We start from the raw sequence: 98,070 nt of genomic DNA on the forward strand, positions 1-98,070 counted from the left end.
CGACCGCGCCCGCCAAGGCCGCCGCCGTCCCGGCCCCCGCGGCCGGCGCCACCGGCGCGGCCATGGTGCAGATCGGCGCCTTCTCGTCCCAGGCGCTCGCCGACAAGGGGTGGAACGACGCCGCCCGCATCGCGCCCGGCGCCGTCGCCGGCAAGGGCAAGAAGGTCGAGCCGATCCAGAAGGACGGCGCCACCCTCTACCGTACGGCCGTCACCGGCTTCGCCAGCCGCGCCGACGCCACCGCCTTCTGCGACAAGCTCAAGGCGGCGGGTAAGAACTGCTTCGTGAAGTGACGACCCACGCCGCCATCCTGGGATGCGCGGGTCAGGCCCTGACGGCCGAGGAGCGGGCGTTCTATCGGGACGTCCAGCCCTGGGGCTTCATCCTGTTCAAGCGCAATGTCGATGCGCCGGACCAGGTTCGGCGGCTGACCGATGACCTGCGCGCCTGCGTGGGCCGCGCCGACGCCCCCGTGCTGGTCGATCAGGAAGGCGGCCGCGTCCAGCGGCTCGGCCCGCCCCACTGGCGGCGCTATCCGCCCGGCCGGGCCTATGGCCTGCTGCCGGAGGAGGACGCCGCCGACATGGCGCGTCTCGGCGCCCGGCTCATGGCCCATGACCTCGCCGCCGTCGGGATCACCGTCGACTGCCTGCCCGTGCTCGACGTGCCCCAGGCCGGCGCCCATGACGTGATCGGCGACCGCGCCTACGCCGCCACGCCGGACCGGGTGGCCGAGCTGGGCCGCGCCGCCTGCGAGGGCCTGATCGAGGGCGGCGTCCTGCCGGTGATCAAGCATCTGCCGGGCCATGGCCGGGCCGGGGTCGACAGCCACATGAACCTGCCGGTGGTCGACGCCCCCTTGGCGGACTTGGAGGCCGTGGACTTCGCGCCCTTCAAGGCGCTCGCCGACATGCCGATGGCGATGACCTCGCACGTGGTCTACACGGCCGTCGACAGCCTGCACCCCGCCACCACCTCGCGCGCCGTCCACGACCAGGTGATCCGCGGCGCGATCGGCTTCGATGGGCTGGTGATGAGCGACGACCTGTCGATGAAGGCCCTGGGCGGCGGCTTCGAGAGCCGGGCGCGCAAGAGCCTCGCCGCCGGCTGCGACATCGTCCTGCACTGCAATGGCGACATGGACGAGATGAAGGCGGTGATCGCCGGCACGCGTCCCCTGGCCGGGCCCGCGGCCCGCCGGGCCCGTACCGCCCTGGCCCGCATCGCGACCCCGCCCGCGCCGTTCGACGTCGCCGCCGCGCGCCGGCGCTTCGACAAGGGCTTCGAAGGACGCTGGGCCCCATGAGCGACACCCGCAGCTTCCAGCCCAATCTCGACTTCGAGGCCGCCACCACCGCCGCCGACGACGGCGAGGCGCTGATCGTCGACCTGGACGGCTATGAAGGCCCGCTGCATGTGCTGCTGGCGCTGGCCCGCAGCCAGAAGGTCGACCTTCTGAAGCTGTCGGTGACCAAGCTCGCCGACCAGTACCTGACCTTCGTGCAGCAGGCCCGGCGCCTGCGGTTCTCGCTGGCCGCCGACTATCTGGTGATGGCCGCCTGGCTCGCCTATCTGAAGTCCCGCCTGCTGCTGCCCAAGCCCGAGCGGCCCAAGGCCGACGAGCCGCCGGCCGAGGAGATGGCCGCCCAGCTGGCCTTCCGACTCGCGAAGCTCGACGCCATGCGCAAGGCGGCCGAGGAACTGAAGGAACGGCCGCAGCTCGGCCGCGACGTCTTCCTGCGCGGCGACCCCGACGCCATCCAGGTCGTGCCGTCCGGCCGGCTGGAGGGCGATCTCTACGGCCTGATGAGCGCCTATATCGCCCAGCGCCGCAAGGAACAGGGCCGTCACTACACGCCGATGAGCCGCCACCAGGCCTATTCCCTGGAGGACGCCCGCGACCGCCTGCGCGAGATGCTGCCGGACATGTCCCGCTGGACCCCGCTCAGCGGCGTCGCGCCCCTGCCGGCCAGCTTCGCGCGGCCCTCGGGCGAGGCGGGTCCGAGCCGCGCCTCCTATGTCGCCTCCACCCTGTCGGCCAGCCTGGAGCTGGTGAAGGAAGGCGCGCTGGAGACCCGCCAGCTTGAGGCCTTCGCCGACATCTATCTGCGCGCCCGCCGCGCGGGGGCGGGCCTGTGATTTTCCAAAGCTCAGGCTGCTCCCCTACTGGGGGAGCTGGCGCGAAGCGCCTGAGGGGGCCGGCTGGCAGGCCGGTCTCGGTCAAGCCGCTGCATCCGCCTTGCGGCGGCCCCCTCCGTCTCGCCGCGACGCGGCGATCCACCTCCCCCAAGTCGCGCTTCGCGCTGGGGGAGGAGCTTGGAGGCATGCGATGAGCGACGCCACCCTGATCGAGCGCCAGATCGAGGCCTTGCTGTTCGCCGCCGCCGGCCCGCTCAGCCTGGACGACCTGGCCAAGCGCCTGCCGGAGGGCGCTTCGGTCGAGGCAGGGCTCGCCGCCCTCAAGACCCGCTACGAGGGCCGCGGCGTGGAGCTGGTCTGCGTGGCCGACCGCTGGCGGTTCCAGACGGCGCCCGACCTGTCGCACCTGATGACCGAGGAGCGTGACGAACCGCGTCGCCTCTCCAAGGCCGCCCAGGAGACGCTCGCCATCATCGCCTATCACCAGCCGGTGACCCGGGCCGAGATCGAGTCGGTGCGGGGCGTGCAGGCCAGCAAGGGCACGCTGGACGTGCTGCTGGAGCTGGGCCTAGTGCGCATGCGCGGCCGCCGGCGCACGCCGGGCCGGCCGGTCACCTACGGCACCACCGACGCCTTCCTGGAGCACTATGGTCTGGCCAGCCTGTCGGACCTGCCGGGCATGGCCGAGATGAAGGCCGCCGGCCTGCTCAGCCTGGATCTGCCGCCGGACTTCGCCATTCCCAATCCGGGCGGGGAGGGGCGGACGAAGACCCCCTCGACCTCGACGAGGCGGCCCCCGAATTCCACATCGATTTTCTCGGAACAGACGATCAGGCTTGAAGTCCGGCTCGCGTGAGCGGAGGGATGGCGGCAGGCGCGCCAAGTCTCTATATTGCGGCGCAACGGGCGGGCGCGCGGCCAGGGATGGCCGCCGACGTGAAGGAGTTGAGACGCCATGGGCGGTTTGAGTTGGGTTCACTGGGTCATCGTCATCGGCGTGGCCGCCCTGCTGTTCGGCGGCGGCGGCAAGCTGTCGGGACTGATGGGCGATGCGGCCAAGGGCATTCGCGCCTTCCGCGACGGTCTGAAGGGCGAGGACGAGGTGACCGACAAGTCGGCCGCCGCGACCACGACGCCGCTCCCGCGCACCGAGCGCGAGAAAGAAGAAGTCCGCAGCTGATCGGCTGCGTTCAACCAGGTTTCGCCCACGCCGGTCTCCCCGGCGTGGGTTTGCACGTTTAAGGCCAGCGCATGCTTCCCGAAGTCGGTGGGTCGGAACTGATCCTCATCGCCGTGGTCGCGCTGATCGTGGTGGGCCCCAAGGATCTGCCGCTGATGCTGCGCAAGCTCGGCCAGTTCGTCGCCAAGCTGCGCGGCATGGCCGCGGAGTTCCGGGCCAGTTTCGACGAGATGGCCCGCCAGTCCGAACTGGATGAGCTGCGCAAGGAGGTCGAGGCCATGCGCCGCGGCCAGACCTTCGACATGGCCGCCCGCGACGCCGCGGCCCAGGCGACGGGTCATGGCGACGTGAATCAGATCTTCAACGAGATCGGCGACAGCCTGAGCGGGTCGGGCGTCCAGTTCCATCCGCCGATGAGCCACCAGTCGGACGCCGAGTCCCTGGCGGTCGAGACGACCGCGCCCCAGATGACCCCGATCGAGCCGGCCCCTGCGCCGCCGCTTGAGATCACCGCGGCCAAGGTTCCCGCCAAGAAGGCCCCGGCCAAGCCGCGCGCGAAGCGCGCGCCGACCGTCGAGGGCGGGACCGATCAGGAGATCGGCTATATCGAGGCCCGCGCGCCGACCAAGCGCGCGCCGCGCAAGAAGTCGGGGACGGTCGCTTGAGTTCTTCCCACGACGACGAGATCGAGGCCTCCCGCGCGCCTCTGCTCGACCATCTCATTGAACTGCGTCAGCGGCTGATCATCTGCGTCGGCGCCCTGGCGGTGGGCTTCGCCATCTGCTTCGGCTTTTCCAAGCAGATCTATATCGCCCTGCTGCATCCCTTCGAGATCGCCGCCCAGCTGCTGGCGGCCCAGAAGCAGGCTCAGGCCGCCGGCGGCGAGCATCTCAACATGATCGAGAGCGCCAAGGTGTTCCTGCACCTGCGCCCGCCGCCCGCCCATCCCGCCCACGAGGGCGGCGCCTTCGACCTGCTGCTCGCCCTGGTGGGCCTGAAGGAGGTGCCGAGCGTGGCGGGGCAGGGGCTGAAGCTGGTCTTCACCGCCCCGCTGGAGTTCTTCTTCACCAAGCTGAAGCTGGCCGGCTTCGGCGCCGTGATCGTGACCTTCCCGGTCCTGGCCTGGCAGGTCTACGGCTTCGTGGCGCCCGGGCTCTACAAGAAGGAGCGGCATGCCTTTCTGCCGTTCCTGATCGCGTCCCCGACCCTGTTCGTGATGGGGGCGGCGCTCGTCTATTACATGATCCTGCCCTTCGTCCTGTGGTTCTCGCTCAGCCAACAGATCGTGGGCGCGGGCGCGATCTCGGTGGAGCTGCTGCCCAAGGTCTCGGACTATCTGTCCCTGGTCACGACCCTGCTGCTGGCCTTCGGTCTGTGCTTCCAGCTGCCGGTGGTCCTGGCCCTGCTGGGCATGGCCGGGCTGGTCAACGCCAAGATGCTGTCCGAGATGCGCCGCTACGCCATCGTCGGCATCTTCATCGTCGCCGCCGTGGTCACCCCGCCCGACCCGATCAGCCAGACCCTGCTCGCCGCCCCGATCATCCTGCTCTACGAGATTTCGATCTGGTGCGTGAAGCTGATCGAGTTCCGCCGCAAGCGCCGCGAAGCCGGCACGGATATCGTGCCGGTCTAGCGATCTGCGCGTGACGAAGGTTGGCGCCCCCGCCGACGCGCTCTAGAGAAAGCCGCTTATTCCCAACGGCCTGCGGGCCCCCTGGCGGCGAGATCATGCACGACATCCGAGCCCTTCGTGAAAACCCTGAGCTTTACGAGAAAGCATGGGCTGCGAAGGGCCGTTCGGGCGCCTCGTCGGAGGCCCTGAAGCTCGACGAAGCCCTGCGCGCCGCCCAGACCGCGCTGCAGACCGGCCAGAGCCGCCGTAACGAAGCCTCCAAGCTGATCGGCCAGGCCAAGGCCAAGAAGGACGAGGCGGAAGCCAGCCGCCTGATGGCCGAGGTCGAGGCGCTGAAGGGCGAGCTCGCCGCCAACACCGAGGCCGAGAAGGCCGCGACGGAGGCCCTGCGCGACCTGCTGGCCTCCCTGCCCAACCTGCCGGCGGCCGATGTGCCGGAAGGCGCGGACGAGGAGGGCAATGTCGAGGTGCGCCGCTGGGGCGAGCCCAACGCCATCGCCAACCCGAAGGACCACGTCGATCTCGGCGAAGCCCTGAAGCTGATGGACATTGAGGCGGCGGGCCGGATGAGCGGCGCCCGCTTCACGGTGCTGAAGGGCCAGCTGGCCCGGCTGGAGCGCGCGCTCGGTCAGTTCATGATCGACATGCAGACCCGCGAGCACGGCTATGTGGAGGTCTCGCCGCCGCTGCTGGTGCGCGACGACGCCATGTTCGGCACCGGCCAGCTGCCGAAGTTCGCCGAAGACCTGTTCCACACGACGGACGGCCGATGGCTGATCCCCACGGCCGAGGTCTCGCTGACCAATCTGGTCCGCGAACAGATCACGCCGGAGGAGGAGCTGCCGCTGCGCCTCACCGCGCTGACCCCCAGCTTCCGGTCCGAGGCCGGGGCGTCGGGGCGCGACACCCGCGGCATGATCCGCCAGCACCAGTTCTATAAGGTCGAGCTGGTCTCCATCACCACGCCCGACCAGAGCGAGGCCGAACACGAGCGGATGGTGGGGTGCGCTGAGGCCGTGCTGAAGGCGCTGCAGCTGCCCTTCCGCACCATGCTGCTGTGCAATGGCGACATGGGCTTCTCGGCCCGCAAGACCTACGACCTCGAGGTCTGGCTGCCGTCGCAAGGCAAGTATCGCGAGATCAGCTCCTGCTCCAATTGCGGGGACTTCCAGGCCCGGCGCATGGACGCGCGGACCAAGAAGGCCGGCGAGAAGGGCACCCAGTACGTCCACACCCTGAACGGCTCGGGCCTGGCCGTCGGCCGGACCCTGGTCGCCGTCATGGAGAACTATCAGGACGAGAAGGGCCGCATCGCCATTCCCCAGGCCCTGCACCCCTATCTGCCGGGGCTGACGCATATTGGCGGTGACCTGTGAGCCATAAGATTCCGCTCATCCCCGCGCGGGCGGGGACCCATGCTGAGTCAGCGGGCGTCAATGCGATCTTGCGTCCTTCGCGAACGCGGCTTGGATCCCCGCCTTCGCGGGGACGAGCGGGTTTGGTTTGATATGCGCATCCTCCTCACCAACGACGACGGCATCCATGCCGAGGGGCTTGAGGCGCTGGAGACCATCGCCCGGACGCTCACGGACGACATCTGGATCTGCGCGCCGGAATACGAGCAGTCGGGCGCCAGCCGGGCCTTGACCCTGTCGGACCCCATCCGCGTGCGCACCCTCGATCCCCGCCGTTTCGCCACCACCGGCACGCCGACGGACTGTGTGATGATGGCGGTGACCGAGCTGATGGGCGGCCTGCGCCCCGACCTGGTGCTGTCCGGCGTCAATCGCGGGGCCAACCTGGCCGAGGACGTCACCATGTCCGGCACGGTCGCCGGGGCCATCGAGGGCATGGCCCTGGGCGTGCCCTCCATCGCGCTCTCCCAGATGAGCTGGCCCATTCCCGGCCAGAGCTTTTCGGAGCACGACCTGTTCGCGCCGTCGGTCCATTTCGCCCCGGGCATCATCAAGAAGGTGATGGAGACCGGCTGGGCCAAGGACGTGATCCTCAACGTCAATTTCCCGGCCCGCCCGATCGCCGACATCACCGAGGTCGAGGTCACCCGCCAGACCTTCCGCGACATCCATGTCCGCCAGGCCGAGAAGCGCACCGACCTGCGCGGCCGCGACTATTACTGGATGGGCTTCCGCCAGGAGCGGTCCGTGCCCGCCGACGGCACCGATCTCAAGGCCATCTATGAGGGCCGCATCTCGGTGACGCCGCTCCATATCGACCTGACCCACCGCGAGACCCTGCATGCGCTCAAGGGCGTGCTGGGCGGCGCGCGCCCAAGGGGTAGACGATGCCCATGGCGGACAAGGACACCCCCGAGGCCGAGACGCCGGAGACCCGGCTGGCGCGCCTGATCCTCTCCCTGCGCAAGCAGGGGGTGACGGACCCGGGCGTGCTGGCCGCCATCGAGTCCACGCCCCGCGACCTGTTCACGCCCGATCTGTTCCAGGAGCGCGCCTGGGAGGACCAGGCCCTGCCCATCGCCTGCGGCCAGACCATCAGCCAGCCGTTCATCGTCGGCCTGATGACCCAGGCCCTGAAGATCGAGCCCCGGTCGCGGGTGCTGGAGATCGGCACCGGCTCCGGCTACCAGACCACGATCCTCTCCAAGCTCTCGCGGCTGGTCTACACGGTGGAGCGCTACCGCACCCTGATGCAGGAGGCCGAGGCGCGCTTTAAGACGCTCGGTCTCACCAATGTGATCACCCGGTTCGGCGATGGCGGCCTGGGCTGGCCCGAACAGGCGCCTTTTGACCGCATTCTCGTCACAGCCGCGGCGCCTGATGAGCCGAAAGCCCTGCTTTCGCAACTCAAACCCAACGGAATCCTGGTCGCCCCGATCGGCCGGGGGCCGGTTCAGACGCTCAAACGCTATACCGGCGATGGGCATGGAGGCTTCGACATCGAGCTGATGACGGAGGTTCGGTTCGTGCCGCTGCTGGACGGGGTGGCGCGCGAGCTCTGACGGTCCGTCCGAATGTTACGCGTTTGTGGGTTGGCGCTGGCGTCACGCTTAACCCATCATAAACCCTGACGCCTCGACTGAGTCCCGTGGACGTCCTCGGCAGGGAGCTTCTCCCGTCCGCCGAGACGCCCAAGTTGAAATTCGCGCTCCTGTCCGACCGCCGGCCCCCCCGCCGACGCGCCGTCCAGGGACGCCTCCCGCGGAGCGGCGATGACGCTTTATCCTTCCCGACTGGTCCTGATCCTCCTGGCGGCGAGCGCGCTGACGGCGTGCAGCACCTATGAGCCCTTCGCCGATCAGCCCACCGAGCCGGCGCGACCCAATTTCCCGATCCGCACGCCGGCCCAGACCCCGGACCAGAGCGCGCCCCAGGCGCTGCCCCAGGACACGACGCCCGCGCCCCAGGCCAGCCCACTGCCGCCCGTGGAGAGCCGTCCCCTCGACGCGCCCGCCGCGCCGGCGCCCTCGACCTATCAGCCCCAGGCGCCGGCCTACCAGCCGCCCGCCTATCAGCCCCCGGCCTATCAGCCGCCGCCGCCGGTCATGCAGACGGTCACCAAGCTGACCGTGACCGGCAAGGTCGTCACGATCGGCGGCCCGCCCAAGACCCACAAGGTGAAGTCCGGCGACAATCTCGACGCCATCGCCCGCGACCTCGGCACCACCCGCAAGCAGCTGGCCGAGGACAACGACCTCAAGTCGCCCTTCCGCATCCATCCCGGCGACGTGCTGAAGGGCCCGTCCACCGAGGCCAAGGCCTATGTGGTGGGCCAGGGCGACACGCTCTACGCCATCGCCAAGCGGTTCAATGTCACCGGCCAGGCGCTCGCCGACGCCAACGATATCTCGATCCACACCCCGCTGAACGCGGGCAAGAAGCTGATCCTGCCTGACGGCTACAAGGACAAGGGCCCGATCAAGGTCGAGACCCAGGTCCAGATCGCCGGCGGCCCCTCGGCGCCGCGCCCGACCTCGCCGGCCCAGACCTATCCCTCGCAGACCTATCCCTCGACGCCGCAGCCTGGGCCGGAGACGCGGCCCTATACGCCGCCGCCCGAGCCGGCGCGGCCGACCAGCGTCACCACCACGACCACCAAGCTCAGCGTCACCGGCAAGGTGGTGGAGATCGAGGGCCCGCCCGCGATCCACGTGGTCGAAAAGGGCGATGCGGTCGACGCCATCGCCCGCGGCTTCGACATGACCCGCCAGGAGTTCGTGAAGCTCAACAAGCTCAAGGAACCCTACAACATCCATCCGGGCGACAAGCTCAAGGGCCCGCCGCAGACGCTCAAGGCCTATGTGGTGGGGCAGGGCGACACCCTGGCCCTGATCGCCAAGCGCTTCAACGTCACGCCCAAGGCGCTCGCCGCCGAAAACGACATGAAGCCGACCGCCGCGCTCAAGCCCGGCAAGAAGCTGACCCTGCCAGACGGCTTCAAGGACAAGGGCCCGATCAAGGAGACGATCAAGACCGTCACCGAGACCCCGGCGCCGAACAATTCCTATACGCCGCCGCCCTATACGCCACCGCCCTACACGCCGCCTCAGACCCAGCCCCAGCTGCCGTCCCAGCCCCGGCCCTATACGCCGGGCCCGACGACGCCCCGGCCGGGTCCTCGACCCCTGCGGTGATCCCGCCGTCGGCCTCGGAGCTGACCGAGTCCCAGATCTCGGCCCTCGGCCGTGGCCGCTTCCAGTGGCCCCTCCGCGGCGACATCATCTCGGACTTCGGGCCCAAGGGCACCGGCCAGCGCAATGACGGGATCAATATCCGCGCCCGCGCCGGCGACGCCGTCCGCTCGGCCGCGGCCGGCGACGTCGTCTATGCCGGGGACCAGGTGCCGGGCTTCGGCAACCTGGTGCTGATCAAGCACGCCGACGGCTGGGTCACGGCCTATGGCCATCTGGCCCGGGTCGACGTGAAGATGCAGCAGAAGGTGGTCCAGGGTCAGCAGATCGGCCAGGCGGGCGCCAGCGGCGGGGTCAGCGAACCCCAGCTGCACTTCGAGGTCCGCTATGCGCCGTCCGCCAACGAACGCGCCAAGCCGGTCGACCCGCAGCTGGTTTTGGCTAAATAACGGAATAACAACATAAATATTCCCACGCTCTCCATTTTTGGAGGGCGTGGGGAATACCTGTTCAAGAAGTGGGTGAAGACCCCGGCTACAGCGGCAGGTCCTTGCCCAGTTCGCCGGCCAGGTCGCGGATGAACTGCCAGGCCACCCGGCCGGAGCGGCCGCCGCGCAGCTGCGACCACTGCAGGGCCCGGCGCTCCAGGTCGGCGACGATCAGGTCATAGCGGCGCGCATAGGCCTCGACGGCCTCCAGATAGGTCGGCTGGTCCATGGGCGGGAAGCCGATCCACAGGCCGAAGCGGTCGGAGACGCTGATCTCCTCCTCGGCGTCCTCGGCCGTGGCGATCAGGCCGCGATCCTCCGAATGGCCCCGCGGCATCAGGTGGCGGCGGTTCGACGTCGCCACGAACAGCACATTGGCCGGCGGACCTGAGACGCCGCCCTCCAGGGCCGACTTGAGCGCCTTGGCCGCCGCCGCCCCGTCCTCGAAGGACAGGTCGTCGCACAGCACCACGAAGCGCTCGGGCCGCGCGCGCAGCAGGTCGAACAGCGGGGGCAGGGCGGTCACCTGGTCGCGGTCGACCTCGACCAGCTTCAGGTCGGGGCGGCCCGCGACCACGGCCATGAAGGCGGCCTTGGAAATCGAGCTCTTGCCCGTGCCGCGCACGCCCCACAGGAGGACGTGATTGGCGGGCCGCCCCTCGGCGAACCGCTCCAGGTTCTTCAGGAACTGGGTCTTCTGCCGCTCCACCCCCACAAGCGAGTCGAGGGGCAGGGGATAGTCCGGCGCCGCCACGAAGCCGCCCGTGGCCGGGTCATGACGAAAAAGTCGCGCCGCCTCGAAGCTTGGCCGGGGCGGCGGGGCCGGGGCCAGGCGCTCCAGGGCGTCGGCGATCCGGTCGAGGGTCGATTTCAGCGGGTGTTCCATGGCGCTGCTGCTTAGCGGCAGGCAGGTTCCATTGCAAAACGGAGGGCGAACGCATAGCTTCCGCCGACTTGAAAAACGGGCCCGTCGCGGCGCCCGTCCCCGTGCTTCGGAGAGGCCATGTTCGCCACCCCCGCTTTTGCTCAGACCGCAGCCGGCGCCGCCGGCGCTGGAGGGCTTATGGAACAGCTGGGGCCGATGCTGCCCCTCGTCGCCATGGTCGTGCTGTTCTACTTCCTGATGATCCGCCCTCAGCAACAGCGGGCCAAGCAGCATCAGGCCACGCTCGCGGCCCTGAAGCGCAATGACACGGTCGTCCTGAACTCCGGCGTGATCGGCAAGGTCGTGCGGGTTGAAGACAAGGAAGTCGGCCTCGAGATCGCCACCGGCGTCACCGTCAAGGTGGTGAAGGGCATGATCGCCGAGGTCCGGGTGCGCGGCGAACCCGCCCCGGCCAACGACTCCAAAGCCTGACCCGCACCACGCAAGGCCCCCCTAGATGATCGCTCCCTCCCGCTGGAAGACGATCGCCGTGGTGATTTCGATCATCTTCGGCGTTCTGTTCACCCTGCCGAACGTTCTCCCGCAGAACATGCGAGACGCCCTGCCGGGTTTCCTGCCGAAGAAGACGCTCAACCTGGGGCTCGACCTCCAGGGGGGCTCCTATCTGCTGCTTGAGGTCGACACCAAGGCGCTGCGCGCCGAGAAGCTGACCAACCTCATCGAGGACACCCGCACCACCCTGACCGAAGCCGGCATCGACTTCAGCGGTCTGGGCCAGGCGCAGGGCGTCGTCTCGGCGCGGATCACCGACCCGACCAAGATGACCGACGCGCTCAACGCCGTCCGCAAGGGCGTCGGCTCGCAGATGAAGACCGGCGGTCGCGACGTGACCGTCAGCGCCGGCCCGAACCAGACCGTGCAGATCGCCCTGGTCGAGCAGGCGATGAACGCGGAGGCGGGCAAGGCGGTCGACCAGTCGATCGAGATCATCCGCCGCCGGATCGACGCGCTCGGCACCAAGGAGCCGGCGATCCAGCGCCAGGGCGTCGATCGCATCGCGATCCAGGCGCCGGGCGAGAGCGACCCCGAGAAGCTCAAGAACATCATCGGCCAGACCGCGAAGCTGACCTTCCAGATGGTCGACGACTCGGTCACCCCCGCCGAGGCCGCCCAGGGGCGCACACCCCCCGGCTCGGTCGTCCTGCCCAGCGGCGACGACTATGCGCCGGCCTATGTGGTCAAGAAGCGCGCCCTTGTGACCGGCGAGATGCTGACCGACGCTTATCAGGTGTTCGACCAGCAGTCGGGCGGCGCCGCCGTCCACTTCCAGTTCAACAGCCAGGGCGCCAAGCGCTTCGGCGACGCGACCATCAACGGCATCGGCAAGCGCTTCGCCATCGTCCTCGACGGCAAGGTGATCTCGGCGCCGGTCATCAACAGCGCGATCACCGGCGGCTCCGGCCAGATCACCGGCAACTTCACGCCGGAAAGCGCCAACAACCTGGCCATCCTGCTGCGGGCCGGCGCGCTGCCCGCGCCCCTGATCCCGGAACAGCAGTCGACGGTGGGCTCCGAGCTCGGCGCCGACGCCATCAAGGCCGGGGCCATCTCGCTGGCCATCGGCGGCGGGGCGATCCTGGTGTTCATCGTGCTGGCCTACGGCCTGTTCGGGGTGTTCGCGGCCATCGCCCTCATCGTCAACGTGCTGCTGATCTTCGGCTTCATGTCGATGACCCAGAGCACCCTGACCTTCCCGGGCATCGCCGGCCTGATCCTGACGCTCGCCGTCGCCGTCGACGCCAACGTGCTGATCTATGAGCGCGTCCGCGACGAGGCCCATGCCGGGCGAACTCCGCTGGCGGCCCTGGAACACGGCTATCAGCGGGCTCTGGTCTCGATCATCGACGCCAACATCACCAGCGCCATCTCGGCCCTGATCATGATGAGCTTCGGCTCCGGCCCGATCCGCGGCTTCGCCATCACCCTCCTGACCGGTGTCGTGACCTCCGTGTTCACCGCCGTCGTCATCACCCAACTGCTCATCGGCTTCTGGTATCGCGCCACCAAGCCGAAGACGCTGCCGATCGTTTAGAGGCTTACCGACCATGGCCTGGCCCCTGATCCGTACGCTCCCCCGGGAGTTCCATTTCAACTTCGTGGGCCTGGCCCCCTTTGCGGCGATCTTCTCCGCCCTGCTGATCATCGGCTCGGGCGTGTCCTTCGCCATGCAGGGGATGAACCTCGGCATCGACTTCGTCGGCGGCACCCTGATCGAGGTGCAGACCCAAGGCCCCGCGCCCATCGCCCAGCTGCGGGCGACCCTGTCGCGCGTCGGCGGCGAGGACGCTCAGGTCCAGGGTCTAGGCGGGCCCAACGGCGCCATGCTCCGCTTCCGGCCGCATGAGGGCGTCAGCGCCATCGATTCCACCGACACGGTGAAGCGCGAACTGGCCAAGACCTTCCCGGGCATCCAGTTCAAGCAGGTCCAGACCGTCGGGGCCAAGGTCTCCGGCGAGCTGATGAAGTCCGGCTTCATGGCGCTCGGCATCGCGCTCCTGCTGATGCTCGGCTACATCTGGTTCCGCTTCCAGCTGCAGTTCGGCCTGGGCGCGGTCGTGGCCGTGCTCCACGACGTGCTGCTGACGCTCGGTCTGTTGTCGGTGATGCAGCTGGAGTTCTCCATGACCTCCATCGCCGCCCTGCTGACGGTCATCGGCTACTCGATGAACGAGAAGGTCATCACCTTCGACCGGCTTCGCGAGAACCTGCGCAAGTACAAGACCACCCCGCTCGGCGAGGTGATCAACAAGTCCGAGAACGAGCGTCTGTCGCGGACCCTGATCACCGGCACCACGGCCATCCTGGCGCTCTCCGGCGCCCTGTTCCTCGGCGGCCCGGTGCTTTTCCCCCTGGTCTTCACCATGGTGTTCGGCATCATCATCGGTACCTATTCGTCGATCTATGTCGCCCTGCCGATCATCCTGCTGTGGGGTGTGAAGCGCGGCGACGAGGAAGCCACGCCCCTGAAGCCGGCCAACGCCCGGCCCTGATCATGGCCCGCAACGCCCCGTCGGTGGACGCCTATGGCGACGGCGGCTTCCGCCTGTCGGCGCCCGCCATGACGGGTCGGTGCTGATTCTTCAGGATGAGGCGCGGCCCTGGCCGGTGCGGAGCCTCGCCGAGCTTACGCCCGAGCAATTCGCCGAGGTGATCGGCCTGGGCGCCCGCGAGGTCGAGTTCGTGCTGCTGGGGGTAGGGCAGGTCAACGCCCAGCCGCCGCGGGCCGTGCGCGAGGCCCTGGCCCGGGCGGGCATCGGTCTGGAGTTCATGGACACGCCGACGGCGGCCCGGACCTACAACCTGCTCACCGCCGAGGGGCGGCGTCTGGCAGCGGCCCTGATCGCCATCTGATATCGCCTATCAAGCGCGGCTTCCCGCCTCAGCCGAAACGCCCTATAGCTTGGCCCACAGGGCAGGACACTTTTGAGGGCGCATACATGGCCGGTCTACTTTCCAACCTTCGCAACACCATCATCGTGAGCTCGATCCTCGCGCTCATCATGATCGCGGGCTACCTCTCCCATAACGGGGCGGCCGACGCGATCTTCTTCCAGGGCGTCTTCCGCTTCCTGCACGTGCTGTGCGGGATCATGTGGATCGGCCTCCTGTATTACTTCAACTTCGTGCAGATCCCCCAGATGGCCCAGATCCCGGCCGAGCTGAAGCCGGCGGTCTCCAAGTTCATCGCCCCCGCGGCGCTGTTCTGGTTCCGCTGGGCGGCGCTGTTCACCTGGGTCGCCGGGATCATCCTGGCGCTGAACCGCGGCTATCTGGTCCAGGCGCTGACGCTCGGCGCGCTGGAGGGCTTCTCGGTGCCGCAGCACACCTTCATCGGCGTCGGCATGTGGCTGGCGACCGTGATGTTCTTCAACGTCTGGGTCTTCATCTGGCCGAACCAGAAGATCGCGCTCGGCATCGTTGACGGCGACGCGGACGCCAAGGCCAAGGCCGGCCGCACCGCGATGCTGTTCTCGCGGACCAACACCCTGCTTTCGATCCCGATGCTGGTCACCATGACCATGAACCAGACCATCTTCGGCTGATCCGAATTCCAGGCTAGAACCGGAAGGCCCGCCCCAACCGGCGGGCCTTTTGCTTTTCAGACATGACCGACGCATCCCCCGACGCCATCCTCGCCGTGGAAGACCTCGACGCCCAGCTGAAGCGGGTCGATCCCGACCGCTGGCTGTCCAGCCGCTTCATCGCCGACGCCCAGGCCCGCGCCGATGTGGTGGCGCTCTACGCCTATGACCATGAACTTGCCCGCGCGCCGAAGGTCGCCAGCAATCCGCTGCTCGGCGAGATCCGCCTGACCTGGTGGCGCGAGGTGCTGGACGAAGTGTTCGAGGCTCGTCCCGTACGCCATCACCCGGTCGCCCAGGCCTTGGCCGAGGTCATCCGCCGCCATGACCTGCCGCGCGCGCCGCTGGAGGCGATGATCGACGCCCGCTATCGCGAACTCGACGCCAAGCCCATGGACCTCGCTGAGGCCCTGGACTGGGCGCGGGACACGGGTGGGGCGACCGCCGGGCTGGCCGCCAGGATCCTGCAGGCCGACAGCGACACGGCGCGCGCCCAGGCCGGCGGCGAGGCCTGGGCCATCGGGCGGCTCATGGGCACGGCGGGGCTGACGGGGGCCGAAGCTGACGCGGCCCTGCGCAAGGCGCTCGCCGGGGCCAAGGGACTGTCCGTCGCGGCCTTTCCGGCCATCGCCCACGCCACCCTGGCCCGGGTGAGGGCCAAGGGCGGACGGCCCACCGATCTCGGCGCCCAGGCTCGCGTGCTCTGGGCGGTGGTGACCGGACGGGTCTGACCTACTCGGCGGCCAGAGCCGGCGGGCCCTCGACCCAGGCGGCGAGGTCGGCGAGCGCGCGTTCGCCCACCGCCAGCTTCTTGTTGCGGCCCTTTTCCTTGGCGCCCAGGCGGCGGCCGTCGGCGTCGCGCTTGGCGACCTCCATCGGCGGGATCAGGCCGTAATTGATGTTCATCGGCTGGAAGCTGCCCTTGCCGCCCTCCAGGTGGCCGCCGGTGATATGGCCGATCAGGGCGCCCAGCGCCGTGGTCGGCGGGGGAGGGGCGATCGGCTTGCCCATGCGCTCGGCCGCGGCGAAGCGCCCGGCCAGCAGGCCGACGGCGGCGCTCTCCACATAGCCCTCGACCCCGGTGACCTGGCCGGCGAAACGCAGGCGGGGGTCGGCCTTCAGGCGCAGCTGGGCGTCCAGCAGGCGGGGGCTGTTCAGGAAGGTGTTGCGGTGCAGGCCGCCCAGGCGGGCGAACACGGCCTTCTCCAGGCCCGGGATCATGCGGAAGATCTCGGTCTGGGCGCTGTGCTTCAGCTTGGTCTGGAAGCCGACCATGTTCCAAAGGGTGCCGAGCGCATTGTCCTGGCGCAGCTGGACGATGGCATAGGCCTTTTCCTGCGGATTGTGCTCGTTGGTCAGGCCGACCGGCTTCATCGGGCCGTGGCGCAGGGTCTCGCGGCCGCGCTCGGCCATCACCTCGATCGGCAGGCAGCCGTCGAAATAGGGGACGTGCTCCCAGTCCTTGAACTCGGCCTTGGGGCCGGCCAGCAGGGCGTCGATGAACGCCTCGTACTGATCCTTGTCCATCGGGCAGTTGATATAGGCCGCCGCGTCGCCGCCGGGGCCTTCCTTGTCATAGCGCGACTGGCGCCAGGCCACGCCCATGTCGATGGACTCGAAGTTCACGATCGGGGCGATGGCGTCGAAGAAGCTGAGCTGGCCTTCGCCGGTCAGCTGCAGGATGGCGTCGGCGAGCGCCGGAGAGGTGAGGGGGCCGGTGGCGACCACCACGCTGTCCCACTCGGCCGGCGGCAGGCCGGCGATTTCCTCGCGCTGGATGGTCACCAGGGGGTGGGCCTCCAGCCGGGCGGTGACCTCGGCGGCGAAGCCCTCGCGGTCGACGGCCAGAGCGCCGCCGGCCGGCACCTGGTGCTGGTCGCCCGCCGACATGATGATCGAGCCCAGGCGGCGCATCTCGGCGTGCAGCAGGCCGACCGCATTGGCGGTCCAGTCGTCGGCCCGGAAGGAGTTGGAACAGACCAGCTCGGCCAGGGACCCCGTCTGGTGGGCGTCGGTGCCGCGGACGGGGCGCATCTCGTGCAGGATGACCGGGACGCCGGACTGGGCGATCTGCCAGGCGGATTCCGAACCGGCCAGGCCGCCGCCGATGACATGAATGGGTGTGATGCTCATGCGTGGCTAACTAGCAACGATCCGCGCACTTCGCGAGGGAGGCCTTGCGGGCGAAGGGGCGCGGACCCTAATTTCGCATCCGAAGCAGCGGCCGACTCGTTGATCGTTCCAAAGTCGGCCAGGAAATTGAAATGACCACCCTGTCGGCGACCGATGTCGCCCTCGAAGGTTTCCGTGTCACCCGCGAGAACCCTCGGACCTTCCTGATCTGGAGCGGGTTCTCCTTTGCGGTCAGCATTGTCGGCGGGCTGCTCACCATTTCATTGGGCGACGAGGCGCGCGCCGCATTCGGGGTGATCAGCGGCAAGGAACAGCCGGACCTCAACGGCCTGTGGAAGGCGGTTGAGACCCTGAGCCCCCTCCTGATCATGGGGCTGGTGGTCCAGTGCATGACGGTGGCGGCGGTCTATCGCATCGTCCTGCGCCACGCCGACCATGGGTTCGGCTATCTGAAGCTCGGCATGGACGAGGTGCGGCTGATCCTGCTCACCCTGATCTATGTGGTGATCGGCATGGTGCTGCTGACCATGGTCTCGATCGCCGCGGCCCTTGTGGCGCTGGCGGCCTCGGTGGCGGGCCAGCAGGCCGCCATTCTGGTGGGCCTGGCGACGGAACTCTTCGCCATGGGGCTCCTGGCCTACATCGCCGTGCGCCTGTCGCTCGCCCCGGCCATCACCTTCGCCGAGAACCGCCTGGCGATCTTCGATTCCTGGCGCATCACCCGCGGCCATGCCTGGACCCTGGCCGGGGCCTATGTGCTGGCCATCGCCTGCATGGTGGTGGTGATGCTGCTGGCCATGACCATCTTCGCGGCGGTGGCGGCCTTGCTGAACGGCGGCGACATGCAGGCCGTGGGTAAGGCGCTCAGCCCGGACCAGAGCTCGCTCTCCGCCTATTTCACGCCCTTCACCATCGGCTATCTGGTGTTCGCCGCCCCGCTGTCGGCGGTCTGGTACACCGTCGTCGCCGCGCCGGCCGCCGTCGCCTATCAGGTCCTGTCCGGCCGTCCGCCGGAGATCGACGAAGCCGCCCCGGCGTCCGCCTAGGCCCATGGCCGCGCTGCACGCCTCGATCGCCGCCGCCCACGGATTCGACCTCATCAAGCGCGAGCCGCGCGCCGCGGCCGTCTGGGTGCTGATCTCGGCGCTCGCCGCCGTCCTGCTGGTCTGGGCCTCAGGCCAGGGCGCGGCGGTCCACATGGTCGCCATCGCGGTCAATCTGCTGGTCGGCCTGGCCGTGACCGGGGCCGCCTATCGCGCCTTCCTGCGGCCGGACGCCCGGCGGCTGGCCTATCTTCGCCTGGGCGCCGACGAACAGAGGTTGCTGGCGGTCGCCGTCGCCTGCCTGGCCCCCGCGGTGCTGATCATCGCGCCGCTCTCCCGGTTCGCCCCCGGGCCCCCGGTCCTGGCGGCCGCGTCCGCGCTGCTGGCGCTGTGGGCCTGGTACGCCCTGCGCCTGACCCTGGCCGGTCCCATGAGCTTCGAACAGGGCGGGTTGCGCCTGCGCCAGGCCTGGCCGCTCAGCCGCGGCATGGCCGGCAAGCTGCTGCTCTCCCTGCTGCTGGTGCTGGTCTTCCTGGTCCTGGCCGCCATGGGCCTGGGCGTCATTTTCCTGATCGTCAGCGTCCTGATGACCGTGGCCACGGGCCAGAAGTCGCTCGCTGAGCTCGGCCCCGTGGCCAACCTGGTCAACGCCGCCCTGCAGGGCGGATTGAGCGCCGTGGGGCTGGTGCTGCTGGCCGGGGTGGCGGTCACCGCCTATCAGACGGCGACCGCGCCCAAGTCCTAGGCGTCGGCGCTCGGCCGCGCCTTCATCCGCGCGCGCCAGGCGACCAGGTTTTCGAACTCTTCCTCAACCGGCAGGCCGATCCAGTCGGCGAAGTCGACCGTCGAGAGCAGGCAGATGTCGGCCATGGTCAGGCTGTCGCCGACCACGAACTCATGGCCCGCCAGTTCCCGGTTCAGCCACTTCTGCGCGCCCTTGTAGGTCTCGCGATTAGACTCCCCGAAGTCCTTGTACTGGGTGAGCAGCGCCGCCGTGCGCGGGTGGGCGTGGCGCCAGAAATTGCCGACGGGCGTCATGACCGTGAACTCGATCCGGCGGATCCACATGTCGACCAGGGCCTTCTCCACCGCCGTGGTCCCGAACAGGGGCGGGGAGGGGTTGGTCTCCTCGAAATAGCGGCAGATGGCGACCGTCTCGGAGATGCAGGTCCCGTCGTCCAGCTCCAGGGTGGGGATCTGGCCCATGGAGTTCTTGGCGCGGAACTCCTCGCTCTTATGCTCCCGCTTCATCATGTCGATCTTGGTCTCGGGCAGATCGATTCCCTTCTCGACCAGGAACATGCGCACGCGGCGCGGGTTCGGCGCCGGCATGGGCGCGCCATACAGGATCATGGGTGTCCTCCCTATTCTTCAAACAATCGGGGGAGGCTATTTCAAACAATTGTTTGAGGGAAGATGGCGCGCAATCTATTTCGCGTCGGCGATTTGACTCCCTCCCCATGAAGGGGAGGGAGATTTTACGCCCCGACCCGTTTGCGCCGCTCGCCGCGCCGCTGGGCGTGGCGTTCGAGGAGTTCGGCGAGATAGCGGCCCGTCCAGCTGCGGGGGATGGCGGCGACCTGTTCGGGCGTGCCTGTGGCGACGATCTCGCCGCCGCCGTCGCCGCCCTCGGGCCCGAAGTCGACCAGCCAGTCGGCGGTCTTGATGACATCGAGGTTGTGCTCGATCACCACCACAGTGTTGCCCTGGTCGACCAGCTCGTGGAGCACCTCGAGCAGCTTCTTGATGTCCTCGAAGTGCAGGCCGGTCGTGGGCTCATCCAGAATGTAGAGGGTCTTGCCGGTAGCCCGGCGTGACAGCTCCTTCGACAGCTTCACCCGTTGGGCCTCGCCGCCCGAGAGCGTCGTCGCCTGCTGGCCCACCTTCACATAGCCCAGCCCCACCTGCTGCAGGGTGGCCATCTTCTCGCGGACCGGCGGCACGGCCTTGAAGAACTCGAAGGCCTCGTCGACGGTCATGTCCAGCACGTCGGAGATCGACTTGCCCTTGAACAGGATCTCCAGGGTCTCCCGGTTGTAGCGCTTGCCGTGGCAGACATCGCAGGTGACGTAGACGTCCGGCAGGAAGTGCATCTCGATCTTGATCAGGCCGTCGCCCTGGCAGGCCTCGCAGCGGCCGCCCTTGACGTTGAAGCTGAACCGCCCCGGTCCGTAGCCGCGGGCCTTGGCCTCGGGCAGGCCGGCGAACCAGTCGCGGATCGGCTGGAAGGCGCCGGTATAGGTGGCCGGGTTCGAGCGCGGGGTGCGGCCGATCGGCGACTGGTCGATGTCGATGACCTTGTCGAACTGCTCCAGACCCTCGATGCGCTCATGCGGGGCCGGGGCGTCGGAGGCGTTGTGCAGCCGCCGCGCGGCGGCCTTGTAGAGGGTCTCGATGGTGAAGGTCGACTTGCCGCCGCCCGACACCCCGGTGATGCAGGTGAAGGTGCCCAGCGGGATCTCCGCCGTCACATTCTTGAGGTTGTTGCCGGTCGCGCCGATGACCCGCAGCACCTTCTTCTTGGAGATCGGCCGGCGGTCCTCCGGCACCTCGATCTCGCGCACGCCCGACAGATACTGGCCGGTGATGCTCTTGGGATTGGCCATGATATCGGCCGGCTTGCCCTCGGCCACGATCTCGCCGCCGTGGACGCCGGCGGCCGGGCCCATGTCGATCACATAGTCGGCGGTGAGGATCGCCTCCTCGTCATGCTCGACGACCAGCACGGAGTTGCCGAGGTCGCGCAGGCCCTTGAGGCTGGTGAGCAGGCGGGTGTTGTCGCGCTGATGCAGGCCGATGGAGGGCTCGTCCAGCACATAGAGCACGCCCGTCAGGCCCGAGCCGATCTGGCTGGCCAGGCGGATCCGCTGGCTTTCGCCGCCGGACAGCGTGCCGGAGGCCCGCGACATGTTCAGATAGTCGAGGCCGACGTTCACCAGGAACCGCAGGCGATCATTGATCTCCTTCAGGATCCGCCGGGCGATCTCCATCTGCTTGGCGGTGAGCACGTTCTCCAGGTTCTCGAACCATTCGCCGGCGTGGCGGATGGAGAGCAGGGAGACCTCACCCACGTGGCGGCCATCGATCTTCACCGCCAGGGCCTCGGGCTTCAGGCGGAAACCGTGGCAGGCCTCGCAGGGGGTCTCGGACTGGTAGCGGCCGAGCTCCTCGCGCACCCAGGAGGAATCCGTCTCGCGCCAGCGACGCTCCAGGTTCGGCAGCACGCCCTCGAAGGTCTTGTTGACCTCGTATTTGCGGGCGTTGTCGTCATAGATGAAGTGGATCTTCTGGGTTCCGGACCCGTAGAGCACCACCTTCTTAGCCTCGTCCGGCAGCTTCCACCACGGAACATCCATCGAGAAGTCGTAGTGGGCGGCCAGAGCCTGCAGGGTCTGGGTGTAAAGCGGCGAGGGGCCCTTGGCCCAGGGCGAGATCGCGCCCTTGTGCAGGGTCTTGTCCTTGTCCGGCACCACCATGTCGGCGTCGAAGGCGAGCTTCATGCCCAGGCCGTCGCAGACCGGGCAGGCGCCATAGGGGTTGTTGAACGAGAACAGCCGGGGCTCGATCTCGCTGATCGTGAAGCCGGAGACCGGGCAGGCGAACTTCTCGGAGAACAGGATGCGGCGCGGTTCGGCGTCGCCCTCGGGCTTGTCGGCCCATTCGGCCACGGCGATGCCGTCGGCCAGCTTCAGGGCGGTCTCGATCGAGTCGGCGTAGCGGCTCTCCAGGCCCGGCTTGGTGACCAGCCGGTCCACGACGATGTCGATGTCGTGCTTGAACTTCTTGTCGAGGGTGGGGGCGTCCTCGATCGGATAGAACTCGCCGTCGATCTTCAGGCGCTGGAAGCCCGCCTTCTGCCACTCGGCGATCTCCTTGCGGTACTCGCCCTTGCGGCCGCGGATCACCGGGGCCAGCAGATAGATCCGCTCGCCCTCGGGCAGCATGGTCAGCTTGTCGACCATCTGGCTGATGGTCTGGCTTTCGATGGGCAGGCCGGTGGCCGGCGAATAGGGCACGCCCACCCGCGCCCAGAGCAGGCGCATATAGTCGTGGATCTCGGTGACCGTGCCGACGGTGGAGCGCGGATTGCGGCTGGTGGTCTTCTGCTCGATGGAGATGGCCGGCGACAGACCCTCGATCAGGTCCACGTCCGGCTTGCTCATCAGCTCCAGGAACTGGCGCGCATAGGCCGACAGCGACTCGACATAGCGCCGCTGGCCCTCGGCGTAGATGGTGTCGAAGGCGAGCGAACTCTTGCCCGATCCCGACAGCCCGGTGAGCACGACCAGCTCGCCGCGCGGGATGTCGACATTGACGTCTTTCAGATTGTGCTCACGCGCGCCGCGCACGCGGATGAAGTTCAGCTGTTCGGCCATGATTTCCTGGAACGCTCTTCCCCGCCGAGGACGCCCGCGGGACCGCCTAATGTAGTGTCGGGACTCACAGATAACACAGGAACAATAAGTGAACAAATCCCGCGCCCTGGCCCGCGCGACGTGATCTGGCGCGCGGGCAGGCGATCCTGGCCGAGGGGCGGACCAAAAACTGTCAGCAGTCTGGCGCGGGGCGGCGGGATCGGTCGCGGGTGTCACAGGTTACATTCTGGTAACTAGCGCCGGCCGGGCCCCCTACCTAGGGTCCGCTTCCAGGATTCCAGGAGACGCCCCATGAGCCTCGATCGTCGCCAACTGCTGCTGAGCGGCGCCGCCGCGGGCCTCGCCACCGCCGCCCCGGGCCTGGCGCTCGCCGCCTCGGGCGATGCGGCCGCCAACGCCTTCTTCGACAAGACCTGCGTGCGGATGCTCGACGAGGCGCCCGAGTTCGCCACCAGCCTCGGCCTCGACACCGGCGCCTACGCCTGGCGCAAGTCGAAGCTATCGGACTCCTCCTGGGCCGGCGTGGAGGCCAAGCACCGGTTCTGCGAGGAGGGGCTCAAGTCCCTCAAGGCCCTGCCGGACGCCGGGCTTTCGCCGGCCGTGAAGCTGAACAAGGACGTGGTGGCCTACGCCATGGAGCTGGGTCTCGAGGCCAAGCCCTTCGCGTTCGGCGAGAACAATTTCCAGTCCGCCATGAGCGAGGCCTCGACCCCCTATGTGGTCAGCCAGCAGGGCGGGACCTATTCCGGCGCCGTGAATTCCTCGACAGCCAGCACACCATCGCCACGGCCGCCGACTGTGACGCCTATCTGGCCCGTCTGCACGGGGTCGCCGTCGCCCTCGACCAGGAGACCGAGCGCGTGAAGCGCGACGCCGGCCTGGGGGTGATCGCGCCCGACTTCATCATGTCGAACATGCTGGGCCAGATGAGCGGCATGCTGGCCGTTCCGGCCGCCGACGCCCGGTTTGTCTCCTCGCTCGCCGGCCGCGCCAAGGCCAAGGGCATTCCCGGCGACTGGTCGGGCCAGGCGACCAAGATCGTCTCCAGCGAGATCTATCCCGCGCTCACCCGCCAGTATGAGACGCTCAAGGCCCTGCAGCCCAAGTCGACGCACGACGCCGGCGTCTGGCGGTTCAAGGACGGCGAGGCCTATTACGGCTGGCTGCTGAAGGCCGGCACCAACACCGACATGACCGCCGAGCAGATCCACCAGACCGGGCTCGAGCAGAACAAGGCCATCGAGTCCCGGATGGACGCGATCCTCAAGGCCAATGGCCTCACCCAGGGAACGGTCGGCGAGCGGATGATCGCGCTCGGCAATGATCCGCGGTTCCTGTTCCCGGACGATGACGCCGGGCGCGCCCAGGTCCTGGCCTATCTGAACCAGCTGATCGCCGATGTGCGGCCCAAGCTCGCCACCCAGTTCAACCTGAAGCTCAAGGCGCCGGTCGATGTGAAGCGGGTGCCCGCCGACATCCAGGACGGCGCCGGCCAGGGCTATATGAACACCGGCTCGCTCGATGGCTCCCGGCCCTCGACCTACTACATCAATCTGAAGTCGACGAAGAATTGGCCGAAGTTCTCCCTGCCGTCCCTGACCTATCACGAGACCATTCCGGGCCACGCCTGGCAGGGCGCCTATCTGACCGAGACCGGCCAGTTGCCGCTGATCCGCATCCTGCTGTCGGGCTTCAACGCCTATGTCGAGGGCTGGGCGCTCTATGCCGAGCAACTGGGCGACGAGATGGGCATGTACCAGACCGACTGGGCGGGTCAGCTCGGCTATCTCCAGGCCCAGCGTTTCCGCGCCATCCGCCTGGTGGTCGACACCGGCCTGCACGCCAAGCGCTGGTCTCGCGAACAGGCGATCGACTGGGCGGTGGCCAATTCCGGCCGCACCCGCCAGGCCATGACCAGCGAGATCGACCGCTATTGCGGCACGCCCGGCCAGGCCTGCGGCTACAAGGTCGGCCACAATGAGATCAACCGCCTGCGCGACCACGCCAAGCAGGCCCTGGGTCCGAAGTTCGATATCCGCGGCTTCAACGACACGGTCGTGAAGACCGGCGCCGTGCCGATCAGTGTGTTGTCCGCCCAGATCGACGCCCTGATCGCGGCGGGCGGCAAGGCCTGATCGGGGGGCGATGGCGGAGGTTCAGCCCACTTTGCGGTAGGCTGGACCCGAACGCCTCAGACGAAGCGGAAGGTCACATTGGCGACCGTCGCGACCTGGCCTGCCCGGGCGCGGTCGCGGGCCTTCAGATGCAGGGCCATCAGCCCCTTGGGCCCATCGCCCGCCGGGATGAAGTCGATCCGCCGGTCGCCGAACCGCACGCCTGTCCCCTGCTGGTCGCCCAGGAACGTCGCCGCCGCCGTCGCCGCGATGGCGGCGGGATCGGCCACGGCCACCTCGGCGCCCAGGATGTCCTCCGCCGCGCGCGGTCGTTATAGGCGCCGTGCAGGGGATCGCCCCACCAGTTGTCCTCCGGCGTGTACTTGTAGAATTCGAACCGTGAGCCGAAGGTCTTGTAGTCGAACTGCATCAGGTGCTGGCCCCGGAAGTCCGGGATCTCGAAGGCCAGCTTGTGGCCGTTGGCGGCCGCCGCGCGAGCAGAGCGTCGTCATCATAGGTCTGCATCACCACCATGAACCCGCCGTCGCCGCCTCGCTCGGCGAAGAAGCTGTGGAGTTGGTGCGGCTCGCGAATGGGGGAGACCACCTCGATCAGGGTGGTCCCCACCCGGATCATGCGGGTCCGGAACCCGAAGGCCAGGGTCGGCTCCGGCCCCTCGCGCTTGGGCGTCGGCTCGACCTCCAGCAGGTCATAGAGCTGGCGGCAGGTCGCCTCCAGGTCACGGGCGGCGATGACGTAGTGGCGCACTCGGCTGGGCCGCACGGTTTGTCCCTCCTGCGCCAGGGCCGGCGACGCGAGCATGCCCGCGGCGAGCATCACCACGGACCGTCGATCCGGCAGGTCAACCATCGCGCCCTCCCTGGGTATGGTTATGAAAGCAACTCGATCCTAGGCGCGCAAGAGACGAGGGCAAGGCTTCTTATCTCTCCCGGAGGAGCGGCAGCCGTTGGTCGGCGTCCTGTTGCGTCGCAGTTCCCCCAAACCGGGGAGGGCGTTTGCGGCCTTGCGCCTTAGCATCGCCGTCTGGCGCGCCAGGTGCGGCGCAGGAGGAGCGGTGTTGATGGGGCGGTGGCGTTTTGGGGGCGGGGTGGGCCTCTTGGTGGGGCTGGGCCTGGGGATGGCGGCGCCGGCGTCGGCCCTGCCGCCCCAGCAGGACTATGACCGCTGCAACAACTACCAGAAGACCTTTGCCCCAGCTCAGGTGATCGCGAGCTGCACCGCCCTGGTCGAGGCCGGGGACGTGTCGGCGGAGGCGCGGTCCAGCGCCTATTCCTTCCGCGGCATCGCCCGCACCGCGGGGCAGGACTATGCCGGCGCGGTCGACGACCTCACCCAGGCGATCGCCCTGAAGCCGCAGGAGGGGGCCTATAGCGCGCGCGGCCAGACCTATGTCCGGCTGGAGAAATACGACCTGGCGGCGGCCGATTTCACCAAGGCGTCCAAGATGAACCCTGACGAGGCGGCCCATCTGCTGGAGCGGGGCAAGGTCCGCATCCTGCAGAAGGACTATGATCACGCCATCAGCGATTTCGGCATGGCGCTGGCCCTGGACCCCAAATCGGCCACGGCGTTCAGCCTGAGGGGCAACGCCTATCTGGAAAAGGGCGACCCCGACCGGGCGGTCGCCGACTACTCCAGCGCCGTGGGGCTTGATCCGAAGAACGTCGACGCCTTCATGAACCGGGGCAATGTCTATGCGAACCAGGAGAAATACCCGCTGGCGGTCGCCGACTTCACCCAGGTGATCGCCCTGGCGCCGAGCTATGCGCCGGCGGTGATGAACCGCGCGGACGCCTATTGGCGGATGGGCGACAAGGTTCGCGCCATCACTGAACATGACCGGGCGGCCGAGCTGGACCCGGACAATGTGATCTACCACGCGATACGGTGCTGGCGCCGGCTTATGGCCGACCGGGAGCTGGACGCGGCCTATGCCGCCTGCAGCCGGGCGGTGGAGCTGAAGCCCCAGGCACCGGAGATCCTGAACCTGCGCGGCATGGCTGGACTGAAGATGGCGCGGTGGCGCCCGGCCTGGGAGGACTTCCAAATGGCCCTGCAATCCGACGACACCCGCGCGGACTCCCACTACGGCAGCGGGATCGCCAGGCTGCGGCTGGGCCTGACCGAGGGCGGGGAGGCGGAGATCCGCGAGGCCAAGGAGATCGATCCGCAAGTGGCCGAGAAATTCGAGGCCATGGGGATCAAGCCCTAGCTATGGGGGCTATGGAGTCGAGCCGCCTTCCCCGGTCGAGGGGGAAGGGGCGCGACCTTCATATGCGACAGCCTTGCCGCGGCGGGGGAGGCGTCTGGACGTCTCAGCTGTCCCGCTTGGCGTAGACCGGCGTGCGCTTCTCCAGGAAGGCGCGCACCCCTTCGCCGAAGTCGCCGTCCTGGGCGCAGAGGATCTGGTTGCGGTCCTCCATGGCGATGGCGGCTTCCAGGCCATTGGCGTCGATGGCGTGGTTCAGCGCCTCCTTGGTCAGGCGCAGACCCAGCGGGGTGGCGTGCAGCATGTCGGCCGCGAAGCCGCGGGCCTCGGCCTCCAGCTGGTCGGCCTCGACGATCTTGCTGATCAGGCCCAGTTGGTAGGCGCGCTCCGCGGTGATGAACCGGCCGGTCAGCATGTACTCGGCGGCGACCGATGACCCCACCATGCGGGGCAGGAAGTAGCTCACCCCGATGTCGCAGGCCGACAGGCCGATGCGGATGAAGGCGGCGTTCATCTTCAGGCTGGGCGTGGCGATGCGCACGTCCGAGGCCAGAGCCAGGGCGAAGCCGCCGCCGGCCGCCGCGCCGTCGACGCAGGCGATGATCGGCTGGGGGCAGCGGCGCATGGCGATGACGATTTCGCTGATCCGCCGCTGGCCGGTCAGGCCCGCGCCCACGGAGCGGTCGGCGTTGTCGCCGCTGCGCTCTTTCAGATCCAGGCCGGCGCAGAAGGCCTTGCCGGCCCCGCGCAGCACCACGACGCGCACGTCGCGCCGCCAGTACAGGCCGACGAAGAAGTCGCGCAGCTCCTCGACCAGCTTGGGATTGAGGGCGTTCAGCCGGTCCGGCCGGTTCATGGTGGCGAAGACCACGTCGCCTTCGGTCACGAGTTGCAGGTGTTCGTACATGGCGGGCTCCGACATCAGCGGGTCTGGCCGCCGTCAACGGGCAGGATCGCGCCGTGGACGAAGCTGGCCTTGGGGGAGAGCAGGAAGGCGGCCGCGGAGCCGATCTCTTCCGGATGGCCGAAGCGCTTCAGCGGCACCTCGCGGTCGATCCAGCGCTTCCAGGAACTGGCGCGGGGGCCGTTGGAGCGTTCCTCCCACTCGCCGCCGGGGAAGATGATGTTGCCGGGCGCGATGGCGTTGACCCGCACATTGGCGGGGCCGGCGATCCGGGCGAGCTCCTTGGCCAGGTGATTCATGCCGGCCTTGGCCGTGCCATAGGTGAGCGGCGTGCCCAGTGCGCCAAGGCCCGCGATCGAGCTGATGAACAGGATCGCACCCTCCTGGCGGGGCGACATCAGGCGGAAGGCGCCGCGCGCCAGGCGCCAGGCCGAGCCCAGGTTCTGCGAGAAGCCCGCGTCCCAGGTCTCGTCATCGACCTCGGCGCCCAGCGGGCAGGGGTGCAGGCCGACATTGGCCACGGCCCCGAAGATGGGGCCCAGCTCAGATTCGGCCCCGGCCAGGGCCTTCTCGATGGTGGCGGTGTCGCGCATGTCGCCGGACATGGCCCACAGCCTGTCGGCGCCATACTGGGCGGCCAGCCGGGCGCGGGTCTCTTCCAGCGCCTCGGCGCCACGGGCGGTGATCGCCACCTTGGCGCCTTCCGCCAGGCAGGCCTCGACGATGCCCAGGCCAATGCCCCGGCTCGCTCCGGCGACGAAGATGACCTTGTCTTTCAGGCCCAGATCCATGTGCGTCTCCCTCGTGGCCGGTCGTGCGCCAGCCCATCACGGCAAGCTGAACGCCCGGCCGCGACGTCAGGCAAGCAGGGCTTTGACTGACCCTGGGAAAGCTCGCTCAATTGTCGCCACGAACCGCTCGAACGCGGCTGGGAGGCCTCAGGTGAACTTCGATTTTTCCGACGAACAGAAGCAGTTGCGCGATCAGGTCAGGCGTTTCCTGACCGACCAGTGCCCCAGCTCCGCCGTGCGCGCGATCCTGGAAGGGCCGGAGCCCTATGACCGCAAGCTCTATAAGGGGCTAGGCGAGATGGGCTTCCTCGGCGCGGCGATTCCCGAGGAATTCGGCGGCGTCGGCCTGGGCCATCTGGAGCTCTGCGTCATCGCCGAGGAGCTGGGCCGGGTGAATGCGCCGGTCCCGGTGCTGTCCTCGATCTATCAGGCGGCCGAGGCCCTGCTGATCGCCGGGACCGAGGCCCAGAAGGCGGCCTGGCTGCCCCGGCTGGCGTCCGGCGAGGCGGTCGCGACCCTGGCCCTGGGCGAAGGCCCCGGCAAGGTCAGCGAGACCTCGGTCAAGGCCCAGGTCTCGGGCGGCAAGCTGACCGGGGTGAAACTGCCGGTGGCGGACGGCGACAGCGCCGATCTCGCCATCGTGGCGGCGCGCGAACCCCAGGGCGTGTCCCTCTGGCTGGTGGACCTCGCCGGACCGGGCGTCAGCCGCGAGACCCTGGAGACCATCGATCCCACCCGCAGCCAGGCGAAGCTGAGCTTTGACGGCGCCCCGGTCGAACGGCTGGGCGAGGCCGGGCAGGGCTGGCGGATCGTCACCGATGTGCTGGACCGCGCCGCCATCCTGCTGGCCTTCGAACAGGTGGGCGGCGCCGACCGTGCCCTGGAGATGGCGCGCGACTATGCGCTGGAGCGCATGGCCTTCGGTCGCCAGATCGGCTCGTTCCAGGCCGTGAAGCACATGCTGGCCGACATGTATGTCTCTGCCACGCTCGCCCGCTCCAACGCCTATTACGGCGCCTGGGCGCTTTCCACCGGCTCGGCAGAGCTGCCGGTGGCGGCGGCGACGGCGCGGGTCTCGGCGACCCAGGCCTTCCAGCACTGCGCCAAGAACAACATCCAGACCCACGGCGGCATGGGTTTCACCTGGGCCTTCGACTGCCACCTGTTCTACCGCCGCGCCAATGCCCTGGCGCTCGCCCTGGGCTCCCAGTCGACCTGGGAAGACCTGCTGATCGAGCGTCTGCGCCAGCGCAACGACGCCCCCGCCGCGGCCTGAGGATCAAGATCATGAATTTCGACGACACCCCCGAAGAAGCCGCGTTCCGCTCCGAGGTCCGCGCCTGGATCGCCGCCAATGCGCCGACCCATCTGGAAGCCGAGCTGAAGCAGTCGAGCTTCGGCAATATGGGCCTCAAGAGCGAGGACCCGATCGCCGCCGCCAAGGCCTGGCAGAAGAAGAAGTTCGACGCCGGCTGGGCCTGCCTGCATTGGCCGAAGGAATATGGCGGCCGCGGCGCGACCCCGATCGAGCGGGTGATCTGGGGCCAGGAGGAGGGCGCCTATGGGACCCTCGGCGGCCTGTTCACCATCGGCCACGGCATGTGCGGCCCGACCCTGATGGCCTGGGCCCTGGAGGAGCATAAACGCAAGCTCTTGCCGGCCATGGCCTCCGGCGCCGAGGTCTGGTGCCAGCTGTTCTCCGAACCGGCCGGCGGGTCCGACCTGGCCGGTCTGCGCACCAAGGCCGAGCAGGCCACGGACGGCTCCGGCGACTGGATCATTCAGGGCCAGAAGATCTGGACCAGCGGCGCCCAGAATTCCGACTACGGCATCCTGATCACCCGGACCGACCCGAACGTGCCCAAGCACAAGGGCCTGACCATGTTCTGGCTGTCGATGAAGTCGCCGGGCATCGAGATTCGCCCGATCAAGCAGGCCAATGGCCAGTCCGGCTTCAACGAGGTGTTCTTCAACGAGGTCCGCATCCCCGACAACCAGCGGCTCGGCGCCGTGGGCCAGGGTTGGACCGTGTCGCTCACCACCCTGATGAATGAGCGCCTGTCGATCGGCTCGGGCATGCCCACCGGCTTCCCGGAGCTGTTCGACTATTGCCTGAACTTCCAGACCGAGGACGGCCCTGCCGCCGACGACCGCATGGTCCGCTCGCGCCTGGCCCAGTACGCGGTCAAGGCCAGCGGCCTGAAGTACACCGGCATGCGGGCCATCAGCGCCCTGTCCAAGGGCGAGACCCCCGGGCCTGAGAACTCGATCGGCAAGCTGGTGGCCGGGGCCACCATGCAGGAGCTGGCGATGTTCGCCCTCGACCTGCAGGGTCAGGCCGGGGTGATCCTCGATCCCGCCCACGCCGAGGCCGCCGCGCGGTTCCAGGCCATGCTGCTGCGCTCGCCCGCCACCCGGGTCGAGGGCGGCACGGACGAGATCCTGCGCAACATCATCGCCGAGCGCGTCCTGGGCCTGCCCGGCGACATCCGCGTCGACAAGGACGTCGCCTTCAAGGACATCCCGACCAGCGGGCGCTAGGCGCTGCTCCCCTTCTGGGGGCTTTCGACTAGATTGGCATCTGAAAGTTCGCGCTCCTCTCCCCCTTGCGGGGAGAGGGTAGGGTGAGGGGGTGTCAGCGCCAGCGCTTGCTGTTTGGGTTCTTGATGAGCCGAAAGACGCACACGCACAGCCGACACCCCCACCCCAACCCCTCCCCGCAAGGGGGAGGGGCTTTGGATCACTTCCCCTTCGCGGCCTCGACCTCGGCCAGGACGCGAAGGGCGTTGCCGCCCCAGATCTTGGCGACGTCTGCCTTGGTGTAGCCGGCGGCCATCAGCCGCTGGGTGATCTTAGGATAGTCGGCGACGCTCTCCAGGCCGTCGATGCCGCCGCCGCCGTCGAAGTCGCCGGAGACCCCGACATGGTCGATCCCGGCGACCTCGATCGCGTGCAGCATGTGTTTCATGTAGTCGTCGAGATTGGCGCGGGGCACCGGCCACTTGGCGTCGATCGCCTTCCTGCCGGCGATGAAGGCCTTGCGCTGGTCGGGCGTCATGTCGCGGCCGCTGAACCCGATCTGCTTCATCAGGGCCGCCATAGCCGCATCGCGCTCCGGGATGTGCGGCGTGGGCACCATGTAGTTCGAGAAGGCGTTGATCTGGATGACCCCGCCATGGGCGGCCAGGGCCTTCAAGTGCGCGTCGTCGATGTTGCGCGGATGGTCGAAGATCGCCTTGCAGCCCGAGTGTGAGAGGATGATCGGCGCCTTGGAGAGCGTCAGCATCTGGTCGAGCACCTGGTCGGAGGCGTGGGAGGCGTCGAGCACAATGCCCAGCCGGTTGGCCTCGGCCACGAAATCCTTCCCGCGGGGCGACAGCCCGCCCCATTCGGGCTTGTCCGTGGCGGAGTCGGCCAGGTCGTTATTGAGGAAGTGGACTGGCCCCATCATGCGAACGCCCAGCGCATAGAAGGCCTGCATCAGGCTGATGTCGCCGGCGACCGGCGGGCCGTTCTCCATGCTGAGGAACACGAAGCGCTTGTTCTGGGCGAGGATCGCCGGGGCGTCGGCGGCCTTGAGCGCGATGGCGAACTTGTCGCCATGCTTGGCGACCATCTCGTGGATCTCGGTGGCGCGGACCAGGCCGAAGTCGCGGGCCTGCTGGTCGCCGGCCACGCCGCGGGCGCCCTGCGGCGTGTAGATCGCGAAGAAGCCGCCATCGACCCCGCCCTCGATCATGCGCGGCAGGTCCACCTGGCTGCCGTCGACCGCATAGTCGTGGCGGTCGAGCATGTCCCAGCCGGGCACATGGAAGTTGGCCGGGGTGTCATAGTGAGTGTCCAGCACGATCGCGTCGCGATGGGCCACGGCCCAGGCCGGCAGCGGCTTTGCCTTGGGCGCCGGCTTGGCGGCGAGGGCGCCCGTGGCGCAGGCGGCCATCAGGAGGGCGAGCGGAACGGTCGAACGGCGCATGGACGATCCTTGGGAACTGATCCTGCAAGGTGAGCCCCGTCCGACCGCGCACGCAAGGCCTAGCTCCGATCGATCCGCGCCGCATAGCAGCCGCGGCCCGCATTGTGGGCGTGGAGATAGGCGGCGTCCGGATTGTCGAGCAGGCGCAGGATCAGGGGCTCGATCTCGTCCCCGGCCGCCAGATCGGCGTCGAGCATCATGCCCGCGGCGTCGAAGCTGCGCACGGAGATCGCCTTGCGCACGGTCAGGACCGGCGGAACCTCGTCGACGAACCGAGCGGTCTCGGTCGCCGCCTCCTTGACGAAGATGGCGTGGCGGCTGCGATAGGGGCTGTCGACCGGCAGGTGCTCGTGATTGAGCAGCAGCAGGGTCGCGCCGGGGCGGGCGTCGGCCAGGCTGATGCGGCAGGGAAAGCCCACCGGGGCGTCGGCCGTCATGCGCACGATGTTGCGATCGGCGAGCTCGGCGTCCGACATGCCGAACAGGGGTTGGAAGTCCGCGACCGGCAGGCCGCTGATGACGTAGGTCATGGCTGTGTCCTCGAAGGGCTAGAAGGCGTCGTGGAAGATGACGCCGAGGGTATGGCGGGCGCCGGTGCGGACTCGGCTGACCCCATGGCGCAGGGCTACGCGATAGGACCCGCGCGATCCGCTGACCGGCCGCTGATTCACGGCGAAGATCAGGGCGTCGCCCTGGCGCAGGGGCGCGACCTCGACGCGGGACTGCATGCGCGGCCGCTGTTCGGTCAGCACGAATTCGCCGCCGGTGAAGTCCCGCTCCGGCTCCGACAGCAGAACGGCGATCTGCAGCGGGAAAACGTGTTCGCCGTAGAGGTCCTGGTGCAGGCAGTTGTAGTCCTCGGGCCCGTAGCGCAGCAGCAGCGGGGTCGGCCGGACCTGGCCCGCCGCGTGACAGCGGGCCAGGAAATCGGCGTGGTCGGCGGGATAGGCGATGTCGATCCCCATCCGCCCGTTCCAGCGGTTGGCGATGGGGGCGAGCCGGGGATAGGTCGCCTCGCGCAGGGTCTGGACCAGGTCGGGCAGGGGATAGGCGAAGTACTGGTACTCGCCGCGGCCGAACCCATGCCGGCTCATCACCACCCGGCTGCGGAACCCGGCCGGGCGGTCATAGAGGGCGGTGACCTCCGCGCACTCCTGTGGGCTCAGCAGGCCCGGCAGGAGGGCGCAGCCGCGGGTGTCGAGGTCCGACTCGACGGCCGTCCAGTCGACCTGGGCGATGCGGGTTGAGAGATCGGCGGGGGAGAGGAGGGCCAAAGCGCTCACGCCGCCGCCTCCCGCTCCAGCAGCGCGCGCTTGCGCTCCACCCCCCAGCGATAGCCGGACAGCGCCCCGTCGTTGCGGACCACCCGATGGCAGGGGATGGCGACGGCGAGCGCATTGGCGGCGCAGGCCTGGGCCACGGCGCGGACGGCGCGGGGCTGGCCGATCCGCTCCGCGATGTCGGCATAGCTTGCGGTCCGCCCGGCCTGGATCTCAGTGAGCGCCTGCCAGACCCTTTGCTGGAAGGCCGTGCCGCGCACGTCGAGTGGCAGATCGAGCCCGGCGCGGGGCTGCTCCACCAGGCCCACGACCCGGGCCATGGTCGCCTCGAAGGCCGCGTCGCCGCCGACCAGCTCGGCGCGGGGGAAGCGGTCCTGCAGGTCGCGCACCAGGGCGTCGGGGTCGTCGCCCATCAGGATGGCGCAGACGCCCTTGTCAGTCGCGGCGGCGAGGATGGCGCCCAGCGAACACTGGCCGACGGCGAACCGGATGGTGGTCGCCTCGCCGCCCTTGCGGAAGCGGGTGGGCGTCATGCCCAGCACCTGGGTCGAGGTCTCGTAGAACCGGCCGCCGGAATTGAAGCCGGCGTCGTAGATCGCCTCGGTCACCGTGCCGGCGCGGCCCAGCTCCTGGCGGACGCGGGCGGCGCGATGGGCCTTGGCGTAGGCGCCGGGCGTCACTCCGGCCACGGCCTTGAACACCCGGTGGAAGTGGTGGGGGCTGAGCCCCGCGGTCCGGGCGAGGTCCTCCAGACTGGGCGGGGTCTCGGCCGCCTCGATCGCCCGGCAGGCGGCGGCGACGGTGTCGGCATAGCGTTCGGCGAGCGGCGCCTCCGTGGGTTTGCAGCGCTTGCACGGGCGGAATCCGGCCGCCTCGGCGTCCGCCGGCGTGGCGTGGAAGGCGACGTTCTCGCGCCGGGCAAGCCGGGCGGCGCAGGCCGGGCGGCAGTACACGCCGGTGGTGCGGACCGAATAGAAGAAGTCCGCGTCGGGATCGCGGGCGACGACCGCCGCCCAGCGGGTGTCGTCGAGGGGTGTCTGTGACAGCATCTCAAGCTCCTTCGGATGTCTTGAGGCCATGTCTAGGACTCCCGCCGGCGCGCCGAACTCCGGCTCTTGCTCTCAAATTCGGGACTTCCGCCCGATCCGCAAGGGTGGGGTCAGCGCCATGTCCGATTTGCGCGAGGGCGCGGCCGGGCCTATATCCAGGGTCGAGCCCTGAGGAGATCACGACCATGCGCCACGTGACGGACACCCGCCTCGTCCCGAACGTCCACGCAAATCCGGTCGCCCATGTCCGCCTTTCTCACGCTCGACGCCGTCCGCTACGCCACGCCTGACGGCCATACCCTCTTCGACAATCTGACCCTGGCCTTCGGGGCCGAGCGCACCGGCCTGGTCGGGCGCAATGGGGTCGGCAAGACCACCCTGATCCGGCTGATGCTGGGCGAACTCGCCCCGGCCTCCGGCGCCGTGACCGTGCGGGGCCGGGTCGGCGTCCTGCGCCAGGCGCTCAGCCCGCCGCCGGGCGCTCGGGTCGCCGAGTTGCTGGGCGTCGCAGATCCCCTGGACCGGCTCGCCCGCATCGCCGCGGGGCAGGGGACGGACGACGATTTCGCCGAGGCCGACTGGGCCCTGGAGTCGGACCTCGCCCAGGCCCTGGCCGATGTCGGCCTGGCGGGGCTGGATCCTGAGCGGCCCGCGGCGGAGCTCAGCGGCGGACAGGCGACGCGCGCCGCCCTCGCCGGCCTGCTGGTCTCCCGGCCGGACCTGCTGCTGCTGGACGAGCCGACCAACAATCTCGACGTCGAGGCCCGCGCCCTCGTTGCCCAGGTGCTGGCCCGCTGGAAGGGCGGGGCGATCGTGGTCAGCCACGACCGCGGCCTGCTGCGCGCCATGGACCGGATCGTCGAGCTGACCAGCCTGGGCGCGCGGGTCTATGGCGGAAACTACGACCTCTACGCCGCCCGCAAGGCGGAGGAGGAAGCGGCCGCCGCCCGCGATCTGGCCGAGGCCGAACGGTCCCTGGCCCGGGTGGCGCGCGAAAACCAGCAGGCCCGCGAACGCAAGGAGAGGCGCGACGCGGCCGGCCGCCGCTTCGCCGCCAAGGGCGGCACGCCCAAGATCGTGCTGGGGGCCATGGCCGAGCGGGCGGAGAATTCCGGCGCACGCGGCCAGCTGCTCGCCGATCGCCAGGCCGCCGCAGCCCAGGCCGAGCTGGCGGACGCCCAGTCCCGGGTGGAGCGAACCCGGCGGCTGGCCTTCGACCTGCCGTCCTGCGGCCTGCCGGCGGGGCGGACCGTGCTGGCCTTCGAGGCCGTCAGCTTCGCCTATCCGGGCGGCCCGCCCCTGATCCGCGACCTGGACCTGAGGCTGACCGGGCCGGAGCGGGTGGCCGTGACCGGCCCGAACGGCGGGGGCAAGACCACCCTGATCCGCCTGGCGACCGGCGACCTGGCGCCGTCCTCAGGCCAGGTGAGCCATGGGGTTCCGGCGGCCCTGCTGGACCAGCGCACCGCCATGCTCCGCGACGACGAGACCCTGGCCGAGGCCTTCCGCCGGCTGAACCCGGAGGCCAGCGAGAACACCGCGCGCGCGGCTCTGGCCCGCTTCCTGTTCCGCAACACGGCGGCGGATCGGCAGGTGGGATCCCTCAGCGGGGGCGAGCGGCTGCGCGGGGCCCTGGCCTGCGTCCTGAATGGCGCAAGACCGCCGCAGCTGCTGATCCTGGACGAGCCCACAAACCACCTCGACCTCGACTCGATCGCCGCGGTCGAGGCGGCCTTGCGGGGCTATGACGGCGCGATCCTGGTGGTGAGCCACGATCGCGACTTCATTGACGCCATCGGGGTCACCCGGACGCTTCGGCTGGGGTCGGACGCGAGGTCCTGAACACCGCGTTCGCCCGGGCGCAGGGCGTCCCGTCGGCGGTCACGAAGGCCAGGGCGTAGCTGAGCGTGCCCCCGGTCTTCACGAACACCGTGTCGACCTCGACCCATTGGCCGATCTGGGCCGGCGCCAGGAAGTCGACATTGAGGTTCACCGTCACCAGCCGCGCGGCGCCGCCCAGCTGCTGGCTGCAGGACAGGCCCATGGCGTTGTCGGCGAGCGCCGAGATCAGCCCTCCATGCACCATGCCCCGGCTGTTGGTGTGGGGCCGGTCGGCCCAGAGCCCGAGGACCACCTTGTCCTCAAGCTTTAGGCTGAACAGCGGCTCCCAGGGCTCGGTGAGCGGGCTGGAGCGGAAGTGCGGCTCGAACCCCTCGGGGGGAAGCGCCTGACCCATCAGGCCCCTCCTGTCAGCTTCTGCAGGCTCTCCAGGGTCTTCAGGCAGGCCTGGGCCGCCTCGACGCCCTTCTGGACGAAGTGCTCGCGGAAGAACTGCTGGTGGGTGTCGTGGTCATGGAAGTGGTGCGGGGTCAGGACCACCGAGAACACCGGGATCTCGGTGGTGAGCTGCACCTGCATCAGGGCCTGGACGACGGTGGAGGCCACGAAGTCGTGGCGATAGATGCCCCCGTCGACCACCAGGGCCGCGCCGACGATCGCCGCATAGCGGGCGGTCTTGGCGAGAGTCTGGGCGTGCAGCGGGATTTCGAAGGCCCCTGGGGTGTCGAACACATCGACGATCTTTTCGGAAAAGCCCTGGCGGACCAGCTCGGCGAGAAAGCCCTCAAGGGCCTTGTCGACGATCTCGGCGTGCCAGCCAGCCTTCACGAACGCGATGCGGGCGGGCCGATAGGCGCCGTTGGCGGTGGCGAATTCATAAGCAGCTTGGGTCATGGTCAGCTCCCAGTCGGATGAACCACGACTCAGGGAGACACCATGAGCGCCGCGCGGCCGCGCGCATGCGGCCGCCCAGCATTCAGGTGGTTCTCATAACCGGACTCTAACCGTCGGCCCCGGGATCACACCGGTGTCTGCTGTCCCCGCCTAACCTTGCGGCTGGACGGGCGCCCGCGGGCTCGTGCGGCGCATCTTGCGAGGACGCCGCCATTACCGCCGGTGGGGACTTTCACCCCGCCCTGAGAACGCGTGCCGCCGGAACAGCCCGACGACGCCCGGAAACTAGGCAGATGACGAGGCGTCAAACAAGCGTTTTAATTTGGGAGGCGAGATCAGAAATTCTCCCTCCCCATGCAGGGGAGGGAGGCGGGCGCTACGCCCGCTTGTTCAGGGTGATCGAGGTGGCCGCGCCGGGGGCGTGGACGGTCGCGCCGGGACCATAGCCCACGGCCTTGGTGCGTTGGGCGGCGACCTCGTCGGCGATGGCCCGGACCAGGCCCTCGGTGACGGTCTTGGCGGCTTCCAGCGCGCGGCCCTGGCGGGCGAGCACGGCGTCGAAGGCCTCGGTGGCGGTGATCAGCTTGGCCCGCAGGGCGAAGGGCGCGGCCGAGATCAGGCCCGGATTGGCCCGCACCCGCGCGGACTCATGGCGGTAGATATTGGCCAGCTTCGAGGTCTCCTCGATATGCGCGGCCGCATCCTGGGGACGATGCGCCTCGAAGGCCTGGGCCTCGAGCGCAATGAGTTCCGTCAGGCGTTGGGTCAGCATGATCAGCTGCTCGACGCGGTCGGAAGCGTCCGGCGCGGTTAGCGTCATGGGGTCTCCTCAGTCAAACCTTGAAGCTTCAGCATTTCCTTCTGGACGGTGGCGGCGATGCCGATCCCGCCCGAGCGCGACACCTGCTTGGCGATCGCGTCCGACATGAAGGACTTGAACATCTGTTCCCCCTGGCCGCCGCTGAAGGGGCTCTCGGTGGTGTTCACGCCCTCGAACATCTCGCCGACCATCACCGAGAGGAACGCGCTCTCGAAGTCCTTGGCGGTCTTGGCGATGTCGCCGCGCTTGGCCAGCTGGGCCGCGGTGGCCTGGGCGCCCTGGCCCTGCAGCACGCTGGGGCTGACGATGACGGGGGAGAGGCCGCCCATCACATCACCTCGATGTCGGCTTGGAGGGCGCCGGCGGCCTTGATGGCCTGCAGGATCGAGATCATGTCGCGCGGCGTCACCCCCAGCGAATTGAGGCCGGCCACCAGCGAGGAGAGCGAGGCGCCGTTGTTGAGGGTGAGCAGCTGCTTGCCCTTCTCCTCGTCCACCGAGACGCTCGACTGCGGAACAACCGTGGTCTGGCCCTGGCTGAAGGGGGCGGGCTGGCTGACGCCCGGCGTCTCCTGGACCCGGATGGTCAGATTGCCCTGGGCGATGGCGACCGTGGAGATGCGGACGTTCTCGCCCATCACCACCACGCCGGCGACCTCGTCGATGATCACCTTGGCGGGTTCATCGGTGTCGACGGTCAGGTTCTCGACCTGGGAGACGAAGTTGACCATGTCCTGGCCGGCGGGCGGCTGGATGGTGACGATGGTCGGGTTGTCGGCTCGCGCGCAGCCCGGGAAGCGGCTGTTGATGACGTCGGCGATCTTGCGCGCGGTGGTGAAGTCGGGATTGCGGAGCGTCATGCGCAGCTGGGCCATGCTGGCCAGCTGGAAGCCGATCTCGCGTTCGACGATCGCCCCGGAGGAGATCCGGCCGGCGGTCGGCACGCCCTTGGACACCGAGCTGCCCGAGGCGCCCGACGCCGAGACCGAGCCGGTCTGCACCGTGCCTTGCGCCACCGCATAGGCCTGGCCGTCCGCGCCCAGGAGCGAGGTGACCAGCAGGGTGCCGCCCTGCAGGCTCTTGGCGTCGCCCATGGCCGAGACCGTGGCGTCGATCGGCGCGCCGGCCGCAACGAAGGCCGGCAGCTTGGCGGTGACCATCACCGCGGCGACGTTCTTGGTGTTCAGATTGGCGTCGCGGGTGTTGACCCCCAGCCGCTCCAGCATCGCCTCGAGGCTCTGCTTGGTGAAGGGCGCGTTGCGGAGCGAGTCGCCGGAGCCGTTGAGGCCGACCACCAGGCCGTAGCCCATCAGCATGTTGTCGCGGACGCCCTCGAACTCCACGACGTCCTTGATGCGGGACTTCGCGAAGCTCGGCCCGGCCGCGGCGGCGGCGAAGGCGAGAACGAGACTGAACAGACGAATCGTGCGGCGCATGGAGCCCTTGGGGGGAAGCAAAGCGAACCCGCCTGCCTATGCGACGCTCATGCCAATCCGTGTGGCCTTGGAATCCCTGAAGAAACTGGCGTTTTCCGCCGACGAAGGGCCGGGCGAATTTGGGGCTTGGGCAGAAATTGCCCGGCATTAACCATACTCTAAGGTCCGGAGCCGAAGAGTGCCCCCGAAGCGTAAGGCGGAAAGTTTGACCTGCCCATGAAGGTGAACGGAACGAGCGGCGTAGGGCCGGCCGGCGGACCTGGCAAAGCCAGGGGCGGCGACGGCCAGGGATTCCGCCTCCCGTCGATTTCGGCCCCTGCGGGGCCGGCCCAGGTGGCCCGGGCCGCGGGCCTCAGCGGCGTCATGAGCGTCGACGCCATTCTCGCCCTGCAGGACGTGGGCGGGCCTTTGGAACGCCGCCGCCGTGCGGTGCGCCGGGCGGGGCGTCTGCTCGACGTCCTGGACGGCGTGAAGCTCGGCCTGCTCTCCGGCGAGGTGAGCGCCGGCGATCTCGACAGCCTGCAGCGCGCCATCCGCGACCAGCGCGACTCTACCGACGATAGCCAGCTGGAGGGGGTGCTCGACGAGATCGAGACCCGCGCCGCTGTCGAACTGGCCAAACTGGAATGCGCGAAACTTTTACGATGATCCGCGCGCTGCGAGCGAGTCTCATTGCTTGGCCGCAGCGGTTTGCTATAAGCGCCCCGCGTGTCTTACGGGGCGTAACTCCAGGGGGCGTGAGGCGTATATGACCACAGCCACTGTCTTGGCTGACAAGCCGGAATACCGTCCTTCCGAGGACGAAGAGTTCATGAACGAGCGTCAGCTTGAGTATTTCAAGCAGAAGCTCATCAATTGGAAAGAGGATATCCTTCGGGAATCCCGCGAAACTCTGGTCCATCTCCAGGCCGAAACCGAGAACCATCCCGATATCGCCGATCGTGCGACGTCGGAAACGGATCGCGCGCTCGAACTGCGGACCCGGGATCGCCAGCGTAAGTTGATCTCCAAGATCGACGAGGCCCTGCGGCGAATCGAGGACGGCAGCTACGGCTACTGCGAAGAGACGGGGGAGCCGATCGGCGTCGCCCGACTGGACGCCCGGCCGATCGCCACCCTCAGCCTTGAGGCGCAGGAACGCCATGAACGCCGCGAGCGCGTTCACCGCGACGACTGACTTTTTGGGAGCGCCGCCCCTCACCGGGGCGGCGTTTCTGTTTCCCGCATTCCGACAGTCGGTATTCCGGCTGGCGAGGCGTCCGCAGCGACGCTACATGACGGGCCATGACACACCGCCTCGTCATCGCCGCCATCCAGGCCAATCCCACCGTGGGGGCCATCGCCCGCAACGAGGCGCTCGCCCGTGAGCGCATGGCCGAGGCCCGCGCCGCCGGGGCCGACATCGCGCTCTTCTCCGAACTGTTCCTCAACGGCTATCCGCCGGAGGACCTCGCCCTGAAGCCGGCCTTCTGGGCGGCGGGCAAGGCCGCCGTCGAGCGGTTGGCCGCCGAGACCACGGCCGATTTCGCCGCCCTGGTCGGTGTGATCTGGCCGGCCGAGGCCCCGGGCCGACGCCCGCGCAACGGGCTCGCCTTCCTGGCCGACGGCAAGGTCCAGGGCGTCGCGTTCAAGTGCGACCTGCCCAATTACGGCGTCTTCGACGAGAAGCGGGTGTTCGAGCCGGGCCAGGCGCCCAGCGTCTTCGAATGGAAGGGCGTGAAGCTCGGCGTCCCGATCTGCGAGGACATTTGGAGCGACGCGGTTTGCGCCGCCCTCAAGGCCCAGGGCGCCGAGATCCTGCTGGTCCCGAACGGCTCGCCCTTCCGCCGGCTGGCGGACAAGGAGCGCATGGGCGTCGCCGCCGCCCGGGTCGCCGAGACCGGCCTGCCGATGGTCTATGTCAACGAGGTCGGCGGCCAGGACGAGCTGGTGTTCGACGGCGGTTCCTTCGCCCTGTCGGCCGCGGGCGAGGTGGTCATGCGCCTGCCGATGTTCGAGGAGGCCCTGGCGCTCTCGACCTGGGAGCGGGAGGCCGGCGGCTGGACCTGTGTCGAAGCCCCGATGGGCCAATGGGTCTCGGGTGCGGAAGAAGTCTATCGCGCCATGGTGCTGGGCCTTCGCGACTACGTGAACAAGTCGGGCTTTCCCGGTGTTCTGCTTGGACTTTCCGGCGGGGTGGACTCCGCCATTGTCGCCGTGGTCGCGGCCGATGCGCTCGGCCCCGACCGGGTCCGGTGCTTCATGCTGCCGTCGCGCTACACCAGCCAGGACAGTCTCGACGACGCGGCGGGCTGCGCGGGCCGGCTGGGCGTGCGGCTGGACGAGATCGCCATCTCGCCCGCGGTCGACGCCTTCGCGCAGATGCTGACCCCGCTCTATGAGGGCAAGGCGCCGGATCTGACGGAAGAGAACATCCAGGCCCGGACGCGCGGCCTGTCGCTTATGGCGCTCTCCAACAAGCTCGGCCTGATGCTGCTGACCACCGGCAACAAGTCGGAAATGGCGGTGGGCTACGCCACCCTCTATGGCGACATGTGCGGCGGCTACAATGTCCTCAAGGACATCTACAAGACCGACGTCTACGCCGTCTGCGAATGGCGCAACGCCAATGATCCCTACGGCGTGGCGGCCAATCCGATCCCCGAGCGCATCCTGACCAAGGCGCCGTCCGCCGAGCTCCGTCCCGACCAGAAGGACCAGGACAGCCTGCCGGAATACGCCGAACTCGACGCGATCCTGTTCGGGCTGGTGGAGGAGGAGGCGACCCTGGACGAGATCGTCGCCCGCGGCCACGCCCCCGAGACGGTCGAGCGGGTCCAGCGCCTGCTCTACGGCTCGGAATACAAGCGCCGCCAGGCGGCCCCCGGCGTGAAGATCGGCCCCAGAGCCTTCGGCCGCGACCGCCGCTACCCGATCGTCAACGGGTTCCGCGACGTGGTGACGAAGGCCTGATCGCGCCGGGCGCTTACCCTTCGTTGTATTGTCGAGCTTGGGTGCTATCGTCCCCACGACCGGGGGGCGACCATGACCAAGAAGATCTTCGCAAGTGTTCTGGGCTGCGCCGCCCTGCTGCTCATCGCAGGCTGCGCCACGACGGTGGCGATCAGCGCGCGCTTTCCGCCGCGCTATGCGGAGACCGCGGACATCCGGCGCATCGCGGTGGGCGGGTTCAATGGCTATGGCGGCGCGGAATTCCAGGCGGCGCTGCAGGCCGAACTGTTCGCCGCGACCTTTGACGGCCGGCCCTATTTCACGATCGTCGCCACGGGCGGCCCGCCGGATACGGCCGGGGCCAGCGCCTATGGGCGGGAGATGGGCGCTCAGGGCGTGATCTTCGGCACGGTCAGCACCGACTTCAACACCTCGAGCTACCAGGGCAGCGAGGACCGCTGCGTCGAGTGGAACGAGAAGAAGAACTGCAAGAAATACAGGAGCTTCCCCATCCCTTGCTGGCGGCGCAACGTCGATCTGGTCGTCACGCCCAGCCTGGCCAACATCGCCGCCGGTCGGGTGGTCTATTCGAGCCAGAAGCGCGCCAGCCGCAGCGCCTCCTGGTGCGCCAACCAGAGCCCGTCGGGCAGCGACCTGGAGCTGGTGACGAGCGCTCAGCGGGAAATCCTCGGTGAAATCCGCCGTGACATCGCCCCCTACAACACGACGCTCGACGCGACCCTGAAGACCCGCGGCGACGGCCTGCCGACCGAGATCAAGGCGCAGTTCACGGCGGCGGTGAAGGCGGCGTCGAGCGGCGACATGGGCCAAGCCTGCGACGCCTGGACGGCGATCAACAAGGCGAGCCCCCGCAATGTCGACACGGTCTATGATCTGGGCGTCTGCGCGGAGAGCGCGGGCGACTACACCGGCGCGCTCACGCTCTATCGCCAGGCTCAGGGGCTGGCGACGGCGCCGGACAAGGATATCGCCGCCTCAATCGCCCGGGCCAGCGACCTCGCGGCGGCGCGGGCGGCGCTGGCCAGGACCAAGACGGGCAAGCGCTAGGCCTGGGCTGAGGCGCGGGAACCGCCGTTGATCATTCCGACGACGATCGCGACATCTCGGCCAAGAGCGATCCTGCGAATGGTAGGGTCGCTGGTCTTTGGGCTCATGGCTCTCATGGGTGTGAATTTGTTGGGGCCTGTGGGGCTTGGACTCGCAGTCCTTAGCGGTGGCTATTGCCTCGCCTGCCTGAGCGTAAATCTCTGGACGATCCGAGACCCAGGGGCGGTGCGTCTCACACACGAGGGCATTGAGGTTAAGCGGCCGTTGGGACAGGTGGCTGTGACTTGGAAGGAAATCTCGGGAACCTCGGCGCGTCGCGTTGGACTGATGGCAGATCTGGCGTTTGCGCCATTCACGGGCTTTGAATGGGTCGAGGTCCATCGAGTTGTAGGAGGGCCACCCGTGATTATCGCTGGCAGCACATTTGGTTCTAAGGCCCTGGCAGACCTCATCATCGCCGGGCGGTCGGAATGGCTGGCCAGGGAGCGGGCGATCTTTGGCGAGCCGGACTTCGCCCCAACCCCGCTTATCCCCGCGAAGGCGGGGAACCAAGCCGAGTCTGGTCCTGGTCAGGGCGAGGCAGGTTGATATCCCGCTTGGGTCCCCGCCTTCGCGGGGATGAGCGGTGAGTTGCTAGGTCAGCCTCGCCACGTCCGGCGCCATGGCGTGGATCTTGGCCGGGCCGCGGAGCAGGGCGGGGACCACGTCCTCGATCGCCTCGACGGTCACCCAGCTCTCCATGAATTCCGGCGGGGTGAGCTTGTGGTCCACCGTGTGCTGGAAGAGGGCGAACAGGGGTTCCCAGAAGCCGTTCGGGCTCCAGAACACCACCGGCTTGGCGTGCAGGTCCAGGCGGCGCCAGGACAACAGCTCGACGATCTCCTCCAGGGTGCCGACGCCGCCGGGCAGGACGACGAAGCCGTCCGAGCGCTCGAACATCATCTGTTTGCGCTCATGCATGGAGGTGACGACCACCGTCTCCACCACGTCGAGGCGGCGTTCCTTGATCTTCAGGAACTCGGGAATGATCCCCAGCACCTTGCCGCCGGCGTCATGCGCGGCCATGGCGCAGGCGCCCATCAGGCCGACGCCGCCGCCGCCGTAGATCAGCTCAAGCTTCGCGGCGGCGAGCGCGCGGCCGAGGTCGGCCGCAGCGGTCAGGAAGGCGGGCTCGGCCGCATCGGCGGAGCCACAGAAAACGCAGACGGAGGTAAGGGGGGCGGGGTCGTGCCCCATGTGGCAGGCTCCAGGAGAATCAGGTCGCGCCGCTTGAAGACCGGCGCGGAAGGGTCAGATTAGCTAGGACTTGGGTTAAGGAGTTTCAACCGGCCGTGTTTCGCGTGCGTGCGCCCCTTGTCGCGGTCCTGGCCGGCGCCGGCCTGCTGCTGGCCGCCTGTGGGCCGCAACCGGCGCAGAGCTCCGCGCCGGCCAGTGAGACCGAGACCCACGCCGCCTATCTGACCCCGCCGGCGGTGACCGATATCGCGCTTTCCGCCGGGCAGATGCTGATCTCAGGAACGGCGGCGCCCAATGCGCGGGTGCGCCTAGCCACGCCGACAGGTGTGACCAGCCTGGCCACCGCCGACGCCGCCGGCCTGTGGCGGCTGTCGGCGCCCGCCCAACCCCAGGCCGCGCTCTACGGCCTGTCCCAGAGCCTGGGCGGCCAGACCGTCCAGGCGGAGGGCTATGTCATGGTGACGCCGGCCGGCGCGGGATACCTGCTGCGCGCCGGGGCCGGCGCCGTGCGGCTGGGCCGACCGGCGACCCAGGGCATCACCGCTGTGGATTTCGACCGCGAGGGCGCGGCCGTGGTCTCCGGCCGGGCGCCGGCGGGAACCAGCCTCAGCGCCTGGGTCGATGGCCGCCGCGCCGCCGAGGGCCGCGCCGACCAGGCCGGCGCCTTCTCCCTGTCGCTCAACGCCCCCCTGCGGGACGGTGGCCACGATGTGAAGGTGTTCGGCGAATCCATCGACAGCCGCATCGCCTTCAGCGCCGCCCAGGCCCAGCCCCTGGTCGGCGGGCCATTCCGCGTGGTCCCGACCGCCGGCGGCGTCCGGGTGGACTGGATCACGCCCGGCGGCGGCGTCCAGTCGACGGTCGTCGCCGCCTCCTAAGTTCCTCGATCGCCCCGACAGGCAGGAAGACACCCCTCACTTGGCATTTCATCACGCTCATGGCGGCGGGCATTTCAAGGCCCCCGAGGTCGCGGCCCCGAACGAGAAGGGCTTCGGGTTCTGGCGCTCCATGTCGGAGCTGGCGCGCCTGGTTCTGCGCTCGGGCGCGGCCGGGCTGCGCTGGCGCCTGCCGCTGGCGTTGGGCCTGGTGTTCCTGGGCAAGCTCGCCGGGGTGTGGGCGCCGGTCATGCTGGGCGACGCCATCAACACGCTCGCCCCGGCCAAGGGCGAGACCCTGAAGCTCGGCGCCGATTTCGTCACCCTGGCCCTGGCCTTCGCCGGCTTCCGGCTGATCTCGGCCTGCGCCCCCTTTGCCCGCGACGTGGTCTTCACCCCGGTCTCGCAGCAGACCATGGCCAAGGCCGCGGTGGAGACCTTCGCCCACTCGCTCTCCCTGTCGCTCGACTTCCATCAGGGCAAGCAGACCGGAACCCTGGCCAGGATCATCGACCGGGGCTCGCGCTCCACCGACTTCCTGCTGCGCAGCGTGGTCTTCAACCTGGGTCCGACGGCGATCGAGCTGGTCATGGCGATGATCGTCATGGTCACCCGGCTGGACTGGCGGTTCGCGGTGACGGCGCTCGCCACCATCGTGGTCTATACGGTCGCCACCTTCCGGATCACCGACTGGCGGCTGTCGCACCGCCGGCGGCTGAACGAGACCGACAACCGTGCGGCCGGGGTCTCGGTCGACGCCATGATCAACTTCGAGACGGTCAAGACCTTCGGCGCCGAGACCCGCACGGTCGACCGCTACGAGGCGGCCATGGGTGACTATGTCCAGGCCTCGGTCCAGGCCAATGCGTCGCTCTCCATGCTCAACGCCGCCCAGGCGGTGGTGCTCAACGCCGGCCTCGGCCTGATGGCGGTCATGGCCGGGCTGGAGGTGATCCACGGCCACATGCGGATCGGCGACGTCACCACGGCGATCCTGCTGCTGACCGGCATCTATGGCCCCCTGAACATGCTGGGATTCAACTACCGCGAAATCCGCCAGGCCTTCATCGACATGGAGCAGATGGTCGGCCTGACCTCGCTGAAGCCGGACATCACCGATTCCGCCGCCGCCCGCGACCTGCCGCCGGCCAGCGGGAAGGGGGCCGAACTCACCTTCCAGGATGTCGACTTCCGTCATGACGCCCGGTCCAACGGCCTGCTTGGCGTCAGCTTCGTGGCCCCGCCGGGCACGACCACGGCCCTAGTCGGCCCGTCCGGCGCCGGCAAGACCACGGCGGTGCGCCTGGCCCTGCGCCTGCTGGATCCGCAGTCGGGGCGGGTGACCCTGGACGGCGTCGATCTGCGCGATGTGCGTCAGGCGACCCTGCGCCGGGCCGTGGCCTTGGTGCCCCAGGACGTGGCCCTGTTCAACGACACCCTGTTCGCCAACATCGCTTTCGGCCGGCCGGACGCCGATCCCGGCGCCGTGCGCGCCGCGGCCGACGCCGCCGAGCTGGGCGCCTTCATCGACGGCCTGCCCAACGGGCTCGACACCATGGTCGGCGAGCGGGGCCTGAAACTGTCGGGCGGAGAGCGGCAGCGGGTCGGCATCGCCCGCGCCCTGCTGGCGGAGCCCCGCCTGCTGATCCTCGACGAGGCGACCAGCGCGCTCGACGGCCGCACGGAGGAGGCGATCCAGGCCACCCTGCGCAAGGTGAGGGAGGGCCGCACCACCCTGGTGGTCGCCCACCGCCTGTCGACCATTGTCGACGCCGACCAGATCCTGGTGCTGCGGCGGGGCAAGATCGTCGAGCGCGGGACCCACGCCGAGCTGCTGGACAAGGCCGGTGAATACGCCGCCCTGTGGCGGCGCCAGACCCGGGCTCACTAGCCCCGCAGGGACAGGCTCATTTCCGAGGTCTGGGCCCAGCCCATCCGCTCATAGAGCGGGCGGCCCATGCGGGTGGCGTGCAGGATCATGTAGTCCAGCTCCCGGCGGCGGCCCTCCTCGACGGCCCGGTCCATCAGCTGGCGGGCCAGGCCCTGGCCGCGATGCTCGGGCTCGACGAAGACATTGAGAACATAGCCCCGCGCACCCTGCCGGGGATGGGACGGGTGGGGCGGCCAGTCGATCACCATCATGCCGAGCCCGGCGATCGGCGTCCCATCCGCCTGATCGACGATCCAGCCGAAATAGTCGCCGGCCGCCAGCCGCGGGGCGAGCCAGGGCCGGAACGCCTCGTCCATCGGGGCGAGATCGGCCGCAGACCGCCCGGACGCCTGGAACATCTCGCGGCGGTGACGGCAAATCACGTCGAGATCATCGACGCTCACCGGCCGGAAGACGCGAGCCTCCGCCATGGCCGCTCCGCCCGCCTATTCCGCAGCCCGGGGAAGGCCGTCGGGTTCGGCCTTCTTCCGCTTCAGACCGATCTGCTCGAACAGCCAGACGAACCGGGCGGAGGCCACCTTGGGCGCCGCTAGCAGCACCGGCGTCAGCACCAGGGTCAGCAGGGTGGCGAAGGTCAGGCCCCAGACCACGGCCGCCGACAGCTGCACCCACCATTCCGACCCCGGCGCCCGGTATTCCAGGTGCAGGTTGTGGAAGTTCGGGTGGACCTGGAACATCAGCGGCAACAGGCCAACCACCGTCACCAGGGTGGTCAGCATGACCGGCCGGAAGCGCTGGGCGCCGGCCCGCATCGCCGCCTCGTCCGCCTCATAGCCGGCCCGGCGCAGCTGGTAGAAGGTGTCGACCAACACGATGTTGTGGCCGACCACCACCCCGGCCAGGGCCACGACGCCTGTGCCCAGCATGATCACCGAGATGTAGTCGAAGGTGTGGGCGAGATTGATCTGCACCCCCAGCAGCACCCCCATGGTCGACAGGATCACCGCCGAGAGGGTCACGAACACCCCGTAGAAGCTGTTGAACTGCCAAAGCAGGATGATCATCATCATGAACAGGGCGGCCGAGATCGCGGTGATGAAGAACACCACGGCCTTGCGGCCCTCCTCGTCGGCGCCGGTGAACTTCCAGCGGACGGAGGAGTCGATCGGCGCCTTCTCCATCCACGGCCGCAGCTGCTGGATCTTGGCGTTGGCCGCGACGCCATCGACGACATTGGCCTGCACGATGACCAGCCGCTGGCTGTTGCGCCGCTGGATGGCCGTGACCTGCTGGGCCGGCACCCGCTTGACGAAGTAGCTGGCCGGAACCGGTCCGACGGCGGTGGGGATCTTCAGGTTCTCGAAGGCGTCGACATTGCGTCCCGCCGGGGTGAAGCGCACCCGGATGTCGAGCTCGTCCTCGGCGTCATCGGGCCGGAAGCGTCCGACCAGAACCCCGCCGGTCGTGTACTGAATCGCCTGGCCGATGGTCAGGACGTCGACCCCGTAGCGGCCGGCCGCCTCGCGATCGACGGTCAGGTTCCACTCGATGCCGGGCGAGGTGCGATTATCCTCGAGCTCGATGATCTGCGGGTCGGCGGCGAGCTTGGCCTTCACCAGGTCGGCGGCGCGGTTGAGCGCCGCGGGATTGTTGCTGCGCAGTTCGACCTGCACCGCCTTGCCGGTCGGCGGACCGCCCTGGGGCTCGCGCACCTCGATCTGCATGCCCGGCACGTCGGCCAGGCGGCGACGGATCTCCTTGGCGATGTCCTTGCCGCGCAGACCCAGGGCCTTGCGCTCCTCGTAGTGCTGGAACTCGACCTGGATGCGCCCGATGGTGTCGTTGGGCGCCGAGCGCGGGCCGCCGCCTGTGGCCGTGCCGGTCCGGACGTAGAGCGACTCCACGCCCTTGATCCCGAACAGCCGCCGTTCGACCTGGCTGACCAGCACGTCCTGGGCGTCGGGCGACATGTTGCCCCGCGCCTTGACGTAGACCGAGACATATTCCGGATCCTGATCGAGGAAGAACTCGGTCCGGTGCGGCGTCTTCGAGAACCACATGAAGATCGAGACCACGATCACCAGGGTGGCGACCACCGTGCGGCCGGGATGGCGGCCGAGCGTGTTGATCGAGCGGGCGTACCAGCCCATGAAGCCCGCCATCTCGCGCGGTCGCCCCGCTCGGACTTCTCGATCTCCGCCAGCAGGTGTTCGTCCACGCCGGCCTTGCGGCCCATGATCGAACCCAGCGCGGGGGTGAAGATCAGCGCCACGAAGATTGACGCGCCCAGCACGAAGAACAGGGTCAGCGGCAGGAAGCTCATGAACTTCCCGGCGATCGAGTTCCAGAACATGAACGGGATGAAGGCGCAGAGCGTGGTCAGGGTGCCGTTCAGCACCGGCCAGAACATCCGCTTGCCGGCGGCGGCGAAGGCCTCCTCCTTGGGCAGGCCCTCGGCCATCTTCCGGTCGGCGTATTCCACGACCACGATGCCGCCGTCGACCAGGATCCCCACCGCCAGCACCATGCCGAACATGACCATCTGGTTGAGGGTCACGTGCATGGCGTTGAGCATCAGGAAGGCCAGCATGAAGCAGGCCGGGATCGCCAGGCCCACCAGCAGGCCCTGACGGATTCCGAGACTGGCGATGATGATCACCATCACCAGGATGGTCGCGGAGATCAGGCCGCCCTCAAGCACGTTCAGGGTGCGGCCGATGAAGTCGCTTTCATCGAAGGTGTAGGAGACGTGGATCGTCTCCGGCCAGCGCTTCTGCTCCGTCGCCACGGTGGCGCGGATGCGCTTGACGGTGTCGAGGATGTTGGCGCCCGCGCGCTTTGAGACCTCCAGCGAATAGGCGGACTCCCCGTTGAAGCGGGTGATGTAGTTGGCTTCCTTGAAGGTGCGCCGCACCTCGCCGATGTCGCCCACCGTGATCAGCCGGTCGCCGTTGCGCTTGATCGGCAGGCTGAGGATGTCCTCGGGCTTGTCGACCACGCCCGGCACCTTGACCGCGAACTTGCCGCCGCCAGAGCGCATGTCGCCGGCCGGGACCAGCTGGTTGTTGCGGCCGATCACCTGGGCGAGGTCGCCGGTGGTGACGTTGTAGGCCTCCATCCGCACCGGATCGACGGTGACTTCCAGGAATTCCTCGCGGCCGCCGCTGAGTTCGGCCTCGAGGACGCCGGGGGTGGCCTCCAGCCTCTGCTTCAGGTCGCGCGCGACCCGGACGAGCTCGCGTTCCGGCGCCGCGCCCGAGAGCACGATGCCGATGACCGGGTCGCCGGAGAAGTTGGCCTCCTGGATAACCGGCTCCTCGGCGTCCGGCGGGAACTTGCCCCGCGCCAGATCGACCTTGGCGCGGACGTCCTCCAGCACCTTGTCCTTGTTGAAGTCCGGTTCGAACTCCAGGGTCACCACGGCCATGCTCTGGCGTGCGGAGGCGTTCATTTCCTTAAGCCCGTCAAGGGACTGGAGCTGAATCTCCAGAGGCTTGACCAGCAGGCGCTCGGCGTCCTCGGGGCTCACGCCCGGATAGGGGACGACGACCGAGACGAACGGAATGGTGATGTCCGGGTTCGATTCCCGGGGCATGGCGTTGTAGGCCATGAATCCGAAGAAGCTGGCGATCAGGGTGACGCCGAGCACGACTTTCCGCCGTTTGATGGCGCCGTCGATCAAGGGTCCGATCATGGTCTTCGCCTCCCGAGGACCGCGGCTCTGTGGCGCGCGGTCCAGACAATTCTAGCTCATGCGAGGCCAGGGCCCCAGCGGGGGCCCGGCCGGATCAGCGGCTCGCGCCGACCCGGACCTTCTGGCCCTCGGCCACATAGGACTGGCCCACCGTGATCACCCGGACCTGGCCGTGCAGTCCCGAGACCCAGACCCCGTCCGGGGTCTCCTCGATCACCGTCACCGGCGCGAAGCCGACCACGTCGTCGGCCTGCACATAGCGCACGCCCTGGCGGCCCGCGGCGTCCAGCACCAGGGCCGAGACCGGGACCAGATGGGCCGGGCCCTGACCGGCCTCGATCTTCACCGTGGCCGAGAGGCCCGAGCGGATCTTCAGGCCCGGATTCCGGGCCGTGACCTCGACGTGATAGGTGCGGGTCTGGGGATCGGCCTCATGGCTCAGATAGCGGACGTGACCCGACAGGGTCTGGCCGGAGAGCAGCAGGGCCGTGCCGGCCGCGCCGACCCGCAGGCGACCGGTCTCGGTCTCCGGCAGGTCGCCGACGATCAGCAGCGGGTCGAGCTCGATCATGGTGCCGCAGGACTGGCCGGGCGCCAGATAGGCGCCGATCTCGGCGTCGCGTTTGTCGAACACCCCGTCAAAGGGCGCGCGGACATTCATCTGCTCCAGGGCCACCTCGGCCTGGCGCAGGACGGCCTGGGCGTTGTCCAGCGCGGCCTGGGCCTGCAGCACCTGGGTCTGGGAGCGATAGCCCTTGCGGGCCAGCTCGACGGAAGCCTGCTGGGTCAGTTGCTGGGCGCGCACCTGGGCGCGGGCCTGGTCCACCGCCGCCTGGCGGGCGTCGACGTTCAGCTTGCACAGGATCGCGCCCTTGCGGACGAAGGCGCCCTCGACGGAGGGCACAGCGGCGACCGTGCCCGCCGTCTCCGAACGGACCACGACGCTGCGCGCGGCTTCCGTGCGGCCGCGGATGGTGACGGTGTAGCGATGCAGGGTCTCAGGCGTGGCCTGGACCTGGACGCTGGGCGGGCCGGACGGCTTCGCCGCCGCCGCGCCGGCCTTGGCGTCGGCCTTGTCGGTCTTGCCGCCGGACAGGCTGCCGATCGCAAACAGCAGCGCCACGAACAGGACGATGCCAATGGCGACCACATATGAAGACTTAAGACGCATCCAGTCGTTTCCCCAGCGCGACGTTCGCTTATTCGACCGACGCACGCGGGTGCGCGACCGTTTCCCCAACCTTCATGCAGATAGGTTGATGCGGTGTCTGATGCCACCGTTCCGCGAAGACAAATGAAATCGCCGACAGGAAGCGCATGCGTCGGCTAATGTGCCCCGAACGCCGCAATCCGGCGGTATGGTCTTGCGCGGAGACCGGCTATCCGGACCCCGCCAGTTTTGTGATTTGAGAGGAGCCAGAGCCGATGAAGTACCTGCACACGATGGTCCGGGTGACCGACCTGGAAGCCTCCCTCGACTTCTATTGCGCCAAGCTGGGCCTGACCGAGGTCAGCCGTGTCGAGAACGCCGGCGGCCGCTTTACCCTGGTCTTCCTCTGCGCGCCCGGCGACGAGGACCAGGCCAAGGCCTCCAAGGCCCCCATGGTCGAGCTGACCTACAATTGGGATCCGGAGGAGTACAAGGGCGGCCGCAATTTCGGCCACCTGGCCTATGCTGTGGACAATATCTACGAGACCTGCGCCCGGCTGCAGGCCGGCGGCGTGACCATCAATCGTCCCCCGCGCGACGGGCACATGGCCTTCGTCCGCTCGCCCGACGGCATCTCGGTGGAGCTGCTGCAGGCCGGCCCGGCGCTGGCCCCCGCCGAGCCCTGGGCCTCGATGGCCAATACGGGGGTCTGGTAGGCGCATGTCGGATCAGACCCACCTGACCCTGAACGACGGCCGCAGCATTCCCCAGGTGGGGCTCGGCGTCTGGCAGACGCCTGCCGACACCACGGCCGATACGGTCGCCGTGGCCCTGGCCGCCGGCTATCGCGCCGTCGACACGGCGGCCGTCTATCGCAACGAGAAGGGCGTGGGGGAGGGCGTGCGCCGCTCCGGCCTCGCCCGCAACGAGGTGTTCGTCACCACCAAGCTGTGGAACGACAACCAGGGCTATGACGCGGCGCTCACCGCCTTCGACAAGAGCCTGGGCCGGCTCGGCATGGACCACGTGGACCTCTATCTGATCCACTGGCCGGCCCCGACCCAGAACCTCTATCTGGATAGCTGGAAAGCCCTGGTCCGCCTGAAGGAGGAGGGGCGCGCCAAGTCGATCGGCGTCTCCAACTTCGCCGTCCCGCACCTGGAGCGGATCATCGGCGAGACGGGCGTCACCCCGGCGGTCAACCAGATCGAGCTGCACCCGCGGTTCCAGCAGTCCGCCCTGCGCGCCTTCCACGCCGACAAGGGCATCCTGACGGAGAGCTGGAGCCCGCTGGGCCAGGGCAAGACGCTGGATGATCCGACGCTCACCGCCCTCGCCCAACGCCACGGCAAGACCGCGGCCCAGGTGATCATCCGCTGGCATGTCCAACTGGGGCTCATCGTGATCCCGAAATCGGTGACCCCGTCGCGCATCGCCGAGAACCTCGACGTGTTCGGCTTCGCCCTGGACGACGCGGACATGGCGGCGATCGCCGGGCTGGACGGCGCGCAGGGACGGATCGGACCGGACCCGGCGGCGTTCGGCTAGTCGGATCTGATTTTGACTTTGACGCCGGGGCGGCCGAGGCGGACGCTCCGGCCCGATCCCGCAGGAGAACCCCCATGGATGTAACGGTCGAGGACCGCTGGTCGTCCGCCGACGACGGCGGCCATGGCGGCCTGCAGCTGCTCGTTTCGGCGGGCCGGCCCGGTTCGTCGCCGATGAGCCGGTCTCCCATGGCGGGCTCGACCTGGGGCCCACGCCCCATGACCTGGTCGCCGCCGGTCTGGCGGCCTGCACCGCCCAGACCCTGCGCCTCTACGCCAAGCGCAAGGGCATTCCCCTGGGCGCCGTCCATGTGGCGGTCTCGCACCACCGCAGCGCCGAGGCGACGCCCCACGACAGCTTCACCCGGGTGATCACCCTGGCCGGCGGTCTCGACGCCGATCAGAGGGCGCGGCTGCTGCAGATCGCCGAGATGTGCCCGGTGCACCGCATGCTGACCGCCGGCTCGGCGATCAGCACCTCCCTTACCCCCTAGTCCTACTGGAGACCTTCCATGGTTCATGTCGTCTATCAGGTCGTCGAGCACGACGGGGGTTGGGCCTATCGCTCGAACGGGGTTTATTCGGAGACCTTCAAGACCCGGGCCGAGGCCCTGGCCCGCGCCCAGCGCGTGGCCCGCGAACAGCGGGTCCCTGGCGCGACCGAGGAGATCCAGTACGAGGACGAGACCGGCGTCTGGCGCACCGAACACGCCGACGGCCATGACCGCCCGGAGACCGACGTCCAGGGCTGAATTCGCTCCGAGAGGTTTGCGTCGGTCGCCAAAGCCCGCCATTCAGTCGCCTGTCGCAAGATGGGAGACCGGCCGTGAGCGAGCCCCTGGAGCAAGGCCTGATCGAGACGTGGCGTGGCTGGATCGGCCGCGAGGAGCGGCGGAGCGAAGCCCTGGATCCTGAGGCTCTGCGCCGGTTCGCCGCCGCGGTCGGCGCGGGGCTCGACGTCGAACAGGCCCAGCCGCCCCTGGCGCACTGGGCCTTCTTCCTGCCGGTGTTCCCGGACAGCGAGATCGGGCCGGACGGTCACCCCAAGCGCGGCGGGTTCCTGCCGCCGGTGACCCTTCCGCGCCGGATGTTCGCGTCGTCCGCCATGACCTTCGGCGCGCCGCTCGTGCTGGGCGAGCCGGCAGAGATGGTCTCGACCATCCTGGACGTGAAGCATCGTTCGGGCCGCACCGGCGATCTCGTGTTCGTCGAGGTCGAGCGGGTGATCTCGCAAGGCACGGGCGTCTGCGCGCGCGAGCAGCAGACCATCGTCTATCGCGGGGCGGGGGAGGCGACCGCCGCCCTGGTCCCGGTCGCCCAGGACCTCGGGCCGGACGACGAAGCCTGGCGGCCCGACACGGTGCGTCTGTTCCGCTTCTCGGCCGTCACCTTCAACAGCCACCGCATCCACTACGACCAACCCTATGCGCGCGGCGAGGAAGGCTATCCCGACCTGGTGGTGCATGGCCCCTTCACGGCGGCCAAGCTGCACGCCTATGCCACCCGACGCCTGGGGCGGCCCCTGACCCGCTTCTCGTTCCGCGCCGTGGCGCCGATCTTCGTGGACCAGCCCGTACGCCTGACCGGCGATCCGGCGACGGGCGCCTTCCAGGCCATCCGCTGCGACGGCGCCCAGGCCATGGCGGCGGAGGCGGGCTGACGCCCTGGATCGCGGTCGGGGTTATCGACAGGTCCGCGAAGCTGTGTTTCGATCAACCTGAGGTGGGGGTCGAAGCGCTGTGGACACGGTCATTCTGCGGTCGGAGTGGCGACGCTGGACGTTGGCGCTCAACATCATCTCGACGCTTTGCCTGGGTCTTCAGGGTCTGCGCGCCGTGTTGGTCGGCGACCTGGCTGCAGCCTGGCTCGGGGATGTCGGCGACGCCGGAGCCGTGACGGATGTGTGGCTCAAATGGACCTATGTGGCCACGGCTTGTGTGGAACTGGCCTGGATCTACAAGGCCTATTCGCTCGCGTCTCAAGTCTCTGGAAAGCTGAAATATTCGCCGATCCAAGCGGTTACGCTGCTCATATTCCCCGCGCTCAATTTGCTCTACGGCATACCCGTGGCCTATGCGCTTTGGAGGAGCGCTCGAGCCCCCGAAAGGTCTCTGTTGATCCTTGTCTGGTGGGGGTTCTGGATCGTCTCCTTCTATTTCAGTGTCCTATGGTACGTTTCGTATCTCATGCCGGTCAGAGGCCAGATCCTATTCGTCGGATCGACGGTGTGCTTTCTCATCCTGGCCAACCGCATCACGGGCTATCAACTCGCCCAAATGGCGGCCGAGCCGTCGGGCCTGGCGGACGCCGCAGAGGAACGGCCTTCAGCGCCCCGGCCCGCGGGCTGGAGCCTGGACGGCGGCGTCGAGCCCCTTGCCACCACGCGCATTGATGAGCTGGCCCAAGAGCATTCGATGACGGTTCAGCAGGTGATCCCCGCGGCCCCTGCGCCAGTGGTTGTGATCAGGAAGCCGGCGGCGCCGAAGGGCGATTGATCCGCGGCATGATCGGCGGACTGGCCTTGAAGGCCTAAGCCAGCCCGATCCGGCGCGCTTTCTCCACCAGGCCCTGGGCCTGACGGACGGAGGCGATGTCGATCATCTTGCCGTCCAGCACCACGGCCCCGCGGCCGGCGGCCGAGGCCTCGTCCAGGGCGGCCAGGATGCGCTTGGCCTTGTCGATCTCGGCGGGGGAGGGCCTGAAGGCGGCGTTCAGGGGCTCGATCTGGCTGGGGTGGATCGCCCACTTGCCGTCGAAGCCCATGGCGGCCGAGCGGCGGGCGGCGGCCTCTAGGCCCTCGGGATCGTTGAAGTCGCCATAGGGGCCGTCCACGGGCCGCACGCCGGCCGCCCGGCAGGCCACGACGATGCGGGCCAGGGCATAGTGCCAGGGATCGCCCAGGAACCGCGCCCGAGCCCCTTGCGCGTCCGCGTCGGCGAGGACGGCGTAGTCCGGCACCGGGCCGCCGATGGAGGTCGAGCGCGCGCCGATCGAGGCGGCGAAGTCGCCGGGGCCAAAGTGCAGGCTCTCCACCCGCGGGCTGGCGGCGGCTATGGCCTCGACGTTGGTGAGCCCCTCGGCGGTCTCGATCTGCAGCTCCAGACCCAGGCGCTTGCGGCCGGTGGCGGCCTCGATCTGGGAGAGCAGCACATCCAGCAGGTGGACGTCGGCGGCGCTGTTGATCTTCGGGACCATGATCAGGTCGAGCCGGTTCCCGCCGCGCTCGGCCACCTCGATCAGGTCGCGGTACATGAAGGGGGTGTCGAGCGCATTGATCCGCACCGAGACCGTGCGCTGGCCCCAGTCCAGTTCGTTGAGGGCGGCGATCACCGTCTCGCGGGCGGCGGGCTTGTCGGACGACGCGACCGAGTCCTCCAGGTCGAGCATGACGATGTCGGCGGCGCTTGCGGCGGCCTTCTCCAGGAATCGGCGCTGTGATCCGGGAACCGACAGCTGGGAGCGATTCAGGCGGGCGGGGCGGGCGGCGTCGAACATGGGGACGGCTCACAGGGCAGGGCGCGGCGGCGCGGGAACGCGAGCCCGGTCATAAGTGCGGCGATGGCGTGGGTCTAGCGGGGGAGCGCTCCGGCTCCCCACGATGGCTCCCCGAGCAGGACTCGAACCTGCGACAAGTCGGTTAACAGCCGACTGCTCTACCAGCTGAGCTATCGGGGAACATCGTTGGAGGCCGGGCGTATAGACTGGCCGCGCGGGCGCGCAAGCGGGTCTTGGCGACTAAAATCCGAGCTCCTTGCCGTTGGCCTTCCCGTCGACGATCTGATCGAGATATTCGCTGAGCCCGTAGCCCACCAGCTCGCCGCAGCGGTACTCGGTGAAGCCCTCGGTGATGCGGGTCTGCAGCTCGGTTCCGTCCGGCGCGGTGCGGCGGTTGCGCAAGGGAATCAGCGAAATCACCTGGCCGGTGACCTCATAGGCCTTGCCGCCCTCGGTCTTCACCATGGCGCGCAGGGCGGTCTGATAGCCGTGCTCGTCCCAGTCGCTGTCGATCACGCATTCCTCGATCAGGTCATAGATCCCGTCGCGGAACACCATGCCGCCCTGGCGGACCCCGCCCTTGCCGTCGCCGATGGTCGACAGCATCATCCCGAAGTCGCGGCCGAAGTTCATCGGGCACCAACGGTACCAGTCGATCGCCTGCCAGTGGCGCGGGCCCCAGGACTTGTCGCGCAGGCCATAGCCCGAGATCTCGAATCGCTCGTCGCCGACCGAGAAGCTGCCGCTGGCGGCGCAGTGCTGCTCGTAGTGCGCCTTGGCGAAGGACTTCTCGGGATCGATCTCCAGGGGCGTGCCGTCCGCCTTGACGGTCTCGCCGCCATACATGGGCGACACGCCCTCATAGGTCAGGTCGACGGTGCAGGGGACGGTGGGGTTCTCGCGGAAGGCCTTCTTGGGATCGGCCATCTCATGCGGCCGGGCCAGGACCAGGGCCTTGCCGGAATAGGTGACCTTCAGGCGCTTGAAGGGCTCGACCACCTCGACCTTCAGGCCGCCGGCGTTGAGCTCCTTGTTGTCCTCGATCGTCGGCCGCCCGAACATGAAGGCCACCCGGCCATCCGGCAGATAGAGGCAGACGCTCATCTCGGCATAGTGCTCGTTGGGCCGGTTGCCGACCCGGAACCAGCCGCCCGTCTTCTTCGCGGGGTCGAAGACGTTGAAGTACATGCTCTCGTTATAGTTCTTGGCGTCGCCCGGATCGTGCGGGAACTCGTCCTGCGGTTCGAGGCGGGTCTTGAAGCCGGTCGGAGTCTTGGCCATGCGGGCCTCCCAGGGATTGGAATTTCCGGTATGTTGGGCGCGTTGACGCTGGGGGCGCCAAGCGGAACTCGACGGTTTTGACGCAGGTCAAAAAAAAGCCCGGCAGTGCGCCGGGCTGTTTGAAGTCGGTGATGGTGGGGTGTCTTCAAGGAAGACAACGACAGACTCTGCTCCCCTGGTGAACCAAAGGTTAATTGGGCGGATTCAGACTCATTAATCGCCCAAAAGGACAGAATGCCGCATAGGAAGGCGCTGGTCGGGATAGGGCGGCTGGCGGCAAGAGGGGCGGGTCCGCGGGATTGGCGGGGCCGGAGACGGGGCGAAATGCGCATACATTTCACAGGTATAGCGGGGGCCGGCATGAGCGCGGCGGCCCTGATGATGCGCGACGCCGGCCATCAGGTGTCAGGATCCGACCAGGACGTGTTTCCGCCCATGTCGACCTATGTGGCGGGCCTGGGCTTCCCGGTCGTTTACCGATTCGACGCGGCGAATCTCCCGCAGGACCTCGACATCCTGGTGCTGGGCGCCAGCGCCAAGCTGGGCGGAGACGACAATCCCGAGGTCGCGGCGGCCCGCGCCCGGGGCGTGAAGATCACCACTTTCGCCGAACTGGTGGGGGAGGCGACGGCCAAGCGCGTGAACACAGTGGTCGCCGGCTCGTTCGGAAAGTCCACCTGCACGGCCCTGCTGGCCCATGTGCTGCACCAGGCGGGCGTCGACGCCGGCTGGATGATCGGGGCGATCTCGCCGTCGCTTCCCGCCACCGGCCATTGGGGCACGGCGCCGGACATGGTGCTGGAGGGCGACGAATATGTGGTGAGCCAGAGCGACCACCGCTCCAAGTTCGCCCTCTATCACCCCGACCACCTGCTGCTGACCTCGCTGATCCACGACCACGTCAACGTGTTCCCGACCTTCGCAGAGTACGAGGCGCCGTTCCGCGACCTGCTGAGGGGCCTGCCGGCGGCCGGCGTGGCGGTGATGCGCGAGCACCCGGCGATCCGCGCCGTAGCCGGTGAGACCGCCGCCCGCATCGTCTGGTACGACACTGAGCCCTGCGACGGCTGGTTCAGCCGCGACGTGGTCTATGGTGAGACCACCCGCTTCACCCTGGTCGGGCCCGGCGGGCGCACCCTGCCGCTGGCGACCTCCCTGCTGGGCGCCCACAACATCGAGAACATCGTCGGCGTCAGCGCCTATCTGCTGGAGCGCGGCCTGGTGAGCGAGGCCGCCCTGGCCGCGGCCCTGGCGAGCTTCGGCGGCATTCGCCGCAGGCTGGACCGGCTGACCACCACCTCGCGCGTCCCCCTGATCGAAGGCTTCGGCTCCTCCTACGAGAAGGCCCGCTCGGCCATCGAGGCCCTGCAGCTGCACTATCCCGACCGCCCCCTGACGGTGGTGTTCGAACCCCACACCTTCTCCTGGCGCTCCCGCGACGCGCTCGGCTGGTACGACACGGTGTTCGAGGGCGCGGCCCGCGTGCTGGTGATCCCGCCGCCGGAGCACGGGGCGGCCAGCCATCACCAGTCCAGCTATGACGAGATTCTCGCCCGCGTCGCCGCCACCGGCGTACCGAGCCGGGGCGTCCGGACTGCGGAGCAGGCAACCGCGGCGCTCAGCGAGCTCGAGGGCGACGAGATCGTCCTCCTTCTGTCCTCAGGCCCCCTGCTGGGCCTGCCGGACAGCCTGCCGGCCGTGATGGACCGCTTCTACGGCTGAAGATCGCGACGGCTGGCGTCGAGCGCGGTCGACAGAATCTCGCGGGCCAGCGGGCTGTCGTCCGGCAGGGCGCGGGCCAGGATCATGGCGCCGGCCATGCGGCTGAACAGGGCGATGGCGTCGGCCCGCTGGGTCTCGCCCGCCGGCAGGCGTTCGGCCACAGAGGCGAAGATCCGCTCCAGACCCTCGGCGAACACCGCCTTGACCGGCTCTGGCTGGCGCGCCGCGTCTCCGCCCAGGGCGGCGGCGGGGCAGGTGCGGCCCGGCGCCCGGCGCGCCGCATCGGACAGATAGCCGGTGACCAGCTCGTCCAGGCTGCGGGCCTTGGCCCGCTCGGCGTCCATGCTGCGAAAGGCGTGGTCCAGGGCCTCGGCGGCGAGCGCCTCCTTGGAGTCGAAGTGATTGTAGAAGCCGCCATGGGTGAAGCCGGCGGCCTTCATCAGCTCGCCCACCGCCACGCCCTCGAAGCCCCGCTCGCGGAACAGCCGGGCGGCGACCTCCACCACCTTGTCGTGGTTCTCCTGGGCCTGGCTGCGGCTGATGCGCATGGCGGTCGCCTTTCGATGATGTGCATCATCAATAATCCGTGAGCGCGCCGATTTCAAGCGCAGGACGGATTGTCCCTCGGGTTTAAATGATGATGATCATCATCAATGAGTCCGGCGGGAATGGCCTGCGGACCAGCAGGGACATCCGTCATGCCGCTTTGGAAGCTCTATCACCCGCCCGGCGCCTTCTCGGCCGAGGACAAGAAGGCGATGTCGACCGCCATCACCGCCCTCTATGCGCGGCTGCCGAAGTTCTATGTGGGGGTGATCTTCGAGGAGGTGGCGCCGGCCAATTTCTATGTGGGCGGCGAGAGCCGGGACAATTTCGTCCGCATCTGGATCGACCACATCGCCCGGACCCTGCCGACCCCGGAAGCCCGGGCGCGATGCGTGGCGGCCTTCGACGCGACCCTGGCGCCCTATATCCGCGACCGCGGGCTCGACTGGGAGTTCCACATCGACGAGACGCCCTTCGACCTCTGGTCCATCCAGGGCTACCGGCCGCCGGCCGCGGACTCCGAGGCCGAGAAGCGCTGGATCGCGGAGAACCGACCCAGCGCCTATGCGACGGAGCCGGCGGTCTGACCGCCGGCCCCTAGGATCAGTGCCGCGGTGGGATCGGCTGGACGTATTCGTCGCTCACCGCGACATCGGCGAACATCTTCTTGCGCGGCCCCATGTAGCCGAACAGGAAGGCCGCCACTTTCCGCATCTGGATCTCTTCCGACCCCTCGGTGATCCGATAGCGGCGGTGGTGGCGATAGATGTGCTCGAAGGGCTTGTGGCGCGAATAGCCCATGCCCCCGTGGATCTGCATGGCGCGGTCGGCGGCCTCGCAGACCAGTCGGTTGGCCCAGTAGTTACACATCGAGACCTTGTCGGAGATCTGCTTCTCGATCTCCTTGTGCTCCATGTGATCCATCTGCCAGGCGGTCTTACGGATCAACAGGCGCAGCATCTCGCACTGGGTCGAGAGTTCGACCAGCGGCCACTGGATGGCCTGGTTGTCGGACAGGGGCTTGCCGAACGGCTTGCGCTCGCGGGCGTACTTCACGCTCTCGTCGATGCAGAAGACCGCCGCCCCCAGGGACGAGGCCGCCTGGCGGATGCGATTCTGGTGCACGAAGCTCTGGCCCAGGCCCAGGCCGCGGTCGACCACGCCCCAGTAGCTGTCCTCCGGCACCCAGACGTCGGTGTAGCTGACGCGGGGGTGGTCGGTCGGCATGTTGAAGGTCCACATGTACTGCTCGACCTTCACCCCGGGCGCGTCGGCCGGGACGATGAAGCAGGTGATGCCGGTGGCGTCCCCGTCCTTGCCGCTGGTGCGGGCGAAGACCATGCAGTGGGTGGCCACGTGCATGCCCGTCGACCACATCTTCTCGCCGTTGATCAGCCAGCCGGGCTGGCCGTCCTTCACGTGCGGGACGCGCGGGTCTCCATGAAGGTGGCGTCCGAGCCGTGATTGGGCTCGGTTAGGCCGAAGGTCGTCCGCATCTTGCCGCCGAGCACCTTCTCGCCGTCGCGGGCGTACTGGGCGTTGGTGGCGAACTCCTTGAACATCAGGATGAAGGGGTTGTTGCCGACGATCGAGTGCTCGGTCTGCAGGTCGTTGTGCAGGCCCAGGCCCTTGGCGGCCAGGTGCTCGCGGATCACCGCCATGTCCAGGTTCGAGCCGCCCTTGCCGCCCATCTCCGGCGGCCAGGCGTAGCGCAGGTGGCCGGCGTCGTCGGCGACCTTGCGGGCCTCGGCGAGCAGCTCCTCCCACTCGTGGCGGGGCAGGCCGTCGCGGTCCCAGTCGGTCCGGGCGTGCTCGCGCCGATGGTCGAAGAACCGGATGTTGTCGTCGCGGTTCTCGATCGGCTTGATCTTGTCCTCGATGAAGGCGTCGAGCTCGGCCAGATAGGCGGTCAGCTCAGGGGACAGGTTGAAATCCATGGTCTCACTCCCTCGGGGTGTTGGCCCCGTCGCGTTTTGGCCGGCAGGTTGGTCGTCAAAATTGGCGATTTACAAGCCGGCTGTTCGTCCTGCAGATCGTTAAATCTGAGTCAGCCGAAAGTTCCGTGGCGTCATGGAAGTCGATATCGCACAAGCTCTTACGCGGCTCGCGCCGAAGCTGGGAGCGCCGGGTGGAAGTATAGAAAATCTCCAGCGCCTGTCCGGCGGCGCCAGTATGGAGACCTGGGCCTTTACGGCCGTAGCGGAAGGTGTCCGCAAGGAGCTCATCTTGCGGCGCCGTCCTGGCCCGTTTGACGAGGAGACATCCCGCTCCACCTCGCTCGCAACCGAGGCGGCCCTGATCCGCGCGGCCGAGAAGGCCGGCGCCCCGGTCGCCCCGATCATCCATCTCGCCGAGCCCGAGGACGGTCTGGGAGAGGCCCACATCACGGCGCGAATCAGCGGCGAGACCTTGGGGCGGAAGATCGTCTCCGACCCGAAATTCGAGACTGTGCGTCCGCATCTGGCCCGCCAGTGCGGTCAGATCCTGGCGCGGATCCACTCGATTTCCCCCGAGGGGCTGCCCCTGAAGAGCGCCGATGCGCTGGGCGAACTCGACCGCTACGAGGCGGTCTATCGCCACTCCGGCGCCGAGCGGCCGATCCTGGAACTGGCCTTTCAGTATCTGCGCAAGGCGACGCCGCCACCGATCCAGGACGTGGTGCTGCACGCCGACTTCCGGAACGGCAATCTGATGGTCGACCCCGACAAGGGGGTCGCCGCGGTGTTGGACTGGGAGCTCTCGCACCTGGGTGATCCGGCCGAGGACCTGTCCTGGCTCTGCGTCAATTCCTGGCGGTTCGGGCGCAGCGACAAGCCGGTCGGCGGCTTCGGCGAGTATCAGGAGCTGCTGGAGGGCTACGCCGAGGCCGGCGGCGCTGAGATCCCGCTGTCGCGGGTGCTCTATTGGCAGACCCTGGGCTCCCTCAAATGGGGGGTGATGTGCCTGATGATGTACGAGAGCTACGCCTCGGGCGGCACGACCTCCGTCGAACGGCCGATGATCGGCCGCCGGGTCTCGGAAACCGAGATCGATCTTGTCCATCTGATGGAGGCCGGCCTGTGATTGAACATCCGAAAGCCGAGGAACTGGTCGAGGCCGTCTCCAAGTGGATCGACAGCGTGCGTCCGAGCCTGCCGCCCCGCGACGCCTTCCTGGCCCGCGTGGCCGTGAATGTGCTGGGCGTGGTGCAGCGCGAGCTGGCTCTGGGCCCGGCGGCCGAGGCCAATGCGGTGCGTCGCCTGCGGGACCTGCTGGGCCAGGAGGGCGACTTCCAGGCCCTGAACGCCCAGCTGTGCGAGGCCATCCGCAGCGGCGAGATGGGGGTGGAGACGCCTGGACTGCTGGCCGCGCTCAAGGCCAACATCACCGAGCAGATCGCCATCGACCAGCCGAACTACGTTTCGGTGCGGCCCGCGACCTAGCGGAAGGCGGCGTTCGGCGGTAAGCGCGGGTCATGAGTCTGACCCGCGCGGCCTGCGAGGCCCTCGATCGCGACGATCCCCTGGCGGCCCGTCGGGACCTGTTCGATCTGCCCGAGGGGCTGATCTATCTGGACGGCAATTCGCTGGGCGCCTTGCCGCGGAATGTCGGCGTGCGCCTGTCGGCCGCCGTGACCGGGGAGTGGGGGCGGGGCCTGATCCGCAGCTGGAACACGGCCGACTGGATCGGCCTGCCGGCGCGGGTGGGGGGCAGGATTGCCCGGCTGGTCGGCGCCGAGGCCGACGAGGTGATCTGCGCCGACTCCACCTCCGTGAACATCTTCAAGCTGGCGGCCGCCGCCCTGGCCATGCGGCCGGGCCGCAAGGTCATCCTGTCGGAGCCCGGCAACTTCCCGACCGATCTCTACGTGCTCCAGGGCCTGGCCGAATTCGCTGGCGACGTGGAGCTGCGCACCCTGCCGGCGGACCAGATCCCCGCGGCCCTCGACGACCAGGTCGCCCTGCTGCTGTTGACCCAGGTCCACTACAAGACCGGCCGCCTGCACGACATGGCGGGGCTGACCCGTCGCGCACACGAGGTTGGCGCCCTAACGCTCTGGGATCTCAGCCATTCGGCCGGGGCGTTGCCGGTCGATCTGAACGGCTGCGAGGCCGATCTGGCGGTAGGCTGCGGCTACAAGTATCTGAACGGCGGCCCCGGCGCCCCGGCCTTCGCCTTCGTCGCGCGGCGCCACCATGAGGCCTTCCGCTCGCCCCTCTCAGGCTGGATGGGCCATGCGCGGCCCTTCGAATTTGTGGACGCCTATGAACCCGGCCAGGGGCTGGCGCGGGCCCTGTGCGGCACGCCGCCGGTGCTGGGGATGACGGCCCTGGAGGCGGCGCTGGAGGCCTTCGACGGGATCGACATGGCGGCGCTCCGGGCCAAGTCGATGCGGCTCGGCGACCTGTTCCTGGATCTGGTCGAGGCGCGCTGCGCCGCTCATGGCTTCGCCATCGCCTGCCCGAGGGATGCGACCGCGCGGGGCAGCCAGGTCGCGCTCGCCCATGCCGAGGGCTACGCCATCATGCAGGCCCTGATCGCCCGCGAGGTCATTGGCGATTTCCGCGCCCCCGACATCCTGCGTTTCGGCTTCACGCCGCTCTATGTCCGCCATGTCGATGTCTGGGACGCCGTCGACCGGCTGGTCCTGGTCATGGACCAGGGCGAATGGCGGGACCCCAAGTTCCATCAGAAGGCGGCCGTCACATGACCGAACAGATCCACGCCCGCCCCGACATCAGCTACGGCCAGTACCTGGACCTGGACAAGCTCCTGTCCGCCCAGAACCCGCGCTCGCCGGTGCATGACGAGCTCCTGTTCATCATCATCCACCAGGCCTCGGAGCTGTGGCTCAAGCTCTCGATCCACGAGCTGGCCGCCGCGCGCGCCCACATCGCGGCGGACGATCTGGGCCCGGCCTTCAAGATGATCGCCCGGGTCAGCCGCATCCAGGGCCAGCTGATCCAGTCCTGGGACGTGCTGGCCACCATGACCCCCAGCGAATACGCCCTGATCCGGCCGCACCTGGGCCAGAGCTCCGGCTTCCAGTCGCATCAGTACCGGATGCTGGAGTTCCTGATGGGGGCCAAGGACGCCGACATGCTGCGGGTCCATGAGGACACCCCCGCCCACGCCGCCCTGTCGACCGAGCTGTCGGCGCCCAGCCTCTATGACGAGTGCGTGCGCCTGCTGGCCCGGCGCGGCTTCGCCATTCCGGCGGTGGTGCTGGACCGCGACCTGCGCACGCCGCACGAGGCCGATCCCGCGGTCATGACCGCCTGGGCCGAGGTCTATCGCGATCCCGACCGCCACTGGGACCTCTATGAACTGGCCGAAAAGCTGGTCGATCTGGAGTTCCGGTTCCAGCAGTGGCGGTTCGCCCACCTCAAAACCGTTGAGCGGATCATCGGATTCAAGGGAGGGACAGGCGGCTCGTCCGGCGCCACCTATCTCGCCCGCGCCCTGCAGGCCTCGTTCTTCCCCGAGCTGTTCCAGGTGCGCACCAACCTCTGATCGGGACAGGACCATGGACGCGGACGGCATCAGCTTCGGCTTTCGGGATGTGGGCGGGCTCAGGCTGCATGTCGCCGAGGCCGGGCCGCCGGACGGGCCCCTGGTCATCCTGCTGCACGGCTTTCCGGAATTCTGGTTCGGCTGGCGGGCCCAGATCCCGGCGCTCGCGGCCGCGGGCTTCCGGGTGATCGCCCCGGACCAGCGCGGCTATAGTCTCAGTGATAAGCCGGCCGGCGCCTCAGCCTATCGGCTGGACCTCCTAGCTCGTGACGTCTTCGGCCTGGCGGACGCCTATGGCCGGACGACCTTCAGCCTGGTCGGCCATGACTGGGGCGCTGCGGTGGCCTGGTGGGCGGCGACCTTGCAGCCTGAACGGGTCGGGCGGCTGGCGATCCTGAATGCGCCCCATCCGGCGCTCTGGCGTCGCGCCATGCTGGAAGATCCGGTTCAGCGCGCCAAGAGCCGCTACGTCCAGTTGCTGCGCCTGCCCTGGCTGCCGGAGCTGATGCTGTGGGCCGGCGGCTATCGGGGCCTTTCCCAGGCTCTGGAGGGCGCGGCCCGGCCGGAGGCCTTTGGCGCGGCTGAGCTTGCGCATTATCACGACGCCTGGCGCCGGCCCGGCGCGCTGACCGGCGCCCTGAACTGGTACCGCGCCCTGTTCCTGCAGCCCTTGCCGGTTCCCGCCCCGGGAAGCCTGGTCACCCCGACCCTGGTGCTCTGGGGCGACCGCGACGCCTATGCCGAGCCGCGGCTCGCCGAGGAGAGCGCGGCCCTGTGTGCGAACGCCTCCGTTCGCCATTTTCCGGACGCCACCCATTGGCTGGCCCATGACGAACCCGCGGCGGTCTCCGAGGCCCTGACCGCCTTCCTGTCGGCCTGAGCGAGAGAGCCCCGACCCATGACCGAGATCGATGAAGCCGGCCGCCGCATCTGGGACATCAGCCAGCCCCTGCGTCCGGGCCTGCCGGTCTGGCCGGGCGACACTGCCTATCAGGAGGAGCGCACCTGGCTCCTGGAGGGCGATTGCCCGGTCAATGTCAGCCGCCTGACGCTCTCGACCCATTCCGGCGCCCATGCCGATGCACCGCTGCATTACGACCCGGCCGGCGAGCCGATCGGCCAGGTGGGGCTGGTTCCCTATCTGGGCCCGGCCCAGGTGATCACGGCCCAGGGGGCAGGGGAGCGCATCGCCCTGTCCGAAGTGCGGGCGCAGTTGAGGCCCGGCGTCCGGCGGGTGCTGCTGCGGACCTATGACCGCTTTCCCCATGACGCCTGGCGATCAGACTATCGCTGTCCGTCGACGGAGTTGGTCGATCATCTGGGGGCGGCCGGCGTCGTCCTGATCGGCATAGACAGCCCCTCGCTCGATCCCGAGACCGCCAAGGACCTGGTGGGCCACCAGGCGGTGCGGCGCTGGCGCATGGCGATCCTGGAGGGCCTGGTGCTCGATGGCGTGGAGGATGGTCTCTACGAGCTGATCGCGCCGCCCCTGCGGCTGGAGGGCGCCGACGCCGCCCCGGTGCGGGCGATCCTGCGGTCGCTCTGACCCAAGGTCAGGCTTGCGCCCCGGGCCGTGCGGTCCTTAGCTGGCGGCCAAACCGACAAAGGGAGAAACGCGCCATGAGCGAGACGCTGAACAAGCCGGCGGCGGAGACGTCGGACGAGGTCCTGTACGAGGTGTCCGAGGGCATCGCGACCCTGACCCTCAACCGCCCCGACCGGCTGAACACCATTTCCGGCCCCATGCTGGACCAGCTGACCCAGCTGCTGCTCAAGGCCAACGCCGATCCGGAGGTGAAGGTTATCCTGCTCACCGGCGCGGGCCGGGCCTTCTGCGCCGGGCTGGACCTGGTCAGCGCCACGCAGGGCACCGGCATCGGCGGACAGACCCAGCGGGTCTCGGTCGATCTCGACCTGCGCAACACCCCGCCGACCGTGCTGTTCGCGCTCGACAAGCCCTCGATCTGCGCCCTGAACGGCTCGGCGGCCGGCTACGGCATGGACATCGCGCTGGGCTGCGACATGCGGGTCATGGCCCAGGGCGCCAAGATGGCCGCGGCCTTCGTCAAGCGCGGGATCGTGCCCGAGAGCGGCGGCACCTGGTATCTGCCGCGGATGATCGGCTGGGCCAAAGCCTCGGAGCTGATCTTCACCGGGCGGACCCTGTCAGCCCAGGAGAGCCTGGAGCTGGGCCTCGCCAATCACGTCGTGCCGGACGCCGAGGTCGCGTCCAAGGCCCGCGCCCTGGCCGCCGAGATCGCGGCCAACGCGCCGCTGGCGGTGCAGAGCTCCAAGCGCTTGATGCGCATGGGCCTGCAGGAGACGTTCAACGATCACGTCCACCACGTCTTCCTGCAACTGATGCAGCTGTTCCGCACCGAGGACTTCCGGGAGGGCATGACCTCCTTCCTCGAAAAGCGGCCGGCCGAGTTCAAGGGCCGCTAAGTATCTAGAAGCGCCGGGCCAGGCCGAAGTAGGCCTCGAGGTCCGGCGTCTTCCGGTTCAGCCCGGCGTTTGCCCCGATGTCGAGCTGCAGATTGGGCAGGCCCTGGGGGATCCAGGCGGCGGAGAGGTCGAAGCTGGCCTGGGTGGTGTGGCCGGCGGGATCGTCATCGACCTGGGTCCAGAGTTCCGCGCCCAAGCTGACGGGCCCCACCGCCTTGCTGAGACCCGCCGTGAACGATCCAGCGGCGTGCGTCCCATGCCCGTTGGAATTCGCGGCGACGTCGAGTTCGGTGGTGAGGCCGAGCCCCACGGTGTCGCTGAGCGAGATCGCCACCGGCACGATCACGCCGCCCTGCCAAGCGTCGGCCCCGATGCCCGAGCGGCCGGTCGGCGCCGTGACGAAGGGCTGGACCGCCACCGACAGGCCCGAACCGTCCGGATTGAGCAGGGACTTGCGCACCGCCAGCGTCAGGTCGCCCGCGCCGCTGACCCGACTCGACGGCCCGCCGCCGTGCTGACGCGACTGCACGTAGGGTGACCACGCCAGTTCCGCCTCAAGGGTCGGGGTGAGGCCATAACGCAACCCCAGATCACCGATCAGGGTGGATTCGGTTGTGACGCCCGCCGTGCGGTCGCGGGTGTAGTCGACCCCGCTCACCTCGACCTGGAAGCGCCCCTGATCGAGCACGCAGGGCGGCGAACCCTTGCCAGGACGGTTGGCGCACAGGGCGCGGCCGTCCTCGGCCTGGGCGAGGCTGGCGATGCTCAGGGCCAAAGCCGCGACACCGGCGAACATCAGGGTTTTCATAGGGGCTCTCCAGCGGTGTGATCTGCCTGGGCGGCGCCGTTCAGCTGGGCGTCCATAGACGCGGATTCAGGCAGGCGCCCGATCCCTACGCCGAGCGCCCAAGCTTTGGGCGCCGTCCGGGGATTTGCGAAACTCATATGCGGCCTGACAAGATCGCGATTGTCACGCCCCGGCCCGGTTCCTCCATTGGCCCCATTCAAGGGCGGATCGAGACGCTGGGCGTCCCCCGCAAACATTTGAATGGCCCAAGTTGGCGGACGGTGAGGCAAGCGTCTTTTCCCAGTCCATCGAAGGCGAAGAATTCCGGCGTGGACGGACTCTCCTCCGCGCGCGCAGGATTGTTTTAGGGGAGCGGGGATAAAAAATGGGTTCTCAGTTCATGATGGGCGGCGGGGTCTCGCGGCGTCGGTTCCTGGAAGGGCTCGGCGGGATCGGCGGATCGTCCCTGCTGATGGCGGGGATGAGCGCGCTGGGCTTCGGCATCGCCTCGGCTCAGGCTGCGCCGCCGAAGCTGACCGGCGGCGGGGGCAAGCGGGTCGTGGTGCTGGGCGCTGGCGTCGCCGGCATGACCTCGGCCTATGAGCTGTCCCGCGCCGGCTACGACGTGGTGGTGCTGGAGGCGCGCGGCTTCGCCGGCGGCCGCTGCCAGACCGCGCGCAAGGGGTTCCAGCTGACGGAGCTCGGCGGCGAGACCCAGAACTGCGACTTCGACGACGGGCTCTACATCAATCACGGCCCCTGGCGGATCCCCTATCACCACCAGTCGACCCTGCATTACACCAAGGAATTCAACGTCCCGCTGGAGATCTTCGTCAACGACAACGACAACTCCTATGTGATGTTCGACAAGGGCAAGGGCCCACTCGCCGGCAAGCCGGTCCGCAAGGGCCAGGTGGCCGCCGATATCCGCGGCGCGGCCGCCGAAATGCTGGCCAAGCAGGTCAAGCAGGGCGCGCTCGACCAGCAGATGACCGCCGACGACCGCGAGGCCTTCATCGCCTATCTGGTCCATGAGGGCTATCTGACCAACGACCTGGCCTACAAGGGCACGGAGGGCCGCGGTTTCGATGTCGATCCGGGCCCCGGCGTGGTTCCCGGGCCGGGCAAGCCCTCGACCCCGTTCCCCTTCACCGACGTGCTGCACTCCAACGCCTGGCGGACCCTGTCCTCGGTGACGGCCTATGACCAGCAGCGCACCATGTTCCAGCCGGTCGGCGGCATGGACCGCATCGCCAAGGGCTTCGAGGGCGCGATCGGCAAGCTGATCCGCTACAATCACGTGGTGAAGAAGCTGCGCCAGAACGACAAGGGCGTGGAAGTGGCCTATGTCGACGGCGACGGCGTCTCGGGCGTCATCAAGGCCGACTACTGCATCTGCGCCATCCCGCTGTCGGTGCTGCGCCAGATGGACATCGAGGTGTCCAAGCCCTTCAAGGAAGCGATCGGCGCGGTGTCCTACGCCCTGGTCGGCAAGATCGGCATGCAGATGAAGCGCCGGTTCTGGGAAGAGGACCACCACATCTATGGCGGTCACATCTATTACGACGACCCGGACATCAACTCGATGGCGCTGCCCTCCACCGGCTGGCAGAGCAAGAAGGGGATCATCCTGGGCTACTACCAGTTCGGCGCCAACGCCGCGAAGGTTTCGGCCCTGTCGCCGGCCGAGCGCCAGGCCCTGTCCGCCAAGGCGGGCTCCAAGGTGTTCCCCGAGTTCGCCGACAATGTGGAGACCTCGTTCTCCGCCGCCTGGCACCGGATCGAGCACAATCTGGGCGGCTGGGCCCAGTGGAGCGATGACGCCCGCAAGGACGCCTATCCGCTGCTCTGCGAACCGGACGGCCGGATTTATCTGACCGGCGAACACCTGTCCTATCTGACCGGCTGGCAGGCCGGGGGCATCGAGTCGGCCTGGCAGCAGATCGCCAAGCTTCACGCCCGCGTCCACGCCGCCTGATCTGGAGTTAGACCATGCGTATCGCCCTCTCGCTGGCCGTGGCGCTCACGGCCCTGTCCGCCACGCCCAGCCTGGCCGCCGACGGCCAGCACCTGTTCCAGGAGAACTGCTCGGCCTGTCACCAGGTGACCGGCAAGGGTGTTCCCGGCGCCTTCCCGGCGCTCGCCGGCAGCAAGGTCGCCCAGGGCGACCCCAAGGATCCGATCACCCGGGTGCTGAACGGCCGTGGCGGCATGCCGGCCTTTGGCGGGGAGCTCTCGGACGCCGAGATCTCCTCGATCCTGACCTATGTCCGCGGGGCCTGGGGCAACAAGGCCAAGCCGATCGCGCCGACCGACGTCGCCAGCCTGCGCACCGGCGCCAAGCGCGAGAACGCCAAGGCCTCTCTGCAGGCGCACTGAATGGGGCAGGGGGCGCGGTGAGCGCGCCCCCTGATCCTTAGGGTCGCCAGACGATCGGGAAGTTGGGTTTGAAGGCGTCCATCCAGCCCATGATCCTGCCAAAGGCGGCTGGGTCGCCCTCCAGCTTGGCCTGACCCGCCTTGACCATGGCGGCCGGATCGCCGCCGCCCATCGACATCATCAGGAACATCGGCCGGTTGAGCGTCAGGGTCGCGTCGGTCGCCCCGGCCTTGGGATCGGCTTCCCAGGTCAGCACGCCATTGGCGACGGCCACCCGGAAATGCTCCTTGCGGTCGGGGAAGACGAGGTCGACGGTCGCGTGATCAGCCCCGACCTTGTCGGCGTTCAGCCGCACCGACATCAGATCCAGGAACATCGGCGTGGTCATGTTGCGGATCAGGTCCAGCGACACGCCCGGCCCCGCGCTGGTCTTGATCCCGCTTCGCAGCTCACTGGCGGCCGACAGGTACATGTTGCGCCAGATGGCGTTCTCGGTCGCGTAGCCCATGGCGTCATAGACCTGGGCCAGCAGGTCGCGGGCCTTCTGGTTCTTGGCGTCGGCATAGACCAGCCGGTTCAGGAGGTCCGCCGCCCAGCGATCGTCGCCCTTGGCGTGGGCCGCCTTGGCCAGGCCCAGCACCTTGGCCGGACCGCCCATGGCCGCCACATAGCGCGCGCTCTCGTCGGCGGGCTCCAGGGGCGCCAGGTTCACCGGATTGGCGTCGTACCAGCCCATATAGCGCTGATAGACCGCCCGGCTGTTGAAGCTGAGCGAGCCGTAATAGCCGCGGTTGTACCATTCGCGATCCAGGGCCGGCGGCAACTTGATCCGGTTGGCGATCTCGTCGCCGGTCAGACCCTCGTTCATCATCCGCACGGTCTGATCGTGCAGGTACTTGTAGGAGTCACGGTGCTTGGCGAGGAAGTCGTCGACCACCGCCTGACCGAACCGCGGCCAGGCGTGGCTGGTGAACATGACATCGGTCTTGTCGCCATAGAGGCGGATCGACTCGGTCAGATAGTCGGCCCAGGCCTTGGAGTCGCGGACCAGGGCGCCGCGTGGGGTCAGCACATTGTGCTGCGAGGCGTTGGCGTTCTCGGCCATGCACAGGGCGTGCAGGTCGGGGAGATAGATGTTCATCTCCGACGGGGCCTCGGTGCCCGGCGTGATCTGGAACTGCAGCCGTACGCCGTCGACCACCATCTCCTGGCCGGTCGTGGTCACGCTGACCGTCGGCGGGATCAGGGTCTGGGTTCCGGGGCTGATCGCCGCCCCGATGCCGGACGACACCTGACCCGTCGGGCCCTTGGGCAGGAAGTAGCCGAACTGATAGGTGGCGCGCCGGCCCATGGCGTTGCCGGCGATGATGTTCTCGCTGACCGCGTGCTCCAGGAAGCCGGCCGGGGCGATGACCTGGGTCTTGCCGCTGTCCACATCGGCCTGGGCAACCATGCCCCGCGCGCCGCCAAAATGGTCGGTATGGCTGTGGGTGTAGATCAGGGCGACCACGGGTCGCGCGCCCAGGTTCTCGGTGACCAGGTCATAGGCGGCCTTCGCCACCTCGGACGAGGTGAGGGGATCGATCACGATCCAGCCGGTCTTGCCGGCGATGAAGGTGACGTTGGAGATGTCGAAGCCGCGCACCTGCCAAACGCCTTCGGTCACCTTGAACAGGCCGTGCTTGGTCAGCAGCTGGGACTGCCGCCACAGGCTGGGATTGACCGTCGCCGGCGCCGGTCCTTTCAGGAAGTCATAGGCCGACAGGTCCCAGACCACCCGGCCGTCAGCGGCCTTGATCAGCGGATCCTTGCGGGTCGCCACGAAGCCGTGGTCGGCGAAATCGAAATCCTGGCGGTTGGCGAAGTCGGGTCCGCCGGCTGGGGCGGGAGCGGCGAGGGCCGAGGTCGCGGCCAGGGCCAGGACGAGCGGCAGGATCATCTTGCGCATGGGGTTCCTCCGACATGATTAAATTGGCAGTAAACGCGCCAAATTCTCTTGTCCAGGGTCATCAGACCCGCTCATCGGGTCGATAGTCTTTCTGGCGGGCGGCGGACGGGGGAGGCCCCTATATCCCTAGCAGCTACATAGGTCTTGTCGGAGCGCGCCCGTGTCACATCCTGCCGAACCCGTCGCGCGCCCGTCCGAGCACCATCTGCGCTCCCTGATCAAGGGCGTGAGCTGGCGGGTGGTGGGCAGCCTGGACACCTTCGTCCTCAGCTATCTGGTGACCGGCAACGCCAAGTGGTCGGTCTCGATCGCCTCGGTCGAGGCCCTGACCAAGATCGCCCTGTTCTATTTCCACGAGCGGGTCTGGGAGCGCCTGGCCTGGGGCCGCGAGGTCGAGGCGCACTGGCGCTCGGTGGCCAAGGGGGCCAGCTGGCGCGCCGTGGCCACCCTCGACACCTTCATGCTCAGCTGGCTGATCACCGGCAGCGTCAAGTCGGCCGGCGCGATCGCCAGCTTCGAGGTCTTCACCAAGATCACCCTGTTCTATCTGCATGAGCGCGGCTGGAAGCTGATCCCGTGGGGCCGGACTCCGGTGGCGACCGTGGCGCCGGCGCCCCAGGTCGCGCCGCCGGCCAAGTCCGCGGCCATCGCCTAGGTTTTCGTCCCGGCCCTGTTTAGGCTGACCGGCCTGACACGAGGCCTGTCCATGACCACCATCCTGGCGATCCACGCCCACCCCGACGATATCGAGACCCTGGGGGCGGGGACGCTCGCCCTGCTGGCCGCCGCCGGCCACACGGTCGTCATCGCCACGGTCACCGCCGGCGATCTGGGCTCCAATCTCGCCGGGCCCGAAGAGACGGCGCGCATCCGCCAGGCGGAGGCCGCGGCCGCGGCCGAGCTGATCGGCGCCCGCTATCTCTGCGCCGGCGTGCCGGACCTCGGGGTGTTCAACGACGATGTCTGCCGTCGCAAGGTGACGGAGGCTGTGCGCGCCGCGCGGGCGGACATGGTGCTGACCGCCTCGCCGGTCGACTATCACCCCGATCACGAGGCCACGAGCATCCTGGTGCGCGACGCCTGCTTCGCCGCCTCCGTCCCCAACTACCGCACCGGGCCCTCTGAGCCCCTGGCGGCGATCCCCCACCTCTATTTCATGGACCCGATCGGCGGTCGCGACCGCGAGGGCCAGAGGGTCATTCCCGACTTCGGGGCGAATATCGAAGCGGGGTTCGAGACCAAGCGCGCCATGCTGGCGGCCCATGTCAGCCAGGACGACTGGGTCGCGCGTCAGCACGGTATTCCCGACCACCTGCAGTCGATGGAGGCCTGGTGCCGCCGGCGGGGGCGGGACTTCGGCGTGGCCATGGCTGAGGGCTTCCGCCAGTACCGCCATCACCCCTATCCCAGGAGCCCGCTGCTGCAGGAGCTGCTGGGCGAGGCCCTGGTGCGGCCGGTCTAGACGCCGCGGGCGGCGTCGTAGCGCGCCCACATGGGGGCGCAGTCGACCATTTCGCCCCGGGTCATGGCCTCATCGATCGCCATGACCGTCAGGCCCGCCTCCATGGATTCGAAGGGCGTCACGGGGAAGGGTTGGCGGCCCTCCAGGGTAGCCAGCAGGTCGCGGGCCATGGACTGGTCGGCGCCGTTGTGGCTGTCCTCGGTGCGGCCGCCATAGTCGATGCGCTCGGGCTTGCCGCGATCCATGGCCCTGCGGACCATCAGCTTGTTACGCACCAGATCGGCCAGCAGGGTGCCGTCGGTCCCGGCCACGTACCAGCGCCGCTCGGGCAGGGCGACATGGCTGTTGGCGTGGAAGCTCAGCCGCACCTTGTTGGCGTATTCCACGAGCGCGTTCTGGTGGTCGGTCACGTCCATGTCGGAATGGAAGGCGTCATTGGCGCTGGACCAGCCGGCGTCGCGCAGGGCGTAGGCGGGCTGGCCGTCGCTGTAGGTTTTCGGCGCATCCGCACGTTCCGGAACGAAAATACTGCGCCCGCCGAAGCTGGCGACCTTGGCGGGGCGGGCGCCGGCGATGCGGCCGAAGATATCGAAGTCGTGGCAGACCTTGTCGAGCAGATAGGAGCCACCGAACTCCTGCCTGCGACGCCAGTTGCGCGCCAGATAGCCGCCATGCTCGGGCGGTAGATGCTCGGTGGCGTCGATGGACACCACCTGGCCCAGTTCGCCGGAATCCACCCGCGCGATGACCTCGCGCACGATGGACATCGAGCGCATGACCAGGCCGATGAACACCGGCGGCAGGCCGCCGCCGGACAGGCGTTCGGCCAGCGCCAGGGTCTCCTCCTCGGTCCGCACGATCGGCTTCTCCGCAAAGATCGGATAGCCGGCGTCCAGCGCCAGGTTGAGGTGCTCGAAATGCAGGTGGTTCGGCGAGCCGATCATCACGAGGTCATAGGGCCCGCGCGCGAACAGCTCGGCGGGACTGGCGACCTCGATCCCGGGGTCGATCTCCGCGGCGGCCATGATCGGCGCCCCGACCGGGGCCGGATCGACGTGGCAGGCGACGTCCAGGCTCCAGCCCACTTCCTTCATCGCCGACAGCACATGGGCGATGCGCTGGCCCAGGCCGATGACGCCGATCCGGTAGGTCTTCATGGAACGCCTATTTGATGTGGCTAAGAACACCGCGCAGCAGACTGAAAAGCTTGCCGATATCGTCCGCGGACGCAATGAGCGGCGGCGACAGGGCGATGATGTCGCCGGTGGCGCGCACCAGCAGACCGGCCTTCAGCGCATTGACCAGGGTCTCATAGCCGCGGGCGCCCGGTTCGCCGTCGCGGGGCGCGAACTCGATCGCTCCCATCATGCCGATGTTGCGGATGTCGATGATGTGCGGCAGGTCGGCCAGGCCATGGATGGCCTCCTCCCACAGGGGCGCGGTGGCCGCGCAGCGGGCGAACAGATCCTCGCGCTGATAGATTTCCAGCGTCGCCAAGCCGGCGGCGCAGGCCACAGGATGGCCGGAATAGGTATAGCCGTGGAACAGCTCGATCACCGCCTCAGGCCCATGCATGAGCTGATCGTGGACCTCCCGCTTCACGAACACCGCCCCCATCGGCAGGGTCCCGTTGGTGATCCCCTTGGCGGTGGTCATCAGATCCGGCGTGACCCCGAAATACTGGCTGGCGAAGGGCGCGCCGAGGCGTCCGAACCCGGTGATGACCTCGTCGAAGATCAGAAGGATTCCATACTTGTCGCAGATGGTCCTCAGTCGCTGCAGATAGCCCTTGGGCGGCGGCAGGACCCCGGCCGATCCCGCGACCGGCTCGACGATCACCGCCGCAATGGTCTCGCCCCCGTGCAGGGCGACGATGCGCTCCAGCTCGTCGGCCAGTTCGGCGCCGTGTTCCGGTTGGCCCTTGGAGAAGGCGTTGCGGGCGAGGTCGAAGGTGTGGGGCAGGTGGTCCGTGCCCGGCAGGTTGAGGAAGGTGCGGCGGTTGTTGACCAGCCCGCCCACTGAAATCCCGCCGAACCCGACCCCGTGATAGCCCTTCTCGCGGCCGATCAGCCGGGTGCGCTGCCCTTCGCCACGGGCGCGGTGATAGGCCATGGCGATCTTGAGCGCGGTGTCGACCGACTCCGATCCGGAGCCTGTGAAGAAGATGCGGTCCAGCCCTGGCGGGGCCACAGCGGTCAGCGCCTGGGCGAACTGGAAGGCGATGGGGTGGCCCATCTGGAAGGTGGGCGCGAAGTCGAGGGTCAGGATCTGGCGGCCGACCGCCTCGGCGATCTCGGTGCGACCATGGCCCGCGTTGACGCACCAGAGGCCCGAGGTGCCGTCCAGCACCTCCTGGCCCTCCGGGGTGCGGTAGTACATGCCCTTGGCCTCGGCCAGCAGCCGCGGCTCGGCCTTGAACTGCCGGTTGGCGGTGAAGGGCATCCAGAAGGCCGAAAGATCCGGCCGGTTGTCGCCGAATTCACCGTCGCTCATGTCGGGGCTCCTCAATCTGTGATCACGAAATCACGTTCGCGGAAACCCCGCCACCTGATTGAGCCGGGCCCAGCTGCGATCATACCCAGACCGGTTTTTTAGCCCGCCGCGGCGGGCAGGGCGCCTCGCCAGCGTGCTTCCGCGGCATCGGCGTCGCGCCAGCACAGGGCGATCGCGGCCGCCAGGGCGTCGTCGCCGCGCGCGGCGTCGATCCGCTGCTGGAAGGTCTGCTCCAGGGCGTCGCGTTCCGCCGCCATGAGGGCGTGGCCGGCGTGGAAGTCCTTCAGCGTCCGGCGATGGACCTGCTCGTGCCGCCACCACAGGCTCTGGGCGTCGAACCGGTCGCTCGGGGCGGGGCCGTGGTCGGGCAGGGGCAGGCCCAGGACCACAGGCTTGAACAGGCTGAGACAGGGGGCTGAGGTTCCCGTCACCCAGTGGATCGTCCGGCCGGCTCGGATCTCCGAGACCATCGAGGCCACCGACTGGCTGCGGCGCGGGCCCTCTGCGGCGTGCATGCAGATCGTGCGGCCGACGGTCTCGGCGGGGCTCCAGCCCGAGGCGTCGCCATGGTCGCGCAGGATCGCCATCATGGCGGCCGGGGTCAGCTGGTCATTTCCCTGCTCGAGCAGGCCCTGGCCGCGCGCGCAGCGCCCGCGCCCGAAGCTCGCCCGATCGCGCACCTCGTCGATCAACTGGGCCGCGACATCGAATCGGCCTGACGGATCCGTCCAGCCCGCCGCCCGGGCGTGGTCGGCGAATCCGTCGCTCACCCGGTCATAGTCGGTCCCGATGCTGTAGGCGTTGGACAGGGCCCGGACCGAGCCGACCCGTTGCAGGGCCCACCAGCGGCCGGCGGTCTCCAGGACGTAGGCCTCTGTCGCGTCGGCGATGATGAAGCCGTTGTTGTAATAGAAGCGTCCCAGGTGCCCGCAGTCACCGCCCTGACCGTGGCGCTCCAGGAGCTCGATGATGACCTCGACCGCCTGGGCGGCGCTGGCCGCCCGCTCCAGCGCCAGCCGCAAAAGGTCCATGCCGGTCAGGGCCCGCCTGCGCTGGGCCGCAGTCTTGGCGTGCAGGGCCTCGTTGCCGATCACCACCCCGTGCTCATTGGCCCCCATCTCCGCCCCCCACATCCAGAAGGGCCGGGAGATCAGGCAGGCGTGGGTCTCCTCGACATCGGGAATGGAGATGTAGGTGAGCTTGAGCTGGCCGGAGGGATCACGCCGCCGACGACCGTGAACTTCCAGCACCTGGGCCTCGTTGCGCTCGCGGTCGCTGTTCTTGGCGAACAGGGTTGCGCCGCGGGCGGTGGAGCGGGGCAGGGCTACAAGGGTGTCGCACATGGCCCGAGCTTATCCGCGCCGGGCGGCTTGTCGAACCCGCGCAAGGGAGTTCCGTCGCATGTTCGGGAAGTTTGGAGGCCTGACCCGGAATCGAACCGGGGTGCACGGATTTGCAGTCCGCTGCGTAACCACTCCGCCATCAGGCCGCCGCCAGCGTTTTGTGCACGCCAGGACTTGAAGAGGGCGGAGGGCTATCAGAACCCTCCGCGCCATTCAATCTCTCTCGCAAGGTCGCATTGCGTTCCGGTTAAGGGCGGACCTATAAGCGCGCAAATCTCGCGAACAGGTTCGAGGACTCATGTCCGATCTCGCCCAAGCCCGTCTGAACATGGTGGAGAGCCAGGTTCGTCCTTCCGACGTCACCGACGTGCGGATCCACGACGCCATGCGCGCCATCCCGCGTGAAGGCTTCGTGCCGGCCGGCAAGGCCTATCTGGCCTATGCCGACGACGCGGTGGAGTACGCCCCGGGGCGGGTGCTCTTGAAGCCCCGCGACGTGGCCAAGCTGCTGCAAATCCTGAAACCCGCCGAAGGCGAGACCGCACTCGCGATCGCCGCGCCCTATGCGGCCGCGGTTCTGGAGGCCCTGGGCCTGACCGTCACCCGCTATGACGAGGGCGACCTGAAGTCGCCGCCCGGCGCCAACTACGACCTGATCATCTGCGAGGGCGCCGTCGCCCGCGCCCCGGCGAGCTGGACCGGCGCGCTCGGCCTGGGCGGCCGTCTCGGCGTGATCGAGCGCGAGGGGCCGGTCGGCAAGGCCTGCCTCTATGTGCGGGCCGAGGATGGGATCGGTCGACGGACGGTGTTCGACGCCACGCCGCCGGTGCTGCCCGGGTTCGAGCCCGAGGCCGGCTTCGCGTTCTGAGGCGCGCCTGAAGCTTTGTGAAACACCTCGGAAACCTCTGGGTGAAAAAAGCTTAAGGTGCCGACCACTGGCCTCCATGCCAAACGACGGCCATATAGGGCGCGCAGTGTCTCGCCGTAGTCGGGGATTTCGAATGATCAATAGCCGTCGCGGAGGCCTTTTGGCCGCGGTGTCCTGCGCGGGCCTGATTGGCGCGCTCGTGGCCGGGCCTGCCTGCGCTGAAACCTTGGCTGACGCGATCGCGCTCGCCTATGACAGCAATCCCACGCTTCAGGCCCAGCGCGCCACCCAGCGCCAGCTGGACGAGAGCTGGGTGCAGGCGCGCAGCGGCTATCGCCCGACGGTCTCGACGTCCTTCACCGAGACCTATCAGGAAACCCGGACCCCCGGGGGCCGCGGCTACGCCGACACCAATGGCGACGGCATTCCCGACACACTGGTCAGCACCAGCATTCGCACCGCCAACGCCGCCTCCGGCGCCCTGACCCTGACCCAGCCGGTCTGGACCGGCGGTCGCGTGGGCGCGGCGGTCTCGGCGGCCGAGGCCGACATCCTGAACGGTCGCGAAAACCTCCGTAAGGTCGAGAGCAGCGTGCTGGGCGCCGTGATCCAGGCCTATGTCGATGTGCGGCGCGACCAGGAAGCTGTGCGCATCTACGAGAACAATTTCGCGGTCCTGACCCGCCAGTTCGAGGAATCCAAGGCCCGCTTCGATGTGGGTGAGATCACCCGCACCGACGTGGCCCAGGCTGAAGCCCGGCTCGAGGCGTCCCGCGCCTCGCTGCAGTCGGCCAAGGGCCAGCTCGCCACCAGCCGCGGCAACTACACTGCCGTCGTCGGTCAGGCGCCCGGCGAACTGGCTCCGGAGCCGTCCCTGGCCGAACTGCTGCCGGCCAGCGTCGATCAGGCCTTCGACATCGCGACCCAGGACAATCCGTCCATCCGCGCGGCGGAATACGCCGAACAGGCCAGCCGCGCGCGGCTGGCGGGTGCGCGGGCTGAGCGCATGCCCACGGTCGCGATCCAGGGCCGCCTGGGGTGGAGCGGCACCGCCGATCCGCTCGAGACCGACAAGATGTCTCGCGCCGTCACCGGCGTGGCCCAGGTCTCCGTGCCGCTGTTCAACGGCGGCCTGACCACCTCGCGGGTCCGCGCCGCGATCGAGAAGAACAACACCGACCGGATCAATATCGAGACGGCGCGTCGCTCGGCGATGCAATCGCTCACCCAGGCCTGGAGCACTCTGATCTCCACCCGGGCGAACATCATCTCCACCGACCAGCAGGTGAAGGCCGCCCGCATCGCCGCCGAAGGCACGCGCCAGGAGCTGCAGGTCGGCCTGCGGACCACCCTCGACGTGCTGAACGCCGAGCAGGAGCTGCGGTCCGCCGAGCTTTCTCAGGTCACGGCCCGGCATGACGAATATGTCGCAGCCGCCTCGGTGCTGAACCAGATGGGCCGCCTCCAGGCGCAATATCTGACCCCGGCGATCCCGCGCTACGACCCGAAGACGCACTTCGGCAAACTCCGTCTCACCTGGGGCTGGGTGCCGTGGGAGGAACCGATCGGCATCGTCGATTCGGCTTTGACCCCGAAGACTCACGAGCTGCCCCTCGATAAGCCGGCGTCTCCCTCTAAATAGGCTTCGCTAACCGCTGAAGGGACTACGGATTCGCGCGCGGCACGAATCCGCCCTTGCGCACCTTGGCGGAAATTGCAGGATCAAGCCTGGGCGCATACCCTTGCCCCACGGGATTCTTTCATTCGCACGAGCGCCGGTTCTCCCATGTCCGACCAGTCTTCCCAAGAACCGACGATGGAGGAGATCCTGGCCTCCATCCGACGCATCATCTCCGAGGATGATGCGCCCGCGTCGGATGAGGCGCCGGCGGCCGAACCGGAACCCGAGGCCTCGGCTGAGCCGGAGCTTCCGCCCCTGCCGGAGCCGGAGGAAGACGACGGCGTCCTGGAGCTCACCGAGAAGGTCGAGAGCCACGGCGACCTCGACGTCTACGCCGCCTCCTCGGAGCCGGTCGAAGAGCCCATCCACGATCTGACGCCCGCGCCGTCGCTCGGCGAAAGTCTGGTCAGCGATCCGGCCGCCGCCGCCGCCGCCGCCGCCTTCGGCGCGCTCTCCAGCGGCATCCTGATGCCGGCCGAGGGCCGCACGCTTGAGGACGTGGTTCGCGAACTCTTGCGGCCGCTTCTGAAGCAGTGGCTGGACGACAATCTGCCGCGCATCGTTGAGTCCACGGTGCAGGCCGAAGTCGAGCGCATTGCCCGCGGGCGAGTACGCTAAGCTGTCATCTGGCGGGGAAATCCCGCCGTCCCTGGCCGCTGCGATCCAACCTGAAACTTGACGCGGGCGGCGCCTCTGTTAAGCGCCGCCCCCATCACCATGCTTGAAAAATCCTTCGACCCCAAAACCGCCGAGCCCCGGCTCTACTCCGCCTGGGAAGCCTCGGGCGCCTTCGCGCCGATCGCTGATCCGGACGCCGAGCCGTTCGCCATCGTCATTCCGCCGCCGAACGTCACCGGCTCCCTGCACATCGGCCATGCGCTGAACAATACGCTGCAGGACGTGCTGATCCGGTTCGAGCGCATGCGGGGCAAAGCGGCGCTTTGGCTGCCCGGCACCGACCACGCCGGCATCGCCACCCAGATGGTGGTCGAGCGCCAGCTGGCCGCGGCCGGCAACGCCACCCGTCGCGACCTCGGCCGCGATGAGTTCGTCGCCAAGGTCTGGGAATGGAAGGCCGAGAGCGGCGGAACCATCACCAACCAGCTGCGCCGCCTGGGCGCCTCCTGCGACTGGAGCCGCGAGCGCTTTACCCTCGACGACGGCCTCTCGGCCGCCGTGCGCAAGGTGTTCGTGAAGCTGCACAAGGACAAGCTGATCTATCGCGACAAGCGGCTGGTGAACTGGGATCCCCAGTTCCAGACCGCCATCTCCGACCTCGAGGTCGAGCAACGCGAGGTCGACGGCCATTTCTGGCACTTCGCCTATCCGCTGGAGGACGGCTCCGGCGAGATCGTCGTCGCCACCACCCGGCCCGAGACCATGCTCGGCGACACCGCCGTGGCGGTCCACCCGAGCGATGAACGCTACAAGCACCTGATCGGCCGGGCCGTGCGCCTGCCGATCGTCAACCGACCGATCCCGATCATCGCCGACGAATACGCCGACCCTGAAAAGGGCTCGGGCGCGGTGAAGATCACGCCCGCCCACGACTTCAACGACTTCCAGGTCGGCAAGCGGCACAACCTGCCGCAGATCAACATCCTGGATGACTTCGCCCGCATCAACGAGAACGGCCCGCGCGACTATCAGGGCCTCGACCGGTTCGCAGCCCGCAAGAAGGTGGTCGAGACCTTCGAGGAACTCGGCCTGCTGCGGGGGATCGAGAAGACCCGCCACATGGTGCCGCACGGCGACCGCTCGGGCGTCGTGGTCGAACCCTATCTGACCGACCAGTGGTACGTCGACGCCAAGGTCCTGGCCCAGCCCGCCATCAAGGCGGTGGAGGAGGGCAAGACCGTCTTCGAGCCCCGTCACTGGGAGAAGACCTATTTCGAGTGGATGCGGAACATCGAGCCCTGGTGCATCTCGCGCCAGCTCTGGTGGGGCCACCGCATCCCGGCCTGGTACGGGCCGGACGGCAAGATCTTCGTCGCCGAGACGGAAGCCGAGGCCAGGGCCCAGGCCCGCGAACTCTATGGCCGCGATGAGCCGTTGCGCCAGGACGAGGACGTCCTCGACACCTGGTTCTCCTCAGGGCTCTGGGCCTTCTCGACCCTGGGCTGGCCGGAGCAGACCACCGACCTGAAGCGGTTCTACCCGACCAACACCCTGGTCACCGGCTTCGACATCATCTTCTTCTGGGTCGCCCGGATGATGATGCTGGGCATCCACTTCATGGGTGACGTGCCGTTCCATCGCGTCTTCATCAACGCCCTCGTCCGCGACGCGGAGGGCAAGAAGATGTCGAAGTCCAAGGGCAACGTCATGGACCCTCTGGAACTGGTGGACGAGTACGGGGCCGACGCCCTGCGCTTCACGCTCACCGCCATGTCGGGCCAGGCCCGCGATATCAAGCTGTCGCGCGAGCGCATCGAAGGCTACCGCAACTTCGGCACCAAGCTGTGGAACGCGGCCAATTTCTGCCAGTTCAACGGCTGCGCCCGGGCGGAAGGCTTCGACCCTGCCCAGGTGAAGGGCGTCCTGAACCGCTGGATCATCGGCGAGACGGTGCGCACCGCCCAGACGGTGACCGCGGCCATCGAGACCTGCGGCTTCGACGGGGCGGCCAACGGCCTCTACCGCTTCATCTGGAACAGCTTCTGCGATTGGTACGTCGAGCTGGCCAAGTCGATCCTCAAGGGCGAGGACGGCGCCGCCAAGGCGGAGATGCAGGCCACCTCGGCCTGGGTCCTGGACGTGATCCTGAAGCTGCTGCACCCGGTCATGCCGTTCCTGACCGAGGAACTGTGGCGCCAGACCGCCGACCTGGGCGCCGCCCGGGCCGAGCCCATGCTGATCTCCGCCCGCTGGCCGGATCTGTCAGAAGGCCTGATCGATCCCAAGGCTCAGGCCGAGATCGCCACCCTGGTCGCCGCCATCGGCGGCGGCCGCGCAGTGCGCAGCGAGCTGGGCGTGCCCGGCGGGGCGCGTCTGCCGGCCCTCGAAGTCGTCGACGCCTCGGCCGAGGTCCGCCGCATCTTCGAGACCAACAGCGCGATCATCCAGACCATGCTCCGCGTGGACGCGATCAGCTTCGTCTCCGCGCCCAGCGCGGGCGCCGTGCCCTTCATCGAAGGCGCCGACACCTACGCCCTGCCGGTCGCCGAGCACATCGACATCGCCGCCGAGAAAGTCCGCCTGGCCAAGGAAGTGGCCGCCCGCGCCAGCGACATCGCCCACGTGATGAAGAAGCTCGGCAATCCCGACTTCCTGGCCCGCGCCAAGGAAGAGGTGATCGAGGAGAACCGCGAGCGGCTGGAGGAGGCCGAGGCCGCCAAGGCCAAGCTCGAGGCCGCGCTCGCTCGCCTGGAAGGCATGAACTAGGTCGACGCAGGCTTGTCGCGGAACCTGGGCTATGCTCCGGGTTCCGCCGACAGGAGCATCCCATGACCCAGCCTCAGATCATCGCCGGCGCCTGCGGCTATGGCGTCTGGCCGACCAACTCCCTGGAGGGGGCGGTGGCCTGTCTCGATACACCCGTCGCCGGGATCGAGATCGACGTCCACCTGACCGCCGACGGTCATGTGGTCGCCCACCACGACTATCGCATCGCCGCCGACTCCAGCCGGCTGAAGGGGGCCTTCCTCGATGCGCCGGGCCCTCTGCTGCGCGACGCGACCCTGGCCGAACTCCAGGCCTATGATCTCGGGCGGGTGAGAGAAGGGGGCGCCTACGCCCGCCGCTATCCCCATAAGATCGGCCTGGACGGCGTGGTCATGCCGACCCTGCCTCAGTTGCTGGAGGCCCTGGCCGCGGCCCCGGGTCCGCGGCGCTGGATCTTCGTGGAGATCAAGACAGACCCGGCGGACTATCGGGAATCCGCCGATCCCGTTGCGCTCACCGACGCGGTCCTGCGCGACCTCGACGCCGCCGACTGGGCCGCCCACAGCAAGATCATCGCCTTCGACTGGTCGCTGCTGCGCGATCTGAAAGCCCGTCGGCCGGAGATCCTCACCGCCCACCTGACCGTGCCGGACGCCATGAAGCCCAAGGTCACGCCCCTGGCCAACGGCGACTCCCCCTGGACCGATGGCTGTGATCCCCGCCATTTCGGCGGCTCGGAGCTGCGCGCAATCCAGGCCCATGGCGGGCGGGAATGGTCGCCGCACATCTCCGACGTCACGCCCGAGCGGGTCGCGGAGGCCAAGGCGCTCGGCCTGGCGACCGGCGTCTGGGGCGTCTCCAGCGCGGAGGAGATCGCCGCCATGTCCGCCCTTGGCGTGGAGGTCCTGACGGTCTCCGGGCCGGCCTGGAGCGCCTGATCGCCCACGGCAAGGACCTGCCCCGAGGCCGGCGGAAATCTGAAAATCTGTCTCCGGATTAACTTGCGGGCGGCGGCGGTTTGGCCAATCTGGCGCAAACTGGGGGACAGAGTCTTGCGATCGATCCTGCGTGCGGCCGTGGCGGCCATGCTTATTGCGGCCAGCGCCGCGCCGGCGTCCATGTTCGCCGAGGAGCCGGCCAAGGCCGATGCGGCCAAGCCCGACGCCGCCAAGACAGACCTGCCGCCATTCCCCGCCGACGCCACGGTCAAGCAGGTCACCCACGTGGCCGGCAAGACGCTCAACTACACCGCCACCGTCGGCTCCCTGCCGGTGCGCGACGAGAAGGGCAAGAAGATCGCCGAGGTGGTCTTCACCGCCTACACCCTGGATGGGCCGCGCGATCCCAAGCGCCCGGTCACCTTCGCCTTCAACGGCGGCCCCGGCGCGGCCTCTGTCTATCTGAACCTGGGCGCGATCGGCCCTAAGCGTGTCCAGTTCGGCGCCCAGGGCGACAGCCCCTCCGATCCCGCGGTCCTGGTCGACAATCCCGGCACCTGGCTCGACTTCACCGACATGGTGTTCATCGACCCCGTGGGCACCGGCTTCTCGCGTAGCCTGGTGGACGAGGCCGAGACCAAGAAGAACTTCTTCCAGGTCAAGGAAGACATCCATTACCTCTCGCGGATCGTCTTCGACTGGCTGGTCAAGAACGGCCGCATGGCCTCGCCGAAATACGTGGTGGGCGAAAGCTATGGCGGCTATCGCGCCCCGGCCATCGCCTATGATCTGCAGAGCGACCTGGGCGTCGGCCCGTCGGGCGTGATCATGGTGTCGCCCTTCCTGGACGCCCACATGGGCGTCGCCGAGGACTTCTCGCCCATGCCCTGGGTGGTCAATCTGCCCTCCATGGCCGCCGCCAACTATGAGCGCCAGGGCAAACCCCTCAGCCCCGAGACCATGGCGGAAGTCGAGGGCTACGCCCGCGGCGAGTTCGCCGTGGACCTGATGAAGGGCCGCGACCCCGCCGCGGTCGCCCGCGTCGTCGATCACGTCACCCGCTACACCGGGGTCGATCCCGCCCTGGTCCGGAAGATGGGCGGCCGCGTCGACACCGGCACCTTCCTGCGCGAGCTCTATCGCGACACCGGCAAACTCGCGAGCGTCTACGATTCCAACGTCACGGCGTTCGATCCCTATCCCTGGTCCCAGGCTCAGCGGGCCAATGACCCGATCCTGGCCACCATCATCGCCCCGACCACCTCGGCCATGGTGGACTTCATGACCCACACGGTCGGCTGGAAGGTGGAGGGGCGCTACAACGCGCTCTCCAACGCGGTGAACGCCGCCTGGGAGAAGGACTGGTACAACAAGATCGAGTCCGTCTCGGACCTGCGCCAGGCGCTGGCCGCCGACAGCAAGATGAAGGTGCTGATCGTCCACGGCTATGACGACCTCAGCTGCCCCTTCTTCGCCTCGCGCCTGATCGTCGACCAGATCCCCCAGATGGGCGACCCGTCGCGGGTGAAGCTGCAGATCTATCCGGGCGGCCACATGTTCTACAGCCGCCCCGACAGCCAGTCGGCCTTCCGGCGGGATGTGAAGGCGCTGTTCGGCGCCTCCTGATCCGGCGAGCGGCTCAGCGAACAACGCTCTCAAACGGCCGTTTGCGTCGGCCGCTAGGTTATGCTTGTTCACCTATGACGACGCGGAAGTCAGAATCCGTGCTGCACCATTAGGAGAACGCCCATGCCAGAGGCTGCCCTTCCGGCCGGTTGGCCCGCCATGTCCATCGCCCAGGCCCATGGTCTGCTGACCTCGCCGGGCATGCCTTTCGAGATGGAGACCAAGACCATCCGGGGCGTCGAGATGCGGGTCTGGAAGAACCAGCCCCCGACCCTGCGCGCCATCGTCGAGGCCGCCCGCGCCCATGGCGAGAAGGTGCTGCTGGTCTATGAGGACGAGCGGGTCACCTTCGAGGCCTTCTATCGCGCCGTCTCGGCCTTCGGCCGTGAGCTCCAGGCCCAGGGCGTGGTCAAGGGCGACCGGGTCGCCATCATCATGCGCAACCTGCCCGAATGGGTCGTGGCCTTCTATGGCGCGGCCTCCATCGGGGCGATCGTCACCCCCCTGAACGCCTGGTGGACTGGCGCGGAGCTTGAATACGGCCTGACCGACTCGAGCGCCAAGATCGCGATCATGGACGCCGAGCGTTATCAGCGCCTGATCGAGCATCTGCCGCGCTGCCCGGACCTCGCCCGCGTCTATGTCAGCCGGGAGATCGAGGAGATCGCCCATCCGCTGGTCACCAAGCTGGAAACGGTGATCGGCGCCGCCACCGACTGGGCCAGCCTGCCCGATCAACCGCTCCCGGAGGCCGAGCTCGACGCCGACGACGACGCGACCATCTTCTACACCTCCGGCACCACGGGTAAGCCCAAGGGCGCCCTGGCCACCCATCGCGGCGTCAATTCCAACATCCTGTCGGGCGCCTGCGCCGGCGCGCGGGCCTTCCTGCGTCGCGGCGAAAGGCCGCCCGAGCCGGATCCCAACGCCCCCCAGCGCTCGACCCTGCTGTCGGTGCCCTTCTTCCACGCGACCGGCTGTTTCGCCGTCCTGAACCCCTCGCTGTTCGGCGGCGCCAAGCTGGTGCTGATGCACAAGTGGGACGTGATCCGCGCCTTCGAACTGATCCAGCGCGAGCGCATTCAGTCGGCCGGCGGCGTGCCGACCATCGCCTGGCAGCTGATCGAGCATCCCCTGCGCGGCAACTACGACCTGTCGTCCCTGGAAAGCGTCGCCTATGGCGGCGCCCCCTCGGCGCCGGAACTGGTCCGCAAGATCAAGGAAACCTTCCCCAAGTCGGCCTCCGGCAACGGCTGGGGCATGACCGAGACCTGCGCCACCGTCACCACCCACGGGGCGGAGGACTACACCAATCGGCCGATGTCCTGCGGCCCGGCCGTGCCGGTCGCCGAGCTGCAGATCCGCGACCCGGCCGACGGCGTGACGGTGCTGGGGGTGAACGAACTTGGCGAGCTGTGGGCCAAGGGGCCCATGATCGTGAAGAACTACTGGAACAAGCCCGAAGCCACGGCCCAGACCTTCGTCGATGGCTGGGTGCGAACCGGCGACCTGGCGCGCGTGGACGAGGAGGGCTTCTGCTTCATCGTCGACCGGGCCAAGGACATGCTGATCCGCGGCGGCGAGAACATCTACTGCATCGAGGTCGAGAACGTCCTCTATGACCACCCGGCGGTGATGGATGCGGCCCTGGTCGGGATTTCGCACAAGACGCTTGGCGAAGAGCCCGGCGCGGTCGTCACCCTGAAGCCCGGCGCCGAGGCCACCGAGGCCGAGCTTCGCGCCCACGTCGCCGAACACTTGGCGGCGTTCAAGGTGCCGGTGAAGGTCAAGTTCTGGCACGAGACCCTGCCGCGCAACGCCAATGGCAAGATCCTCAAGAACGAGCTCAAGAAGCTGTTCGAAGAGGCCTGAGGTTCGTCGCCCCTCCCTGCGGCGGTCTGCTAAAGGGAGGGGATGACAAAGTCCCGCGCCGATCTGCTGCTGGTGGCCCGCGGCCTGGCCGACAGCCGGGCCAAGGCCCGGGCGGCCATCGAGGCCGGGGGCGTCACCGCCGACGGCAAACCGGTCGCCAAGCCTTCTGAGATGCTCGACGAGGCCTGCGATCTGCAGGCGACCATGCTCCACCCCTATGTCGGGCGCGGGGCCTTGAAGCTGCTGCACGCCCTGGAGCTCTGGCCGGTCGAGGTGAGCGGCGCGGTGGTCCTGGATGTCGGCGCCTCGACGGGCGGCTTCACCGAGGTCTGCCTCGAGCGCGGGGCGGCCAGGGTCTATGCGGTCGATGTCGGTCGCGCCCAGCTGCATGAACGCCTGGCCTCGAACCCCAGGGTGATCTCGCTGGAGGGCGTCGACGCCCGCGACCTCGACGCACGCCTGATCCCTGAAGCGCCCGACCTGGTGGTCTGCGACGCCTGCTTCATCGGCCTGGCCAAGGTTCTGCCCGCGGCGCTCGCCCTGGCGCGGCCGGGCGCCGACCTCATCGCCCTGGTGAAGCCGCAGTTTGAGGTCGGCCCGGGCCGGGTGGGGAAGGGCGGCCTGGTCAAGGACCCCGCCGATCGGGCCCAGGCCGTGGCCGGCGTCATGGCCTTCCTGGAGGCGTCCGGCTGGCCGGTCCTGGCCCATGACGACAGCCCGATCGCCGGCGGCGACGGCAATCTGGAATTCCTGCTGCACGCACGAAAAAGCCGCCCGGACTGATCCGGGCGGCTCCTGCGTTCGTTCAGGCGTCGCGCTTAGTCGACGACTTGGTAGTGGCCGCTGGCGTCGGGGCAGACGCGCACGAAGCGCTTCTGGGTCCGGCCGTCGGGCAGGTAGATCGGGCTTTCCGCCAGGGTGCAGCCGTTGGCGTCGGCCTGCTGGCGGCTGTCGACATTGTAGCTGTCGCCATAGCGGCCGCGCGGGCCGCCGTAGTAGCCGCTGTTGCCGTAATAGCCGCCCTGATAGCCATAGGCCTGGGAGCCATAGCCGTAGTCGTTCGAGCCGTACTGGCTGTTGCCGTAGTAGCCCTGGCGCTGCTCGGGTTCGCAGGCGGCGGAGTTCTTGCCGACCTGGGACCCTACCACGGCGCCGAGCGCGCCGCCCAGCAGGGCACCGCCCTTGCGGCCGCCATGGTGGGAGGCGACGTTCGAGCCGAGGGCCGCGCCCAGGGCCGCCCCGACCAGGGCACCGGTGGTGCCGCGGGTCGTGGTGTCCCGACGGCAGGGGTCATAGCTGTAGTTGCTGCCCGAGCCGTAATAACCGCCGCCCTGCGCCGCGGCGAAGGTCGGGATGGCGAGCGCCGTGGAGAGCGCCATGACGCCCGCGACTCCGGTCAGGGTGGCCTTCGCGATGTTGGAACGGATGCTCATAGAAACTCTCCTTTGGAGACTAGAACGTTTGGGATGACGCTTAGCTGCGTCCGCTGGGCCGCCACACGCCATCGCGGTCGCGGCAAACTTCGAAACCATGGTCGCGGCCGCCATAGGATTCCTGGACCCATTGGCAGTTGTTGCGGCTGTACTTGGTCTGCTTCACGCGGGTCGGATAGGTCGTGCACTTGATGTAGTGCTTGCCGATCTGGTGGCCGGCCACGCCGCCCACCACGCCGCCGATCACGGCCCCGCCGGTCTTGTTGCCCTTGCCGGCGATGGCCGAGCCCAGCAGGGCTCCGGCGACGGCGCCGACGACGGTGCCCTTGGTTGCGGCGTCCTTCTGCTCCTCGCGGCAGACGTCGCCGGTGCCGTAGTCCTTCGAGGACTGGGCGGCGGCGAACTGGGGAACGGCCAGCCCGCCGGCCATCATGGCGGCGGCCAGGCTGAGAACGATCGTGCGCTTCATCGGCTTAAAGTCCTTCGTTCTGTTCCCGAGAGGGGCGCGTCCAAGCGCCGCTTTCGGAGATGAGGTTTGACTGATCGAACCTGAACGGGTCTTGAACAGACCCACAGCGGCGCGTTCAGCTTCGTTCGGTTGGCGAAACCGCCACGGCGAAGCTACCAAGACCGGCCGCCTCAAGAAATGAGCTCTGTCATGCGCCACGCCAGACGGCCCTCGCGGGCCCCCGCCAAGCCGTCCGCGCCCGCGGGTCCGCCCGTCGACCTCTCGATCGAATCTCTGGGCGGGGAAGGGGACGGCGTCGCCGCCGGCCCGATCTATGTGCCCTTCACCCTGCCGGGCGAACGGGTGCGGGCCGTGGGCGGCGGGGAGCGTCGCGAGCTGGACGCGGTGCTGACGGCCTCGCCTCAGCGAATCGAACCGGCCTGCCGGCACTTCGGCGTGTGCGGCGGCTGCGCCCTGCAGCACTGGACCCACAAGGCCTATCTGGCCTGGAAGGTCGAGCGCCTGGTCGGCACGCTCGCCCTGCAGCACATCGAGACCGAGGTGTTGGCGCCCTTCGCCGCCGCGCCGGGCTCCCGCCGGCGTCTGGCGCTGCACGCCCGCAAGGGGAGCCGCGAGGCCGCCCGCGTGGGCTTCAAGGCGCGCAAGTCCTGGGACCTCGTCGAGATCGACGAATGTCCGGTGTCGGACCCCCGTCTGGTCGCCGCCCTGCCGGCCCTGCGCCGCCTGGCCGCGCCGCTGTTCGAGCATCCCAAGTCCGCCCCGACCCTGCACGTCACCCTGACCGGGGCCGGGCTCGATATCGAGATCACCGGCGTCGAGAAGAAGTCGGGCGGTGGCCTCACCGCCGACGCCCGCATGACGCTGGCCGCCATCGCCGCCGAGGCCGACTTCGCCCGGGTGACGATCGACGGCGAGGCCGCCTATCTGTCGCGCCAACCCGCGGTGCGCCTGGGGCCGGTCGTGGTCGCCCTGCCGCCGGGCGCCTTCCTCCAGGCCGTCCCCGCCGCCGAGGCCGCCATGGTCAAGTTCGTGGGCGAGGCCGCGGCCGGCGCCGACCGCATCGCCGACCTCTATTGCGGCGTGGGCACCTTCACCTTCCGCCTGGCCGAGATCGCCCCGGTCTATGCGGCCGAGGGCTCGGCCGCCGCCATCCGGGCCCTGTCCAGCGCCACGGCCAGCGCGCCCGGCCTGAAAGGCATCACAGCTGAGACCCGCGACCTCGCCAAGCGCCCGGTCCTGGCCGAGGAGCTGAAGCGCACCGACCTAGTGGTCTTCGACCCGCCCCGCGCCGGCGCCCTGGAACAGACCGCGGAGTTGGCCCGCTCCAAGGTCTCCCGGGTGATCGGCGTCTCCTGCAACCCCGCCACCTTCGCCCGCGACGCCCGGGTGCTGATCGACGCCGGCTTCAGCCTCGACCGCGTCTTCCCGGTCGACCAGTTCCTGTGGTCGCCGCACGTGGAGCTGGTCGGCGTCTTCACCCGCTGAGGCCTTTCGCGAAAGCCGCTTGCCGAACAGCGTTCAGTCCTTCGTACTCGCCCGAACACTGAAACAGCCGGGCCCGACGAGGTCCGGCGGCCGGGAGCGAGACATGAGCGACGGAGCCGTCGATATCCGGGACGAGGCGCGGGCCAGGGCCTACGCCGTTCCGCTGGACCAGGTGAATCCGGCCCAGCCGGAGCTGTTCGCCGACAACCAGATCTGGCCGACCTTCGAGCGCCTGCGCCGCGAGGACCCCGTCCATTTCACGGCCGAGAGCGACTACGGCCCCTATTGGTCGATCACCCGCTACAACGACATCATGGCGGTCGACACCAATCACGAGGTGTTCTCCTCGGCCGACGGCATTGTCCTGGCCAGCCTGGAGTCCAAGGCCCAGGCCGCCGGCCGCGCGCCGCGCCCCAGCTTCATCTCCATGGACCCGCCCAAGCACGACGTGCAGCGCAAGACGGTCAGCCCCGCCGTGGCGCCCGCCAACCTGCACCGCATGGCCCCGGTGATCCGCGAGCGCGCCGGCCTGATCCTCGACGGCTTGCCGATCGGCGAGGAGTTCGACTGGGTCGATCTGGTCTCCAAGGAACTGACGGCCATGACCCTGGCCACCCTGTTCGACTTCCCCTTCGAGGATCGGCGCAAGCTGACCCACTGGTCCGACGTCATGACCAATGCGCCGGGCTTCGGGCCGGTCACCAGCTGGGACCAGAAGCGCCAGGAGATCGGCGAGTGCTTCGCGGCCTTCACCGACCTGTGGAACGAGCGGCTCAACGCTCCGCCCGGCGGCGACCTGATCTCCATGCTGGCCCATGGCGAGGCCACCCGCGACATGGACATCCATGAGTACCACGGCAACGTCACCCTGCTGATCATCGGCGGCAACGACACGACCCGGAACACCATCTCCGGCTCGGTCTACGCCCTGAACCAGAACCCGGCCCAGTACGCCAAGCTCAAGGCCGATCCGTCCCTGATCACCTCCATGGTCTCCGAGACCATTCGCTGGCAGACGCCGCTGGCCCACATGGCCCGCACGGCGACCCGCGATTTCGAGCTGCACGGCAAGACCATCAAGGCCGGCGACCGGGTGGCCATGTGGTACGTCTCCGGCAACCGGGACGACGAGGTCATCGCCAATCCCGACAGCTACATCATCGACCGCGAGCGGCCCCGCCAGCACCTGTCCTTCGGCTTCGGCGTCCACCGTTGCGTCGGCAATCGGCTCGCCGAGCTGCAGCTGACCATCATCTGGGAAGAGATGCTCAAGCGCTTCCCGGACATCCAGGTGGTGGCCGAACCCACCCGCACCCACTCGGTGTTCGTGAAGGGCTATGAGACCCTGCCAGTCATCATCCCCACCCGGAACTAGCCGAACAGATCGCGCTGATCGCCGGCCTTGGGCGGAACCTTGAACAGGCTCACGTCCAGGGGCGGGATCGGCCGGTCGAGGCCAAGCCGGGCCTTGGCCATGCGGAAGCGCTGCGACAGCATGTCGGCGACCGGGCCCTCGCCCTTCATCCGGGTCCGCCACTGGGCGTCATAGTCCTTGCCGCCGCGCATCTGGCGAACGAGGGACATGACCCGGCTGGCGCGGTCGGGGTGGTCCGTCGCCAGCCATTCCTGGAACAGATCCTTGATCTCCAGCGGCAGCCGCAGGGCCACATAGCCCGCGCCGACGGCCCCGGCCTCGGCCGCCCGCTCCAGCACTGCCTCCATCTCATGATCGTTCAGGCCGGGGATGGCCGGGGCGAACATCACGATCGTCGGCACGCCGGCGGCGCTGAGCGCCTTGATCGCCGCGATCCGCCGCTCGGGCGTCGCGGCGCGGGGCTCCATGCTGCGGGCGAGCTTGCGGTCGAGGGTCGTCACCGAGACCGCGGCGCGCACCAGGTTCCGGGCCGCCATGGGCGCCAGCAGGTCGAGGTCGCGCAGGATAAGGGCCGACTTGGTGATGATCGAGAACGGATGGTTGAACCGGCTCAGCACCTCGATGATCTGGCGGGTGACCCGGACGGTCTTCTCCCGGGGCTGATAGGGGTCGGTGTTGCCGCCGATCTGGATGAATTCCGGCCGATAGCGCGGCTTTGAGAGCTCCGCCTCCAGCAGGGCGGCGGCCTGCGGCTTGAAGAACAGCTGGCTCTCGAAATCCAGGCCCGGCGACAGGCCCATATAGGCATGGGCCGGGCGGGCGTAGCAGTAGATGCAGCCATGCTCGCAACCCCGGTAGGGATTGATCGAGCGATTGAAGCCCACGTCCGGGCTGTCATTGGTCGAGATGATCACCCGGGCTTTTTCGGGCGTGAGGGTGGTCTTCAGCTGGACAGGCTCGGCGTCCTCGGCCGTCCAGCCGTCGTCGAAGGCCTCGCGGGCCTGGCTCTCATAGCGGCCGGAAGCGTTGGTGCGCGCGCCGCGACCGCGGGGCAGAGGCGCGTTCTGCGGAGTGAAGCTCGCCATTGACGTCAATATGGACGACCGAAGGGAACAAAGCAAGAACAGCCGTCGCCACCCTGCCTCCGACAGCCTCAGAGGCGGGCTTCGATCCAGGCCAGGATGTCGCCCATGACCTCTTCCTTGCCGAGGTCATTGAGCAGGTCGTGGACGTGATCCTTGTAAAGTTTCAGGGTTTTATCGGAAGATCCTGCCTTGTCGTAGAAGAGCTGACTGCCAGCGGGCCGGGTCGCCTTGTCGGCCGTGCCGTGCAGGATCAACAGGGGCAGGGTGATGCGCGTGAACGCCGCTTTCAGTCGCTCGTCCGCGCGCACCAGGGCGGCGACCGTCGTCGAGGGCTGGGTCTCGCCGGCGATCAGCGGATCAGCGTCCATCGCCGCGACCACGGCCGGATCGCGGGAGAAGGCGGCGTTGGGCAGCTTCAGCACCCCGGCATGGGGCGCCAGGTGGCTGACGCCCTTGATCACCGCCAGGGCGAAGTCGGCGCCGGGACCTGGAAGGCGAAGCTCTCGCAGATCAGACCGGCCAAATCCGCCTGGTGGTCGAGGGCGTAGACGCAGGCGGTCACCCCGCCGGCGCTGTGGCCCAGGAGATAGACCGAAAGCCCCGGCTCGGCGCCTTGGCCAGGGCGATCAGGCGACCGAGGTCGTCGGCGTATTCCTCCACCGTCTGGACAAAGAACCGCTCGCCCTCCGACCGCCGCGGCCGCGCAGGTCCAGAGCGTAGACCGCGAACCCTTGGCCACCAACTGGTCGGCGATCCACTGATACTGGCCGCTGTGGGCATTGAACCCGTGGCAGATGGCGACGACGGCGCGGGCCGGCGTCGCGGGACGCCAGACGCGGGTGTACAGCTTGAGACCCGTCGAGCCTGGGATGAAATCTTCGGTGGGAGCTTGGGCCATGGCGTCCTCCATTGGCGGAAGCGGCCAGACAATCAGATTGGCACCGGTGTCGCCACCACAGGTGGCGTTCAGATGGCGGGATACACCTGAGATCACTCAATCTTGAGCATGGCCCGCGAACCCCGGCCCAACCGGAAGGCGGTTCGGCGAGGACTTGACGCGGCCCGCCGACGCGACCCCTTCTGCGGCCATGCTGTCTGCGATCATTCCGACGCTCAATTCCGAGGAGGACCTTCAGGTCCTGCTCGCCGCCCTGGTGCCCGCCGCGGTGGATGGCCTGGTGCGCGAGGTGATCTGCGCCGACGGCGGGTCGATCGACGCGACCGCCGTGCTCTGCGAGGACGCCGGCGCCAAGCTGATCTCCGGCGGTCTGGTGGCCGCGGCCAGGAGCGCGCGCAACGAGCGCCTGCTGATCCTGCCTGCCGACCTGCGCCTGGCGCCGGGTTGGGAGGAGGGGCTGGGCCGCAAGTTGGGTGACCTGAAGGGCGCCGTGCGGATCGAGGGAGCGCGGCCGACCGGCCTGCTGATGGGCCTGCGCGCACCGCCTTGCGGCCTGGTGGTCGATCGCGCGCGGTTGATCGACCGGGCCGAGACGCGGGACGCCTCGGCCCTGATCAAGGCCCTGGGGATCGGCGCCAAGCGGGCCTGACGCCCCGCCCGGTCAGAAGAACAGCTTCCTGACCGTCAGGCGCACCGAGCGGCCGACCGGATCGAGCAGGTCGGGTTGGTAGCTGATGGGGGTGACGCCGGCGGCGGAGCGGACGTTCTGGTGGGCGTCGAACAGGTTGTCGACGGCGAGCGTCGCCCGCGCGCCGCGCAGCCATTTGTGGGTCCGGGCCCAGGGCTGCAGGCCGAGATCGGCGAACAGCCGGACATTGACCGTGGTCAGGTCCGAGAAGTCGAGATTGTCGGCGACGGTCGCCCCGTCGATCCGGGTGCCTTCCTGCCACTTGGCGTTCATGGCCACGCCCAGGCCGCCCCGGGTGTAGTTGGCCTGGAGGTCGACCTGGTTGCGGGGCGAGCCGCCGCCGGCGCCGATCGCGCCGCCGTCCAGCAGGTCGAGCTTGGGCAGGCCCGGCCGGATGGTCACCTCGTCCTTGAAGGCGACGGTGTGATAGAGGCCAATCTGGAACACCCCGCCGCGCGGGCCGCCGCCGAAGCCGCCAAATCCGCCGCCGCGACCGCCGCCGCCGGGGCCGCCTGGACCGCCGCCAG

At 68.6% G+C, this 98,070-nt stretch carries 96 protein-coding genes, 2 tRNA genes, 3 pseudogenes and 1 riboswitch; of the genes and pseudogenes, 62 read left to right on the forward strand and 39 right to left on the reverse strand.

Translation table 11 applies throughout. The annotated features are described in order from the left end of the window. From MQH10_RS14205 to MQH10_RS14260, 12 genes and pseudogenes are all read left to right on the forward strand, one after another. Nucleotides 1-293 (forward strand): SPOR domain-containing protein (locus tag MQH10_RS14205; RefSeq protein ID WP_242564692.1); only part of this gene is annotated, 293 nt, incomplete at its 5' end. Next, entirely contained in the window at nt 290-1,306 is a 1,017-nt protein-coding gene (gene nagZ, locus MQH10_RS14210) for a beta-N-acetylhexosaminidase (protein ID WP_242564693.1), read from the forward strand. The genes MQH10_RS14205 and nagZ, both read left to right, overlap by 4 nt. After that, nucleotides 1,303-2,139, forward strand: coding sequence for a segregation and condensation protein A (locus MQH10_RS14215; RefSeq protein ID WP_242564694.1), 837 nt, complete (start codon nt 1,303-1,305; stop codon nt 2,137-2,139). The genes nagZ and MQH10_RS14215 overlap by 4 nt, the downstream gene beginning before the upstream one ends. 190 nt (nt 2,140-2,329) lie before the next feature. Beyond that, nucleotides 2,330-2,979, forward strand: a pseudogene (gene scpB, locus MQH10_RS14220) (SMC-Scp complex subunit ScpB). Nucleotides 2,980-3,094: 115 nt separating this feature from the next. Further along, the gene (gene tatA / locus MQH10_RS14225; RefSeq protein ID WP_242564695.1) at nt 3,095-3,319 is read left to right on the forward strand and encodes a twin-arginine translocase TatA/TatE family subunit; all 225 of its coding nucleotides are present in this window, start codon (nt 3,095-3,097) and stop codon (nt 3,317-3,319) included. A 71-nt stretch (nt 3,320-3,390) separates the two neighbouring features. Continuing rightward, nucleotides 3,391-3,984: a Sec-independent protein translocase protein TatB gene (gene tatB, locus MQH10_RS14230; protein ID WP_242564696.1), complete on the forward strand. Its 594-nt coding sequence runs from the start codon at nt 3,391-3,393 to the stop codon at nt 3,982-3,984. Next, nucleotides 3,981-4,952, forward strand: coding sequence for a twin-arginine translocase subunit TatC (gene tatC, locus MQH10_RS14235; protein WP_242564697.1), 972 nt, complete (start codon nt 3,981-3,983; stop codon nt 4,950-4,952). Before tatB ends, tatC begins: the two co-directional genes overlap by 4 nt. 95 nt (nt 4,953-5,047) lie before the next feature. After that, entirely contained in the window at nt 5,048-6,328 is a 1,281-nt protein-coding gene (gene serS, locus MQH10_RS14240) for a serine--tRNA ligase (protein WP_242564698.1), read from the forward strand. Between the two features lie 132 nt (nt 6,329-6,460). Then, nucleotides 6,461-7,318, forward strand: coding sequence for a 5'/3'-nucleotidase SurE (gene surE / locus MQH10_RS14245; protein ID WP_242564699.1), 858 nt, complete (start codon nt 6,461-6,463; stop codon nt 7,316-7,318). Then, nucleotides 7,261-7,929 (forward strand): protein-L-isoaspartate(D-aspartate) O-methyltransferase, encoded by a 669-nt coding sequence (locus MQH10_RS14250; RefSeq protein ID WP_242564700.1) that lies wholly within the window; start codon nt 7,261-7,263, stop codon nt 7,927-7,929. The genes surE and MQH10_RS14250 overlap by 58 nt, the downstream gene beginning before the upstream one ends. Nucleotides 7,930-8,139: 210 nt before the next feature. Next, nucleotides 8,140-9,561: a LysM peptidoglycan-binding domain-containing protein gene (locus MQH10_RS14255; protein WP_242564701.1), complete on the forward strand. Its 1,422-nt coding sequence runs from the start codon at nt 8,140-8,142 to the stop codon at nt 9,559-9,561. Continuing rightward, on the forward strand, nt 9,558-10,007 hold the full coding sequence (locus tag MQH10_RS14260) for a murein hydrolase activator EnvC family protein (RefSeq protein WP_242564702.1): 450 nt from the start codon (nt 9,558-9,560) through the stop codon (nt 10,005-10,007). Before MQH10_RS14255 ends, MQH10_RS14260 begins: the two co-directional genes overlap by 4 nt. A gap of 85 nt (nt 10,008-10,092) precedes the next feature. On the opposite strand, the gene MQH10_RS14265 is transcribed toward MQH10_RS14260, so the two are convergent. Continuing rightward, nucleotides 10,093-10,932, reverse strand: a complete 840-nt coding sequence (locus MQH10_RS14265) for an ATP-binding protein (protein ID WP_242564703.1) — start codon at nt 10,930-10,932, stop codon at nt 10,093-10,095. Between the two features lie 177 nt (nt 10,933-11,109). Between MQH10_RS14265 and yajC the strand changes: the two genes are divergently transcribed. The 6 genes from yajC (at nt 11,110) to MQH10_RS14295 (ending at nt 15,805) form a co-directional block, all read left to right on the forward strand. After that, a complete protein-coding gene (gene yajC, locus MQH10_RS14270) occupies nt 11,110-11,403 on the forward strand; it encodes a preprotein translocase subunit YajC (RefSeq protein ID WP_242564783.1) in 294 nt (97 codons plus the stop codon). A gap of 25 nt (nt 11,404-11,428) precedes the next feature. Beyond that, nucleotides 11,429-13,024, forward strand: coding sequence for a protein translocase subunit SecD (gene secD / locus MQH10_RS14275; RefSeq protein WP_242564704.1), 1,596 nt, complete (start codon nt 11,429-11,431; stop codon nt 13,022-13,024). Nucleotides 13,025-13,037: 13 nt separating this feature from the next. Further along, nucleotides 13,038-13,982 (forward strand): protein translocase subunit SecF, encoded by a 945-nt coding sequence (secF, locus tag MQH10_RS14280; RefSeq protein ID WP_242564705.1) that lies wholly within the window; start codon nt 13,038-13,040, stop codon nt 13,980-13,982. A 79-nt stretch (nt 13,983-14,061) separates the two neighbouring features. Further along, the gene (locus MQH10_RS14285; RefSeq protein WP_242564706.1) at nt 14,062-14,343 is read left to right on the forward strand and encodes an MTH938/NDUFAF3 family protein; all 282 of its coding nucleotides are present in this window, start codon (nt 14,062-14,064) and stop codon (nt 14,341-14,343) included. 86 nt (nt 14,344-14,429) lie between these two features. Then, nucleotides 14,430-15,035 carry a urate hydroxylase PuuD gene (locus MQH10_RS14290; RefSeq protein ID WP_242564707.1) on the forward strand — a complete coding sequence of 202 codons (606 nt, stop codon included), beginning with the start codon at nt 14,430-14,432 and terminating at the stop codon, nt 15,033-15,035. A 62-nt stretch (nt 15,036-15,097) separates the two neighbouring features. Next, the gene (locus tag MQH10_RS14295; protein WP_242564708.1) at nt 15,098-15,805 is read left to right on the forward strand and encodes a squalene/phytoene synthase family protein; all 708 of its coding nucleotides are present in this window, start codon (nt 15,098-15,100) and stop codon (nt 15,803-15,805) included. Between the two features lies 1 nt (nt 15,806). On the opposite strand, the gene trmFO is transcribed toward MQH10_RS14295, so the two are convergent. Next, a complete protein-coding gene (gene trmFO / locus MQH10_RS14300) occupies nt 15,807-17,207 on the reverse strand; it encodes a methylenetetrahydrofolate--tRNA-(uracil(54)-C(5))-methyltransferase (FADH(2)-oxidizing) TrmFO (RefSeq protein WP_242564709.1) in 1,401 nt (466 codons plus the stop codon). 131 nt (nt 17,208-17,338) lie between these two features. Here trmFO and MQH10_RS14305 point away from each other — a divergent pair, with 131 nt between their 5' ends. Beyond that, the gene (locus tag MQH10_RS14305) at nt 17,339-18,253 is read left to right on the forward strand and encodes a hypothetical protein (RefSeq protein ID WP_242564710.1); all 915 of its coding nucleotides are present in this window, start codon (nt 17,339-17,341) and stop codon (nt 18,251-18,253) included. A gap of 4 nt (nt 18,254-18,257) precedes the next feature. Further along, the gene (locus tag MQH10_RS14310) at nt 18,258-18,995 is read left to right on the forward strand and encodes a hypothetical protein (RefSeq protein ID WP_242564711.1); all 738 of its coding nucleotides are present in this window, start codon (nt 18,258-18,260) and stop codon (nt 18,993-18,995) included. Here the strand turns inward: MQH10_RS14310 and MQH10_RS14315 are convergent. Further along, nucleotides 18,992-19,603, reverse strand: coding sequence for a glutathione S-transferase family protein (locus MQH10_RS14315; RefSeq protein ID WP_242564712.1), 612 nt, complete (start codon nt 19,601-19,603; stop codon nt 18,992-18,994). The two genes, MQH10_RS14310 and MQH10_RS14315, sit on opposite strands and share 4 nt — an antisense overlap. Before the next feature lie 125 nt (nt 19,604-19,728). Beyond that, nucleotides 19,729-22,626: an excinuclease ABC subunit UvrA gene (gene uvrA, locus MQH10_RS14320; RefSeq protein ID WP_242564713.1), complete on the reverse strand. Its 2,898-nt coding sequence runs from the start codon at nt 22,624-22,626 to the stop codon at nt 19,729-19,731. Nucleotides 22,627-22,917: 291 nt separating this feature from the next. Here uvrA and MQH10_RS14325 point away from each other — a divergent pair, with 291 nt between their 5' ends. Then, entirely contained in the window at nt 22,918-23,490 is a 573-nt protein-coding gene (locus tag MQH10_RS14325; RefSeq protein WP_242564714.1) for a hypothetical protein, read from the forward strand. Continuing rightward, nucleotides 23,436-24,761: a DUF885 domain-containing protein gene (locus MQH10_RS14330; protein ID WP_242564784.1), complete on the forward strand. Its 1,326-nt coding sequence runs from the start codon at nt 23,436-23,438 to the stop codon at nt 24,759-24,761. The genes MQH10_RS14325 and MQH10_RS14330 overlap by 55 nt, the downstream gene beginning before the upstream one ends. 56 nt (nt 24,762-24,817) lie before the next feature. Here the strand turns inward: MQH10_RS14330 and MQH10_RS14335 are convergent, their stop codons facing one another. Then, complete coding sequence (locus MQH10_RS14335; protein ID WP_242564715.1) at nt 24,818-25,030, reverse strand: hypothetical protein; 213 nt, start codon at nt 25,028-25,030, stop codon at nt 24,818-24,820. 139 nt (nt 25,031-25,169) lie between these two features. Beyond that, nucleotides 25,170-25,610: a VOC family protein gene (locus MQH10_RS14340; protein WP_242564716.1), complete on the reverse strand. Its 441-nt coding sequence runs from the start codon at nt 25,608-25,610 to the stop codon at nt 25,170-25,172. A 211-nt stretch (nt 25,611-25,821) separates the two neighbouring features. Here MQH10_RS14340 and MQH10_RS14345 point away from each other — a divergent pair, with 211 nt between their 5' ends. Then, nucleotides 25,822-26,973: a tetratricopeptide repeat protein gene (locus tag MQH10_RS14345; RefSeq protein WP_242564717.1), complete on the forward strand. Its 1,152-nt coding sequence runs from the start codon at nt 25,822-25,824 to the stop codon at nt 26,971-26,973. A gap of 103 nt (nt 26,974-27,076) precedes the next feature. On the opposite strand, the gene MQH10_RS14350 is transcribed toward MQH10_RS14345, so the two are convergent. Next, complete coding sequence (locus MQH10_RS14350; protein ID WP_242564718.1) at nt 27,077-27,892, reverse strand: enoyl-CoA hydratase/isomerase family protein; 816 nt, start codon at nt 27,890-27,892, stop codon at nt 27,077-27,079. After that, on the reverse strand, nt 27,892-28,665 hold the full coding sequence (locus MQH10_RS14355) for an SDR family NAD(P)-dependent oxidoreductase (protein ID WP_242564719.1): 774 nt from the start codon (nt 28,663-28,665) through the stop codon (nt 27,892-27,894). The genes MQH10_RS14350 and MQH10_RS14355 overlap by 1 nt, the downstream gene beginning before the upstream one ends. 151 nt (nt 28,666-28,816) lie before the next feature. On the opposite strand from MQH10_RS14355, the gene MQH10_RS14360 reads away from it, so the two are divergent. Beyond that, nucleotides 28,817-29,941 carry an acyl-CoA dehydrogenase family protein gene (locus MQH10_RS14360; RefSeq protein ID WP_242564720.1) on the forward strand — a complete coding sequence of 375 codons (1,125 nt, stop codon included), beginning with the start codon at nt 28,817-28,819 and terminating at the stop codon, nt 29,939-29,941. 11 nt (nt 29,942-29,952) lie between these two features. Continuing rightward, on the forward strand, nt 29,953-31,206 hold the full coding sequence (locus MQH10_RS14365; protein ID WP_242564721.1) for an acyl-CoA dehydrogenase family protein: 1,254 nt from the start codon (nt 29,953-29,955) through the stop codon (nt 31,204-31,206). 199 nt (nt 31,207-31,405) lie between these two features. Here the strand turns inward: MQH10_RS14365 and MQH10_RS14370 are convergent, their stop codons facing one another. From MQH10_RS14370 to ada, 4 genes are read right to left on the reverse strand one after another with little or no spacing between them, the layout of a single operon-like run. Continuing rightward, a complete protein-coding gene (locus tag MQH10_RS14370; protein ID WP_242564722.1) occupies nt 31,406-32,638 on the reverse strand; it encodes a dipeptidase in 1,233 nt (410 codons plus the stop codon). 59 nt (nt 32,639-32,697) lie between these two features. Continuing rightward, nucleotides 32,698-33,168 (reverse strand): DUF1203 domain-containing protein, encoded by a 471-nt coding sequence (locus tag MQH10_RS14375; protein WP_242564723.1) that lies wholly within the window; start codon nt 33,166-33,168, stop codon nt 32,698-32,700. 18 nt (nt 33,169-33,186) lie between these two features. Beyond that, a complete protein-coding gene (locus tag MQH10_RS14380) occupies nt 33,187-33,921 on the reverse strand; it encodes a 2OG-Fe(II) oxygenase (RefSeq protein ID WP_242564724.1) in 735 nt (244 codons plus the stop codon). Then, nucleotides 33,918-34,967 carry a bifunctional DNA-binding transcriptional regulator/O6-methylguanine-DNA methyltransferase Ada gene (gene ada / locus MQH10_RS14385; RefSeq protein WP_242564725.1) on the reverse strand — a complete coding sequence of 350 codons (1,050 nt, stop codon included), beginning with the start codon at nt 34,965-34,967 and terminating at the stop codon, nt 33,918-33,920. Before ada ends, MQH10_RS14380 begins: the two co-directional genes overlap by 4 nt. A 243-nt stretch (nt 34,968-35,210) precedes the next feature. Here ada and MQH10_RS14390 point away from each other — a divergent pair, with 243 nt between their 5' ends. After that, the gene (locus tag MQH10_RS14390) at nt 35,211-36,809 is read left to right on the forward strand and encodes an ABC-F family ATP-binding cassette domain-containing protein (protein WP_242564726.1); all 1,599 of its coding nucleotides are present in this window, start codon (nt 35,211-35,213) and stop codon (nt 36,807-36,809) included. On the opposite strand, the gene MQH10_RS14395 is transcribed toward MQH10_RS14390, so the two are convergent. The 5 genes from MQH10_RS14395 to MQH10_RS14415 form a co-directional block, all read right to left on the reverse strand. After that, nucleotides 36,769-37,203, reverse strand: a complete 435-nt coding sequence (locus tag MQH10_RS14395) for a PaaI family thioesterase (protein WP_242564727.1) — start codon at nt 37,201-37,203, stop codon at nt 36,769-36,771. The genes MQH10_RS14390 and MQH10_RS14395 overlap by 41 nt on opposite strands. After that, the gene (locus tag MQH10_RS14400) at nt 37,203-37,700 is read right to left on the reverse strand and encodes a 6,7-dimethyl-8-ribityllumazine synthase (RefSeq protein ID WP_242564728.1); all 498 of its coding nucleotides are present in this window, start codon (nt 37,698-37,700) and stop codon (nt 37,203-37,205) included. The genes MQH10_RS14395 and MQH10_RS14400 overlap by 1 nt, the downstream gene beginning before the upstream one ends. A gap of 85 nt (nt 37,701-37,785) precedes the next feature. Continuing rightward, a riboswitch (FMN riboswitch) is annotated at nt 37,786-37,954 on the reverse strand. Nucleotides 37,955-38,076: 122 nt separating this feature from the next. Then, nucleotides 38,077-38,520, reverse strand: a complete 444-nt coding sequence (locus MQH10_RS14405) for a flagellar basal body protein (protein WP_242564729.1) — start codon at nt 38,518-38,520, stop codon at nt 38,077-38,079. Further along, on the reverse strand, nt 38,517-38,849 hold the full coding sequence (locus MQH10_RS14410; RefSeq protein ID WP_242564730.1) for a rod-binding protein: 333 nt from the start codon (nt 38,847-38,849) through the stop codon (nt 38,517-38,519). Before MQH10_RS14410 ends, MQH10_RS14405 begins: the two co-directional genes overlap by 4 nt. Then, nucleotides 38,849-39,955, reverse strand: a complete 1,107-nt coding sequence (locus MQH10_RS14415; RefSeq protein WP_242564731.1) for a flagellar basal body P-ring protein FlgI — start codon at nt 39,953-39,955, stop codon at nt 38,849-38,851. The genes MQH10_RS14410 and MQH10_RS14415 overlap by 1 nt, the downstream gene beginning before the upstream one ends. Nucleotides 39,956-40,171: 216 nt before the next feature. Here MQH10_RS14415 and fliX point away from each other — a divergent pair, with 216 nt between their 5' ends. The 4 genes from fliX to MQH10_RS14435 all read left to right on the forward strand — a co-directional run bounded on the left by fliX (nt 40,172) and on the right by MQH10_RS14435 (nt 43,954). Continuing rightward, nucleotides 40,172-40,603: a flagellar assembly regulator FliX gene (gene fliX, locus MQH10_RS14420; RefSeq protein WP_242564732.1), complete on the forward strand. Its 432-nt coding sequence runs from the start codon at nt 40,172-40,174 to the stop codon at nt 40,601-40,603. 100 nt (nt 40,604-40,703) lie between these two features. Further along, nucleotides 40,704-41,132 carry an RNA polymerase-binding protein DksA gene (gene dksA / locus MQH10_RS14425; RefSeq protein WP_242564733.1) on the forward strand — a complete coding sequence of 143 codons (429 nt, stop codon included), beginning with the start codon at nt 40,704-40,706 and terminating at the stop codon, nt 41,130-41,132. 107 nt (nt 41,133-41,239) lie between these two features. After that, on the forward strand, nt 41,240-42,907 hold the full coding sequence (locus MQH10_RS14430; protein WP_242564734.1) for an NAD+ synthase: 1,668 nt from the start codon (nt 41,240-41,242) through the stop codon (nt 42,905-42,907). 72 nt (nt 42,908-42,979) lie between these two features. Beyond that, nucleotides 42,980-43,954 carry a hypothetical protein gene (locus tag MQH10_RS14435; RefSeq protein ID WP_242564735.1) on the forward strand — a complete coding sequence of 325 codons (975 nt, stop codon included), beginning with the start codon at nt 42,980-42,982 and terminating at the stop codon, nt 43,952-43,954. Nucleotides 43,955-44,587: 633 nt separating this feature from the next. On the opposite strand, the gene MQH10_RS14440 is transcribed toward MQH10_RS14435, so the two are convergent. Then, nucleotides 44,588-45,190, reverse strand: coding sequence for an LOG family protein (locus MQH10_RS14440; protein ID WP_242564736.1), 603 nt, complete (start codon nt 45,188-45,190; stop codon nt 44,588-44,590). A 95-nt stretch (nt 45,191-45,285) separates the two neighbouring features. Here MQH10_RS14440 and MQH10_RS14445 point away from each other — a divergent pair, with 95 nt between their 5' ends. Both MQH10_RS14445 and MQH10_RS14450 read left to right on the forward strand, forming a co-directional pair. Then, nucleotides 45,286-46,068 carry a hypothetical protein gene (locus tag MQH10_RS14445; protein WP_242564737.1) on the forward strand — a complete coding sequence of 261 codons (783 nt, stop codon included), beginning with the start codon at nt 45,286-45,288 and terminating at the stop codon, nt 46,066-46,068. A 130-nt stretch (nt 46,069-46,198) separates the two neighbouring features. Continuing rightward, nucleotides 46,199-47,956 (forward strand): ABCB family ABC transporter ATP-binding protein/permease, encoded by a 1,758-nt coding sequence (locus MQH10_RS14450; RefSeq protein ID WP_242564785.1) that lies wholly within the window; start codon nt 46,199-46,201, stop codon nt 47,954-47,956. On the opposite strand, the gene MQH10_RS14455 is transcribed toward MQH10_RS14450, so the two are convergent. The 4 genes from MQH10_RS14455 to MQH10_RS14465 form a co-directional block, all read right to left on the reverse strand. After that, complete coding sequence (locus tag MQH10_RS14455; RefSeq protein ID WP_242564738.1) at nt 47,953-48,426, reverse strand: GNAT family N-acetyltransferase; 474 nt, start codon at nt 48,424-48,426, stop codon at nt 47,953-47,955. The two genes, MQH10_RS14450 and MQH10_RS14455, sit on opposite strands and share 4 nt — an antisense overlap. A gap of 15 nt (nt 48,427-48,441) precedes the next feature. Further along, complete coding sequence (locus tag MQH10_RS26445) at nt 48,442-50,118, reverse strand: efflux RND transporter permease subunit (RefSeq protein WP_272886940.1); 1,677 nt, start codon at nt 50,116-50,118, stop codon at nt 48,442-48,444. Continuing rightward, entirely contained in the window at nt 50,034-51,650 is a 1,617-nt protein-coding gene (locus tag MQH10_RS26450) for an efflux RND transporter permease subunit (RefSeq protein ID WP_272886941.1), read from the reverse strand. Before MQH10_RS26450 ends, MQH10_RS26445 begins: the two co-directional genes overlap by 85 nt. A 94-nt stretch (nt 51,651-51,744) precedes the next feature. Next, entirely contained in the window at nt 51,745-52,821 is a 1,077-nt protein-coding gene (locus tag MQH10_RS14465; RefSeq protein ID WP_242564739.1) for an efflux RND transporter periplasmic adaptor subunit, read from the reverse strand. Between the two features lie 254 nt (nt 52,822-53,075). On the opposite strand from MQH10_RS14465, the gene MQH10_RS14470 reads away from it, so the two are divergent. From MQH10_RS14470 to MQH10_RS14495, 6 genes are all read left to right on the forward strand, one after another. Continuing rightward, nucleotides 53,076-53,516 carry a VOC family protein gene (locus MQH10_RS14470; RefSeq protein ID WP_242564740.1) on the forward strand — a complete coding sequence of 147 codons (441 nt, stop codon included), beginning with the start codon at nt 53,076-53,078 and terminating at the stop codon, nt 53,514-53,516. 4 nt (nt 53,517-53,520) lie between these two features. Continuing rightward, nucleotides 53,521-54,348, forward strand: coding sequence for an aldo/keto reductase (locus MQH10_RS14475; RefSeq protein WP_242564741.1), 828 nt, complete (start codon nt 53,521-53,523; stop codon nt 54,346-54,348). Nucleotides 54,349-54,586: 238 nt separating this feature from the next. Further along, entirely contained in the window at nt 54,587-54,841 is a 255-nt protein-coding gene (locus MQH10_RS14480) for an OsmC family protein (protein ID WP_242564786.1), read from the forward strand. Nucleotides 54,842-54,859: 18 nt separating this feature from the next. After that, complete coding sequence (locus MQH10_RS14485) at nt 54,860-55,099, forward strand: DUF2188 domain-containing protein (protein WP_242564742.1); 240 nt, start codon at nt 54,860-54,862, stop codon at nt 55,097-55,099. A 74-nt stretch (nt 55,100-55,173) separates the two neighbouring features. Continuing rightward, nucleotides 55,174-56,007: an HTD2 family dehydratase gene (locus MQH10_RS14490; protein ID WP_242564743.1), complete on the forward strand. Its 834-nt coding sequence runs from the start codon at nt 55,174-55,176 to the stop codon at nt 56,005-56,007. A gap of 121 nt (nt 56,008-56,128) precedes the next feature. Continuing rightward, nucleotides 56,129-56,842, forward strand: a complete 714-nt coding sequence (locus MQH10_RS14495) for a DUF4328 domain-containing protein (protein ID WP_242564744.1) — start codon at nt 56,129-56,131, stop codon at nt 56,840-56,842. A 34-nt stretch (nt 56,843-56,876) separates the two neighbouring features. On the opposite strand, the gene MQH10_RS14500 is transcribed toward MQH10_RS14495, so the two are convergent. The 3 genes from MQH10_RS14500 to MQH10_RS14510 all read right to left on the reverse strand — a co-directional run bounded on the left by MQH10_RS14500 (nt 56,877) and on the right by MQH10_RS14510 (nt 59,123). Next, entirely contained in the window at nt 56,877-57,842 is a 966-nt protein-coding gene (locus MQH10_RS14500; protein ID WP_242564745.1) for an HpcH/HpaI aldolase/citrate lyase family protein, read from the reverse strand. Nucleotides 57,843-57,946: 104 nt separating this feature from the next. Then, nucleotides 57,947-58,022: transfer RNA gene (locus MQH10_RS14505), tRNA-Asn, on the reverse strand. A gap of 60 nt (nt 58,023-58,082) precedes the next feature. After that, nucleotides 58,083-59,123 carry a DUF7064 domain-containing protein gene (locus MQH10_RS14510; RefSeq protein ID WP_242564746.1) on the reverse strand — a complete coding sequence of 347 codons (1,041 nt, stop codon included), beginning with the start codon at nt 59,121-59,123 and terminating at the stop codon, nt 58,083-58,085. A gap of 324 nt (nt 59,124-59,447) precedes the next feature. Here MQH10_RS14510 and MQH10_RS14515 point away from each other — a divergent pair, with 324 nt between their 5' ends. Continuing rightward, complete coding sequence (locus tag MQH10_RS14515) at nt 59,448-60,845, forward strand: Mur ligase domain-containing protein (protein ID WP_272886942.1); 1,398 nt, start codon at nt 59,448-59,450, stop codon at nt 60,843-60,845. Here the strand turns inward: MQH10_RS14515 and MQH10_RS14520 are convergent. Then, complete coding sequence (locus MQH10_RS14520; protein WP_242564748.1) at nt 60,836-61,393, reverse strand: TetR/AcrR family transcriptional regulator; 558 nt, start codon at nt 61,391-61,393, stop codon at nt 60,836-60,838. The genes MQH10_RS14515 and MQH10_RS14520 overlap by 10 nt on opposite strands. 150 nt (nt 61,394-61,543) lie before the next feature. Between MQH10_RS14520 and MQH10_RS14525 the strand changes: the two genes are divergently transcribed. Continuing rightward, complete coding sequence (locus tag MQH10_RS14525) at nt 61,544-61,978, forward strand: tautomerase family protein (RefSeq protein ID WP_242564749.1); 435 nt, start codon at nt 61,544-61,546, stop codon at nt 61,976-61,978. Nucleotides 61,979-61,994: 16 nt separating this feature from the next. Here the strand turns inward: MQH10_RS14525 and MQH10_RS14530 are convergent, their stop codons facing one another. Both MQH10_RS14530 and MQH10_RS14535 read right to left on the reverse strand, forming a co-directional pair. Then, entirely contained in the window at nt 61,995-62,810 is an 816-nt protein-coding gene (locus tag MQH10_RS14530; protein WP_242564750.1) for an acyl-CoA dehydrogenase family protein, read from the reverse strand. Beyond that, nucleotides 62,807-63,328, reverse strand: a complete 522-nt coding sequence (locus tag MQH10_RS14535; RefSeq protein WP_242564751.1) for an acyl-CoA dehydrogenase family protein — start codon at nt 63,326-63,328, stop codon at nt 62,807-62,809. Before MQH10_RS14535 ends, MQH10_RS14530 begins: the two co-directional genes overlap by 4 nt. Nucleotides 63,329-63,461: 133 nt before the next feature. Here MQH10_RS14535 and MQH10_RS14540 point away from each other — a divergent pair, with 133 nt between their 5' ends. From MQH10_RS14540 to MQH10_RS14570, 7 genes are all read left to right on the forward strand, one after another. After that, on the forward strand, nt 63,462-64,454 hold the full coding sequence (locus tag MQH10_RS14540; RefSeq protein WP_242564752.1) for a phosphotransferase family protein: 993 nt from the start codon (nt 63,462-63,464) through the stop codon (nt 64,452-64,454). Beyond that, nucleotides 64,451-64,813 (forward strand): DUF6285 domain-containing protein, encoded by a 363-nt coding sequence (locus MQH10_RS14545; RefSeq protein ID WP_242564753.1) that lies wholly within the window; start codon nt 64,451-64,453, stop codon nt 64,811-64,813. The genes MQH10_RS14540 and MQH10_RS14545 overlap by 4 nt, the downstream gene beginning before the upstream one ends. A gap of 32 nt (nt 64,814-64,845) precedes the next feature. Next, nucleotides 64,846-66,081: a kynureninase gene (kynU, locus tag MQH10_RS14550; RefSeq protein ID WP_242564754.1), complete on the forward strand. Its 1,236-nt coding sequence runs from the start codon at nt 64,846-64,848 to the stop codon at nt 66,079-66,081. Next, nucleotides 66,078-66,884 carry a tryptophan 2,3-dioxygenase gene (locus tag MQH10_RS14555; protein ID WP_242564755.1) on the forward strand — a complete coding sequence of 269 codons (807 nt, stop codon included), beginning with the start codon at nt 66,078-66,080 and terminating at the stop codon, nt 66,882-66,884. The genes kynU and MQH10_RS14555 overlap by 4 nt, the downstream gene beginning before the upstream one ends. A 13-nt stretch (nt 66,885-66,897) precedes the next feature. Further along, complete coding sequence (locus MQH10_RS14560) at nt 66,898-67,764, forward strand: alpha/beta fold hydrolase (RefSeq protein WP_242564756.1); 867 nt, start codon at nt 66,898-66,900, stop codon at nt 67,762-67,764. A gap of 18 nt (nt 67,765-67,782) precedes the next feature. Beyond that, nucleotides 67,783-68,430 (forward strand): arylformamidase, encoded by a 648-nt coding sequence (gene kynB, locus MQH10_RS14565; protein ID WP_242564757.1) that lies wholly within the window; start codon nt 67,783-67,785, stop codon nt 68,428-68,430. A gap of 74 nt (nt 68,431-68,504) precedes the next feature. Beyond that, nucleotides 68,505-69,329, forward strand: coding sequence for an enoyl-CoA hydratase/isomerase family protein (locus MQH10_RS14570; RefSeq protein WP_242564758.1), 825 nt, complete (start codon nt 68,505-68,507; stop codon nt 69,327-69,329). Nucleotides 69,330-69,333: 4 nt separating this feature from the next. On the opposite strand, the gene MQH10_RS14575 is transcribed toward MQH10_RS14570, so the two are convergent. Next, nucleotides 69,334-70,137, reverse strand: coding sequence for a transporter (locus tag MQH10_RS14575; protein ID WP_242564759.1), 804 nt, complete (start codon nt 70,135-70,137; stop codon nt 69,334-69,336). A 364-nt stretch (nt 70,138-70,501) separates the two neighbouring features. Here MQH10_RS14575 and MQH10_RS14580 point away from each other — a divergent pair, with 364 nt between their 5' ends. Then, on the forward strand, nt 70,502-72,094 hold the full coding sequence (locus tag MQH10_RS14580) for a flavin monoamine oxidase family protein (protein WP_242564760.1): 1,593 nt from the start codon (nt 70,502-70,504) through the stop codon (nt 72,092-72,094). A gap of 14 nt (nt 72,095-72,108) precedes the next feature. Then, nucleotides 72,109-72,495, forward strand: coding sequence for a c-type cytochrome (locus tag MQH10_RS14585; RefSeq protein WP_242564761.1), 387 nt, complete (start codon nt 72,109-72,111; stop codon nt 72,493-72,495). Between the two features lie 37 nt (nt 72,496-72,532). Here MQH10_RS14585 and MQH10_RS14590 read toward each other — a convergent pair whose 3' ends face one another. Further along, the gene (locus MQH10_RS14590; RefSeq protein ID WP_242564762.1) at nt 72,533-74,443 is read right to left on the reverse strand and encodes an alkyl/aryl-sulfatase; all 1,911 of its coding nucleotides are present in this window, start codon (nt 74,441-74,443) and stop codon (nt 72,533-72,535) included. A 160-nt stretch (nt 74,444-74,603) separates the two neighbouring features. Between MQH10_RS14590 and MQH10_RS14595 the strand changes: the two genes are divergently transcribed. Together MQH10_RS14595 and MQH10_RS14600 are read left to right on the forward strand one after the other, a co-directional pair. Further along, nucleotides 74,604-75,098 (forward strand): DUF2061 domain-containing protein, encoded by a 495-nt coding sequence (locus tag MQH10_RS14595; protein ID WP_242564763.1) that lies wholly within the window; start codon nt 74,604-74,606, stop codon nt 75,096-75,098. A 51-nt stretch (nt 75,099-75,149) separates the two neighbouring features. Next, the gene (locus MQH10_RS14600) at nt 75,150-75,905 is read left to right on the forward strand and encodes a PIG-L family deacetylase (RefSeq protein WP_242564764.1); all 756 of its coding nucleotides are present in this window, start codon (nt 75,150-75,152) and stop codon (nt 75,903-75,905) included. On the opposite strand, the gene MQH10_RS14605 is transcribed toward MQH10_RS14600, so the two are convergent. The 4 genes from MQH10_RS14605 to MQH10_RS14620 all read right to left on the reverse strand — a co-directional run bounded on the left by MQH10_RS14605 (nt 75,902) and on the right by MQH10_RS14620 (nt 79,887). Continuing rightward, nucleotides 75,902-77,062, reverse strand: coding sequence for a Gfo/Idh/MocA family protein (locus MQH10_RS14605; RefSeq protein ID WP_242564765.1), 1,161 nt, complete (start codon nt 77,060-77,062; stop codon nt 75,902-75,904). The genes MQH10_RS14600 and MQH10_RS14605 overlap by 4 nt on opposite strands. Before the next feature lie 7 nt (nt 77,063-77,069). Beyond that, nucleotides 77,070-78,398, reverse strand: coding sequence for an omega-aminotransferase AptA (aptA, locus tag MQH10_RS14610; protein WP_242564766.1), 1,329 nt, complete (start codon nt 78,396-78,398; stop codon nt 77,070-77,072). 98 nt (nt 78,399-78,496) lie between these two features. After that, complete coding sequence (locus tag MQH10_RS14615; RefSeq protein ID WP_242564767.1) at nt 78,497-79,741, reverse strand: carcinine hydrolase/isopenicillin-N N-acyltransferase family protein; 1,245 nt, start codon at nt 79,739-79,741, stop codon at nt 78,497-78,499. A gap of 72 nt (nt 79,742-79,813) precedes the next feature. Next, a tRNA-Cys gene (locus MQH10_RS14620) sits at nt 79,814-79,887 on the reverse strand. A 152-nt stretch (nt 79,888-80,039) separates the two neighbouring features. On the opposite strand from MQH10_RS14620, the gene MQH10_RS14625 reads away from it, so the two are divergent. The 8 genes from MQH10_RS14625 (at nt 80,040) to MQH10_RS14660 (ending at nt 90,893) form a co-directional block, all read left to right on the forward strand. After that, nucleotides 80,040-80,609, forward strand: a complete 570-nt coding sequence (locus MQH10_RS14625; RefSeq protein WP_242564768.1) for a protein-L-isoaspartate O-methyltransferase family protein — start codon at nt 80,040-80,042, stop codon at nt 80,607-80,609. Between the two features lie 226 nt (nt 80,610-80,835). Further along, the gene (locus MQH10_RS14630; RefSeq protein ID WP_242564769.1) at nt 80,836-82,251 is read left to right on the forward strand and encodes a TolC family outer membrane protein; all 1,416 of its coding nucleotides are present in this window, start codon (nt 80,836-80,838) and stop codon (nt 82,249-82,251) included. Between the two features lie 144 nt (nt 82,252-82,395). Then, nucleotides 82,396-82,908, forward strand: coding sequence for a DUF2497 domain-containing protein (locus MQH10_RS14635; protein WP_242564770.1), 513 nt, complete (start codon nt 82,396-82,398; stop codon nt 82,906-82,908). A 99-nt stretch (nt 82,909-83,007) separates the two neighbouring features. After that, nucleotides 83,008-85,674: a valine--tRNA ligase gene (locus MQH10_RS14640; RefSeq protein WP_242564771.1), complete on the forward strand. Its 2,667-nt coding sequence runs from the start codon at nt 83,008-83,010 to the stop codon at nt 85,672-85,674. 62 nt (nt 85,675-85,736) lie between these two features. Continuing rightward, a complete protein-coding gene (locus MQH10_RS14645) occupies nt 85,737-86,612 on the forward strand; it encodes a glycerophosphodiester phosphodiesterase family protein (RefSeq protein ID WP_242564772.1) in 876 nt (291 codons plus the stop codon). Between the two features lie 114 nt (nt 86,613-86,726). Next, nucleotides 86,727-88,238: a S10 family peptidase gene (locus MQH10_RS14650; protein WP_242564773.1), complete on the forward strand. Its 1,512-nt coding sequence runs from the start codon at nt 86,727-86,729 to the stop codon at nt 88,236-88,238. Between the two features lie 123 nt (nt 88,239-88,361). Further along, nucleotides 88,362-90,110 (forward strand): class I adenylate-forming enzyme family protein, encoded by a 1,749-nt coding sequence (locus MQH10_RS14655; protein ID WP_242564774.1) that lies wholly within the window; start codon nt 88,362-88,364, stop codon nt 90,108-90,110. Nucleotides 90,111-90,152: 42 nt separating this feature from the next. Then, nucleotides 90,153-90,893, forward strand: coding sequence for a TlyA family RNA methyltransferase (locus MQH10_RS14660; RefSeq protein ID WP_242564775.1), 741 nt, complete (start codon nt 90,153-90,155; stop codon nt 90,891-90,893). A 35-nt stretch (nt 90,894-90,928) separates the two neighbouring features. Here MQH10_RS14660 and MQH10_RS14665 read toward each other — a convergent pair whose 3' ends face one another. Both MQH10_RS14665 and MQH10_RS14670 read right to left on the reverse strand, forming a co-directional pair. Beyond that, on the reverse strand, nt 90,929-91,543 hold the full coding sequence (locus tag MQH10_RS14665) for a glycine zipper 2TM domain-containing protein (protein ID WP_242564776.1): 615 nt from the start codon (nt 91,541-91,543) through the stop codon (nt 90,929-90,931). A gap of 40 nt (nt 91,544-91,583) precedes the next feature. Next, the gene (locus MQH10_RS14670) at nt 91,584-92,012 is read right to left on the reverse strand and encodes a glycine zipper 2TM domain-containing protein (protein ID WP_242564777.1); all 429 of its coding nucleotides are present in this window, start codon (nt 92,010-92,012) and stop codon (nt 91,584-91,586) included. 189 nt (nt 92,013-92,201) lie between these two features. Between MQH10_RS14670 and MQH10_RS14675 the strand changes: the two genes are divergently transcribed. Both MQH10_RS14675 and MQH10_RS14680 read left to right on the forward strand, forming a co-directional pair. Beyond that, nucleotides 92,202-93,497 (forward strand): class I SAM-dependent RNA methyltransferase, encoded by a 1,296-nt coding sequence (locus MQH10_RS14675; protein ID WP_242564778.1) that lies wholly within the window; start codon nt 92,202-92,204, stop codon nt 93,495-93,497. A 103-nt stretch (nt 93,498-93,600) separates the two neighbouring features. Beyond that, a complete protein-coding gene (locus tag MQH10_RS14680) occupies nt 93,601-94,872 on the forward strand; it encodes a cytochrome P450 (protein ID WP_242564779.1) in 1,272 nt (423 codons plus the stop codon). Here the strand turns inward: MQH10_RS14680 and MQH10_RS14685 are convergent. Both MQH10_RS14685 and MQH10_RS27105 read right to left on the reverse strand, forming a co-directional pair. After that, on the reverse strand, nt 94,869-95,957 hold the full coding sequence (locus MQH10_RS14685) for a PA0069 family radical SAM protein (protein ID WP_242564780.1): 1,089 nt from the start codon (nt 95,955-95,957) through the stop codon (nt 94,869-94,871). The genes MQH10_RS14680 and MQH10_RS14685 overlap by 4 nt on opposite strands. A gap of 68 nt (nt 95,958-96,025) precedes the next feature. Then, nucleotides 96,026-96,867 (reverse strand): annotated as a pseudogene (locus MQH10_RS27105) (serine aminopeptidase domain-containing protein). 142 nt (nt 96,868-97,009) lie between these two features. On the opposite strand from MQH10_RS27105, the gene MQH10_RS14695 reads away from it, so the two are divergent. Then, nucleotides 97,010-97,504 carry a glycosyltransferase gene (locus tag MQH10_RS14695; RefSeq protein WP_242564781.1) on the forward strand — a complete coding sequence of 165 codons (495 nt, stop codon included), beginning with the start codon at nt 97,010-97,012 and terminating at the stop codon, nt 97,502-97,504. A gap of 12 nt (nt 97,505-97,516) precedes the next feature. Here the strand turns inward: MQH10_RS14695 and MQH10_RS14700 are convergent. After that, a pseudogene (locus tag MQH10_RS14700) lies at nt 97,517-98,070 on the reverse strand (TonB-dependent receptor); the annotation flags it as partial.

The sequence above is a fragment of the Phenylobacterium aquaticum genome, from assembly GCF_022695515.1.
Lineage (GTDB): Bacteria > Pseudomonadota > Alphaproteobacteria > Caulobacterales > Caulobacteraceae > Phenylobacterium > Phenylobacterium aquaticum.

What these genes read in the sequence shown, in the direction of transcription:
- MQH10_RS14615 (WP_242564767.1), bottom strand. Translation starts at nt 79,741, where the DNA reads ATGTGCGACACCCTTGTAGCCCTGCCCCGCTCCACCGCCCGCGGCGCA.
- MQH10_RS14255 (WP_242564701.1), top strand. Translation starts at nt 8,140, where the DNA reads ATGACGCTTTATCCTTCCCGACTGGTCCTGATCCTCCTGGCGGCGAGC.
- MQH10_RS14455 (WP_242564738.1), bottom strand. Translation starts at nt 48,426, where the DNA reads ATGGCGGAGGCTCGCGTCTTCCGGCCGGTGAGCGTCGATGATCTCGAC.
- MQH10_RS14560 (WP_242564756.1), top strand. Translation starts at nt 66,898, where the DNA reads ATGGACGCGGACGGCATCAGCTTCGGCTTTCGGGATGTGGGCGGGCTC.
- uvrA (WP_242564713.1), bottom strand. Translation starts at nt 22,626, where the DNA reads ATGGCCGAACAGCTGAACTTCATCCGCGTGCGCGGCGCGCGTGAGCAC.
- MQH10_RS14395 (WP_242564727.1), bottom strand. Translation starts at nt 37,203, where the DNA reads ATGGGTCAGGCGCTTCCCCCCGAGGGGTTCGAGCCGCACTTCCGCTCC.
- MQH10_RS14590 (WP_242564762.1), bottom strand. Translation starts at nt 74,443, where the DNA reads ATGCGCAAGATGATCCTGCCGCTCGTCCTGGCCCTGGCCGCGACCTCG.
- MQH10_RS14600 (WP_242564764.1), top strand. Translation starts at nt 75,150, where the DNA reads ATGACCACCATCCTGGCGATCCACGCCCACCCCGACGATATCGAGACC.
- aptA (WP_242564766.1), bottom strand. Translation starts at nt 78,398, where the DNA reads ATGAGCGACGGTGAATTCGGCGACAACCGGCCGGATCTTTCGGCCTTC.
- MQH10_RS14580 (WP_242564760.1), top strand. Translation starts at nt 70,502, where the DNA reads ATGGGTTCTCAGTTCATGATGGGCGGCGGGGTCTCGCGGCGTCGGTTC.
- MQH10_RS14470 (WP_242564740.1), top strand. Translation starts at nt 53,076, where the DNA reads ATGAAGTACCTGCACACGATGGTCCGGGTGACCGACCTGGAAGCCTCC.
- MQH10_RS14410 (WP_242564730.1), bottom strand. Translation starts at nt 38,849, where the DNA reads ATGGGCGGCCTCTCCCCCGTCATCGTCAGCCCCAGCGTGCTGCAGGGC.
- MQH10_RS14265 (WP_242564703.1), bottom strand. Translation starts at nt 10,932, where the DNA reads ATGGAACACCCGCTGAAATCGACCCTCGACCGGATCGCCGACGCCCTG.
- trmFO (WP_242564709.1), bottom strand. Translation starts at nt 17,207, where the DNA reads ATGAGCATCACACCCATTCATGTCATCGGCGGCGGCCTGGCCGGTTCG.
- MQH10_RS14585 (WP_242564761.1), top strand. Translation starts at nt 72,109, where the DNA reads ATGCGTATCGCCCTCTCGCTGGCCGTGGCGCTCACGGCCCTGTCCGCC.
- MQH10_RS14315 (WP_242564712.1), bottom strand. Translation starts at nt 19,603, where the DNA reads ATGATCCTGTATGGCGCGCCCATGCCGGCGCCGAACCCGCGCCGCGTG.
- serS (WP_242564698.1), top strand. Translation starts at nt 5,048, where the DNA reads ATGCACGACATCCGAGCCCTTCGTGAAAACCCTGAGCTTTACGAGAAA.
- MQH10_RS14355 (WP_242564719.1), bottom strand. Translation starts at nt 28,665, where the DNA reads ATGGATCTGGGCCTGAAAGACAAGGTCATCTTCGTCGCCGGAGCGAGC.
- kynU (WP_242564754.1), top strand. Translation starts at nt 64,846, where the DNA reads ATGAGTCTGACCCGCGCGGCCTGCGAGGCCCTCGATCGCGACGATCCC.
- kynB (WP_242564757.1), top strand. Translation starts at nt 67,783, where the DNA reads ATGACCGAGATCGATGAAGCCGGCCGCCGCATCTGGGACATCAGCCAG.
- fliX (WP_242564732.1), top strand. Translation starts at nt 40,172, where the DNA reads ATGAAGGTGAACGGAACGAGCGGCGTAGGGCCGGCCGGCGGACCTGGC.
- ada (WP_242564725.1), bottom strand. Translation starts at nt 34,967, where the DNA reads ATGCTGTCACAGACACCCCTCGACGACACCCGCTGGGCGGCGGTCGTC.
- MQH10_RS14540 (WP_242564752.1), top strand. Translation starts at nt 63,462, where the DNA reads ATGGAAGTCGATATCGCACAAGCTCTTACGCGGCTCGCGCCGAAGCTG.
- MQH10_RS14515 (WP_272886942.1), top strand. Translation starts at nt 59,448, where the DNA reads ATGCGCATACATTTCACAGGTATAGCGGGGGCCGGCATGAGCGCGGCG.
- MQH10_RS14290 (WP_242564707.1), top strand. Translation starts at nt 14,430, where the DNA reads ATGGCCGGTCTACTTTCCAACCTTCGCAACACCATCATCGTGAGCTCG.
- MQH10_RS14555 (WP_242564755.1), top strand. Translation starts at nt 66,078, where the DNA reads ATGACCGAACAGATCCACGCCCGCCCCGACATCAGCTACGGCCAGTAC.
- MQH10_RS14345 (WP_242564717.1), top strand. Translation starts at nt 25,822, where the DNA reads ATGGGGCGGTGGCGTTTTGGGGGCGGGGTGGGCCTCTTGGTGGGGCTG.
- MQH10_RS14570 (WP_242564758.1), top strand. Translation starts at nt 68,505, where the DNA reads ATGAGCGAGACGCTGAACAAGCCGGCGGCGGAGACGTCGGACGAGGTC.
- tatA (WP_242564695.1), top strand. Translation starts at nt 3,095, where the DNA reads ATGGGCGGTTTGAGTTGGGTTCACTGGGTCATCGTCATCGGCGTGGCC.
- dksA (WP_242564733.1), top strand. Translation starts at nt 40,704, where the DNA reads ATGACCACAGCCACTGTCTTGGCTGACAAGCCGGAATACCGTCCTTCC.
- MQH10_RS14665 (WP_242564776.1), bottom strand. Translation starts at nt 91,543, where the DNA reads ATGAGCATCCGTTCCAACATCGCGAAGGCCACCCTGACCGGAGTCGCG.
- MQH10_RS14465 (WP_242564739.1), bottom strand. Translation starts at nt 52,821, where the DNA reads ATGCGTCTTAAGTCTTCATATGTGGTCGCCATTGGCATCGTCCTGTTC.
- MQH10_RS14325 (WP_242564714.1), top strand. Translation starts at nt 22,918, where the DNA reads ATGAGCCTCGATCGTCGCCAACTGCTGCTGAGCGGCGCCGCCGCGGGC.
- MQH10_RS14440 (WP_242564736.1), bottom strand. Translation starts at nt 45,190, where the DNA reads ATGGGGCACGACCCCGCCCCCCTTACCTCCGTCTGCGTTTTCTGTGGC.
- yajC (WP_242564783.1), top strand. Translation starts at nt 11,110, where the DNA reads ATGGAACAGCTGGGGCCGATGCTGCCCCTCGTCGCCATGGTCGTGCTG.
- MQH10_RS14215 (WP_242564694.1), top strand. Translation starts at nt 1,303, where the DNA reads ATGAGCGACACCCGCAGCTTCCAGCCCAATCTCGACTTCGAGGCCGCC.
- MQH10_RS14350 (WP_242564718.1), bottom strand. Translation starts at nt 27,892, where the DNA reads ATGTCGGAGCCCGCCATGTACGAACACCTGCAACTCGTGACCGAAGGC.
- MQH10_RS14645 (WP_242564772.1), top strand. Translation starts at nt 85,737, where the DNA reads ATGACCCAGCCTCAGATCATCGCCGGCGCCTGCGGCTATGGCGTCTGG.
- MQH10_RS14520 (WP_242564748.1), bottom strand. Translation starts at nt 61,393, where the DNA reads ATGCGCATCAGCCGCAGCCAGGCCCAGGAGAACCACGACAAGGTGGTG.
- MQH10_RS14635 (WP_242564770.1), top strand. Translation starts at nt 82,396, where the DNA reads ATGTCCGACCAGTCTTCCCAAGAACCGACGATGGAGGAGATCCTGGCC.
- MQH10_RS14475 (WP_242564741.1), top strand. Translation starts at nt 53,521, where the DNA reads ATGTCGGATCAGACCCACCTGACCCTGAACGACGGCCGCAGCATTCCC.
- surE (WP_242564699.1), top strand. Translation starts at nt 6,461, where the DNA reads ATGCGCATCCTCCTCACCAACGACGACGGCATCCATGCCGAGGGGCTT.
- MQH10_RS14625 (WP_242564768.1), top strand. Translation starts at nt 80,040, where the DNA reads ATGTCCGATCTCGCCCAAGCCCGTCTGAACATGGTGGAGAGCCAGGTT.
- MQH10_RS14370 (WP_242564722.1), bottom strand. Translation starts at nt 32,638, where the DNA reads ATGCGCCGTTCGACCGTTCCGCTCGCCCTCCTGATGGCCGCCTGCGCC.
- tatB (WP_242564696.1), top strand. Translation starts at nt 3,391, where the DNA reads ATGCTTCCCGAAGTCGGTGGGTCGGAACTGATCCTCATCGCCGTGGTC.
- MQH10_RS26445 (WP_272886940.1), bottom strand. Translation starts at nt 50,118, where the DNA reads ATGGCGGGCTTCATGGGCTGGTACGCCCGCTCGATCAACACGCTCGGC.
- MQH10_RS14305 (WP_242564710.1), top strand. Translation starts at nt 17,339, where the DNA reads ATGACCACCCTGTCGGCGACCGATGTCGCCCTCGAAGGTTTCCGTGTC.
- MQH10_RS14640 (WP_242564771.1), top strand. Translation starts at nt 83,008, where the DNA reads ATGCTTGAAAAATCCTTCGACCCCAAAACCGCCGAGCCCCGGCTCTAC.
- MQH10_RS14400 (WP_242564728.1), bottom strand. Translation starts at nt 37,700, where the DNA reads ATGACCCAAGCTGCTTATGAATTCGCCACCGCCAACGGCGCCTATCGG.
- MQH10_RS14500 (WP_242564745.1), bottom strand. Translation starts at nt 57,842, where the DNA reads ATGTTCGACGCCGCCCGCCCCGCCCGCCTGAATCGCTCCCAGCTGTCG.
- MQH10_RS14485 (WP_242564742.1), top strand. Translation starts at nt 54,860, where the DNA reads ATGGTTCATGTCGTCTATCAGGTCGTCGAGCACGACGGGGGTTGGGCC.
- MQH10_RS26450 (WP_272886941.1), bottom strand. Translation starts at nt 51,650, where the DNA reads ATGATCGGACCCTTGATCGACGGCGCCATCAAACGGCGGAAAGTCGTG.
- MQH10_RS14535 (WP_242564751.1), bottom strand. Translation starts at nt 63,328, where the DNA reads ATGGATTTCAACCTGTCCCCTGAGCTGACCGCCTATCTGGCCGAGCTC.
- MQH10_RS14605 (WP_242564765.1), bottom strand. Translation starts at nt 77,062, where the DNA reads ATGAAGACCTACCGGATCGGCGTCATCGGCCTGGGCCAGCGCATCGCC.
- MQH10_RS14660 (WP_242564775.1), top strand. Translation starts at nt 90,153, where the DNA reads ATGACAAAGTCCCGCGCCGATCTGCTGCTGGTGGCCCGCGGCCTGGCC.
- MQH10_RS14375 (WP_242564723.1), bottom strand. Translation starts at nt 33,168, where the DNA reads ATGACCTACGTCATCAGCGGCCTGCCGGTCGCGGACTTCCAACCCCTG.
- MQH10_RS14675 (WP_242564778.1), top strand. Translation starts at nt 92,202, where the DNA reads ATGCGCCACGCCAGACGGCCCTCGCGGGCCCCCGCCAAGCCGTCCGCG.
- MQH10_RS14575 (WP_242564759.1), bottom strand. Translation starts at nt 70,137, where the DNA reads ATGAAAACCCTGATGTTCGCCGGTGTCGCGGCTTTGGCCCTGAGCATC.
- MQH10_RS14435 (WP_242564735.1), top strand. Translation starts at nt 42,980, where the DNA reads ATGACCAAGAAGATCTTCGCAAGTGTTCTGGGCTGCGCCGCCCTGCTG.
- MQH10_RS14510 (WP_242564746.1), bottom strand. Translation starts at nt 59,123, where the DNA reads ATGGCCAAGACTCCGACCGGCTTCAAGACCCGCCTCGAACCGCAGGAC.
- MQH10_RS14250 (WP_242564700.1), top strand. Translation starts at nt 7,261, where the DNA reads ATGGCGGACAAGGACACCCCCGAGGCCGAGACGCCGGAGACCCGGCTG.
- MQH10_RS14525 (WP_242564749.1), top strand. Translation starts at nt 61,544, where the DNA reads ATGCCGCTTTGGAAGCTCTATCACCCGCCCGGCGCCTTCTCGGCCGAG.
- MQH10_RS14670 (WP_242564777.1), bottom strand. Translation starts at nt 92,012, where the DNA reads ATGAAGCGCACGATCGTTCTCAGCCTGGCCGCCGCCATGATGGCCGGC.
- MQH10_RS14310 (WP_242564711.1), top strand. Translation starts at nt 18,258, where the DNA reads ATGGCCGCGCTGCACGCCTCGATCGCCGCCGCCCACGGATTCGACCTC.
- MQH10_RS14340 (WP_242564716.1), bottom strand. Translation starts at nt 25,610, where the DNA reads ATGGTTGACCTGCCGGATCGACGGTCCGTGGTGATGCTCGCCGCGGGC.
- MQH10_RS14390 (WP_242564726.1), top strand. Translation starts at nt 35,211, where the DNA reads ATGTCCGCCTTTCTCACGCTCGACGCCGTCCGCTACGCCACGCCTGAC.
- MQH10_RS14365 (WP_242564721.1), top strand. Translation starts at nt 29,953, where the DNA reads ATGAATTTCGACGACACCCCCGAAGAAGCCGCGTTCCGCTCCGAGGTC.
- MQH10_RS14450 (WP_242564785.1), top strand. Translation starts at nt 46,199, where the DNA reads ATGTCGGAGCTGGCGCGCCTGGTTCTGCGCTCGGGCGCGGCCGGGCTG.
- MQH10_RS14680 (WP_242564779.1), top strand. Translation starts at nt 93,601, where the DNA reads ATGAGCGACGGAGCCGTCGATATCCGGGACGAGGCGCGGGCCAGGGCC.
- MQH10_RS14430 (WP_242564734.1), top strand. Translation starts at nt 41,240, where the DNA reads ATGACACACCGCCTCGTCATCGCCGCCATCCAGGCCAATCCCACCGTG.
- MQH10_RS14415 (WP_242564731.1), bottom strand. Translation starts at nt 39,955, where the DNA reads ATGCGCCGCACGATTCGTCTGTTCAGTCTCGTTCTCGCCTTCGCCGCC.
- MQH10_RS14295 (WP_242564708.1), top strand. Translation starts at nt 15,098, where the DNA reads ATGACCGACGCATCCCCCGACGCCATCCTCGCCGTGGAAGACCTCGAC.
- MQH10_RS14655 (WP_242564774.1), top strand. Translation starts at nt 88,362, where the DNA reads ATGCCAGAGGCTGCCCTTCCGGCCGGTTGGCCCGCCATGTCCATCGCC.
- secD (WP_242564704.1), top strand. Translation starts at nt 11,429, where the DNA reads ATGATCGCTCCCTCCCGCTGGAAGACGATCGCCGTGGTGATTTCGATC.
- MQH10_RS14685 (WP_242564780.1), bottom strand. Translation starts at nt 95,957, where the DNA reads ATGGCGAGCTTCACTCCGCAGAACGCGCCTCTGCCCCGCGGTCGCGGC.
- MQH10_RS14405 (WP_242564729.1), bottom strand. Translation starts at nt 38,520, where the DNA reads ATGACGCTAACCGCGCCGGACGCTTCCGACCGCGTCGAGCAGCTGATC.
- secF (WP_242564705.1), top strand. Translation starts at nt 13,038, where the DNA reads ATGGCCTGGCCCCTGATCCGTACGCTCCCCCGGGAGTTCCATTTCAAC.